The following is a 111,957-nucleotide window of genomic DNA, read 5'->3' as shown; positions in this document are numbered from 1 at the left end:
TCAGAGCCATGGTATTCCTGGTGCAGCCACGGCGCAGGGCGACATGGTCGATCTTGTGAGGCGCGAGCCTTTAGCCGGTTCGAACCGGTTTGTCAGGCTCGGCCTTCACGAGAACCCGGCGTCAGTGCCCGCCGTGATCCATCTTTGCCGCCGGCAACGCTGGCTGGCCCACGCTGGCCTCGACCTCGACAGGGCGGGCCGACGCGAAGGTCAGCGTCAGCTTCACCGTGTCGCCTGCCACCAAAGGCTCTTTCACGCCCAGCAGCATGATGTGATTGCCGCCCGGAGCCAGCGCCACGGCCTGACCCGCCGGCAGCGGCAGGCCCGCCTTGGCCTCGTACATGACCATCATGTTGTTCTCCATGCTGCTCTCATGGACCTGGGCGAGGGCACTGGCCGGGCTTTCGGCCGTCATCAGCGTATCGTCCCGGCTGGCGGTCAGGGTCAGGTAGCAGCCCGTGACCTGCCGCCCCGCCGGCGTCGGACGACAGATGGCCCCGGTCACACTGACGACGGCCAGATCGGCCTTCGTCTCGGCCGGGGGAGAACAGGCGGCCGTGGCCAGAACAGCCGACAGGATCAGGAGACGCTTCATGACAGGACTTTCCGGCTTGGCCCGCTTCGCTTGCCGATCGCCGCCACTGCCCGGTCGAGCAGGACGGCCACCAGAAGACTGAGGCCGGTCAGAGGATAGAGAATACACAGCGGCAAGACGATGCCGAGAACTGCGACCTTGGCGCGCGCTCCGGGCGGCGCGACCGGCGCGGCAAGTCGCCCCTTCGGCCGCCGTTTCCACCACATCATCACGGCACTGATGCCCAGCAGCCAGACCGCGATACAGCCCGACAGCATGACCAGTCGGTTGATCTGGCCATACTGGGTGCCCTGGTGGGTGTAGATGCTCCATTCGAAGGCTTTGGCTCCGATACCGAACTGACTGTAGCCGATGTCGGCCCTGACCGCGCCCGTTGCCCCGTCGACATACAGGCTGCGGGCATCCTGGACCCGGCGGGCCTCGTGCGCGACGGTCCAGGTCACATCGCCGGATTTCGGGATCGAGACCGTGAAGGGCAGGGCCATGCCCTCGGCCCGCGCCGTCGCCACGACCCTCGAGAGCGCCTGATCCCCGGACGCCGGCGCTGACAGGACCATGCCGTCCATCAGCCAGCCCGTGCCCACCGGCTTGTCGGCATGGTCCGCGTGCTGCCAGTCGTTTGCCGCAGGGGCAGGGGGGCGACCCAGCCCGTTGGCCCGGACCGCGCCCATGAACTGGTCGCCCCAGACCGCCGACCACAGCATCCCCGTCATGGCCAGGAACACGATGATGCCGCCGGCATAGAGACCCGTGACCGCATGCAGGTCCCGCCAGAAGGGTCGGCGACCGGTCCGGGCCGCCCTGATCGCGACTATGCCGACATCCCGCCCCCTTGGCCACCAGAGGAAGATGCCGGTGGCGAACAGGATGATGGCCCAGCCGGCCACGATCTCGACCCAGACGTTCATCACTGGACCGAAGAACTCCAGACTGTGGAGCTGTTTGACCGTCTCGGTGACCCCGACCAGGCCGGTAATGCCGGTCACCTGGGCATCATAGGGGTCGACAAAGACGATCCGCCCCTGGCCCTCGGCGTCGTTGACGACGACCCGGACGGCCGCGTCCGGCGTGGCCGGGACGCGCACCGAACGCGCCTCCCCCCCGGTCACGACCTCGGCCGCCGCGATCCAGCGATCGGGCGACACGGTGCCGGCGCGGGCCTCGACCCGCGCCATGTCGCGCCAGAGCACCCCGTCGATCTCGTCCTTGAACAGATAGACCCCGCCGGTCAGGGCCAGCAGCAGCAGAAAAGGCAGGACCAGCAGTCCGGCATAGAAATGCCAGCGCCAGACGGTGCGGTAGGCTGCCGACAGGGGGGCGGGGGCAGCAGACGCCGCGCCGGATGTGTGAGACGTCGCCATCAGTATGCGAACCTCAGGCCGACGAAGGCCGAGACGCCTTCACCCGGCCAGAAGACAGCGGTGGAGGCCGTGCGGGCATCGGTCACGGCACTGAAGTTCGACACGTAGCGTTCATCCAGCAGGTTCCGTGCATCGACCGAGAGGCTGGTCCGTTCGTTCAGGGTCCAGCCGAGACCCAGGTTCAGGACCGTGTATCCCGGCACCTTGAAGGTATTGGCATAATCCAGCCAGGAGTCCGACGGTGTCGTCTCGACGGAAGGTGCGATGAACCAGCCTGACGGATGGTCGTAGCGAAGCTCGGCGCGATACAGATGGGGGGGCACCAGAGGCAGATCGTTGTCGCCGTAAACCCGGTCATTCTCGAAGAAGAAGTCGGACAGGGTATAGGTCTGCCTCAGCCGCCATCCGGGGGCGAACCGCCAGTCGAGGCCGGCCTCGATCCCCTGATGCACCGTCGGGCCGGCATTGAAGGTGGCTGCCGGGATGCCCAGCGCCGGATTGACGACGAAGTTCAGCAACTCGTTTTCGAGTTCTGCCCGATAGACCGCCACATCCCATGAGAACTGGCTGGTACGGCCCCGCACGCCCGCTTCCCAGGTCCAGGCTTCCTGGGCCTCGATCGGGGCAAATCCGCCGACGGTCGGGGATAGGGAGCCAAAGTTCGGCGGCTCGATCGACCGGGTGACATTGGCATAGGCCTGGGCGCCGGACTCGCTTTCCCACAACAGGCCAACACGGGGAGCAAACCAGTCGTAGTCCTTGTCCCGGGTCAGGTTGAAGGTCGACGCCACACCGGGGACGACGAAGCTCTGGAAATCCCGTTCGGCGCGACCCCAGGAGCCGCCTGCAACGATGGCGACGCGGTCCGTCACGAACAGGCGGCCTTCGCCAAAGACGTCGAGCGCTTTTGCATTCTGGCGGGCGCGGGCCGTGCGATTCCCGCTGGACCCTCTCACATTGACGAACTGCTGGGCATCCAGGTCTCCGACCCTGTACCAGGCGCCGCCGAAGGCATCGGCCCGGAGACCGAACAGGCGACCCTCCCAGTCCAGCCGACCGAAGGCGCCGTAGTTGCGGCTCTGCTGGTCGATGACCTGGAAGATCGGGTGGTGCAGATCCTTCCAGGTGCCATAGACCGCGCCCTCGAACAGCAGGTCCGAACTCAGCCGCCAGCGGGTCGAGAGGGTTGTCCGCACCGAGGCATAGTCACGCTGATAGTCATTGGCCACATTGGCGGCAGCCGCCATGATCGGCGTGTTCAGGGCCTGGGTCAGTGTCAGCGATCCGGGGATCTGCTGATGGATATAGGCCCCCTGCACGATCAGTCGCGCTTCGCGGTCCTCGCCGAAGCTGCGACCGATGTTGGCGGTCACATACTGCTGCTGTCCGTCCGAGTTCTGCCGCCAGCCCTCCGCTGTTGTGCCCGTGACGCCCAGGAACCCGTCCCAGTCGCCGCGCACCCCGCCGATCTCGGCATGGAGCCGACCCGTCTTCCAAGACCCGAAATCGGCACGAAGGCTTGCGGTGTCGCCGATCGTGCTGCCGTTCGGGGTGACCAGATTGACGGCCCCGCCCAGCAGGGCGCCGCCAAAGCGCAACGCGTTGCCGCCCTTGTAGACCTCGGTGTAGCGGGCCAGCAGGGGATCGACCATCTGGACGTCGCCGAAGCCATCGGCCTCGTTGAACGGGATACCGTCTTGCGACACGAACAGGCCGCGCAGATGGTTGGCATTGCCAATGCCCGAGCCCCGGATCGAGATGCGGACGTCACCGCCCCATTTCTTCTGGGCATAGACGCCGGGCACATCGCGCAGGACGTCGGCGATATTGGGGGCATAGCGGCTTTGGAGGCTTTCGGCCGACACCACGGCGACGGATCCGGGTGTCCGCGACAGGCGACGTCGAGCCTCGGCGACGGTCGGCGAATCCTCGGGATTGGGCGTGGCCGTGACGATCACCTCGCCCAGATCGGCGACGGGAGCAGGGGCGGAAGCGGCACTCTGGGCGAAGGCGGGGGTGGCGATGGACGCCACCAGCAGCAGCGCACCTTGCGCCGCCGTGGTCTTGAGAGACATGGGGGATTTCCTGAAACAGAGACAGTCATGCGCGCGCCGTCGTGCGGTCGCGCGCCTTGCTTGGCGGTCTGGTTCAGGCTTGCGGTGGAGCGGTGGAGTACGGGCGCGGCGGGGCGCGGGCCGGGGGCGGAGGGCTGGTCGAGAGCGGAGCGTGGTCGATCGCTGCGACGATCCGGACGACGGGAGCGGGCTCCGGCACCGGGGGCGGGGGCAGGACCCCGGGCAGTGGCATGACACAGGCGGCGCATTTCGCCCCGGACAGGCCGTCCTCAGGGTGCTCTTCCGTGGGGCCACCCGACTGGATCGTGCGGGGGCCTTCCACCGAACACAGCACGATCGGCTGACCGGGGACCGAGGCCGCCATGGCCGCGAACGGCATCAGGGTGCCAAGCACGATCGCGAATGTCGCGGCCAGGAAGGCCAGCGAGCGGAATGTCGACCAGGATTCGGATGCCGGGCGGTTCACGATGATCGCCTTAGCCTTGGCAGGACTGAATGACCAGCGCGACTATTCGCCCTTGCGGGCAGCCTCGGCCGCCTGGCGCGGACTGAATTTGGGTGCGGGTGCCAGCCGCAGCACCTCCCCCTGATACCGCTCGTCCTCACCGGCCAGGGCAAAGGGCAGGGCGTCCGCGCAGGCGTTCAGCAGGGCCTCGAGCCAGGGCTGTTCGGCCTTGTGGAAGTCGCCCAGCACATGCGGCATCACCAGCGTCTTGTCGCCCGGATGACCGATCCCCAGGCGGCCACGGCGGAATTCGGCCCCCACATGGCTGATCATCGAACGGATGCCGTTCTGGCCGGCGGCCCCGCCGCCTGTCTTCATGCGGAACCGTCCGGGGGCCAGGTCGATCTCGTCGTGGAAGACGATGATGTCGGCGGGCTTGATCTTGTAGAAGCGGGCGGCCTCGCCAACGGCCCGGCCGCTCTCGTTCATGAAGGTCTGGGGCTTCATCAGCAGCACCTTGACCGGACCCGCGGGTGTGTCGACCTCGCCATCGCGCACGACAGACTGGAATTTCGCCCGCTCCGGCCCGAAGCGCCAGCGACGCGCGATCTCGTCCACGGCCATGAAGCCGATGTTGTGGCGGTTGTTCTGGTATTTGGGACCCGGATTGCCGAGGCCTGCGAGGATGATCATGGTGTCAGGACGTTCCTGTCGATCCGAGGCCGAGGACAAAGGCCAGCTGCGGTTCGACGACCGCCATTTCCGAAGCCGTGAGGTGTCCGATCACGTCGCCGCATTTCTCGCGACGGATGGCCTGCATCTTCTCGGTCATCAGGACTGAGGCGGACCTCAATCCGTTTGCGGTGGCGGGCTCCAGCACCACACGATGGGGTGAGGCGAACTCGAGGCCGCTGGTGAAGGGACAGACAAGCACGCTGGCCGATTGCAGCAGCTCATCTGACTGAAGAACAAGCGCGGGTCTGGGTTTGTCGCCGGGCAGGGCGACAATGACCACATCACATCGTCTCATTACGGCAGGTCCCGCCAGATGTCGGCGGCATTGGCATCACTGCTATCCTGGAGATGTTGCGCCTCCGCGCTGTTCAGCTCCCTCACGAGGGCGGCATTCATCGCTTCACGGAACCCCGGCATTTCGGGGTCCAGGGTCCAGATGCGCACCTGCTTCAGCCCCGCCGCCTTCTTGCGAGCCCGATAGGCCTTGTACTTGTCTGGCTTGGGCAGGTGAATGTTCATGGTCGCAAGGTAGCGCGCCACCTTGATCCGGGCAATCCGGATACGAAAAACCCCGCCCCGGTTTCCCGAGGCGGGGTGATTGTGGGTCTCGCTGAAAGCGATCAGGCTTCCGTCGCGTCTTCGTCCTGCTCGGTGGCCGGAACGTCGCCGGCTTCGACAGCGGCGGCTTCGGCTTCGGCCTGCTCTTCGGCAATGGCTTCTTCGATCTGGTCGATGGCGATGGCAGCCGACGACACCTTGATCGAGGCGATCATGAAGTCACGGTCGCTGATGGTGGGCTCGACGCCCTTGGGCAGCTTGATGTCCGAGATGCGGATGGAGTCGCCCAGCTTGTGACCCTTCAGGTCGACAACCAGATCTTCCGGAATGTGGTCGGCCTGAACCGAGATCTCGACCGTGTGACGCACGATTTCCAGCGTCCCGCCCTGACGGAAGGCGGCGCACTGGTCCTGGTTGATGAAGTGAACGGGCACTTCGATCGTGATCGTCTGCTTGGCGTCGACGCGCATCAGGTCGAAGTGGAGCGGGCGGTCCGAAACCGGGTCGAATTGGACGTCACGGGCGATGACCGGCTGGGTCTCGTCACCGTACTTGAGCGTGACCAGGTGGCCCAGCAGCTTGCCGGTGTAGAGCGACTTGCGGAAGTCCTTCTCGTTCACCGAGATGGCGACCGGAGCCTTGTCACCACCGTACAGGATGCCGGGGACGGAACCGGCGCGACGCGCCGCGCGGGCACCACCGGTGCCGGTGTTTTCGCGAACGTCAACGTTCAGGATGATCTCGGCCATCTGGCTCGCCTCAATAACAAAAACGCCTGCACGACTTTTCATGGCCGTGCGGCGGGGTCATGGACCCTCGAATTCAAGAGCGCGGGTCATTACACGCAAGACACCGGATGCGCAACTGCCTGCAGGTCAGTTGTCGTCGGCGAGGGCCAGAGCGCCCGATTTAGTTCGGCTGATAGGGTGCGCCGCTGTTCAGGCTGGACGTGGTCGAGGACTGGACAGGGGTCGGGACCGGAGCCGGGGAGGCGATCGGTGTCGGCGTGATCGCCGGGGTGCGTGCGGACGTCACCGGATCCGACACAAAGCCTGTGGGGATCACGATCGCCGAGCCCTGCGTGCAGGACGCCAGATCGCGGACCACATGCCGTCCCACGCAGAACATGTCCTCATAGCTCGGCCGCGATGCTGCAAGGCACTGATAGAGGTTCAGCTTGGAGATGTTCAGGCAGAACTCGGTGCTGCTGTCCGTCTGAAGCGCGTCGGTGTTGACCCTGGCCTCGTCACCGGCTGCGCCGAGCGCCGCAAGGGCAGCAATCGCAAGTGCGTTTGCGATGGCGGGTGTGTAGGGCGGCCTGCGGGTCGGGGCTTCGATATTCAGACCCGCTCCGCTGTTGGCGGCAGCAAACAGGGCGGCCGCCTCGGCTGCGGACGGCAGCATCGTGCCGGCCGAGTTGGTCTTCGCGTCCTGAAGACGGCTGTTCCGGTCGGCGATATGGGCCACGGCCCAGGCCCGGCGCGGGTCATTGCGCTCCTGGATCGTATAGGCGTCGGCCTCGATCGATTCGGCTGCGTCCGTCAGTGCGGTGATGTCTCTGGCGAGGGTCGCGATGATCAGACCCGCCGCGTGTTCCGCACCGGGCAGCACCGCTGCATAGGCCGGGTCCGCCGTGATGGCCGCGATCATCTGCTGGCGTTGCGTTGGATTGATGCCGTACTGGCCGACCCCTGCGACGAACTCCGGTGACTGCAGCGCGATGATCGAGGCATAGGCAATCATGCCGCGCGAAAGCTGGGCCGGATCATAGGCCGTGCCTTTCCGCAGAGCCTCCTGGATGGCTTCGGCGCTGGTGAAGCCACCGCGCATCTGTGCCGTATCGCGCATGAAGGTCACGTAGATGGACGCAGCCTGCGCGACGCTGTCGTTCAGGGCGATCGCCGGGGGCTTCCGCGCGGCGGCGGCAGCGGCTTCCGCCGCCAGTCTCTGGGCTTCGATTTCGGCGGCAGACGGGCCGCTTTCGCAGGATGCCAGGATCATGGCGGCGGCGAGGGCAGCCATCGAAAGGCCACGGCGCACGAGCGACGAGTTCATGAACGGATTTTCCCACGAGGACGCGAAGCGCAATGAATGCGCCATTACTGTTGGCGCTTATAAGGCGGTGGTCGTGGTTATCGAGGCGTTAATCGAACAGCTTGGAGACCGATTCCTCGTTGGCGATCCGGCGAATTGCCTCTCCGATCAAGGGCGCGACGGGAACCGTGCGGATTTTCTTGCAGTTCAAAACTTCGTGAGGCTGCTCGATCGAGTCGGTGATCACCAGTTCCTTCAGGGGACCCTCGGACACGCGCTGGACGGCCGGTCCCGACAGCACGCCGTGGCTGATGTAGGCCGAGACCTCGGTCGCGCCGGCGTCGATCAGCGCCTTGGCTGCATTCACGAGGGTGCCGCCTGAATCCACGATATCGTCGAACAGGATGCATCGCCGTCCCTGGACGTCGCCGATGATGTTCATGACTTCGCTCTCGCCCGCCTTCGGGCGCCGCTTGTCGACGATGGCCAGGTCGACGTTCAGTCGCTCCGCCAGCGACCGGGCCCGGACCACCCCGCCGACGTCGGGCGAGACGATCATCAGTTCGCCGTCGCGGACATAGTGTTCACGGATATCGGCGGCGAGCACGGGCGTGGCGACCAGATTGTCGGTGGGGATGTCGAAGAAGCCCTGAATCTGGCCGGCATGCAGGTCCATTGTCAGCACGCGGTCCGCGCCGGCCCGGGTAATCAGGTTCGCAACAAGCTTCGCGGAAATCGGCGTGCGGCCTCCGGTCTTCCGATCCTGGCGGGCATAGCCGAAGTAGGGCATCACGGCCGTGATCCGTCGCGCCGATGCTCGAACCAAGGCGTCGGTGATGATCAGCAGTTCCATCAGGTTGTCGTTGGCCGGATAGCTGGTCGACTGGATGATGAAGACGTCCTCGCCGCGGACATTTTCCTCGATGACGGCAAAGACCTCGTTGTCGGCGAACCGCTTCACCTGTGCCCGGGTCAGGGGCATGTCGAGGTGGGCCGCAATGGCCTGGGCCAGGGTCCGGTTGGAGTTGCCTGCGAGCAGCTTCATGGCCGGTCATCCTTTCGCCGTCATCACGCCGCCAAAGACGACCGTGTATTTCTGCGCGCTCTTTACCAGCGCATCCGACCGGGGCAAGCCCGCATTGGCCTGAGCCCGATCGCTGGTGTAGAGACGCAGTCACGATCGGCGCGGCGCGAGGCGTTCCGTCCCCTGGGTGTCATGAGGTTACCGTTGCCTGCTTCAAAGTTTCGTACCGGACTGGTGCTGATTGCCCTGATGGCGACCACGGTCACCGTGGCCGCCTGTGGCGGTGCCCGCAATCGCCCGAAGCTGGCCTATGAAGAGCGCCCGGTCGAACTGCTCTACAATACTGGCTACCAGCGCCTCGAAAGCCGGCGCTGGGCCGATGCCGTCGACTATTTCCAGGAAGTCGAGCGCCAGCATCCGTATTCGGAATGGTCGCGACGCGCGATCCTGATGCAGATCTACGCCTACTACCAGAACGGCAACTACGCCGAATCGATTGCGGCGTCCGACCGGTTCATCCAGCTGTTCCCGGGCAGCCCGTCGGCCGCCTATGCCTTCTACATGCGCGCAACCTGCAATTTCGAGCAGATCGTGGACGTGGGGCGTGACCAGGCCCGTGCCGAGGCCGCGTTGCAGGGTCTGCGGGATGTGGCTCGCCGCTATCCCCAGACGCCCTATGCCACGGACGCTGCCGTCAAGATTGACATGGTCAATGACCAGCTGGCCGGCAAGGAAATGAACATCGGCCGCTACTATCAGCGCGCCAACCAGCCGCTGGCGGCCATCGGGCGCTACAAGGCGGTGATCGACAACGAAGCCTATCAGCGCACGTCGCACGCTCCCGAAGCCCTGTACCGACTGGTCGAGACCTATCTGATGCTGGGTCTGAAGGATGAGGCGATCCGCAACGGCGCGGTCCTCGGCTACAACTACCCGGGCAGCCCCTGGTATTCCGAAGCCTATGCCTTGCTGGTCGAAGAAGGCGCGACCCCTGATGCGGCCCCGACAGGTCAGCGGGAAAGCTGGCTGCGGCGGCTGATCCCGGGCTGACGCGAGACGGACTTCCTGTCGCGACATTTTGACCCAACAGGGAAAATTCCGGGCGAACGCCACTCGGCGTAAGGATTCCTGCTGCAAAGTTGTACGTGCTTACCCGTCAGGGTAAGCGACGGAATCGGTCCGCTCGACCGTTAGCGGACATACGACCCTCCCACCGAACCCGAGTTTTCATGACCCTTCTTGCGTTGGCGTTTACCGCCCTGACTGCCATTGAGCCGACGGCAGCCGTCGCTGTCCCAGCGTCCGAGGTCTCTGCTCAGCAGGAGCGCCCGCGCAGCGCCCAGGAAGAGGTCGTTGACCTTGGCGAGGTGGTGGTGACGGGCCAGCGCCCCCGCGGGTCGGTCCAGGGAGACATCTCGCCCGACATCGTGCTGGATGCCGAACAGCTCCGTGCCTATGGGGCCGGCAATATCGCCGAGCTTCTGACAGCGCTTGAGCCGCTGACGCGCAGCAACCGGGGCCGGGCCGATGCCGGACCCATCCTGCTGGTCAACGGCCGACGCATCTCGGGCTTCCGCGAGATCCAGGGCATTCCGTTCGAGGCCATCGAGCGCACGGAGATCCTGCCGGAAGAGGTCGCCCTGACCTATGGCTATACCGCCGACCAGCGGGTCGTGAACTTCGTGCTCAAGGCCCAGTTTCGCGCCGTGACCGCCCAGGCACAGGTCCGGGGCCCCACACAGGGCGGCCGGACCTCGACCGAGTTCGAAACCAATCTGTTCCGCATTCAGGAGGGCGATCGCTGGTCCTTCGACCTGGAACGTCAGGATGACGGTGCCCTGTACGAAGACGAGCGCGACATCACCCGCACGGCCGATGCCGGGCCCTTCTCGCTGGGTGGGACCGTCACGGGGGCCCCCCGGGGTGCGCTGCTTGATCCCCGCCTTCCCGGTGTCGTGATTGCCGCAGTTCCCGGATCAGCCACGAATGGCCGGGCATCCCTCGCCGATTTCGCGGCCGGTGCGGGCCAGACCTCGCCCGAGGACCTGATCGCCTACAGGACCCTGCTGGCGCGCCGCAGCGAGAACTCGGCCAGCGGCTCGTTGACCCGGGACCTGAACAACACGACGTCCGGCACGATCCGGGCCAGCATCGAGGATTCGACCAGCGAAAGTTTCCTGGGTCTGCCGGGTCTCCTGCTGAACATCCCGACCGGATCGGCCTTCTCGCCCTTCGCGAACAACACCCAGCTCTACCGGTATCTCGATCAGCCGGACGCCCTGGCCCGCACCGTCGATACCCTGGAGTTCGAGGCCGCCACGGTTCTTGACGGGTTCATCGGCGACTACCGCTGGACGTTCAACGGCAACTACAACCGGACCGAAACCGAGACCCAGACCGGCCGCGGCTTCGACACCACCGCGCTCCAGGCCGGGGTGACGGCGGGCACGGTCAATCCGTTCGGCGCGCTGCCGGACAATCTGCTGAACCGCTTTGCCGATGACACGGCACGCTCGGTGTCCAGCCTCGTCAGCGGCGAACTGGTTCTGGCCGGCGACGTCTTCGAACTCCCCGCCGGCGGCGTGAACGGCACGGTGACCATCGGTGCCGACACGCGTTCGCTGGACTCGGAGAGTTTCAGAAACGGCCTGACCACCGAGACCTCGCTGTCGCGCGACCGCTACCGGATCCAGGGCAATCTGACGGCCCCGCTGACCAATCGCCAGCGTGAGGTCCTTGGTGGCTTCGGCGACCTCTCGGCCAACGTCAATTTTGGCTACGAGGAACTGTCGGACTTCGGGGGCCTGACGACCCTGGGCGGGGGTCTGAACTGGACCCCGATCGAGCCCCTGTCCTTCGTCGGCTCCGTGACGCTGGAAGAGGCCGCGCCCAGCATTCAGCAACTCAATGATCCCTCTGTCGTGACCCCGAACGTCCAGGTGTTCGACTTCGCCACGGGCCAGACGGTCACCGTGCTTCGGACCGACGGTGGCAATGCGGACCTGCTGTCCGACAGCCGCACCGTCTGGAAGCTGGGAGTGAATTTCAAGCCTTGGTCCGCCCGCGACCTGACGTTCAGCACCAACTACACGGCGAGCGAGATCGAGGATCAGGTCGCCAGCTTCCCGACCATTACCCCCGACCTCGAGGCGGCCTTCCCGGGCCGGTTCACGCGTGACGCGACCGGCCGCCTGGTCGCGTTCGACGCGCGCGCGGTGAATTATGCCAGCGCCGAGCGTCAGGAACTTCGCACCGGCTTCAACTTCTCGAAGGCCTTCGGCACGCCCAATGCGGCGGCGGCCGCCATGTCTCGCCTCGGGGGCGGTCGACCCGGTGGCGGCTTCGGCGGCTTCGGCGGGGGCGGCGGTCGTCCCCCCGGCGCTGGTGGTGGCGGCGGTTCCTTCACGGTTCAGCAGGGTGGTCCCGGGGGCGGGGGAGGCGGAGTTCGCCGTGGTGGCTCGCCCCAACTTCCGGGGCAGGGCCGGTTCAATCTGTCGATCTACCACACGGTCCGTTTCCAGGACGAGATCACCATTCGCGACAATCTGCCGGTCATCGACCTGCTGGACGGCGGTGCCGTCGGCGGGCGTGGCGGACAGCCCCGGAACGAGATCCAGGTGCAGGGCGGTGTCTTCCGCAACGGCTTCGGCAGCTTCCTGAACGCCAACTGGCGTGAGGGGACCCGGGTGGATGGCGGTACCAATGGTCAGGACCTGTTCTTCTCGGGCCAGACCACGGTCAACCTGAACGCCTTCCTCGACTTCAACCAGCGGGCCAACATGCTGACCAAATTCCCCTGGCTGAAGAATGCCCGCATCAATGTCGGCGTGCAGAACCTGTTCGACTCGCGGCTCGAGGTGACGGACCAGACGGGCATCACGCCGATCGGTTACCAGCGCGACCGCCTGGATCCCCAGGGCCGCGTGGTGTCGCTGAACCTGCGCAAGCTGTTCTAGCGGGCGCCAGCCCCTCCACCGCTTCGCGGTCCCCCTCCCCATGCGGCGCATGGGGAGGAAAGCACCTGTCCTTCCCACGCAGTGGGGAGGGGGACCGCGAAGCGGTGGAGGGGCCCGCTGACCCAAACCCGCTATCGACCACCGATCATCACTAGCCTTCGCCCCCGGGCATTGCGATATCAGCCCCATGCTGACCTCCCTCTCGATCCGCGATGTGGTTCTGGTCGATGTCCTGGATCTGGACGTCGCCGATGGCCTGACCGTGCTGACGGGCGAGACCGGGGCGGGCAAGTCCATCATCCTGGATGCGCTGGGCCTGGCGCTGGGCGGCCGGGGCGATGCCGGGCTGGTGCGGGCAGGCGCAAAACAGGCCGTGGCCACGGCCGTCTTCACAGCCCCCGACGATCCTGGCCTGATCGAACTGATCACCGAGCGGGGCTTCGACGTCGTGCCGGGCGAGGAGCTGATCCTGCGCCGGGTGCTGTCCGCCGACGGCCGCAGCCGCGCCTTCGTCAATGACCAGCCCGCCGGGGTCACCGCCCTGCGCGAGATCGGGGCCCTGCTGGTCGAGGTGCATGGCCAGCACGAGACGGTCGGCCTGCTGGACTGGAAGACCCATCGCGGCCTGCTGGACGCCTATGGCGGCACGGCCCCGCAACTGTCCGCCGTCGCCTCCGCCGCCGAAAAGCTGAAGACGCTGGAGGCCCATCTGGCTGGCCTGCGCGCCGCCGCCGCCGATGCCGCCGCCCGGGCCGAAGAGATCACACAGAACCTGGCCGACCTCGACGACCTCGACCCGCGCGAGGACGAGGAGACCGACCTTGCGGGCGAACGCGCCATCCTGGGCGCCGCCGAAAAGGCCGTGTCCGACCTCGCCGACGCCCGCCAGTCCCTCGGCGGCGACAAGCTGAGCCAGAAACTGTCCGCCGCCCTGCGCGCCGTCGAACACGCTCGCCAGCGCGCCACCCAGGCCGGGGTCGGGGCCGACCATCCGGTCCTGTCCCGACTGACCGCCGCGGCCGAGGCGATCGACCGCACGATCGTCGAGGCCGATGAAGCCGTGGCCCAGGTCGACGCGGCCGCCGCTGCCTTCGATTTCGAGCCCGGTCGTTTGGACAAGGCCGAGGAGCGGCTGTTTGCCCTTCGCGCCGCCGCCCGCAAGCTGAACACGACCGTTCACGCCCTGCCGGGGCTGCGGATCGCCCTGCGCGAACAGCTGCGGCTGCTGGAGGACGGGGCCGAGGCCCTGACAAACGCCCAGCGCGACACCGTCGCGGCGCGCGAGGCCTATGACCTGGCCGCCACCTTCCTGACCTCGGCCCGCGAGGCGGCGGGCGAGCGTCTGGCGAAGGCGGTCATGGCCGAGCTGGGCCCGCTGAAGCTGGACCGGGCCCGGTTCCGCGTGGCGCTCGAGCCCATCGCCGAGGGCCGTCGCGGACCGCTGGGCGTCGAGACGATCCGGTTCGAGGTCGCGACCAATATGGGGACGGAGTTCGGACCGCTGGACTCGGTCGCTTCGGGTGGCGAACTGGCCCGCTTCGCCCTTGCGATGAAGGCCGCCCTGGCGGGTCGCGAGGACCAGCGCCAGCCGGTCATGATCTTCGATGAGGTCGATCAGGGCGTCGGCGGGGCCGTGGCCGAAGCGGTCGGCCAGCGGCTGAAACGCCTCGCCACCGGAGCCCAGGTCCTGGTCGTCACCCACAGCCCGCAGGTCGCCGCCCGCGGCCACGCCCACTGGAAGGTCCGCAAGGCCGACCGCAACGGCATGACGACCACCACCGTCGACACCCTTGATGACCATCACCGCCGCGAGGAGATCGCCCGGATGCTGTCGGGCGCGGAGATCACGGACGCTGCGCGGGCTGCGGCCGGGGCATTGATCGGCTAGGGTTCCTGGATGGATGCTGTCCAGACATGGGTCATGCCCGTTCTCCTCGGCCTCGGTCTGGCTTCGGCGACGGGACTGCGGACCTTTCTGCCGCTGCTGATGCTCGCGGTCTCGGCCCGGCTTGGCCTGTTTGGTGTGGAGCTGAACGATCAGATGGCCTGGCTCGGCTCATGGCCGGCGATCGCAGCGCTGGGGATCGCCGCCACGCTCGAGTTTGCCGGCGACAAGATCCCCGCTGTCGATCATGCCCTGAACGTCGTCGGGGCCTTCACCCGACCCATCGCCGGGGCCCTGGCAGCGGCGAGCGTCTTCACGGGGCTCGATCCGACGACGGCGGCGGTGGCGGGTGTGATTGTCGGTGCTCCCACGGCCTTCGCCTTCAATGCTGCGCAGGGGGGGACGCGCCTCGCGTCGACCGCAACGACGGGCGGTCTGGGCAATCCCGTGCTGTCGTTCATCGAGGACGGGCTGGCCTTCCTGACGGTGATGATCGCCTTCGTCCTGCCGGTCCTGATCCCGCTGGTGCTGATCGTGCTGGTTCTCGTGCTGATCAGGCTGACGCGCCGGTTCCGCCGCCGCGCGCGCCCCGCGACCTGATCAACCTCCGGGCCTTCAGACCCGATATCGGGTGACGAGAACAGTGATCCGTGAGCGTCCAATGGGCACGCTCATCTGTCATCGTCAATTGACGCCACCGTCTCGGAACCGCCTCCGAACCGACGTCCGCCCGGACTAGTCCAGCCAGCATTATCGCTGGGGGGCTATCATGACCAATCTTCGCCGGACGGGCCTGTCCGTCATTCTGCTGGCTTCCAGCGCGCTGTCGACGGCCGCTTTTGCTCAGGTGGCCGCACCGGTCCAGACCCCTGCCCAGGATAACGAGTCGGTCGTCGACGAGATCGTCGTCACCGGCCAACGTGAGGCCCAGCGCCAGGCCATTGCCGTCAAGCGCCAGAGCTTCGTGGTCGAGGACGTCGTTTCCGCTGATGACATCGGCAAGCTGCCGGACCACAACACCGCCGCCGCCCTGCGCCGCATTCCCGGCGTCTCGGTCCAGGAAGACCAGGGCGAGCCGCGCTTCCCCGTGCTGCGGGGCCTGACCTCGACCTACAACCGCACCACCGTGGACGGGGCCGTTGTGGCCTCCGTCGACACGACGGGCCGGTCCATCCCGCTCGACATCGTGCCGTCCGTCGTTGCCGGGCGGCTTGAGGTCATCAAGACGGTGACGCCCGAGAATGACGGCAATGCCATCGGCGGGGTGATCAACGTCTCGACCCGCTCGGCCTTCGCCCGCGGCCGGCCCTTCTTCGATGCCCTGGCCTCGGTCGGCTACTATGAGCGCAGCGGCGACGTCCGGAACGACGAACAGTCCTATCGCCTCAGCTTCGCAACCGGCACCCTGTTCGGGCCGAACGACCAGTTCGGCATCGTCATCGGCGGGTCGCAGGAACAACTCGACTACGACATCCCCCAGATCGAGGTCGCCAACCCGTCGGTGCGTGAATACACGGCCGCGGGGGTACCCGTGGACTCAGGCTCGGCCACCGGAAACGGCATCCAGGTGCCGGTCCAGCGCCGGGTCTTCTGGTACAACAACACCAAGAACCGGACCGGGGCCAATGCCAAGCTGGAATGGCGGCCGTCCGATGCCCTGCGGTTCGATATCTCGGGGCTGTATTCCACGATCGAGGACAATGAGGAGCGGATCGAGAACCGCGCCGAGCCGATCGGCAACGTCACCAACCAGACCCAGACCAGCGGGACCTTTGCGCGTGGCCGCAACATCATCCAGCTGAACCAGCCGATCACCACCCGGACCATCAGCCTGGTCCAGGGTGGCGGGGAATGGGACCTTACCCCTCAGTGGATGCTGAGCGGCAGCCTGACCTGGTCGAGCTCCAGCGTCGAGGAAGAGAACACCTCGGAAGAGTTCCGGACCGCCGATGCCCGGGGCACCGAATACGGCTTCACCTACGACACCTCGGACTTCTTCCCGATCTTCACGCCGTTCAACGAGGCGGCGACGCGGAACCCTGCGAACTTCGTCCATCTGAACCGCCGCGACGCCCTGACCGAAGGCACCGAGGATGTCATCGAGGCGCGGGCTGACATCGCCTTCGACGACGGTGGTGACACGCGGAACCTGAAGGCCAAGTTCGGCGGCGTGCTGCGCTCGACCGAACACGAGGTGGATGCGACCCAGCTCACCTACACGACGGTGCCCGGCTTCACCTACACTCTGGCCCCCGTGGCCGGGGTCGGGCCGACGGCCCTGATCGCAAGCCGCTATCTGCTGACGCCGCGGGTGGACGTCGGTCTGGCCAATGCCTTCTTTGCGACCAACCGGGCCAGCTTCAACACGGCGACGGTCCTGCTGCCTTCGGACTTCAAGGTCCAGGAGGACGTGAGCGCGGCCTATGCCCAGGCCTCCTACCGCTGGGGCGACTTCACCCTGCTGGGCGGTCTTCGTTACGAGAAGACCGAGGTCGAGACCGACTCCTTCCGCCAGCAGGGCACGGCTTTCACCCCGGTCAACCGGTCGGGCGACTACGACAACGTCCTGCCGAGTGTGCACGCGCGCTGGGATGCGACGGACCGGTTCGTCATCCGCGCCGCCTGGACCAACACCATCGGCCGCGCCAACTACGGTGACATCTCGGCCCGGGAGACCCTGACCTTCAACGGCTCGCAGGCCATCCTTTCGCGTGGAAACCCGAACCTTCAGCCCCGTGAAAGTGAGGGGCTCGACCTGTCGTTCGAATACTACCAGGACGACGGCCTGATCTCGGTGGCGGTGTTCAACAAGGACCTGGAGAACGAGATCTTCACCCTGTCGTCGGTCCAGCAGCTCGATCTCGGCATCGGCCGCGGTGTCGAGCCCGTCGAGATCCGCACCCCGCAGAATACCGAGACGGCCAAGATCACCGGCATCGAACTGGCCTTCCAGCAGGCCTTCACCTTCCTGCCCGAGCCGTTTGACGGTTTCGGGATCAATCTGAACGCCACCTTCCTGGAGACGGAATTCACATTCCTTACCGGGGTCGGTCGCCGGACGACGGGCTTCTTCCTGCAGCCGGACACGACCACCAACGCCACGATCTACTATCAGAAGGGTCCGTTCGAGGGCCGGATCTCGCACAACTACATCGGCGGCTTCCTCGAGACGATCAACGACACCATCCCCAATGCCGACCAGTACTGGAAGGGGCGTCACCTGATCGACGCCAGCGTCAGCTGGCGCTTCGACGACCGGCTCACGGGCTTCTTCGAGGCCCAGAACCTGTCGGACTCGGGCCGTCAGGAAAACACCGGACCGGGCCAGCGCTTCCTGCAGGAATCGGCCGAATATGGCCGGACCTTCTGGATCGGCCTCTCGGCCAGCTTCTAGGACCGACGCCATGATCGCCGCCCTGTTCCTCGCCCTTGCCCTGCAGCAGACTCCGCCGGCGCCTGCAGCCGTCGAAGACCTGCGGCCGATCGTGTTGGCGGGTCAGGCGGAGGTCGTGCGGCGCTATCCGGCGCCCGAGGCGGGGCAGGGGGTGGCGGCAACCGCAGACGCCCTGTTCGCCGTCAACAACGCCACCCTCGCCCGCTACAACAAGGTGACGGGCGAGCGCGAGGCGATCTGGACCGGGGACCGCGCGCGCTTCCCGCACATAAATTCCTGCGCCGCGATCGCGGGCGAGCTGGTCTGCGGCGCGTCCAACTTTCCCGGCGTTCCGCACTGGAGCGCTGTCGAGATTTTCGATCCGGCCACGCTGGAGCACAGGCGCACGATTTCGCTGGGTCTGGGCACCGGCTCCCTGACCTGGGTCGACCGCAGGGACGGTGCCTGGTGGGCCATGTTCGCCAACTACAGTCAGCGCGGTGGCGAGCCTCCACGCGATCATCGCTCCACCACCCTGGTCAAGTTCGACGATCAGTGGCGGCGGCTGGAAAGCTGGAGCCTGCCGGCGTCGGTGCTGGAACGGATGGCTCCGACGTCATCGTCCGGCGGAGGTTGGGGTCCGGATGGTCGCCTTTACATCACCGGCCACGACCGGCCGGAGCTCTATGTCCTGACGCTGCCGGCCGGCGGTGCCGTGCTGGATCATGTGGCGACGATCGGCATCGCCGCCGAGGGTCAGGCCATCGACTGGGACGAGAGCGAGCCGGGCATGCTTTACGGCATCAGCCGCCACGGCCGCGAGATGATCGCCATGCGGGTCCCGATGGTCCCCTGACAGGCGTCAGACGCCCAGGATCCAGCCTTCTTCGCCCTGCACCTGTTCGATCAGCGCCTCGTCCGTGCCCTTGGCCGGGCCGAACGCCTTGGCCAGGGTGCCCTTGTCGTCCATCAGGGCGAGGGCCTCGGCCGTGGTGCGGACCTGGGCCTGGTCCTTGAACTCGCCGGGCGCGGCTTCCGTGGGCCACATCGACGGCCACACCTCGGCCACCAGGACCGAGATCGGCTCGACATCGGCCGTGCCCAGTTCGCGCCAGCCGGTCGTGAACGGCCAGACGGCCCCGGCCTCGCCAAGGCTCTCCAGCAGTCGCCGTACCATCGGAATGCCGACCAGGGTCTGGCCACCCACGGCGCCTGCGCCATGCATCTGCCAGTTCGACTTGGGCTGAAGCTTGCCCTTGCGGACGGCGTTCTCGGTCGCGCGATACTCGGGGATGTCGGCCCCCGACCCCGCAGGCGGCTTGGTCGTGGTCAGCCAGCGCTGCGCCTGTTTGGCCGGAGCGCCCCAGAACGGCCAGGCCTCGTCGGTCATCAGCCGGTTCATCTTGGCCGCGACCTGATAGCGGTTGTTCGTATTGTCCGCCTTGTCGACGATATTGCCGGCGAGGAATTTCCACATGGTCGACCAGGCCGGGCTGTCCTTTAGCCCCAGCCGACCGGCCGTGCCCGCCGGATAGCCCAGCGAGAAGTCGAAGCCGACCAGCACCCGGTCGCCGCGCTTGCGGTGGTCGGCCAGCAGGCTGTTGAGCAGCGCCTCGCCCTCGGCCCGCGTCGCGACATTGTGCGTCTCGGTATACAGGCGGAAACGCACGTCGCGCTTGGCCACGCCGATCCAGACCGAGTTCTCGCCCAGTTTCTTGCCTTCGGCAGCAGTCCAGTCGGCAACGATATAGGCGTCGAAAAGGCGGGCCACGTCGGGCTCCTTGGATACAGGCACTGAGGGGACGGGAGGGTTCTACCTTTCCTCCCCGTTGCGCAGCAATGGGGAGGGGGACCATTTCGGCAACCTTCGCCGAAATGGTGGCGGGGCTGCTGGTCGAGGGCAGGGGTCGCAGAGCCACCCGCCCCTCCGTCTCGTCGCTTCGCGCCGAGCCACCTCCCCATCGCCATGCGATGAGGAGGACACTAGCCTTTCAGCAGGGCCTCGATGTGCGACAGCCAGCGCCGCCCCAGGCGCAGGGCCTCCGACGGGGAACCCGTCTTGCCCGGCGCGACGGCGTTCCAGAGCGCCAGTTCGAACTCCGGATTGCGCGAATCCAGGAACATCAGCCGCAGCGTGACCAGCTCCGCGTCCGGTACCATGATGTCCAGGGACTTGCGCTGCTCGCCGCGTCGCACGCGGGCCACCACATGGCCGTCGACGATGATTTCGCCGCCCTCGACTTCCTCGAAGCCATAGACCAGCCCGTGCGCGCCCCGGTTCCACAGCACGACGATCTGGGCGCCGTCGAAATCCAGTGCCGCCGCCCGGCCTTCGTGCGCCGAGATGGCCTCGGCCTCGGGGGCGGAGCCCAGGCTCTTCAGCATGGCCCTGCGCAGGCGACGATCGGCCTCCATCCACCACGACAGGGCCAGCGCCCCGGTGGTCAGGAAGGCTGCGGCCAGCCCCACCAGCAGGATGACCCGAAGGGCCTCGTTCACCTCAGCCGTCCAGGTTCAGGTCGACGACCACCGGCACATGGTCGGACGGCTTGTCCATGTCGCGGGCGTCGCGGTGGGTCTCGATCGACCGGAACCGGTCCGCGGCCTGGGGCGAGAGCAGGGCGAAGTCGATGCGGATGCCGTTGTTCCGCTGCCAGGCCCCGGCCTGATAGTCCCAGAAGGTGAAGCTGCCGGGCGGCTGGTTGCCCAGTTCCGACGCATCCGACAGCCCCAGCCATTTCAGCGCGCGGAACGCCGACCGGCTCTCGGGCTGGAACAGGGCATCACCCAGCCAGGCCTCGGGTTTCGCCACATCGGCCTCGGTCGGAATGACGTTGTAGTCGCCGCACAGGGCCAGCGGCTCCTCGAACGCTAGCAGGCTCCGGGCGTGCGCATTCAGCCGCTCGAACCAGGCCAGTTTGTAGGGGAATTTTTCGGTGCCCACGGGATTGCCATTGGGCAGATAGATCGAGGCCACCCGGACCGGTACCGGCCCCTCGATCACGGCCTCGATATAGCGGGCCTGTTCGTCGGTATCGTCACCGGGCAGGCCCCGACGGACATCGGACATCGGCATTTTCGAGAGCAGGGCAACGCCGTTGTAGCTCTTCTGGCCATGCGTCTCGACGTTGTAGCCCAGGTCCTCGAAGGCCTCGCGCGGGAATTTCTCGTCCACGCATTTGATTTCCTGGAAGCAGGCCACGTCAGGCTTTGCCGCCTCCAGCCATGCGAGCACGGTGGGCAGGCGGGCGTTGACGGAGTTGACGTTCCAGGTGGCGATGCGCATGGCGCGAACGCTAGTTTGCGTCGGCCTGCCTTAGCAAGGGCCGGCCGGCGGTTGTCGCAAACCGCCGGCCGGACGATCTCAGTTGGCGGCAGGTGCCGGTGCAGCCGGGGCTGCTGCAGCGACGGTGGTCAGCTTGCAGCCGCCGCCGATGCGCGCGGCTTCGGCACAGGGATAGACCTGCTGCACGACCCGCTCGGTGTTGAAGCGAACGATATAGCCTTCCTCGGCACCGCATTTGGCCTCGTAGAAGGCCCCGTTGCTGTTGGCGCCCATGTAGCGGGCCTCGACCACGTCACAGGCTGCTGCGGGGCTTCCTGCCAGCATCGCCTTCATCGTCGCGGCCTGCTCGGCGGGCTGGGTGAATTTGCAGCCTGCGCTCTGGGTGATCACCTGCATGCAGGTAGTGGTCTGCCAGCCCGTGGGGGACTTCTCGAGCCAGAAGCCGTCGGCCTCGGCACAGCCGACCTCATAGATGAAATTGCCGGCTGTCGACTTGCCGATCGAGGCTCCCTGGTCGACCGTACAGGCGATCCCGGCTTCCAGGGCATAGGCGCGGACGACCTTGGCCACGTCGGTATTCGCCGGAATCTTGCACTGCAGGCCGACATCGGCGGCCGGATCGCGCGAGCGATCCAGGTCGGCCTGACCGGCCAGGATGACGCAGTCCACGGCCTGGGGCGGCGTGGTGCCGATCAGGATATAGCCCGGGCCCGTCGCGCAGGCCGCCTCATAGATCGACTGCTGTTCGGCATTGACGCCCAGCAGGGTGGCCTCGGTGACCTGGCAGTTCGAACTGGCTGCCGTCGCGATGGTCTGGGCGGAGGCCATCACGGCCTCGGCTGTCGGCGCCTCCGCCGGGGCGTTCCGGTTCCGACGCGGCGTCGTGCTGGCACCGAGGCGACCGGCGCGCGTGTTCGTCCGCACGGTCGCATTCAGCGGGTCCGCGCCAGAGCTGCCGGGGGCCGCCCTTCCGCCGGCTTCGGGATTGGAGGTTCCGCCGGGAGCCTGGGCTGCGGCAGGGCTTGCGAGCGCAAGTCCAAGGGCGGCGGTGAGGGCCAGGGCACAGAAGGGGAGTTTCAACATCGTCAATTTCCACAAAAAGCTCAATTCCACGCTGCGGGAGGATCGTAGATGGGTCAAGACTGAGGATGCATGGGTCTATCCTCACGACGACATCAGCGGCCATGGCGTCGGTGCTGGCGTGAGCGGATGCCGCGGGCTTCGCTTGAACTGGACGGCATGGCCCTGATCGGGCTAACTCGCTCCGTTGCGATTGGAGACGGACTTGGCCGACGGCGTCACCCCCCTTGTATCGAGCCGCGAGGGCACGCGGGGCCTGACCTATCCGCATGGCGAGCCACCCGCGCCGGGCGAAGCAAAGATCGTCGCGGACGGGGTGCTGTGGCTGCGTCTGCCGCTGCCGATGGCCCTGAACCACATCAATATCTACGCGATTGCCGACGGGATCGGCTGGGCCATCGTCGATACCGGAATCCGCACCCGCGAGTCGCTCGAAGGCTGGGAGGCGGCGCTGGCCGGCCCCCTGGGCGGTCTGCCGGTGACCCAGGTCATCTGCACCCACATGCACCCGGATCATATCGGTCTGGCCGGGTGGCTCTGCGAGCGGTTCGACGCGCCGCTGAAGATGACCCAGCTGGAATATGTGACGGCCCGCATGTTGTTGTCCGATGCGGGCCCGGCGCCGGAGGGCGGGGCCGCGTTCTATCGCGCCACCGGCTGGGACGACGACCGGATCGCGGCCTGGCGTAAGGATTACGGCATGTTCGGCCGCGGTGTGTTCCCGCTGCCCGGGAGCTACACCCGCATCGTCCGGGATCAGGTCCTCCGGATCGGAGGCGAGGACTGGCGCGTCGTGGTCGGCAATGGTCACAGCCCGGAACACGCCTGCCTCTGGCGTCAGGCGGATGGCGTCTTCATTTCCGGCGACCAGATCCTGCCGCGCATCTCGTCCAACATCTCGATCTGGCCGACGGAACCGCTGGCCAACCCGCTGCAGGACTGGATGACATCGCTGGACCAGCTTGCGGCCCAGTTGCCGGACGATCTGGTCGTTCTGCCGGGGCATGGCGATCCCTTCACCGGCGTGAAGGCGCGGCTCGAGGCCCTGACGCGCGGGCACGAGATTTCGCTGACCCGGCTGGAACGCGCGCTGCAGACGCCGAAGCGCGCCGTGGATGTGTTTTCGACCCTGTTTGCCCGCGCCGTCGGTGACGGCCTGTACGGCATGGCCACGGGGGAAAGCCTTGCGCATCTGAACTATCTCGAGGCCCATGGCCGGGCGCGTCGCGATCGCGATGTTGACGGCGTGGACTGGTGGACGGCGACCAACCCGGAGACGACGACGTGAGCGACCACATCCAGACCAGCCTTGCCGATGGCGTCCTGACCGTGACGCTGGCGCGGCCGGACAAGAAGAACGCCATTACCCAGGCCATGTATGCCGTCCTGGCCGAGGCGACCAACCGTGCCCGCACTGACGATGCGGTCCGCGTCCTGCTGTTCCGGTCCGAAGGCGACAGCTTCTCGGCCGGCAATGATATCGCCGACTTCATTGCTATCGGCTCGGCGGGGGGCGGCCAGGTCACCGATGCCCCGGTGTTTCAGTTCCTCCAGTCGCTCGCGAAGCTCGACAAGCCGGCCGTTGCCGCAGTTCGGGGCAGGGCGGTCGGGATCGGCCTGACCCTGCTGCTGCATTGCGATCTGGTTGTCGTGGCCGAGAACGCCCTTCTGTCAGTGCCCTTCGTCAATCTTGCGCTCGCCCCGGAGGCCGCGTCCTCGCTGTTGCTGCCGGCGGTCATCGGTCATCAGCGGGCATTCGAGATGTTTGCCCTGGGTGAGGCGATCGATGGGCCGACCGCCGTGGCCTGGGGTCTGGCCAACCGCTGTGTCCCGGCAGAACAGGTCGACGCCATCGCCGCAGAACTGGCGCTCAAGGTGGCCAGCCGTGCGCCGAACTCCATCCGCAAGACCAAGCGGCTGATGCGCGATGCCGAGGCCCTGTGGACGCTGATGCTGAGCGAGGGCGAGGCCTTCGGTTCCCAGATGTCGAGCCCCGAGGCGATGGAGGCCTTCATGGCCTTCAGCCAGAAACGCCAGCCGGATTTCAGCAAGGCTGGTTGAACCGTCACGGTATTGGGCCTAGGTGCGCGCGCCATGTCCGCACCTGCTGTTGCCCTGACCCCGTTGCGCATCTCGCCCGAGACGCCGTTCGACCGCGCCGCGATCGAGGGTCTGGTCCTGCGCGCCTTCGGGCCGGGCCGGTTCGCCAAGACGGCCGAGCGGCTGCGGGAACAATCGACGTTGGCGGCCGGCTTCGTGGCCCGTGATGGCGATCGGATCGTCGGCTCGGTCCGCCTCTGGGCCATCACGGTCGCGGGCCATGCCGCCGTGTTTCTGGGGCCCATTGCCGTGGAAGCCGACCGGCGCGGCGGCGGGCTGGGCGCGGACCTCGTTCAGGCCTGTGTCGATCATGCCCGTTCTTCGGGTGTTGCCGGCGTCCTTTTGGTCGGGGACCTGCCTTATTTCGCGCGCTTCGGTTTCGAGCCCGCTCCGTCGGTGACCCTGCCGGGACCCGTCGACCGGCGGAGGGTCATGTGGCTGCCCCTGACCGAACCAGTGCCGACCGGAGCGGCGAAACGGGGATAGCTCCGACCAGCCCCTCCACCCCTTCGGGGTCCCCCTCCCCATCGCGCAGCGATGGGGAGGGGGACCGCGAAGCGGTGGAGGACTGTGTCCACCCCACAGACCCGAAAGCCCACCTTTCCACCTCGCCCTCCCGCGCCTAAGTCATGGCCATGACCGAAACCTCCGACACCGGACTCGCCGCCGTGGCTGCAGCGGCCCGACAGGCCCCGGGTCACGGGCTGCCGCCGGTGCACCTCTGGCATCCGGAACACTGCGGCGAGATCGATATCGTCGTGCGGGCCGATGGCACCTGGATGCACGAGGGTTCGCCCATCGGCCGCAAGGAACTGGTCCGGCTGTTCTCGACCGTGCTGCGGCTGGACCCGGATGGCTATCATCTGGTGACGCCGGTCGAGAAGATGCGGATCACGGTCGAGGACCTGCCGTTCCGGGCCGTGGCCATGCAGCGGGACGGCGACGACCTGATCTTCACGACTGATGTCGGCGACACGGTCGTCGCGGGTGCCGACCATCCGATCGTCGTCGAGACCGATGCCGTGACCGGCGAGCCGTCGCCCCGAATCCATGTCCGGGCCGGGCTGGAGGCGCGGATCGTCCGGGCGATCTTCTATGATCTGGTCGAGATGGCCGGGGTCGAGGACGGGCGGCTGACGGTCCGGTCCGGTGGCCAGGCCTTTGCCCTGGGGCCCATGGGAGCCGGCGTGGAATGAGCCATGCCACCCTGAAACGCCGGCTGACGGAGCGCCTCCTGCCGATACAGGCCTGGCAGCCGCTGGGACGCGCTGCGCGATCGGATTTCGACCTCAATCCCGAGGCTCCCCGTGCCGACCGTACCCTGCGCGAGGCGGCGGTGCTGGTACCCATCATTGCCCACGCCGAAGGGGCGACCGTGCTCCTGACGCGCCGCGCCGATGCCCTGACCAGCCACAGCGGCCAGATCGCCTTTCCCGGTGGCCGTCTGGATCCCGGCGAGACGGCTGCGCAGGCGGCGCTGCGTGAGGCCATGGAGGAGGTCGCCCTCGACCCGGCCTGTGTCGAGGTGCTGGGCTTTGCAGAACCCTACGAGACCGTGACCGGCTTTCTGGTGACACCGGTGGTCGGCTGGATCGCCAGTGCCCCGTCCCTGACAGCCTCGCCGGGCGAAGTCGCGGACCTGTTCGAGACGCCGTGGGACTTCCTGATGGATGTCGCCAACCATCGCCGCGACAGCTTCCAGCCTGCAGAGGGTCCCGTCCGCCATTTCTGGGCCATGCCCTGGCAGGATCGCTACATCTGGGGCGCGACGGCGGGCATCATCCGGGGCCTGCGTGCGCGGCTCTATGACGATGCGGATCTGGACCCGGCGATCGCGGAGGACGCGGCTTGACCGAGCTGGCCGGACAGCCCTGGCTGAGCGATGCGGCAACGGTCGCCGTTCTCGATGCGCTCGAGGCAGCGGGCGGTCCCGGCTGCGTGCGGTTCGTTGGAGGCTGCGTCCGCAATGCCCTGATGGGCCAGCCTGTCGATGACATTGATCTGTCGACGACCCTGAAACCCGATGCCGTGGTCGCAGCCCTGAAGACGGCCGGGTTGAAATCGGTTCCGACCGGCCTGGCGCACGGCACGGTAACCGCCATCGCCCGCCGCCAGCCGTTCGAGATCACGACCTTGAGACAGGACGTTTCGACCGACGGGCGTAATGCCACGGTCGCCTTCACCGATGACTGGGATCAGGACGCCGCCCGCCGCGACTTTCGTCTGAACGCCCTGTACGCCGACCGCAGCGGCCGCATCTTCGATCCGACCGGGCAGGGCCAGGCCGACGCTGCTGCCGGCCGCATCGTCTTCGTCGGCGACCCGGCGACGCGCATTCAGGAAGACTACCTTCGCATCCTGCGTTTCTTCCGGTTTCACGCCTGGTACGGTCGCGGCGAGCCCGATGCCGATGGGCTGGCCGCCTGCGCCGCCCTGCACGAGGGCATGGCGAGGCTGTCGGCCGAGCGGGTTTCGAAGGAACTGCTCAAGCTCCTCGCTGCCCCCGACCCCCGCGACGCCGTCCGCGCGATGTCGAAGACCGGAGTCCTTGGCCAGATCCTGCCGGAGCCTGTCTCCCTCGATCGGTTCGAGGCCATGGTCGTGGTGTCCGATGAGGTCGCCCTGCGCCTGTCCGCCCTCCTGCCGGATACATCAGAGGCCGTCATGAAGGCTGCGGTCGCGCTGCGCCTGTCCAATGCCCTGCGCAACCGGCTGATCGATGCCGTGTCCGGCACCCTGGCCCCGAGCGCGAGCGCGGCCGACATCCGGGCCATGCTCTACCGCGCCGGACGTCAGCCCGTGCTCGACCGCCTTGCCCGGACGGCTGCCGACCATCCGGAGGCTTGTCCGGGTGACATTTCGGCCATCGCCCGCGACTGGCCCATCCCGCGCCTGCCCATAGGGGGCCGTGAGGTCGCTCGGGCGGGTGTTGCGGCGGGGCCCGACACCGGTCGTATCCTCAAGGCCTTCGAGGACAGCTGGATCGCCGACGACTTCCCTGCCGATGGCCACGAGGACCGGCTTCGGGCGCTGATTGCCGCGGGCTAGGGCTGCGCCAGCCCGAACCGCGTCACGACCGGCCGGTGGTCCGACCCGTTCTCCAGACCCAGCCGCCGCTCCAGCAGCACCAGATCCGCAGACCGGTAGACCTGGTCGATCGTGATGCCCGCGAACGCCGGGATCCCTGTCGGCCAGGTGCCCGGAAAGCCCGGTGCCGGGATGACACCCAGCTCGGCCTGAACCTGTCTGCCGATCCTTGCACTGGAGACGGCATTGAAATCGCCGGCCACGATGACCGGTCCGGTCAGGTCACGGCGGACCTCGGTCAGGGCCATGACGTGGCGGATCTGCCCCCACTGGTACTGGTAGGGCCAGGGCCGGGTCAGGTGCACACCCAGGATGTTCACCGGCCCCAGGGGCGTCCGGACGACGGCTCCGACGGCATGCAGCCCGTCCGGCCGGTCGGGGATTTCGGTCAGGGGATAGCGCGAGCCGATGATCGTGCGCGCCGGCTTCCCGGCGCGGGCGATCGCCGGCGAACCGACCCGGTACGGGTAGTCGGCCAGGACGTCCTCGATCCGGGCGGTGGGTCCATTGCCCAGTTCAATCAGGATGACGACGTCGGCATCCGCCTCACGGACCGAGGCTGCGATCGCCTCGACGTCGTTGTTCTTCCAGAGCACATTGGCGGAGTACAGGCTCAGCGTGGGTCCATCCCCAGCCGGTGTCCCCCGTTCCGGCATCCACTGTGGCCAGACGGCGATGGCCAGCAGCCCCAGGGTCACCGCCCCCACCAGAACGGACGGCCAGAGCCTCAGCAGCACCAGGACGACGAGCACACCTCCGGTCGCGAACAGGGCCGGGGCGGCGAACTGCGCCAGGATGTCAGGCCAGCGATGGCCGATCCCGCTCAGGGCGGACAGAGCCACGGCCAGTGGTGCGCCGAGCACACCGATGGCCAGCAGGTTCAGGATCACGCGAAAGACAGACATGCGGCGGAGGCTCTGCAAAAAGGCGGTCTTGAACGCCCATGATGATGGCGCGTTGATGTCCGCTTCAGAGGGAAACACCATGGCCAGGCGGACCGTCGGGGATATCGAGAAAATCTGGTCCAGTGTCGAGGGGATCAGGAAACTGTCCGACCGTGTCATCGGCGTGGGGCCGGTCGGTTTCGGTCTGGATGCCCTGCTGACCTGGGTCCCGGTCGTCGGCACGGCCTACACCGTTGGCGCCGCAGGATGGCTGCTTTACCAGGCACAGCAGGCACGGGCGACGCCGGGCACGATCGCGAAGATGGTCGGCTATCTGGCCTTCGACACGGCCACGGGTGCGGTGCCGCTGATCGGCGATGCGGTCGATACCTTCTTCCCGGGTCACCTTATGGCCGCCCGAGCCCTGCAGAAGGAGATCGAGTCCACCCACTGGGTCGAGGCTGACGAGGCGTCATCGAGAGCCAGCGGCGAACACGAGCGCCATCTCGAGACGATCCGGTCGAAACCCCATCTCCGGCGCCTCGTCTATCTGCACGACTGAGTGTGGCAGATCGCGGCTTGACGAACCCGGCCCGCGTCCGCACTCATCCTTCGCAGTATTCTCAGGGGATTACATGGCGGCGACTTTGACGCGGGATGAACTGGCGGTGGCGCTGGGCCGGACGGGCCTCGGGGACCGCGCGGCGTTCCGCATCGTCTATGAAGCGACCTCCGCGAAGCTATTGGGGGTGTGCCTGCGTATCTTGGCTGACCGCCAGTTGGCCGAGGACGTATTGCAGGACATCTATCTCACAGTCTGGAGGAAGGCCGAGACCTTTGACCCGGCGCGCGCAAGCCCGATCACCTGGCTGGTGACGATCGCGCGCAACCGGTCGATCGACCGGCTGCGGTCCGCTGCGCCGATGCGCAAGACGACACCGGTCGAGGACGCTCATGACCTGGCCGATGCCGCGCCGCTGGCGTCCGACATTCTCGAGCACAGCGATGAGGTCAAACGCCTGAATGTCTGCCTGAGCGAGCTTGACGACAAGGTTCGCGGGGTCATCCGCACGGCCTTCATGGACGGCGTCACCTACGATACCCTGGCCCAGCGGGAGAATGTGCCGCTGGGCACGATGAAGAGCTGGATCCGCCGTGGCCTGCTGCGCCTGAGGACGTGCCTCGACCAATGACCGACGCTTTCAACGATCATGACGAACGGAACGTTCTGGCGGGCGAACTGGCCCTGCGCCTTCTGTCGCCCGAGGAAGAGGTCAGGGCCCGCGCCCTTCAGAACACCGATCCCGACTTCGCGGACCAGGTCGAGGGCTGGAACGCCCACCTCGCGGCTTTCGCCGACGGGATTGCGCCGGTCGAGCCTTCGGCCGGTCTCTGGCCGCGGATCGATGCCGCGACCGCCCCGACCGCCAATGACAATGGCCGGGTAGCGGCCTTCTGGCGAACCTGGGCCATCGGCGCCACGGGCCTGCTGGCTGCCAGCGTGGGGGCCGTCGCCTTCCTCGTGGCCCAGCCTGACCCGGTCGTTCCGCCGGCACCGCCCGCCGTCGTGCAGGGCGGCGTGACCCGCGTCGCCACCCTGGCGCTGGAAGACGGTGCCCCGATCCTGACGATCGCCTATGACACGGCGACCGGAAACCTGTTCCTGGCCCCGACCACCCAGCTGGCTGGCCAGGACGGAGTGCCTCATCTCTGGCTGGTCAAGCCCGAGGGGGGCGTGCAGCTGGTCGGTGCGATCACGCCGGGCGCTTCGTCTCGGCTGGCCCTGACGAACATCCTGTCGGGTGTCGCGGGCGAAGCCACGGCTGTGGCGATCTCGATCGAACCGCGCGGCACAACGCCAGCGCAGGACACGCCGGGCGGCCCCGTGGTGGCGTCCGGAGAAATTCAGCAACTCTGATCCGCATCCGGCGCATCCTGCGGCCCGTATATACGGCATGGCCGGCTCGTAAGCGGGCGGACGGTTTCCGTTCGCACCGGGTCCTGACAGCCACGAGCCGGTCCGCGGGGAGGTCACCAAGCCCTTCCAAATGGCCTCCCCGCATTCGGGCTACGCCCCTGTATTCCACCGGATGATCCGTCAGAACCCCCGGATTATCAGGGGGCGGGAGGATTCTCGTGGTCTCCGCCGCGCCTGAGGTCCACCGACACGGACACTGATCTTCGTCATCCACGGAGATCGTCCATGTCCACCCAGGCCTCGTCCCGGCTCAACCTGCCTTATCTGGCGGCGGGCCAGCTTCAGAAACACGTCACCCTGAACGAGGCCCTGACCCGGCTCGATGCCTTGGTCCAGACAACCGTCGTCACCCGGACGCTGAAGGCGCAGCCCGCACGGCCGACCGAAGGCCATCTCTATATCCTGCCCGAGGGCGCGACCGGGGCCGACTGGTCATCGCGCAAGGCTGGCGATCTGGTCCGTGCCGGGGGCGGTGGATGGACCCTGGTCCCTCCGGTGGAGGGGATGATCGTCCTTGTCCTCGTTCCGCCTGCAGCCCTCGTCCATCGCGGCGGGCGATGGACGCCTCTGCCGGTCGACAAGGCGGACGTGGCCCAGAACCTGACCCGTCTGGGCGTGAACACCGAAGCGGATTCAGGGAATCCCTTTGCCGCACGGCTGAACGACGCCCTGTGGACAGCCATCGACTCGGCCTCGGGCGGCAACGGCGATCTGCGCATCGCCTGGAACAAGGAGGGCGTCGGGGACACGCTCTCGTTCCTGTTCCAGAGCGGATACAGCGGGCGCGCCGAATTCGGCCTGCTCGGCGATGACAGTTTCCGGCTCAAGGTCAGCCCGGACGGTCTCCACTGGCACGAGGCCCTCGCTGTCGATCCGGCGACGGGCGCTGTCCGGTTCGAGCGGGGAGCGACCCGGGTCGAGACCACGACGCTGAAGGCCAGTGAGCGCGTGACCCTGCCCCCCTGGGCCCGGCGACTGGAGGTTCTGGCCGTGGGCGGTGGTGGCGGCGGCGGCGCCGGTGCAGCTTCATCCTCGGGCATCCGGTTCGGCGGCGGTGGCGGCGGGGCGGGTGGCGTTTCGACGGCGCACTGGGACCTGACCAGCCTCGCCGGTCCCCTGACGGTCACGATCGGTCCCGGGGGAACCGGTGGCTCAGTCGTTGGCGCGGACGGCGGCGATGGCACCTCCACCACCGTTGCCAGCGGCGGTGTGGTTCTCCTGACCGCTCATGGCGGCCTTGGCGGCAGCGGCGGAACCGCGGCGGGCGGTCCCGGCGGGGCCGGTGGCCGCGGGACCATGCTGGCCAACGGTGGGGGTGGCTCCTCGGTCGCGACGACGGCATCGGCCGGTCACAGCCTGATCTGCCCCGTCGGACCCGGCGGCGGCGGGGGAGGGGGCGGGCTGGACGGCGCGGCGACGGCGCGATCGGGAGGGCCTGGGGGCGCTGGCAGTGTGCTGGGCCGCTCGGCCAGCGGCGGCGGGGGTGGCACGGGAGCGCCTGGAGCGGCCGGCGGCGGGGCCCCGGACCTTGGGCTCGGTGCTTCGGGTGGCGGTGGCGGGGGCGGCGCAAATGCGTACGGCCCCGGTCATGCGGGCGGCGATGGTACGACAGGCTCGGGCGGCGGCGGTGGCGGGGCGGGCACGACCGTCCCGGGACCCGGCGGCAGGGGCGGCGCGGGCTTCGTCCGTATCACGGCTTTCGGATGACCGGGCGCCGCAGACACCCGGACCGCTCACCCTGGCATCCCCGTCTCAGTGACCCCGGACCGGCCCTGCTGGACCTCGAGATCCAGGACTGTCCGTGGCAGCTCGGCCCGCAGGATCCCCGCGACGGCCTTTGCCCCGCTGGCCGCCAGACCCTGCCCCACCTTGATCGATCGGAGGATGACGAATGACCGAACCCGGACCTGACAGCGTTTCCCCCTTGGTCGAAGGCCGCTGGCTGTGGCGACGCCTGTATGTGTTCACCGTCAGCCTGGGTCTTTGGACCCTGCTGGTCTTCGTCGTGCGGCGGGCCGAGCCCGGCCATCTGCCCGCGATCGCCGAGGGGCTGATGGGGCTGCAGGCTCTCGTGCTGGTGATTTATCTCGTCGCGCCGACGGCCCAGCAACTGGTCGAGTTGCTGGCCAATCTGAAGCTGCGGCTCGGGACGGGGGGACGGCCATGAGCTTTCGCCTGTCCAACCGATCCCGTGCCCGAATGAAGGGGGTCCATCCCGATCTTGTCGCGGTCGTCGAGGCGGCGATCGCCCTGACCCCCGTCGACTTCATCGTCACCGAAGGTCTGAGAGACGCCAAGCGACAGTCGGCCCTGGTCCGCAGCGGCGCCTCGCGGACCCTGAACAGCCGGCATCTGACCGGGCATGCAGTGGACGTCGCCGCCGTGGTCGACGGCCATCTGCGCTGGGACTGGCCGCTGTATCCGCGCATCGCCGCTGCCTTCAAGACGGCGGCCGTCAGGGCTGGCGTGCCGATCGTCTGGGGCGGCGACTGGCCCCGTCTGCGCGACGGGCCGCATTTCGAACTCGACCGGAGACACTATCCGTGACGGGGCCGATCCAGGGGCGGCTGGTCCCGACCAGGAAGAACAGGACGATCAGGACGATCAAGACTGTTTTTTCGTGAGCTCCGATCCGCGATCGGGTCGTCAGGGCGGGCGACTCGCGATGCGGAAGCGGCAGGACTTGCCGGGTGCCCGGCAGTTTTTGCCGGGTGAACCGCAATTTCGGCAGGATTTGCCGGGTCAGGGTCGTGGTTAAGCAGAAGTACCGTAGGTTTTTCAGCGGTGTGAGGAAACGCGTAGATTGCCAGCCGACTGGCCCGGCGATTGCTGTGGGTCTCCCTGAGCAAAATGCTCCCGGCTGCCAAAATGGCGTCGGACATGTCGAAGACAGAAGGAACAGCCAAAATGGCTAACAGCATCAATACGAACACTGGCTCGCAGATCGCTCTGCAGGCTCTGAACCAGACGAACCGCGATCTGGCCACAACCCAGAACCGCATCAATACCGGCAAGAACGTTTCGTCCGCCAAGGACAACGGTGCCATTTTCGCCATCTCGACGGCCCAGCGCGCTGAACAAGGCGCCCTGAACTCCGTCAAGAGCTCCATCCAGCGCGGTCAGTCCATCCTGGACGTTGCCCTGGCCGGTGGTGAAACCATCGTCGAAGCTCTCGAAAAACAGAAGGCCCTCGCGGTCTCCATCCAGTCCTCGACAGCCGGTACGGCTGCCGAAACCGCCTACCTGGCTGACTTCAATGCCCTCGGCAACGAAATCACCAAGGCGCTGGCTGGCTCGTCCTTCGACGGCGTGAACCTGTTCTCCAACACGGCCCAACAGACCGTGCTGACCAGCACGGGTGCTACCGGCAACACCTCGAACATCGGTACCGGCGCAGCGATCACGGTCGCGACTTCCGGTGGTGCCGTTGCGCGTGCCGGTGCCACGGCTGCTGCCGTCGACACCGCGATCACGGCCTTCACGGCCGTGCTGGGTGGCTTCGGTTCCCAGTCGCAGTCGCTCGAGCGCAGCCTGACCTTCACCTCGAAGCTTCAGGACTCGATCGAGACCGGTATCGGCAACCTCGTCGACGCCGACCTGGCCAAGGAAAGCGCCAAGCTGACCGCCCTGCAGACCAAGCAACAGCTGGGTGTCCAGGCGCTGTCGATCGCCAACCAGTCGAGCAGCATCCTGCTGTCGCTGTTCCGCTAAAGCCGCAAGACGCGAGGGCGGAGCCGCAAGGTTCCGCCCAACCGCGTCCGGCCCGTGCAACAAGAAGGCGCCTGAAGTCCGGCGTAAGGAGAGATGTCCAGCGAAGCCTCCGCCGTCAGCCCCGTCGCCGCGTTTCCGACGCCGTCGATCGGCACGAACCTTCCCGACAGCCGCCCCCGGGGCGAGCCTGAACCCCGGGCTGCGGACTATCGCCTGGTGATCGAGCAGGGTCCCCGTGCGGGGACCTATGTCTACAAGACCGTGGATCGCTCGACGGGCGAGACCATCAAGCAGTTCCCCCGCGAGGAAGTGGTCAAGCTCATCAACGACCCGCTCTACGCCACAGGCACGATCGCCAACACAAAGGTTTGATCGGGCTGTAAAACTTCCGCCAACCGCGCCGGATCATACCGGAGGCGGAATTCATGGTTATTGGCCATTAACCATACGGATACGACTCACGTCATAACTTCGTCCTGAAATCGACCGGGAACGAAGACCCAATGGCCAGTGTCAACACCAATACCTCGGCGCTTGTCGCCCTGCAGAACCTGAATGCGACGAACAGTCGACTGGATCTGACCCAGAACCGGGTGAGCACCGGCCTGAAGGTCTCGGGGGCCAAGGACAATGCGGCGGTCTGGGCCGTCGCGCAGAACCAGCGGTCCAACACCAGTGCCTATGAGGCGGTGACGACCAGTCTGAACCGTGCAACGTCCATCGCTGACGTCTCCCTTGCCGCCGGCGAGTCCATCTCCGACCTGCTGATCCAGCTCAAGCAGAAGGCGACCGCGGCGTCGGATCCCGGCGGCAGCACGGCCAGCCGGACCGCCTACAACAACGAGTTTCAGGCCCTGCTGCGGTCGGTCCAGTCCTTCGCCGACAACGCCCGTTTCGACGGCAAGAACATTCTCAACGGCTTCGACGACGACGGCGTGACTCCGACCACGGCCCCGCTCAACTTCCTGGCCAGCGGCGAGAATGCGACCGAGGTCATCTCGCTGAACCGTCAGGATTTCTCCCTCAACGGGCTGGGACTTGATCTTCCTGCCCGTGCAGCCGTGGCCGCAAGCCCAGGGCCGCCGCCCGTTCCGGCCGTGACCGCGCGCCCGGCAGGCCCGCCACTGCTCGACTCCATCGAGAATGCGACCGAGGCGCTCGGCGTCATCGATACGGCCCTGGCGGCAGTGAGCGCCGGTCTTGCCGAACTCGGTGCCCAGGCCAAGCAGATCGAGAACCACACGACCTTCGTTTCCAAGCTGGTCGACGCTCTCGAAGTCGGGATCGGCAACCTGGTCGACGCCGACCTGGCCAAGGAAAGCGCCAAGCTGCAGGCCCTGCAGGTCCAGCAGCAGCTCGGTGTCCAGGCCCTGTCGATCGCCAACCAGGCCCCGCAGGTCCTGCTCTCGCTCTTCCAGAATTAAGGCGGGGCCTCAGGGCTGCCGGCTGGTCCAGCCGTGCAGGGCGCTCAGGTCGACCGGGCTTCTGCGCAACCCGCGTCGCCGCCCCAGTCCATATAGCGCCAGAAAGGCCTGGATGACTCGTGCGGCCAACGACATCGGGGTCACGCCTGCTGTTGCTTTACCAGCCTTGCCAACGAACGGTGTCACGTCGGGGTTCCCGCCGGGCGTTAAGACCCCATTACCGCTGCGGGCCTAAGGTCGGGTCCGGAGGTTTCGGTGGTCGACAACAGCTTCTTGCTTGGCCTGTTCGGGGGGGCATCGACGGCAACGTCGTCTGGATCCTCTGCGCCGACGGCTGCCCGCAAGAAGGTTCAGCCGACCGCCCCCTGGAGCGCAGGTGCCAAGGTCCCCGATCAAAGCGCCAGCCTCCGCGCGGCCCTTGCCGGCCGCAGGGTGATCAACGAAGGCACGACCCAGCTCGATCTGCCGGGGGCGTCGAATGACTACAAGAAGCTGTTTGCCCTGTATCAGGGGCTGGAAACTCTGCGTGGCCTGACCGCCCGTGCCGGGGTGAGGGGCATCTCGGGATCCGAACAGGCGCTTCTGGCCAAACGGTTCGAAGCCGGCATCGCCGAGGTCTCGGCCTATCTCGATGCCAACCGGCTCGAAGGCGTGCGACTGACCCAGGGCGTGTCCCAGTCGACCAGCAAGACCACGGCCGGCGTCGCGCGTGACAGCACCAAGGTCATCACGGCAGGCATCCACGAAGGCGGGCTGACCGATGCGGTCGCGGCCTTCCAGGGCGACGTCGCCTTCAATATCTCCGTGACCAGCCTGAGCGGCCAGACCAGCACGATCGCCCTCGACCTGGCCGAACTCGGCGCGGCCCCACGCACCCTCGAGGCCGTGGTCAACTATGCCAATGACAAGCTTGCTGCGGCGGGCGTCGAAACGCGTCTGGGCTATACGCCGATCGCCAGCCCGACCAAGGTCGTGACCTATGGCTCGGCCAAGGTCACCCTGCCGGATGGGCCTGCGCGCTATTCGCTGACGCTCAATGGTTCGTCGACCGAAACCGTCGCCTTTGCGGCCGCCCGGACCGCGGACGCCGTCTATGTCGTCCAGTCGGCTGGCAAGGACGGTGTCCACGAACTCCTGAAATTCCAGAGCGACGGCGGCTCGGCAGACGCTCCCACCGGGCCTCGGCTGGGTGAGACCAACTGGGTCGAGGGTCGGGTCTCGCAGACCGGTCTCGACAAGGGCCTGGAGACGGTTCGGGCCAGCGCCACGGGCGCCGACGGAAGTCTGTGGGTGGTTGCCGATGTCGACGCCGGCACGGCAAACCAGCCGATCAAGGGCCGGCAGGATGTCGCGCTGCAGAAGTATGATTCCTCGGGGCGACTGCTGTTTACCCGCGCGCTGGGGGCGGCCGATAGCGCAAGCGGCTATGCGCTGGCCGTCGATGCCAACGGCCGTGTGGCGGTTGCGGGCTCGGTGACCGGCGCACTCGTGCCCGGAGAGGCAGGTGCCGACGCGCGGCTGGCCGACAGCTTCGTCACCGTCTTCGATGCCGACGGCCTGGAGCAGTGGTCCCAGCGACGGGGCGCGACGGCCGCCGACGAGGCGACGTCCGTCGCCTTTGGCAACAATGGCCAGGTCTTTGTGGGCGGCCGGTCCCAGTCGGCCATCCCTGGAGCCGGAGCTCTGGGGGGCTGGGACGGCTATGTCCAGACCTTCACCGAGACCGCGGCCGTCACGGCCAACACGCCCCCGACCATCACGGCCACCGCCAGCCAGTTCGGCACCGGCAGCGACGACGGCGTCCAGGCTCTGACCGTCGATGGCTCGAACCTCTACACGGCCGGGGTCGAGGACGGGCGAGCGGTTCTTCGTCGGTTCAGCCTCGATACGAACGGCGTCGCAACCCTGGCCCAGACGCGCGACCTTGGCTTCATCGCCGGAGAGATCGCCGGCATTGCCGTGTCGGGCGGCCGCGTGATCGTCACGGGGCAGACCGGGAACGAGGCGCTGGACGCCGGCACCGTCACCCGGGCCCATTCCGGCGGAACCGATGTCTTCATCGCCAGTCTGGGGAGCGATCTCGTGGCCTCGACGGCGGATCGGCTCACCTTCCACGGATCGGCTGGTGAGGACTCCGCCGCCGATGTGAAGGTCCATGCCGGAAAGGTCTGGATCACGGGCGTCTCGGATCGCGACCGGGCCGCCAAGCCCGAAGATCCGACACAGGGCTATCTCGCACGTCTGGACCCCACGACCGGGGCGATCGAGTACAGCCGAAGCTGGTCCGGCAAGGATCTGCAGGCCACGCCCCGGACCCTCGCCATTGCGGCTGGCGGGGCCAGCGTCCTGGACCGACTGGGCCTGCCGACCGGCCCGATCGCCCAGAGCGACTCCAAGCTGCTGACCGCGGCCACCTCACTCCGGGCCGGCGATCGCTTCACCGTCACGCCGGCCGATGGACGACGCGGCACGGTCGTCACCATCGACGCCCGCGACACCCTGCAAACCCTGCAGGACAAGATCACCAGGGCTTCCGGCCGGACCCTGAAGGTCACCCTCCTGTCCGAAGGGGCGTTTGCAGCCGACAGTCCCGCGGCCGTGAACAGTTCGGGTGGAGGCGTTCAGCGACTGTCGATCACCGCTGTCGAGGGTCGCGGCGCCATCCTGAAAGCCGGAGAGCCAGGTCGGGACGCGCTGGCGGGCCTGGGCCTTTCGCCCGGCTTCATCGGCAAGACGTCCGGGACCGACACCTTGAAGACCTTCGGGCTGAACCTGGCCCGCAATCTGAGATTCGACAGTGACCCGGCTTCGATCAAGGCCGCCGACGAGGCTGTCGAACTCGCCATCAAGAGCGTCAAGGATGCCTATGACGCCCTCAAACCCAAATCCAAGACGGCAGCCATCGCGGGACCCGCACCGGCCTATCAGGCGTCCCAGATCGCCAACTATCAGGCGGCCCTCGCGCGTCTCACGGGATAGCAGCGGTCGTTGTGCCCCGGGTCGTCACAACGGTTGACGCGGTGGGGGCGGGCAGGGTTATTGAGGCGCGAACCGCACGGACCCAAAATGGCGCTGCCCAACGACAACCGTATCATCATCGTCATTGGCGCCGGACTGGCCGTGCTGGCTGCCGTGGTTCTGGCGCTGGTGTTCGGCAGCGGTCGCGAACCCTCGGACGAGGCCCCTCCGGCGGCGCGGGGGGGATTGACCGTCTCCCTGGCCGATGCGCCGGGACTTGAACCCACCCGGGCCCTCCGGTGCTTCGTCGATGGCCAGTTCGTGGGGATGGCGACCCTGACCGAATGTGCCCAGCGCAACGGGCTGGCGACGGACGCACTCGATGTCGGGCTCGATGAGAGCGGCAACCTGGCCGCTGCGCCGACCGCTGCCTTCTCGCCTCCGCCGGCGGTTCCCGAGATCGACATCACCGAGCTTGATCCGATGCTCCCCGAAGCTCTGCCGGCCGAGCCATCGCGTCCGGTCGTGAAACAGGCCTCCGGGAGTGCGTGTCTCCGATACTCTGGCTCGGACTGGCGCACCCTGTCCGGCAACATGGGCCTCAATGCCTGCGTTCAGGCCCTTTACGCCGGCACCTGTGTCCGGCCCGGCGACGCCCAGTATGGTCGCTGGGGCGAGACCACCCTTCGCCTGGTCCCGCGCCGGGTCGAACAGTCCGATGACAACAGCCGTTTCCGGGTCCTCGCCGACCAGGATCGTGACTGCCAGTTCCCGGGGCTCGGCTGATGCGCTGGCTTCCCCTGATGGCTGTGGCCCTGTTGCCTCTGCTCTCCGCCTGCGAGACTGCTGCGCGCGCCCCCAACGATCCCGGCATCTGCTACAGCGTGGCCCAGAAGGAAGGGCAGGAGATGGCCTTCAACGTTCTTGCCCGCGACCAGCCCCAGATCGAGACCTGTGCAGCCCGGCTGGAGGAGATGCGTCTCAACTTCCTGCGGCTCGGCGGCACAAACCGTGACGTGGTGGGGGCCTATCAGGGTCGCTTCATCTTCGTCGACCGCCGCGGCATTTCGTTCAGCCAGCGTATCGATGGTCCCCGCTTCTTTGCCCTGGCGCGCACGGGCGACGGTCGTCTGGCGGTGCCGGGTGCGATCGATTTCAGCGAGGCCATGAAAGACCAACCCGCCCCGGCTCCCTGACCTGGCTTGCCGGGAACAAAGCTGGAACATTTCGTTAATGTCTGCTAGTCAATTGACCAGCGACGACCCTTCATCGCCTTTGGTCGCCTGAACGGCGCGGGCTCAAGACAGAAAGACTTTCCATGGCAGGCAGCGTCAACAAGGTCATCCTGGTGGGAAACCTGGGCCGCGATCCGGAAATCCGCTCCATGCCGAACGGCGACCGTATTGCCAACCTCTCGATCGCCACGTCCGAACAGTGGCGCGACAAGTCCAGTGGCGAGCGCAAGGAAAAGACCGAGTGGCACCGGGTCGTCGTCTTCAATGACAACATCGTCAAGGTCGTTGAAAACTATGTGAAAAAAGGATCGACCGTCTATATCGAAGGCGCGCTCCAGACCCGCAAGTGGACCGACAAGGACGGTGTCGAGAAGTATTCTACCGAGATCGTCGTCGGCAAGTTCAAGGGCGAACTGACCATGCTGGGCGGCCGCGAAGGCGGGTCGCAGGGTGGCGGCGGCGGCTACGGCGGCGGTCAGGGCGGGGGCGGGCGTGGCGACGACGACTATTCGTCCGGCTTCTCCACGGGTGGGTCCAACAAGCCGTCGGGTCCCAAGGAAAGCTATGACCTGAACGATGATATCCCGTTCTAGTCGCCGATCGTGATGGGCGTTCCGCGTCTCGCCGTGCGATAGCGGCCGCGTGACGACGCAAGCCCCCGCTCGACCTCCCGTTCGACCGCATGCCCTGACCCTGCTGGAGATCGCCGCCATCGTGGCGATCATCATCATCTGGGGTGTCAATAATGCTGCGGCCAAGGTGGCGACCGAGGTCCTGCCGCCGATGTTTACGGGCGCGCTGAGGTTTGCCATCGCGTCTGTGTGTCTCGTCTGGTTCGTGCGGCCACCGTTCCCGAACTGGAAAAGCCTTCTGATCATCGTTCTGGTCGGAGGGCCCATCCACTATGGTCTGATCTATCTGGCGTTCTGGCTGGCCAATGACGTCAGCCCGGTCTCGGTTGCGGCCCAGCTCTGGATTCCGTTCACCGCCCTGTTTGCCTTTCTCCTGCTCGGCGAGAAGTTGTCACGGGCGGCGCTTTCAGGCCTGATCATTGCTTTCGTAGGCGTGGCCTGGATGACGGCCGATCCGCATGCGCTGGAGGACTGGAAGGCGATCCTCGTGGTGATCGGGGCCAGCGCCGCCTGGGCGATCACCACGGTCATCGCGCGCCGGACGACGTCCATCCCGCCGCTGAAGATGCAGGGTCTGCTGGCGCTGGTGGCCCTGCCGACGCTGGCCTTCGCCTCGGCCTTCACCGAGACCGGTCAGGTCGATGCCGTCCGGCAGGCTACGCCGCTGATCTGGATGTGCATGGCCTGGGCCGGTGTTCTGTCGTCGGTTCTGGCAACCAGTCTCGTCTTCTGGCTGGTTCAGCGCCGCGAGGCCGGGCGGGTGACGCCCTATTTCCTCGCGACGCCGGTCGTGTCGGTCCTGATCGGCTGGCTCTTTGTCGGCGACGTGCTGACAATCCAGATCCTGACCGGGGCCGCCCTGACGATGGGCGGGGTTGCCGTGGTGGCCCTGGCCGAACGGGGGCTCAGGGCCGGGGCCGCGAAGGCCTAGCCAGCGGGCTGGAACACCCCACAGGCAATGCGAGCGCCGGCGCCGCCGATGGGCTGGCTGACGTGATCGTCGGCATTGGCATGCACGAGGAACGACAGGCCGTCCGCGTCCATCAGGTCCGGGGCCTGGCCCGTGTTGGCCAGATAGACCTCGGCCTTCGCCATGCCGTCGGCACCCGCCCAGACGTTCTGGAGATCGCCCAGGTCAGGTCCGCCATTGGTGTTCAGCAAACCGTGCGGGCGTGCGCCTTCCGAATGATTGACGTGGGCCCCGGCTGAAGTGAATCCGGGGCCTTCGCATGTTCCGACCGCGTGGAGGTGCACGCCATGCCAGCCCTGTGGCCAGCCTTGGCCCTCGACGCGCATCAGGAAGCCCGACGGACCTTCGAACATCGTCACCGTACCCGCATCGGCACCGCTGGCGGTCTTCAGGCTGGCCGTGGCGACGGGTGTCGGCGCGGGAGCGGTTGTGGATGCAGGGGCAGGCGCAGCATTGGGGGCTGGCGTCTGGGCTGTTGCACAGCCCGCAGCCAGAGCGGCGATGGCGACGAGGGGGATCATGCGCATGGAAACTTTCCTTTCACGGACAAGCGGCAATGCCTGTCGAACTTTGCCTATTGAGGCCTCGGATGCTAGAAATCCTGCCAGCGGATCACGTTCCGATTCCGGCCAGTTAAAGCCCAAAATCCTTGACCGACGACTCCTACGAAGACAACCCTCCGGTGCCTGAGACGGGTGGCGGCACGCCTCCCCGCCCGCCTGCCGGCGAGGGTGGCGACATCTCGACCATCACCATCGAGGACGAGCTCAAACGCTCGTATCTCGACTATGCGATGAGCGTCATCGTGTCCCGGGCCCTGCCGGATGCGCGCGACGGTCTGAAGCCCGTTCACCGCCGCATCCTGTATGCGATGCACGAGATGAACATGACCCCGGAGCGGTCATATTCGAAATGCGCGCGGGTCGTGGGCGACGTGCTGGGCCGCTATCACCCTCACGGGGATCTGTCGGTCTATATGGCGCTGGTCCGCATGGCCCAGCCGTTCTCGATGGGGCTGATGCTGGTCGATGGCCAGGGCAATTTCGGCTCCGTCGACGGCGATACCCCGGCCTCGATGCGTTACACCGAGGCGCGGATGGCCCCCGCGGCCGTCGCCCTGCTGGCCGACATCGACAAGGACACCGTCGACTTCCAGCCGAACTACGACGAGAAGGAACTCGAACCTGTCGTCCTGCCCAGCCGGATCCCGAACCTGCTGGTCAACGGGGCCGGTGGCATCGCGGTCGGCATGGCCACCAACATCCCGCCGCATAATCTGGGCGAGATCATCGACGCGGCCGTTGCCCTGCTGGACGATCCGGAGGTGTCCGACGACACCCTGCTGGACATCGTGCCGGGTCCCGACTTCCCGACGGGCGGCGAGATCATGGGCCGGACGGCGCCCCGCAACGCCCTGCGCGAAGGCCGTGGCTCGGTCATCGTGCGCGGCAAGGCCACGATCGAGGAGATCCGCAAGGACCGCGAAGCGATCGTGGTCACCGAGCTGCCGTTCCAGGTCAACAAACTGACCCTGCAGGAACGGATCGCCGAAATGGTTCGCGAGAAGCGGATCGAGGGCATCAGCGACGTCCGCGACGAATCCGACCGTCAGGGCATGCGCTTGGTCATCGAGCTGAAGCGCGATGCATCCGGCGATGTCGTGCTGAACCAGCTGTGGCGCTATTCGACGATGCAGTCCTCGTTCGGCGTCAACATGCTGGCGCTGAACCACGGGCGTCCCGAGCAGATGGGCCTTCGCAAGATGCTCGAGGTCTTCCTCGAGTTCCGCGAGGAAGTGGTCGTCCGGCGCGTGAAATTCGAGCTGGCCAAGGCGCGGGACCGGGGCCACGTCCTGGTCGGCCTGGCTGTGGCCGTGGCGAACATCGACGAGGTGATTCACATCATCCGGTCGTCCGCGGACCCGGCCGAGGCGCGCGAACGCCTGCAGGCCAAGCCCTGGCCCGTGGCTGACATGATCGCTCTGGTCGAGCTGATCGCCGACCCGCGCTCGATGCTGGTCGAGGGCAACAAGCTGACCCTGACGGATGAGCAGGCCCGGGCCATCCTGGCCCTGACCCTCAGCCGCCTGACCGGCCTCGGCCGTGATGACATCTTCGGCGAAGCGAAGGGACTGGCCGACACGATCCAGGGTCACCTGACCATCCTGTCGGACCGCGCCAACATCCTGGCCATCATCCGGGCGGACCTGCTGGATGTGAAGGAGCAGTTCGCCGTGCCGCGCCGCACCACCATCGGTGAAGGCGATGCCGACATGGAGGACGAGGACCTGATCCCCCGCGAGGACATGGTCGTGACCGTGACCCACGGCGGGTACGTCAAGCGCGTGGCCCTGAACGCCTACCGGACCCAGCATCGCGGCGGCAAGGGCAAGTCCGGCATGACGATGAAGGACGAGGATGCCATCACGGGCGTCTTCTCGGCCTCGACCCACACCCCGGTTCTGTTCTTTGCGACCAATGGCAAGGCCTACAAGCTGAAGGTCTGGCGCCTGCCGCTGGGCGGACCGACCTCGCGCGGCAAGGCCTTCGTCAACCTGCTGCCGATCGAGCCGGGCGACAGCATCATGAACGTCCTGCCGCTGCCCGAGGACGAGACGACCTGGCACGACTACGACATCATGTTCGCCACCCGCTCGGGCGATGTGCGCCGGAACAAGCTGTCCGACTTCGCCAGCGTCAACCGTGCCGGCAAGATCGCCATGAAGCTGGAAGACGGGGACCATATGGTCGGCGTCGCGATCTGCACCAGCGAGGACGATGTCCTGCTGACGACGGCCCTCGGTCGCGCCATCCGCTTCAAGGCGGACGACGTCCGTGTCTTCAAGGGCCGGGATTCGACCGGCGTGCGCGGCGTAAGGCTTCAGGGCGATGACGCGGTCATCTCCATGGCTGTCCTCGGCCGGGTCGACGCCACCCCGGACGAGCGCGCGGCCTATGTCAAACACGCCAATGCCATGCGTCGCGCCAGCGAAGGCACCGTCGAGGACGAGGCGCCGGTCGTAGAGGCTGACGACGAAGGCGCAGAGGCGGGCGGCGACGCCCCGATCTCGCCAGAACGGATCGCAGCCCTGGGTGCGGCCGAACAGTTCATCCTGACGGTCACGGACACCGGCTTCGGCAAACGGTCCTCGGCCTATGAATACCGGCGCACAGGCCGGGGCGGGCAGGGGCTGACGGCTCACGGTCTGGGTGGTCGCGCAGGCACGCGTCTGGCAGCGGCCTTCCCGGTGGAGGAGACCGACGACCTGCTTCTGGTCACCTCGAGCGGCCAGATGATCCGCACCCGCGTCAGCCAGGTCCGGATCGTCGGCCGCTCCAGTCAGGGCGTCACCATCTTCAAGACCGGCGAAGGCGAAAAGGTCGTGTCCGTCGAACGTCTGGCCGAAACGCCGGGTGGGGACGAAGGCGATGCCGGCGAGGCCGGTGAGGACTGATCCCTTCTGCGATCGGGGACGGGCGTGAGCGCGTTCCTGATCGATGGGCAGCCGGCGACGGAGGCCGACCTTAAGTATCTCGCCGTGGTCAACTACGGCGCCTACACCTCGTTCCGGGTGGAGGGCGGCGGGGTGCGAGGTCTCGATCTTCACCTCGAGCGGCTGGAAACCTCTGCTGCCGAACTTTTCGGGGAACGCATCGGCGAGGATCGGCTGCGCGACCTGATGCGCATCGCCCTGGCCGGTCAGCAGGACGCCTGGCTGCGTATCAGCCTGTTCTCGCCGGACATCTGGCCGCGCACGCCGTCAGCACAGGTCCGGCCCAAGGTCATGACCACGGTGTCGCCGCCACCCCCGCCCTTGGCATCCAGCGTCCGGCTGAAAGTCCAGACCTACGCCCGCGAGACCGCCGAGCTCAAGCACACGGCCACCCTGGGTCTGATCCGGGCGCGCCGTCTGGCGCGCGCGGCCGGATTCGATGACGCCCTGTTTGCCGATGCCGACGGGATCATTTCCGAAGGCGCGACCTGGAACATCGGCTTCCTGTCCGGGGACCAGGTGGTTTGGCCACAGGCCCCGATGCTGGCCGGAGTGACCCAGGTGCTGATTGCGCGAGGTCTGGCAGAGGTGGGCATAAGCCAGAGTACCGGGCCCGTCCGGGTCGCGGACCTTTCGCGGTTCGACGGGGCCTTCTTCTGCAACAGTTCTACGCCGGCCTGCGCGGTCGCGGCAATCGGCGACCATGTGTTTGACACACGGCCGGACCGGATCGAGCGGCTCGCGCAGGCGTGGCGTTTGCAGCCGGCCACGCCGGTTTAGCCCCATTCATCCCGGCGAAAGCCGGGACCCAGTGCTTTCGCAATGCGGGGCGTTCGGCGTTTACAACTGAGCTGCTCGGGACATTGCAGCCCAAGGACTGGGTCCCGGCTTTCGCCGGGATGAGCGGCGGAGGACCTATCTCGGTCTTTCCATCACCAGGCAGGTCGACGTCGCGGTGGCATACAGCGTGCCGTCGACGCCGCGCAGATCCGCCTCTGAAAACCCTGCACGACGGCCCATCTGCACGATCCGCCCTTCGGCACGCACCGGGATACCGGCCTTCAGTGCCTTGTGGAAGACCGTCTTGATCTCGAGGGTCGTATAGGCCTGGCCGGGTTTCAGCATCGAATGGACGGCGCAGGCGCAGGCCGAATCGAGCAGCGTCGCCATCCAGCCGCCATGAACCGAACCAATCGGATTGTAGGCGGCCAGCGTCGGCGTGCCCTCGAACACGACCCGACCCTTCTCGACCTCTACCGGCCCGTATCCGAGGGTCCCGGCAATCGGCACCTTGATATGCCCGGCGAGGATGGCTTCCAGTTGCTCGAGACCGGACAGGCTGGCGAGATCGAGGGGTTCGGACATTTCGGACGCCTTTGAAGGGTGTCCGTTTACAATAAGAACTGACGTCCGTCTGGCAAGTCGGCCGTTTTGCCGTCTTACAGCCCGGGGAGCTTGAACCCGCTCGAACGACGCGGAGCGATCAATACGCCCTGCTGTCCACCGGTCAGGGCCTGGACCCGGGCCGCTTCCGTGGCCGGGTCGATGGTCACGGCGCCCTGGGCGGTCTGGCTGACTGTGGGGGCCTGGGTGGAGGCATCGTCGCGGCGCCAGAACATGACGCGGTTGGCGAAGCTTTCTTCCTTGTGCGCGATGTCGCCGAACTCGTCGTCGACCACATAGCGGGCCAGCGGGTCGGCGCGATCAGCACCGGCAGCGGTCACGAGCGCCTGTTCGCCGGGCGTGCGCGTCACCGACTGGCGCTGACCCAGCAGGATCTGGCGCGCGGCGCTCTCGGGGGCCAGCTCCTGCGGGCGCGGCTGACCGGGTGCAGGCGGACGCAGGCCGTACTCGGGCGGCACCGACAGCGGCGCGGTAGACACGGTCAGGAACTCGTCCGGCACGACCTTGGTCAGGCCGATGCTCTGGCGCAGGCCACCACAGGCCCCCAGGGCGAGGGTGGACAGGGCGACGAGGCTGACGACGGCGACGTTACGGATACGCATGGGTCTGGACTGGCTCCGGGGCGGCCCGTGCGGGCGCTAGGTCTGACGTTAGTCAAGAGCGGGTGATTACGCCTTTTCGTTGGCGTCGCCAACCGTTGCCGGCTTTCGCTCCGACATCAGGCTGTCGAGAACCAGCAACACCACGCCGACGCTGATGGCGCTGTCGGCAATGTTGAACACCCAGGGGAACAGGCCGGTGTCCGAGAAGTCGAGAAAATCGATGACATAGCCGAAGCGGATGCGGTCGATCGCATTGCCGATGGCACCGCCGATGACCAGTCCGATGGCCCCGATCAGCAAGGGCCGGTCCGCGCGGGTCGCCCACCAGATCAGGCCGCCCGCAACGATGATCGAGAAGACCGCCAGGGCCCACCGCGCGCCGCCGCCTCCAAACAGTCCGAAACTCACGCCCGTGTTCCGGACCATGGTCAGGTCGAACAGGCCGGGAATGATCGTGGCGAACCGGTATCCATCCGGGATCAGGACGATGTCCGAGGCATCGACCGAGCCGAGGACCGTGTATTTGGTCCACTGGTCGAGGAGAATGACCACGATCGCGAGGGCATAGGCGACGTAGGCGGTACGCGGCACGGAAGATTTCGTTGTCATGCGTCGGGCTTCAAACGCCGCTCGGTCGGGCGCGGCCACGCGTTAGCAGGTCGCGCGCCGGTAGGGGAAGCCTTCAGGCGGCCATGCGGAAGTCGTCGCGGCCCCAGTCAGACCGCGCCTCGTCCCAGAGTGCGTCCTCGTCGGAGTAGCGGGCGCTGGCGGCGGCATCGATCACATCGATGACCTGTTCTTCCAGCCGGTCCCAGATGATGGCCAGGTCGCCGCAGCCGTCGGCCTCGCACGGGACGATCAGATAGCGGCTGGCATTGACGGCGGCGTGGGCACTGGAAGCGAAGGCCATGATGATCTCCTCAAAGACGGTGTGTCTTGCTGATGATCAGGGTGTAAGGCACTGTTACGACAGAATCGGTCGTATTGGTGAAAGGCGTCTGGATTGCGGCATGACAAGGCCATGGTGGTCATCGATCTGGCCCGGCGTCTGGCGGCGTCGGCTGAAGGGCTGACCCTCGACGAGATGGCGCGGGACCTTGGCACGACGCGGCGCTCTGCCGAACGCCTCCGCGATGCCGTCCTGATGCTGTTCCCTGCGGTGGAAGAGGTTTTCGATCCGCCGTTCAAGCGCTGGCGTATCCGCGGTGGATTATCGGCCTTCGAGCAGGCCCCGACCGCGATGGAACTGCTTGAGTTGTCCAAGGCGGCTCAGGCCTTGCGGACCGCTGGCGAACCCGGTCGTGCCGCTGCGCTGGAGGGGCTGGAGCGGAAGCTGAAATCGGCCATGCGGTCCGCGACCCTGACCCGAATGGCCCCGGACCTCGAGGCCCTTCAAGATGCCGAGACCACGGCCATCCAGGCGGGGCCCCGCCCGTCTGCGGACGATGCCCTGCTGCAGACCATCCGCAGCGCGGTGCTGGCCCGGTCGCCGCTGGCGTTTGACTATGCCCGTCCCGGTGCCGCGCCGCGGCGGCGGGTCATGGCCGCCTGCGGGGTGATGTTCGGCCGCGCCAACTATCTGGTGGCCGCTGACCGCGAGACCGGCAAGATTCAGACGTTCCGCCTCGATCGCATGACGGCCTTGGAGGCCCTGGCCGGCTATGCCGCTCCGCCAGAAGGGTTTGATCTGCAGACCTTCGCCGACCAGTCCTTCGGCATCTACCAGGACGCCATCGAGGACGTCGTGCTGCGCATCTCGGCTGACGGCGCGACCGAGGCCCGGGCCTGGCGCTGGCATCCCTCGCAATCGCTGGAGGACCAACCCGACGGGTCGGTGATCGTGCGGCTGCGGGCCTCGGGGATGCGCGAACTGGCGTGGCATCTGTTCACCTGGGGCCGTCAGGTCACGATCGTCGCGCCGGAGCGGCTGCGGACCGTGATGGCAGAGGAACTGGCGGCGGCACAGCGAGCGCTGGGGCTCTCAATTCCTTTTCCCCTTGCGGGAGAAGGTGGCGCGCGGAGCGTGACGGATGAGGGGTCGCAGTTCGGTAAAACGAACTGACCCAGCAATTCACATCCGCCCGCCTGACCCCTCATCCGCCCCTCCGGGGCACCTTCTCCCGCAAGGGGAGAAGGAACTTTGATCGCGTCGCTCTACCCCACGGCAAACGGATAGGGGCTGACCGATTTTGACCAGTCGTCGACGGTCAGGGGGCGGTCGACAGGCGGTGCGGCGCGTTCGGCACAGGGGTGGCGGTGGCAAAGGCGGCAGGCGGGCCCGATCGGCGTGACGTCCGGGGCTGCGAGGTCCAGACCCCTTGCGTGGATCAGGCGGTGGGCATCCTTGAGCTCGCACCCCAGGCCGATGGCGAGGTCGTAACGCTCCCGGTGGCCGCCCGAGACCATGGTCGCACCCTGACGATCCACGGTGCGCGCCAGGGTGAACCAGCGACCGCCGTCCGGCGTCTCGATGATCTGGGTCACCAGCCGCCCCGGTGTGCGGAAGGCGGAATGCAGTCGCCAGCGCGGACAGGCCCCGCCAAAGCGGGCAAAGGGGAAGGCCCCGGCAGCATAGCGCTTCGAGACATTGCCGGCCTGGTCCACCCGGATCAGGAAGAAGGGCACGCCGCGCGCCGTCGGACGCGACAGGGTCGTCAGCCGGTGCGCGACCTGTTCGTAGGACACCGAAAACCGGGCCTGAAGCCGGGCGATGTCATAGCCGCTGGCCTCGGCCAGCCGCTGGAATGCCGCATAGGGCATGAGGATCGCCGCCGCGAGGGTGTTGGTCAGCGAGACCTTGAGCAGGGACCGGGTCGCCGCGTCGGGCGCGCGCGCGGCATCGGCGAGGGCATTCAGCTCTGGCTCGTGTTCGCTGAGCGCCAGCTGGTAGGCGATGGCAAAGGCCCGTGAAGACGGGTCGAGCGTCTCGGACAGCAGCAGCCTGCGTCGATGGGGGTCGAACCGCCGGGTCCATTCCACCATCACCTCGGCCGGCATGATCCGGACGGTCAGATTGTGCCGCGAAGCGAGCCGCGCCCGGGCCAAGGCCTCGCACCCTTCGCCGGTCATGTTGGGGTCCAGCGACGCGTGAAGAGTCTCGCCAAGGCCGTCCAGCTCGGGGAAATAGTTGGCGCGGCCCTGGATCCAGTCGCGCACCCAGTCGGCCGGGGAGGGGCCGGCCGAGCCCTCGTCGCCATCGATCAGCGCGGCGCGGGCCCTGTCGCGGTGTTCGGAAAAGGCGCGATACAGCCGCAGGAGGGCCTCGGCCGCCCCCGGAGCATCGTCCACCATCTGGACCAGTTCGTGCCGGGGCACGTCCAGCCCCTGAAACAGGGGATCGGCCAGCACCTCGGCCAGTTCGGCCTCGCCCGCGACGCCGGCCTGGCCCAGGGATCGAAGATCGACGTCATAGGCATCGGCCAGTCGCAGCAGCAACTGCGCCGAGACAGGTCGCTGGTTGCGCTCGATGTGGTTCAGATAGCTGGGCGAAACGCCCAGGTCCACGGCCATGGCCGTCTGGGTCAGGCCGCGCTCGCGGCGCAACCGCTTCAGCCGGGCACCCAGGAACAGCTTGCGGTCGGCAGATACGTCCATACCGGCACGATGTCACATCATGACAAGATTGCAAGGGTCACGATATGACAACATGACACGAAACGGACGCCTCCAAGTGTATCAAAGATGACAGCCGCATGGTCTCTGGTTCGTGCCGTCACGACGATCGTGGCGACGTCATTCGAGATCCAAGAGCACGTCATGACCACCTTCGCCGACCTGGTTCCTTCGCCCGCTGGCCGTTTCGACGGCATTCAGCGCCCCTACACCCCAGAGGATGTTCTGCGCCTGCGCGGTTCGGTGCCCATTACCCACACCCTGGCCGAGCGCGGAGCCAACCGGCTCTGGGAGCTGCTGCACACCGAGCCCTACATCAATGCCCTGGGCGCTGTGACCGGCAACCAGGCGATGCAGATGGTCCGTGCGGGCCTGAAGGCGATCTATCTGTCGGGCTGGCAGGTCGCTGCCGACGCCAACACGGCCGGGGCCATGTACCCCGACCAGTCGCTGTATCCGGCCAATGCGGCCCCGGAACTTTGCCGCCGCATCAATCGCACCCTCCAGCGCGCCGACCAGATCGAGCACGCCGAGGGCGGTGCCAAGCGTGACTGGTTCGCCCCGATTGTTGCCGATGCCGAGGCCGGCTTCGGCGGCCCGCTGAACTCCTTCGAGATCATGAAGGCCTTCATCGAGGCCGGCGCGGCCGGCGTCCATTTCGAGGACCAGTTGGCCTCGGAAAAGAAGTGCGGTCACCTGGGCGGCAAGGTCCTGATCCCGACGCAGGCGCATGAGCGCAACCTGGTGGCGGCGCGTCTGGCCGCAGACGTGATGGGAACGCCGACCATCACCGTGGCTCGCACCGACGCCGAAAGCGCCCAGCTGATCACCTCGGACATCGACGAGCGCGATCAGCCCTTTATCGACCGCGACAACCGCACGCCCGAAGGCTTCTTCCGGCTCAAGGAAGGCACGGGCCTGGATCACTGCATCGCGCGAGGCCTGTCCTATGCCAACATCGCCGACCTGCTGTGGTGGGAAACGTCCCATCCGGATCTGGACGACGCCAAACGCTTTGCCGAGGCCATCCAGAAGGAGCATCCCGGCAAGCTGATGGCCTACAACTGCTCGCCGTCCTTCAACTGGAAGGCCAAGCTGGATGACGCCACGATCGCCAAGTTCCAGCGTGAGCTGGGAGCCATGGGCTACAAGTTCCAGTTCGTGACCCTGGCCGGTTTCCACAGCCTGAACAACGGCATGTTCGAGCTGGCTGACGGATATCGCGAGCGCGGCATGTCGGCCTATTCGGAGCTGCAGCAGCGCGAGTTCGCCAATGAAGCCATTGGCTACACCGCGACCCGCCACCAGCGCGAAGTCGGTACCGGCTATTTCGACCAGGTCGCGACCGTGATCTCCAACGGCCAGTCGTCGACGACGGCGCTGAAGGATTCGACCGAAACCGCCCAGTTCAAAGCCGCCTAAGGAGCATACCCATGGAACCCCTGAGCCGTCCTTCCGCCATCATCGACTTCTGCCTCGCCCCCCTGAACCTGGACGCCGGTTCGGACAGCGAAAAGGAGGTTCGTCGCCGCCTCGAACACGTCATCAAGACGTTTCAGGCCAAGGCCGCCAAGCCGGTGGCCGTCGACTTCTCGTCGATGCCCTCCCAGGTCATCAACGAAGCGGCCCACGGATACGAATAGGCCCGCACAGGCGCTGGTGGCTCAGGCTGCCAGCGCCTTCGGCTCTGCAATGAGTTCGGCCACGATCGACAGCAGTTCCATGGCGTCGAAAGGCTTGGCCAGATGCCGACTGGCTCCGGCTGCCTTGCTGGCAGCGACATGGTCCGGCAAGGCGTTGGCCGTCAGCATGATGATGGGCACCGGCGTCCGGCCGAGAGAGGCTTCGTGCGCGCGAATCTCGCGGGTCGCCGTCAGGCCGTCCATGACTGGCATCTGCATGTCCATCAGCACCAGATCAAAGGTGTCGGCCTGAAATGCGTTCAGGGCCTGAGCCCCATCCTCGACCTGAACGAGATCGACCCCGGTCTGACCCAGGATCAGCTCGACCACCTTGCGATTGGTCGGATGGTCATCCGCAACAAGGACGCGCACCGTGCGCGCGTCACTTTCGACGGGGGAGGCCTCGCTGTCCCTGATCGCCTTGGGTGCCGTCGCCTCGCGCAATGGAACCGTCAGGATGAAGGCCGACCCGCCGCCGGGCTCGCTTTCGCAGTCGAGATCCCCCGCCATCATTTCCGCAAGCTGTCGGCAGATCGCCAGCCCGAGGCCGGATCCGCCAAACCGCCGCGTGATCGTGCCATCCGCCTGTTCAAACCGGGTAAAGAGCCTGGCGCGTGCGGCCGCGTCAAAGCCGACCCCCGTGTCCTCGACCATGAATCGAAGCAGCGGAACGCCGTCCGCGCGCTCGCTGCGGGTCACGGTCAGGCTGACAAAGCCCTGGGAGGTGAATTTGACGGCGTTGGAGACGAGGTTGGTCAGCACCTGCTTCAGCCGGACCTCGTCACCCTGCACCCAGACTGCGGCCTCTGGATCAATATCGACGAAGAACTGCAGACCCTTTTCCGTCGCAGACGTCAGATAGAGTTGTGCGGCCTCGTGGACCGCTCGGGTCAGATCAAAGGGCTGATCCGCCAGCTCCAGTCGTCCGGATTCGACACGCGCCAGATCCAGGATATCGCTGAGCAGGGTCTGGAGGGTATGTCCCGACGACTGGATGAGATCCAGCATCTCGGTCTGGCCCGGGCTCAGATCGGTCCGCGCAAGGGCCTGGGCCAGCCCGATCACGCCGTTCAACGGGGTCCGGATCTCATGGCTCATATTGGCCAGGAACTCGGATTTGGCCCGATTGGCCGCTTCCGCCGAGTCCCGGGCATCGGACAGGGCTTGTGCGTCGCGTTTCAACTCGGTGATGTCGGCACAGACCGTCACAACACCGCCTGCCGATGTTCGCCGGTCCTGGACGCGCAGCCATCGGCCGTCGGCTAACTGCTGTTCCATTGAACTGGACAAGGCCTCGCGTGCAGCCAGCCGCTCGGCGATCCACGCCTCCTCACGACCGACCGCTTCGATGTAACGGCCCTTCTTCAGCCCGATCCGGAGTACGTCCTCAAACTTCATGCCGGAGCGCAGGCTTTCCGCGTCCTTGGAGTTCATTTCGGTATACTCGGCGTTCCAGACGATCAGCCGATCCCTGGAATCAAAGAGGGCCAGTCCGTCGGACATGGCCTCGATCGCCTCCTGCATCTGATCCAGTGCATCCGCACGGGATCGACGTCTGGCACCGGCCACAAATGCCGCTATGCCGACAATTGCGACGCCCAAAAGACAGATAGCGGCAGCCAAGACCGTCATTGCGAGGTCTTCAGGCAGCGCGACGATGTCCAGAAGACGTTGCAAAAGCGGACTTTTCCTCGTTCCATGACGATCATCGCTGAAACAGGTAAAAAATCCGCGTAATGTTAAGGTGGACATTTCCCTTCCACCGTCATCAACGCGTGGTGGTTTATCGGTAGGAAACACCAACCCGACATGGCCTTGCCCGAGTCGCGACTGCCGGACCGTTCCCTGCCTATGCCCTTTGACGAATCGCCTTCGCCTGTCGCCCCGCTCGCGTCGTCACGGTTGTGGACGCCAGGGGCGAGCGGCCTGCTGGCGGTGATGATCATGGTGTTGATCGCCGTCGCCCAACCGCAGCTGGCCGCCTGGCTCTTGTCCGGAGCGGTGGTCGTGGGATTCGTGACATGGCTGGGGAGCCGTCGCTCCGGGTCAACCCAGATCAGCCCGATCGGAGAGGGCGAAGACGGCGAGGCGACACGCTTTCCGGCGTCCCAGGCCTTGATGGACAGTGTGTTCGAGGCATTGAACGACCCCGTCATGATTATCTCGGGCGGTGAGGCGGACGACATCGCAGGCCGCCGTATCGTTCTGGCCAACGGTGCGGCCCGCGACCTGTTGCGGATCCAGCGCGAAGGCAGTCTGCTGGTGTCGGCCGTGCGGGACCCCAATGTGCTGGAAGCCGTGGATGAGGCCCTTTTCGGCGGCATCTCGCGAACGACGGACTATGCAGCGGCAGGCGCAAGGACGCGTCACTGGAAGGCCTGGGTTCGGCCTCTGCCTTCGGCAACGACAGGATCGCTCGCGCTTCTTGGCTTGCGCGACGAGACAGACGTGCGGCGAATGGAACTGATGCGTGTCGATTTCCTCGCCAATGCGAGCCATGAGCTGCGGACCCCGCTGGCCTCGCTCAGCGGCTTCATCGAAACCCTCAAGGGCCACGCGCGCGATGACGCTGTGGCGCGTGACCGGTTTCTCGACATCATGGCCACCCAGGCGGAGCGGATGAGCCGACTTGTGGCCGACCTGCTGTCCCTCAGCCGTATCGAGCTGAACGAGCATATTCCGCCGTCCGGTCGCGTGGATCTGCCGAGGGCGGCGTCCGATGTCCTGGATGCCGTCAGTGTCCTGTCCCATGAAAAGGGCATCTCGCTCGTGCTTGACGGAGCTCGCAGGGCGGTCATTGACGGAGAGCGGGACGAGATCGTCCAGGTGATCCAGAACCTGATCGATAATGCCATCAAATATTCGCCTCGCGACGGGACCGTGGAGATCGCCGTCGAAACGGACCTTGCTCTGGACGAGACGATGAAGGCTCGCATGGAGGGCGCGACCCGTCTTTCGCTCCTGACGCCCGATCGTGAGGTCGGTGCGCGCTATGTGCTCGTGACGGTCCGTGATCATGGGCCTGGCCTGGCCCGTGAGCATCTTCCGCGGCTGACGGAGCGCTTCTACCGGGTCGAGGGGCAGAAGAGCGGCGAACGGGCCGGCACCGGGCTTGGCCTGGCCATCGTCAAACACATCGTGAATCGTCATCGCGGAGGACTGTCCGTCGAAAGTGCGCCCGGAGAGGGGGCCATTTTCAGTGCCTTCTTCCCGATGGCGGCCGACCGGGCGGAGTCCGTCGAGCTGCAGTGACGCTTGCCCGTCGGTGTTATGGAACTGTCATGTCTTCGTCTTAATCCGCTTGCCAACTCAGGGCAGTGATCGGCGCAGACAAGCCGCTCCCGGCGCGTCCTGAATCCGAGACGCCTTACCGGCCCGCAATGATCTGGTTATTTCTGCCCGTTCTGATCGCGCTGTCGGCGCTGGCCTTCTTCGGAGGGCGTGAAATCGCGTCCCGGCGGGCCGGCGCGAGTGCCATCAAGGCTCATTCGCGCCCGAGCCAGCATGGCTATTATGCGCTGATCTGGGTGGGTGTTCCGGCCCTGGTGGTCCTGCTGGCAGCCGCAATCTTTTCGGGTCCAATCGAGCAATCGGTCATGCAGGCCGGGGCTCCGGACTCCATTGCCCAGCTGGAGCCGTTCCGGCGAGACGCCTTTTTCAACGATGCGCGGCTTGTCAGTGCTGGCCAGCAGCCGCATCAGATCTGGCCGCAGGCGCTCGCCGAACAACTGACACAGGAAGCGCGCCGTTACGGCGACCTGTCTCGTCTTCTCAGCCTGGGCTGCATCGTGGGGGCCCTGGTGGCGGCCACGCTTGGCGGGCTGTTCGTGTACACTCGCATCTCTCCGACCCTTCGCGCGCGAAACCGTGTCGAAGGCTGGATCGGCGGGGTGCTCTTCACGTGTTCGGTCGTGGCGGTCCTGACGACGCTGGGCATCGTCTTCTCCCTGCTTTGGGACAGCCTTCGCTTCTTCCAGTCGGTGCCGATCGCCGAGTTTCTGTTCGGCACGCAATGGAGCCCGCAGATCGCCATTCGGGCGGATCAGGTCGGATCGACCGGTGCCTTCGGCGCTGTGCCGCTGTTTGCGGGCACATTTCTGATCATGCTGATCGCGATGCTCGTTGCGGCCCCGATCGGTCTGTTTTCGGCGATCTACCTGTCTGAGTATGCCAGCCGCACGTCGCGGGCCGTGTTCAAGCCGATCCTCGAGATCCTCGCCGGCGTTCCCACAGTCGTCTACGGCTTCTTTGCCGCCCTGACCGTAGGACCGGCTTTCCGGGAGGCGTTCAACGGCCTTGGAGCCTTGATGGTCGGCGGGCCGCTCGATGGTCTGGGTCAGTATCTGATGCTGGTCCAGAACCAGATGGCCCTCGTCGCGGGTGCCGTCATGGGGATCATGCTGATCCCGTTCGTCTCGTCCCTTTCGGACGACATCATCAACGCCGTCCCGCAGAGCCTCCGCGACGGGTCCTATGCCATGGGTGCGACCAAGTCCGAGACGGTCAAGCGCGTCCTGCTTCCGGCGGCCCTGCCCGGGATTGCCGGAGCCCTTCTTCTGGCCATGTCGCGCGCCATTGGCGAGACGATGATCGTGACCATGGCGGCGGGGCTGGCGGCCAATCTGACGCTCAATCCCCTGGATACGGTCACCACGGTCACGGTCCAGATCGTGACGCTGCTGACGGGCGACCAGGAGTTCGACAGTCCCAAGACGCTGGCGGCTTTCGGCCTCGGCCTGACCCTTTTCCTCGTGACCCTCCTGCTGAACATCGTGGCCCAGCGGATCGTGCAGAAATATCGTGAGCAATATGACTGAGGCCGCCCCCGACATGAGCGTCGCTCCGGTCAAGGCCCGCACAGACCGGCTGCAGGCCGGGCTGAAGGCACGCTATGCCCGCGAGCGCCGCTTCAAACTGTATGGCGTGATGGCGATTGCGGTCGCGGTTGGCTTCCTGCTTCTGCTTCTGGGCCGGATCATCGAACAGGGCCACACGGCCTTCTATGCGCATGAGCTAACGATACCGGTCTACATGGATCCGGCGCGCATCGACCGGACCTACCCCCAAGGGACCAACTTCCAGCTTCTGGTCGCGGAGCAGCAGCTGGCCCGCTTCGGCATCACCGACGATGCCCAGGGCACCCAGGCGACGGCGATGCGGACGCTGCTGTCGTCGGAACTGAAGTTCCGCGCTGCCGCGATGATCCGCGAGAACCCGGCACTGATTGGCCAGACCGTGCCCGTCACGGCACCGGTCTCGGACGAGGCGGACCTCTACTACAAGGGCGAGATCACCGCTGAAACGCCCTCCGACCAGCGTCGTGTGTCGGATCAGCAAATGGCCTGGCTGGATCAACTCAAGTCCGACGGTGCAGTGCAGGCCAAGTTCAACTCGGCCCTGTTCCAGAACGGGGACTCGACCGAGCCCGAACAGGCCGGCGTGCTCGGGGCTGTCGTCGGGTCGGCGCTGATGCTGCTGGTGACCGCCCTGATCGCGATCCCGATCGGCGTCGGTGCGGCCGTCTATCTTGAAGAGTTTTCCCCCCGGAACCGGCTCACCGACCTGATCGAGGTCAACATCAACAATCTCGCGGCCGTGCCGTCGATCGTCTACGGCCTGCTGGGCGTGGCGCTGTTCATCAACTGGATGAACCTGCCGCGATCCTCTCCCCTTGTCGGGGGGCTGGTGCTGGCCCTGATGGCCCTGCCGACCATCATCATCGCGACCCGGTCATCTTTGAAGGCCGTGCCGCCTTCGATCCGGGAAGCTGCACTGGCCATGGGGGCCTCGAAGACCCAGACGGTGTTCCAGCATGTCCTGCCGCTGGCGATGCCCGGCGTCATGACCGGCACCATCATTTCCATGGCCCATGCACTCGGCGAGACAGCCCCGCTGCTGCTCATCGGCATGGTCAGCTTCGTCCCGGGCATCCCTGGCGGCCTGACCGAGCCCACGGGCGCCCTGCCGTCGCTGGTCTATATCTGGGAGAACGCTTCGGAGCGGGCGTTCCACGAGCGGACGGCTGCGGCCATTCTGGTGCTCCTTGCCTTCATGATCGTCATGAACGCCGCCGCGATCCTGCTGCGTCGGCGCTTCGAACGCCGGTGGTAACCCTATGAAACTCCCCTTTTTCCACAATCCGGCAAAGGCATCCGACGGTCGCGAAGGCGGTGCCTCGGACAACCCCGGCTTGCCGCTGATGGGCGGCCAGATCGTCCCCGGCGTGACCGACACGACGCGCCCGGATGAGACGCGGGACGAAAGCTTCTTGACGCCAGAGCCCGAAGCCGACGCGCGCGGTGCCCCCGCTGCCCAGCGCGTCCCTGCCGTTACGGCTGCAAGCGGCACCGCCGGCCCGACCAAGATCATGGCCCGCGACGTCTCGGTCTTCTATGGCGAGAAACAGGCGCTCTACGACGTCAGCCTGGATATTCCTGACAAGACGGTGACGGCCCTGATCGGCCCGTCCGGCTGTGGCAAGTCGACGTTCCTGCGGACGATGAACCGCATGAACGACACCATCCAGGGCTGCCGCGTGACCGGCCGGATCGAGATGGACGGCAACGACATCAATACCAAGGCCATCGACCCGGTCCTTCTGCGCGCCCAGGTGGGGATGGTGTTCCAGAAGCCGAACCCGTTCCCGAAGACCATCTACGAGAACGTGGCCTATGGGCCCAAGATCCATGGCCTGACGACGAACAAGACCGAACTGGACGGTGTGGTCGAGGCTTCACTGAAACGCGCGGGCCTTTGGGAAGAGGTCGCGGACCGTCTGCACTCGGCTGGCACCGGCCTGTCCGGTGGCCAGCAGCAGCGTCTGGTCATCGCTCGCGCCATCGCCGTGAACCCCGAAGTCATCCTGATGGACGAGCCCTGCTCGGCGCTGGACCCCATCGCGACGGCCAAGATCGAGGAACTGATCGACGAGCTGCGCGAGCGCTATTGCATCGTCATCGTTACCCACTCGATGGCCCAGGCCGCACGCGTGTCCCAGCGGACCGCCTTCTTCCACATGGGGCGGCTGGTCGAGACCGGGAATACCGAGGAGATCTTCACCAACCCGCGCGAGCGGCGCACGCTCGACTACATCACGGGACGGTTCGGCTGATGAATCAGCACACGGTCAAGGCCTATGGCGACGAGCTGAACCAGCTGACGGCTGAGGTCGCGCGCATGGGCGGCCTGGCAGAAGCCCAGGTGGCTGACGCGGTCGAGTCCGTTGCCCGCCGCGACATCGCCCTCGCACGCGCCGTGGTCGGTCGGGACGTCAAGCTCGATATCATGCACCGCGATATCGAGAAGAAGGCCATCCGGCTGATCGCGCTGCGTCAGCCGGTGGCCTCGGACCTGCGCAAGGCCCTGTCTGCCATGAAGCTGTCGGTGGACCTGGAACGGACCGGGGATCTGGCCAAGAATATCGCCAAACGGGCCCTCAGCCTGGCCGAGACCGAGCCGATGCAGCCCCTGACCCGCTCGATCGAGCGGATGGGGCGGCTGGTTTCGCTGCGTCTACGCGACGTGCTGGACGCCTATACGGCCTCGGAAATCGACCGGGCCCTGTCGGTCTGGCAATCGGACGACGAGGTCGATGAGCACTACAACGCCCTGTTCCGTGAACTGCTGACCTATATGATGGGGGACCCGCGCACGATCAGTGCCTGCACCCATCTGCTATTCATGGCCAAGAACCTGGAGCGGATCGGCGACCACGCGACCAATATCGCCGAAACCATCCACTACGAGATCACCGGTGACGACATGGTCGGGGAGCGTCCGCGCTGGACCCCGACCCCGTCCGATACCGCCCCCGGCATGGGCCAGATGCCCCTGCCGACGCCAGACCTTTGACGTGCTGAACGACTGACGGAGACCTGACAGTGCAGCCCTATATTCTGGTGATGGAGGACGAGGACGCGCTGGCGACACTGCTCCAGTACAACCTCGAAAAGGAAGGCTACGACGTTGTCGTGGCTGCCGACGGCGAGGAAGGGCTGGTCCAGATCGACGAGCGTCAGCCGGATCTGGTCCTGCTGGACTGGATGCTGCCCAAGGTGTCCGGCATCGAGGTCTGCCGACGCATCCGGGGTCGTCCCGAGACGCGGAACCTGCCGATCATCATGCTGACCGCGCGGGGCGAGGAGTCCGATCGCGTCCGGGGTCTGGACACCGGGGCGGACGACTATCTGACCAAGCCGTTCTCGATGACGGAGCTGATCGCCCGCATCCGGGCCGTCCTGCGCCGCATCCGGCCGGGTCTGGCTGATGACCGCGTCGGACATGGCGACATCATCATCGACCGCGTGGCACACCGGGTGAAGCGCTCGGGGCAGGAGGTCCATCTGGGGCCGACCGAGTTCCGCCTGCTCGACCATTTCATGCGCCATCCCGGTCGGGTCTTCAGCCGCGAACAGCTTCTGGACGCCGTCTGGGGCAGCGACGTCTATGTCGAGGCCCGGACCGTCGACGTCCACGTCGGTCGCCTGCGCAAGGCCCTGGATGTCGGCGAGAGCGCCAATCCGATCCGCACCGTGCGGTCGGCGGGCTATTCGCTGGATCTCGAAGGCTGAAGCCATAGCTTCACACGGTCGCCGAACGGGTTAGGGTCAGGACCCGATCCCATGGAGACCGCCGATGCGCCGACGCACCTTCCTGAAGACCCTGCCTGCCGGGGCTGTGCTGGCGGCGGCGTCGGCCGCGTCAGCCGCGCCACAGACACCACAGGCCACTGCGGCAGAGGCACGCGCCGCTCGCACCTACCCCTATGCCGGAATCGGGCCTGGCGACCGGATCATGGGCGCCCCGTTTGCGGGGCGGTCGACGGTCTGGGGGACACAGGGGGCCGCCGCAACGGCGCATCCCGCCGCGACCCTGATCGGGATCGATACCCTGAGGCGCGGCGGTTCGGCCATCGATGCCGCCATCGCCATCAATGCGGCCCTGGGCTTTCTGGAGCCGACCGCCAACGGCATCGGCGGCGATGCGTTCTGTCTGATGTGGGATCCGGCGCAGCGCAAGGTCGTGGGCTTCAACGGGTCGGGCAACAGCCCGGCGGGCCTGTCACTGGCCACGGCCCGGTCGAAGGCGGGACCGGATGGATTTCTGCCGCGCTACGGGGCGGTCACCGTCAATGTGCCGGGCACCGTCGATGCCTGGTGGAGCGCTCATCAGCGGTACGGCAAACTGCCCTGGAAGGACGTCCTGCTGCCGGTCGCCGAGATGTGCGAGCGCGGCATCCCGATGCCGCAGCTGATCGCCTGGTATCTTGAGCGGAACATGGCGGGTTTCGACCGGTCGGCCGCGATCATCGAGGACAATGACAATCGCAAGCGGGTCTATGCACCGGGCGGCCGGACGCCCCGTTCAGGTGAGGTCTTCGCCAATCCTGACCTGGGCCGCACCTACCGGATGATCGCCGAGGGGGGCCGCGACGCCTTCTACGATGGTCCGATCGCTGACCAGATCGAGGGCTATTTCCGTCGCATCGGCGGCTGGATGACACGAGCAGACCTGAAGGCCCATGCAACGGAATGGGTCGAGCCGATCATGACCACCTATCGCGGGGTCGAGGTCTACAGCCTCGGGCCCAATACCCAGGGCCTTTCCACCAACCAGATCCTGAACATCTGCGAACAGTTCGATCTCAAGGCGATGGGGTTCCAGTCCGCCGCCTCGATCCACCATCAGGCGGAGGCCAAGCGGCTGGCGTTCGAGGACCGGGCCCGCTGGTTCGCCGATCCACGCTTCGCCCGAACGCCGGTCGAATATCTGAACTCCAAGGCCTATGCGGCCGAGCGCGCGAGACTGATCCGGCCGGACCGGGTCATGGAGCGGGCGATGCCCGGCGATGCCCCGACCCAGGGCGACACGACCTATTTCAGCGTCGCGGACAGTGACGGCATGATGGTCAGCTGGATCCAGTCGAATTATCGCGGAATGGGCTCGGGCCTGGTGCCCGACGGCGCGGACGGCCAGACGCTGGGCTTCATGTTCCAGGACCGGGGCGAGCTTTTCGCCCTGACCGATGGCCACCCCAACGTCTATGCCCCCGGCAAGCGGCCGTTCCATACGATCATCCCCGGCTTTGCCTGCAAGGACGGACAGCCGTGGATGGCCTACGGCGTCATGGGCGGCGGGATGCAGCCCCAGGGTCAGGCCCAGATCGTGATCAACATGGTTGATTACGGCCTCGACCCGCAGGAGGCCGGCGATGCGCCGCGCTGGCAACACGAAGGATCAACTGAGCCGACCGGGCATCCGGCGGAAGGGCAGGGTGTGCTGCACCTTGAAACCGGTGTGCCGGCCGACACCCGCGCAGCGCTGCAAGCCATGGGCTGGACCCTTGGCGAACCCAATGGCGGCTTCGGGGGCTACCAGAATGTGGTGCGGCAGGTGAACGACCGGGGGCCCTGGACCTATGGAGCCGCCACCGAGATGCGCAAGGACGGGATCGCCCTGGCCTACTGAGCCGCTACGGCCTCCGGATCCAGCGCATAGACGGTGGCGCAGTATTCGCAGGTGACATGGATCATGCCGTCCGGCTCGACCATTTCTGCGCGCTCCGCTTCGGTGAACGAACCCAGGACCGACTGGATGCGATCCGGCGAGCAGCGGCAGTGCGCCTTCAGGGCATGGGCATCCTCCAGCCGCACACCGTCCTCGTGGAACAGGCGGAACAGCAGGGTCTCGGGCGGGACGGTCGGGTCGATCAGCTCGTCATCCGCAAGGGTGTGGAACAGGGCGCGTGTCCGGTCCCAGACGTCCTCGGTCGAGCCCCTGGCTTCGTCCCCGGCAATCAGCTGGATCAGCGCCCCGCCGGACCGCCAGCGCGTGCCGGCGTCCGTCGTCACCTGACCAACGGCCAGATGCACCTTTGTCGGGATCTGTTCGGATTGTTCGAAATAGTGCTCGGCGGCCAGCGACAGGCTCTCGCCCTCGATCGGCGTGATCCCCTGGGTGCGCTCGAAATCGGGGCCACGGTCCAGGGTCATGACGAACACGCCCTGACCGAGCAGGGCCCTGGCTCCCGGACGGACGAAGCCGGTCGAGGCTTCGGTCACCTGATCGGCGTCATATCGGCAGTAGCCGCGCATGGAACCGTTGGTGTCGTAATCGGCGACGACATAGCGGACGGGACCATCGCCCTGGGCCTGAACGATCAGTCGGCCCTCGAATTTCAGGGCCGACCCGACCAGGGCCGCCAGCGCGCAGGCCTCGCCGAGAAGTGCAGCGACGGGCTCAGGATAATCATGGGCCGACAGGATGGTGTCGATGGCATCGCCCATGCGCACGATCCGGCCACGCACCGGCCAGCCTTCGATCTGGAAGGCTGCGGCGAGGTCGTCGGTGGGCGTGAAGGCGGGCGCGTGATCTGTCACGGCGGTGTCCTGAAAAGCGGATGTGTTGGAAGGGGTGCAAGATAGGGATGCGTGCGTCACTCTGAAAGGGCTGTATAAATCCCTGGCCGGCTATCGATCGGAACAAGCGGGCGTGACACCCTGTTTCCGGCAATCGCGACCTTGACGACAACGAAGGCTATTCATGACGACCAAGACCGCACTGAAGCCGTTGGACACCCAGGCCATCGTGATCACCGGTGCCACATCCGGCATCGGTCTGGCGACGGCACGACGGGCAGCACGTCAGGGTGCCTGTGTCTTTCTGATCGCGCGTGGCGAGGACGATTTGCGGGCCCTGTGCGAGGCGCTTCAGGCCGAGGGCGCGCGTTGCGCCTGGGCGGCCGCCGACGTTGCGGACCACGCGGCGCTGTCGGCCGCGGCCGAAAAGTGCAAACGCCTGTTCGGGGGCTTCGATACCTGGGTCAACAATGCAGGCGTCTCGGTTTTCGGCCCGATCCGCGAGACCTCGATGGAGGACCAGAGGCGTCTGTTCGAGACCAACTACTGGGGCGTCGTCAATGGCTCCATGATCGCCGCCGAACACCTGCGGACCCAGCCAGGGGGCGGGACCATCGTCAATGTCGCCTCGACCCTGGCAGATGCCCCCATGCCGGCCCAGGGTGTCTATTCGGCTTCGAAACATGCGGTGAAGGGCTTCACCAATGCCTTGCGCATGGAGATGGTGCGAGAAAAATCCCCTGTCCGGATCAGTCTGGTCAAGCCGGCCGCCATTGACACTCCCCATCCAAAATATGGGCAGGGCCTGACAGGCTATGCTGTGCAGAACCCCCAGCCGGTCTATGCCGCGCATGTCGTGGCCGACACCATCATCTGGTGCGCGACCCACCCGATCCGAGAGATCACCGTGGGCGGCAGCGGCCGGATCATCGCGTCGTTCTACTCAGCTTTGCCGATGCTGGCGGAACCACTCCTCGCCAGATTCGCTCCTAGGCTCATGCGCGATCGCGCGTCCGATTATCAGCCGTTCGATGATGGTCTCTCCGACCCGACCCGCGACGGCCTCGAAGAAGAGGTATTCTATCCAATGGTTCGCAATTTCAGTGTTATCGCCGAAGCCCGCAAGCATCCTGGCATTACCGCCGGCAGCGTGGCGCTTGTTGCCGTGGCCGCTATCGCGACGGTCCTGCTGACGCAGCGTTCCGGGCCCATGCGCTACGAACGTATCCGTGAGCGGCTGGACCCGCGTGGATGGCTGGACGCCGAGGCCCTGCGTCACCGCTTCGAAGACATCTCGCGCGGCCTGCGTGATGGCGTTGAGGATCTGGGCGACCGTGCGTCCGATCTGCGCGACGACACCAGCCACCAGGCTCGCCGCTGGTTCAAGCGGAGCAAGAAGGCTGTCTCGCCGCGTCAGCGCGAGCGCTACGCGCGCGAGGCACGCCGCTACGCCGACGAAGCCGGCCAGTCCGCCCGTCGCTATGCCGGGCAAGCCGGCCAGTATGCCAAGGATCATGCACGCGAAGGCGGAGCCCTGCTGGCTGTGGCCACGATTGCCGCTGCCATTGGTGCGGCTGCGCTCGAAACCCGTCGGCCTGAAAGCCGCATTCGCCGCCTGGCCAAATTCTAGGCCGCAGGTTCAGCAATCGTCGTTGCTGCAACTGCGAAGGTGGGGGTAGTTAGGCATCATGGCCGACACCCCCACACTCGTTTTCGATTTTGACTCCACGCTGGTGCGGGTCGAGACCCTGGAGGTGTTGGCGGATATCGCGCTGGACGGGCGCGCCGACGCCACAGACATCCGCGGGGAGATCGGGCGGCTGACGGACCAGGCCATGGCGGGCGAGATTGCCTTTGGCGACGCCTTGCGCCGGCGTCTGGCGTTGCTGCCCCTGAACCAGAGCCACGTGACAGCGCTGGCGGATCGCATTCTGGAGGAGGGAACGCCCTCCGTCCGCCGCAACCTTCGCTTCTTTCAGGACAATGCCGACCGGATCATCATCCTTTCAGGCGGGTTTCGCGAGATCATCGCTCCGATCGCCCAGCGTCTCGGCATCGCTGCGGACCGGGTGTTCTGCAACGACCTGATCTATGACGCCGAGGATCAGGTGGTCGGCGTCGACGACAGCAATCCCCTTTCCAGAGCCGGCGGCAAACCTGAGGTCATTCGGTCGCTGCACCTGACCGGTCCGGTGGTCATGATCGGCGACGGCTGGACCGATGCCGAGGTCAAGCTGGCTGGCGCTGCAGACCGCTTCTACGCCTATACCGAGATTGTACGGCGCGAGGCTGTCGTCGCCGCAGCAGATGCCGAGGTTCCGTCGATGGACGAGCTTCTGCATCTGGAAGGCCTTCCAGGCCGCTGGTCCTACCCCCGTGCTCGTGTCCGCATGCTGCTGCTGGAAAACATCCATCCGGCGGCCGTCATGCGCCTGGAAGAGGCGGGCTATACCGTCGAAACCCGCAAGGGTGCGCTGGATGAAGACGACCTCATTGCTGCGCTCAAGGGCGTGCATGTCCTTGGCATTCGGTCCAAGACCCAGGTCAGCGAGCGCGTGCTGGCAGAGGCCGATCGCCTGATGGCGGTGGCCGCCTTCTGCATCGGGACCAACCAGATCGACCTCGACGCCTGCGCGACGCGGGGCGTGGCCGTGTTCAACGCCCCGTATTCGAACACGCGTTCGGTGGTCGAACTGGCCATCGGCCTGACCATCACCCTGATGCGAGACGTCGCGGACAAGTCGGCTGCCATGCACCGCGGGCAATGGAACAAGTCCGCCGACGGCTCACGCGAACTTCGCGGCAAGACCCTGGGAATCGTCGGCTACGGTGCCATCGGGTCCCAGCTGTCTGTGCTGGCCGAGGCCCTGGGCATGCGGGTCGTCTTCCACGACCTGTCGGAGCGGCTGGCGCTCGGCAATGCCCGCCGGATGCGCAGTCTGGATGCCCTGCTGGCTGAAAGCGATGTGGTTTCGCTGCATGTGGATGGTCGCAAGGAGAACGAAAACCTGATCGGTGCCGCCCAGCTGTCGCGGATGAAGACCGGGACCCTGCTGCTGAACCTGTCGCGCGGGCATGTTGTCGACATCGGGGCCCTGACGCAGGCGATCGGATCGGGACGCATCGGCGGCGCGGCCCTGGATGTCTTTCCCGAGGAGCCCCGCACAAATTCGGATCCTTTCGACAGCCCGTTGATGGGCCTGAAGAACGTTATCCTGACACCACACATCGGGGGATCGACCGAGGAGGCTCAGGAAGCCATCGCGGAGTTCGCGGCGGACCGGCTGCTGGGCTACCTCAACCGGGGTGACACCACCTTCTGCGTCAACCTGCCGAACGTCCAGCTCGCCGATGTGTCGGGCGGGCACCGGATCCTGCACATTCACCGCAACCAGCCCGGCGTGCTAGCCGAGCTGAACCGCGAGCTGACGACCGCTGGCCTGAACATCCTCGGACAGCATCTGAAGACCGACGAGCGCACCGGTTATGTGATCACCGATGTCGACCACGGTTATGAACCCGAGGCGCTCCGTGCGCTGAAGACTGTTGCAGGAACGCTGCGCTTTCGACTGCTCCACTAGAAGCTGACGCAACGGCATCTTGCGCGCCCGGAAAACGGGCGCACACTGGTCTCCAACGGTTCCGACAGGAGAGCCGAATGGGAGGATTCATATGTCTCGTTATCTTCGCGGAGCGGCGCTGGCCGTTCTGACGTTTGCCGCTGCGTCCGCGCTGGCCAACACGGCCAGTGCCCAGAGCTACAGCCGTCTGGTCGTGTTCGGCGACAGCCTGAGCGACAACGGCAACCTCTTCATCGCATCGGGGCGCACCCAGCCTGCATCGCCCCCCTATTTCCAGGGCCGTTTCTCGAGCGGGCCTGTGTTCACGGAACTGCTCGGCTTCAACGCCGCCAATTTCACGGGCTCGGTCACCGGCAGCATCAACTATGCCTATGGCGGCGCGCGCACGGATTCGTCAGCCTTCCCGCCAGGCATGCGCAATCAGCTGGCCGCCTACCTCGGCCGGGGCGGCGTGTTCGGACGGGGTGATCTGGTCAGCATCCTGGGTGGGGCCAACAACCTGTTCCAGGGCCTGCCGATCGCAGGTGCCACCAGCAATCCGACCGGCGCCATCAGTCCCGTCGCCATCGGGGCCGCCAACGACATCAATTTCCTGGTGACCAGCGTGGCCGGGGCCGGGGCGGGGACCATCCTTGTCTCCAATCTGCCCAAGCTCAGCCTGACGCCCCAGTTCCGCAACACGACGGCAGCCCCGCTGGCCGACTTTGCTGCGGGGCAGTTCAACGACTCGCTCCGGAGCCAGCTGATCGCAACAGCGGCGACGCGTCCGGGCACCAACATCATCCTGATGGATCTGTTCAAGATCGGTGATGCCATCGCCGCGAACCCCGGGGCTTTCGGCATCACCAATGTGACCGATGCCTGCTTCAACGGTGTGACCGTCTGCGCTGACTCTTCGGGCTATTTCTATTTCGACGGCGTCCATCCGACTGCCCTCGGCCACCGTCTGCTGGCCCAGGTCGCCAACGACTACCTCTACTATGGTGACATCGGAGCCCAGTCGGCCCTGCTAGGCGAGACCGCCTTCCGTCACCGCGAGGATTCGCTCGACGCATCAAGCGAGGCCCTGTCGGGTCGTGCCGCGTGGGAAGAAGGCACAGCCATCGTGCTCCGCAGCCAGTACGACCAGACGGACACGGACGCCCGAGGCACGGTCCGCGATTCCGAATCGACCGGTTATGCCGCGTCGATCGGAATCGAACACAGCCCGTCGGCCAGCTGGCGGATCGGTGCGGCAGGCAGCTATCGCAATGCCGACGTCCAGAGCGGTACCCTCGGGTTCGACCTGGAGACCATCGCCTTCGACGCCTACGCCGGCTGGCGCGCGAACAATGTCTTCGTGAATGCGGCGGCGGGTATCGCCAACGACCGGTACGACCGGATCGACCGGGTCACCTCGCTCCAGTCCATCACCCATATCGCAGAGACCGACGGTGTCAGCGTCGGCGCGCGGGCCCAGGCCGGCTTCTGGTTTGGCGGCGGAGAAGGCCTGTCGATCTCGCCGCGTGCGGCCGTCACCTGGGGCTCCAGCGACGTGAACGGCTATGTCGAACAGGGCATTGCGGCCCAGTACGACTATCGCGATCGCACCGTCGAGGGCATCACCGCCGAGGCCACCCTGAGGGCCGAGGGCGACTTCTCGGGCTTCGAATTCTTCATCGAGGGCGGCTATCGCGACAGCCTGGACGACAGTTCCGAGGCTGTCCGGGTCGGCATTGCCGGCAACCCGGCCCAGGTGCTGTCCCGCGAGGTGACCGAGCCGTTTGGCGGGCAGGTGCTGGCAGCTGCTGGTGTCAGTGGCGACTGGGGCCCGGTGCGGGTCGATGTCGGCTACCACGGCCGCTACGGTGACCATGCCACCAGCCACATGGGTGGGGTGACCCTGCGACTGCCGCTGCAGTAGCGGACGGCAAAGCCGGAAATGGAATGGCGCGGTGGCTTCGGCTGCCGCGCCTTTTCCTTTGGTGGTGCGACGCCTTGCCACGCACCGGGCCCAAAAGTCGCCGTATGACGGCGTGATGGAGGCTCCCCCGACGCTCCTTCGGTGGCGTTCAGCCGCGGATACAGCGACCGTCGGGCCCAAGTCCGCTCGATGTAGCGCCACGCTTCCGGAACCATGACATCTCGCCTGACCGCCCTTCGAAGCCACCTTGTCCTGTCTGTGCAGGCCATCGGCCTGTTGGCCGTTGCCGTTCTGGCCATGGCGGCAGCACCGTTGACGCCGGACCTGGAGGGTTCGCTTGAGTCAGGGGCCGTTCCGACTGCCATCCCTGTGATCGCCGAGTTGGAGGCCGCAGGCCCCGTCTACCGCCAGATTGCCTTTGCGGAACCCGTCAGGGGTTTCGCAGTCAACTCGAGGTTCGGCATGCGTCGTCTGGGGGGCGAGCCGGAGGCCAGGATCCACAAGGGCGTCGATATAGCGGCACCAACGGGAACGTCGGTGTTTGCGGCGACCGAAGGCCGGGTTCTGCGGACGGGTTATCAGCCGGAAGGATACGGTCGTTTCGTGGAGCTGGAACATCCGAACGGCATGACCACGCTTTACGCGCACCTCAGCCGGATCGACGTGGCGGGCGGACAGACCGTCATGGCCAGCCAGCGTGTCGGTCTGGTCGGCTCGACCGGCTTCTCTACCGGCCCGCACCTGCATTTCGAGGTCCGGCGAAACGGGGCGCAGATCAATCCCGCCAAGGTGACCGGACGAACCTTCGCCGTGAAGATGGACCTTCCAGCCGGCTGATCCCGCATTACACGAAATAAAGTTTTGCGCGCCCTGACAGCTTGCTAGGCTCCCTGATACGGCAGGGCAGGGGCACCGGACATGACAGCGGCATTGACGCTCGAGAGCGTCAGCAAACGGTACGGCGACTTCCAGGCTGTGCGTGACCTCAGCTTTCAGGTCGAAAAAGGCCAGATCTGCGGCTTCCTGGGCCCCAATGGCGCGGGCAAGACGTCGACCCTTCGCATGATCCTGGGGCTGCAGCCCGCCACCACAGGCCGGATCGAGATTCTCGGGGCCGACGATGGCCGAAAGGTCCGTGACCGGATCGGATTCCTGCCGGAGGAGCGAGGCCTCTACAAGAAGATGACCCCGATCGACGCCATCGCCTTCTTCGGCGCCCTGAAGGGCTTGCCGCAAGCCGAGGGCCGCAAGCGGGCGCGGGATCTGCTGGAGCAGCAGGGCCTCGGCGCGGCCCGCAACAAGAAGATGAAGGAGCTGTCCAAGGGGATGGCCCAGAAGGTCCAGCTGATCGCCTCTGTCGTGCACCGGCCCGAGTTCGTGATCCTCGACGAGCCGTTCAGTGGTCTGGATCCGGTCAATCAGCAGGGGCTCGAGGCCATGATCCGCGGCCTGGCGGCTGACGGCGCGACAGTGCTGTTCTCCACCCACGTGATGCAGCACGCAGAGCGGCTGTGCGACAAGGTCGTCCTGCTGGCGCGGGGCCGCAAGGCCTTTGAAGGCACGGTGACCGAAGCGCGCGCCACCTCGCCCCGCCTGCTTGAGCTCGAGGGCGAGATTTCCACGGCAGCGGTCGCGGCCCTGCCGGGTGTATCTGCGGTTGAGCATACCGGAGGTGACGAGGTCGGCGTTCGGATCCTGAAGGCCACATTGGCCCCGGGTGCCGGGGGGCAGGAAGCCCTGAAAGCCGCCTTCCTGGGCGGGCTGGACGTGCGCCGTTTCGAACTGCGCGAGCCCAGCCTGCATGACGCCTTCATCGGCCTGACGGGCGACCATCCGGACCAGGACACCTCCACCAAGGCTCTGGAGGCCGCGCAATGAACCGTATCCTGCTGATCGCTCAACGCGAATTCATGGCCTATGCCAGGACGGTCGGTTTCTGGCTGTCGCTGCTGGCCTTTCCGATGTTCGCGGTGCTGGGCGGAGCCCTGCCGATCCTGATGCAGACAAGCCAGCCGGTCCGGCAAGTGGTCCTGATCGAAGAGGGGCCTGCGGCGTCCGGCCTTGCGGCTGCCGTGCGGGACTCCTTTGCGCGCGACCGGGAACGCAGGCTCGAAAATCGCCGGGAAGCGCAGGAGGCGGCGGAGAAGGCGGCCGGATCTGCTGGCGGTACAGCGGCCAGTGAGGCCCTGAACCGCATCAGCGGGCCAACCATGCAGTTCGTGGACGTGCCGTCTGACCTGGCGACGACCCCGTCCGGCGAGCCGCGCGAAGCCCTGGCACGCAGGTATCTCGGAGACGAGGTGCCGGAGGCCCAGCAACTGGATGCCGTGGTCTTCCTGACAAGGGGCGAAGAGGCGCCCTCGGCTCGTGTCTGGACCCGTCGCGCGACGGACGATGCTGTCGAGGATGTCGTTCGGGCTGCCCTTCGCGACGCCCACCGCCGCGACGTGTTCCAGACGGCGGGCATTGATCCCACCGTCGTCAGCGAGATGGAAAAGTTCCGGCCCGAGATCACCGCCCTTTCGCCCCAGTCGGCCAGTGGCGGGGAGGTGTCCTTCCGAGATCGCCTGCCGGGGATCGTCGGACTGGCGTCCGGCTTTCTGCTGTGGTCGCTGGTCATCACAGGGGCCTCGATCCTGCTGAACAGCGTGATGGAGGAGAAGTCCAACAAGATCCTGGAGGTCCTGCTGTCGTCGGCATCGTCGACCGAGATGATGACGGGCAAGGTTCTGGGCGTGGCGATGCTGACGGGTACGGTCATGCTGGTATGGGGGGGAATAGGCGCATTCGGCCTGCTGACGACCTTTCCCCAGACAGCGGTAGATATCGGCTCGGTCCTGCTGGACGGCGGGCTGATCTTCTATTTCCTGGCCTATGCGGTCGGCGGGTACCTGATGTACGCGGTGCTGTTCGCCGCGATCGGGGCCTTCTGCGAGACACCGCGCGATGCCCAGACCCTGATGGGGCCGATCATGATGATCCTGGTCGTGCCAATCCTAGTCATGCAGATGGCCCTGCAGACGCCGGATGCGGCGATCGTCCGGATCCTGTCGTGGGTACCCTTCTTCACGCCCTTCCTGATGAGTGCCCGTGCGCCGTCCGAGCCCCCGATGTTCGAGATCATCGGCACCATGGTCGGCATGTTCGCCTTTGCCCTGCTGATGATCTGGCTGGCGGGTCGCGCCTTCCGGGCGGGTGCCCTGTCGGACGTCAAGCTCAGCTGGAAGAGCTTTGCCAGCGCGATGCTGGGGCGGTCCTGATCCGTCCGGCTTGAGAGATGACCAAAGAAAAAGCCGCCCCGGTTTCCCGGGGCGGCTTTTGATCCTCAGGGCCTGATCGGCGTCAGACGCGCGGGACGCGCGGCTTGGGCGGCGGCAGCAGGCCTTCGCGCTGGGCGCGCTTGCGAGCCAGCTTGCGGGCGCGACGCACGGCTTCAGCCTTTTGACGGGCACGCTTTTCCGAGGGCTTCTCGAAATGCACGTGGCGCTTCATTTCACGGAAGCTGCCTTCACGCTGCATCTTCTTCTTCAGGGCTTTGAGCGCCTGATCGACATTGTTGTCGCGGACAAAAATCTGAACCAGGGGTATCTCTCCTTTGGCCGCCCGCCGCGCACCCTCTCAGGGCAGTCGGGCAGACAAATAAACACGTTCCTCTCGGCCGATCCCCGAAAATGCGGAGGGGTCGCGAGGTGAAGGCGGGCTGATACACGAGCCACACCGTCCTGTCCAGATCGTCGCGGCGGTTCGTGGAGGGTCGCAGCGCAGGTTTTTCGGGCTTATCCTGTGACCATGACCGACGCGCCACACCTGTCGAATACAGAAGCCCCGGACTGGGCCGACCGCATGGAACAGACCGTGCTGGACGCCGCCATCGCCCGTGCGCCCCGGCTGGGCTGGAACAGCCGCCTGCTGCGTTCGGCCTGCGAGGCCAGTGGCCTGTCCGAGGGTGACGAAGAACTGCTGTTCCCGAACGGGGCGCGGGACCTCGCGGCCCTGCTGTCGCGACGCCACGACGCGCGGGCCCTGGCCGCCCTGGAACAGACCCCGGCGGCAACATTGAAGATGCGCGAGCGAATCGCTGTGTCGGTCTCGGCGCGGATGGAGGCGGGAGCCGCAGATCTGGCCGCGACGAAACGCTGCGCCGCCTTCCTGGCCCTGCCGACCAATGCCGATCTGGGGCTGTCCCTCGCGTGGGAGACTGCGGACCATCTGTGGCGCTGGGCGGGCGACACGGCCACCGACTGGAACCACTATTCGAAACGCACGATCCTGTCGGGCATCCTGATCCCGGCCCTGACCCTGCGATGGTTCGACGGACGCGAAAAGGCCGAGGCCTTTGTTTCCGCCCGGATCGACAACGTCATGGCCTTCGAAAAGTGGAAGGCGGGCAAGGATTTCGAAAGACCGATCCGCAAGGCCACCGAACTGCTGAGCCGATTGCGCTACGGCGCAAAGGTCTGATCCAAAGCGATGGCCTGGTCAGGCCAGCGACCTGACCCGGTTCACATGCGCCATCTTGCGGCCCGGCCGGGCTTCGGTCTTGCCGTAGAGGTGAAGCCGGACATCGGGCTCGGCTGACAGGTTCGTCCACTGATCGATCTCGTCGCCCAGCAGGTTCGTCATCTCGACGCGGGCGTGGGCCGCCGTAGCCCCCAGAGGCCAGCCAGTGATGGCGCGGATGTGCTGTTCGAACTGGTCGCAGCCACAGCCGTCCTGCGTCCAGTGGCCGGTGTTGTGGACCCGGGGCGCGATCTCGTTGACAAGCAGCCCACCCGCCTGTCCGTCCTGCCCCGGGATGTCGAACAGTTCGACGCCCAGCACCCCAACATAGTCCAGCCCGTCCAGAATGGCCTCGGCGATCTCCCGGGCCCGGGCATCGGTGGCGGCGTCGGTGACGGCGGGGGCGAGGGTCGTCTTCAGCACCCCTTTGGTATGGGTGTTCTCGCCCAGCGGATAGACTGCAATCTCGCCGGACTGGCTGCGCGCCGCGATAATGGACAGTTCGCGCGTGAAGGCCGCCCGGGCTTCCAGAATGGCCGGGCGGCCGGCGATGGCCTCGAAAGCCGCCTCGGCTTCGGCCGCATCCCGTATCCAGACCTGACCCTTGCCGTCATAGCCCTCGCGTCGTGTCTTCAGCAGGGACGGCGTCCCCAAATGCTGAATGGCCGCCGTCAGGTCGTCCAGCGTGTCCACGGCGACGAAGTCGACGGTGGTGGCCCCCACGGCATTCAGGAAGGTCTTCTCGTCGACCCGGTCCTGCGCCACGGCCAGGGCGGTTGGTCCCGGAGCCACCAGCGCCCCGGCCTCGGCCAGCCGCTCGATCGACGCGGCGGGCACATTCTCGAACTCGAAGGTCACGACATCGCAGACCCGGCCGAGTACCGTCAGGGCCGTGGGATCATCGTATTCCGCCACGATCTGGCCGCGGGAGACGCGACCGGCCGGGCTGTTCTCCTCCGGATCGAGAATGACGACGTCGAAGCCCAGTCGCGAGGCCGCCTGGCTCAGCATCCGGCCCAGCTGGCCCCCGCCCAGGATGCCGATGGTCGAACCGGGAGAAAGCGGCAGGGTCGGCAATCTCAGTCCTCGACGGTTTCGTGCACGGCCTCGGTCTGGGCCTCACGGAAGGCGGTCAGCCGTCCGGCCAGGGTCTCGTCCGACAGCGCCAGGATCTGGGCCGCCAGAATGCCGGCATTCTTGGCTCCCGCCTCGCCGATGGCCAGGGTCGCGACCGGGATCCCCCCGGGCATCTGGACGATCGACAGCAGCGAATCGAGCCCGCTCAGCGCCTTGGACTGCACCGGAACACCGAGCACGGGCAGGTCGGTCATGGATGCCGCCATGCCCGGCAGATGGGCGGCACCGCCGGCACCGGCGATGACGACCTTGAAACCGGCTGCCTTTGCGCCGTTGGCGAAATCATACAGGCGTTGTGGCGTGCGATGGGCCGAGACCACTTTGGCCTCCCAGGCCACGCCCAGCCGGTCCAGAGTTTCGGCCGCGTGCTTCATTGTGGGCCAGTCGGATCGACTGCCCATGATGATCGCCACGGGGGGCGAACTCTGCGGAGGAAGGACCGTCGCCATCAGCGTCGCCTTTCGCGGGAAAGCGGCGCGATACAGCACGCGCGTTGCGCCCGCAACAGACGGCGTTAGCATATGGCCTATCGCGCTGGATTGAGTCGCGGTCCTTCCGGAGCCGTTCCCCCCTGTGACCGACCTGGCCACTCTCGACCTGCATGCCGAGCTCGAGCGCCTGCGCGCCGAGGTCGAGGCCTTGCGACAGCGCGCCGAGGCGGCGGAAGCGGCCGCGGATCACGACGTCCTGACGCCGGCCCTGAACCGTCGCGGCTTCGTGCAGGCACTGAACCGGACCATGGCCTTCTGCACGCGTTATGGCTCCCAGGCTGTGCTGCTCTATCTGGATCTGGACGGATTCAAGGGGGTCAACGACACCCTTGGCCACGCCGCCGGGGATGCGGCCCTGATCCATGTGGCCAATCTGCTGATGGCCAATGTGCGCGAGAGCGATGCCGTGGGGCGGCTGGGCGGTGACGAGTTTGGGCTGGTGATGCTCAATGCGGGTCTGGAAGCGGGACGGGAAAAGGCCCGGCGCCTGACCGAGACGCTCGAGCGGGACGGCTTCACCTGGGGCGGCGAGACGGCAAAGCTGGGAGGATCCTTTGGCATCCGGGTCTGGAGCGGTCAGATGGATGCCGAAGCCTGGATGGCCGAGGCTGATGCCGCGATGTGGGTTCGCAAGCGCGGCCGCTAGATCCGCTCAGGCGATGATGTCGGGCAGCAGCTGATCCTCGACCTTCACGATCTCGTCGCGCAGCACAAGCTTCTTGCGCTTGAGCCGGGCAATCAGCAGCTGGTCGGGGATCGGCATATGGCTGAGCGCTTCAATTGAGGCCTCCAGGTCGGCATGCTCGACCCGCAGCAGTTTCAGCTGTGCCTGAAGGGCGATCTCTTCATCGGTCAGTATCGGTTGGTCGTCGTTCATGGTCAGCCCCGGACGCGCGGTCCCTATAGCTCAGCTGGGTTCAGGCCGGAAGGCGCTCGGCGAGCGCAGTCAGGGCGGGACGTGGAACGACACGGGACCAGAGGCGCGCCGTGTCGACCAGCCCGTCGATCGCGGGCTTCGGCGCGCCATCGGGAGGCGGGGCGAGCTGTTCGAGCGCGGCCAGAAGATGTTTTTCGGCCTCCAGTTCGACAGCCTTGATGCGGTCCCGGATCAGCTCGCGGGCCAGGTCCCCCATGTCGGGGATCGGGCTCTTGATGGCACGACGGATGACCCGCAGCGGCACGATGGTGGTGTCCGTCCAGGCCCGGGCCATGTCGCAGGCGGCCTCCAGCGTGTCGGCATCCGCAGACCGTCCGGTTCTTGCCATCCAGGCCGCCCAGAGCAGCAGCGGTACATTCTGGCCGGCCTCGTCCTGAAGGTGCAGACAGGCCTCGGCCACACCCGGGGCGGAATAGACCTCGGACGACCAGTCCCAAAGGGTCTTCATGCTGCGGCTCCCGCGGCCGCCGGACCGTTGAGGCCCTCCCAGCGCCTGACCGCAGACCAGTCGAGCCCGAAAGCGTCCAGTGCCCGTCCGACCGACTGGTCGACCATGTCGTCGATCGATTTCGGGCGCGAATAGAAGGCGGGAAGGGGCGGGGCGATGGTGGCCCCCATTTCCGCCAGAGCGGTCATCGTGCGCAGATGCCCAAGGTGGAACGGGGTCTCGCGCACCATCAGGACCAGCGGCCGCCGCTCCTTCAGCACCACGTCCGCCGCCCGGGTCAGCAGGGTCGAGGTCACGCCGGTAGCGATCTCGCTCATCGTCTTGACCGAGCAGGGTGCGACGATCATGCCCAGGGTCCGGAACGATCCGGAAGCGATCGTGGCTCCGACATCGGCCAGCTTGTGGACCACCGACGCCCGCCCGGTCAGATCATCCGGGCCGAGATCGGTTTCCTGCGACAGGGTCAGGAGGGCGGCGCGGGTCACGACCAGATGGCTCTCGACCCCCAGCTCCTTCAGCGCATCCAGCACCCGAACTCCGTAGATCACTCCAGATGCGCCGGAAATCCCGACCACAATCCGTGGGTTGGAGTTGCGTACGGCTCCGTTCACATCATGGTCCATATTGGGGGTCAGTCTCTGTGGGTCGGCGCTGATCGGCAATCACTGAAATGTGATTCTACAGTCGGTCAGGTCCGGCGCTCTCTACCTTCGTCCGTTAGACATGGAGGCGCAAGCCATGACCATCGAAGCCCGAATCCGCGAACTGGGAAACCGTCATCGCCAACTGGACACGGTGATCCGGCAGGAAGTGAACAGACCGTCCGTGGACCCGCTTCAAGTCAGGGAGCTGAAACGACGAAAGCTCAGGCTGAAGGAAGAAATCACCAGTCTCGAGAGCCGCGCCCACTAGCGGGTCCGGACCGAAACCAGACGGCCCCGGGAGTGATCCCGGGGCCGTTTTCGTTTCAGTTTCCGGTGCCGAAGACCGAGGCGGCTGTTGGCTCCGCGCCGCGGCGCTCGCGCTCTTCCGGCACGAACTCCGGCTCGGCCGGTGTCTCGTCGACGGGCTGGATAGTGCCCCCGCTCTTCTTGAGATCGTCCTTGTTCTTCTTGGCCGCCGCCTTGGACACCAGATCGTCCAGCGCCAGTTGCCCGACGAGGCCCAGGGTCACGGGATCGACCGGCTTGATCTGCGGACTGTTCCAGTGGGTGCGGTTGCGCACGCTTTCGATGGTGGACTTGGTGGTGCCCAGCAATTTGGCGATCTGGGCGTCGGTCACTTCGGGGTGGTTCTTGACGAACCACATGATGGCGTCAGGGCGATCCTGGCGACGCGAGACCGGGGTATATTTCGGCGGAGCCTTAGTAACTTTCAGCAGCTCGGCATGGCGGCTGACGATGGCTTTGAGACGATAGCTCTCGTCCGCCTGGGCCTTGTCCAGCTCCTCGCGGGTCAGCTGGCCGCCGGTGATCGGATCGACCCCGCGGATGTCGCGCGAGACGTCGCCGTCGGCGATGCCACGGACTTCGAGGGGGTGCAGGCCACAGAAATCTGCAATCTGGTCAAAGGTCAGCGACGTATTGTCCACCATCCAGACCGCAGTGGCCTTGGGCATGAGGATGTCGGTCATGGGCGTAATTCCCGAAGATTGATTCAGCCCGGAACAGGGCGCTGGAAACGGCGGCGCCCGACCTTTCGGCCGGGCGCGATGGTCGTTCTATAGTCCGCTTTGGCGCAAAAGAAAACGATCCCCGACGACGCCGTACAGCCACGGTTCATGCGGACTGGTAAACACTGGTCTTTCAGACGCACTATGGAAGTGTGGGAGAGGGAGTCATCGCCATGAAATCGATCATCGTCGCAACCGCCGGACTGGCCCTGATGGCAGGTCTTGCCAGTGTGCCTCAGACGGCAGAAGCCCAGCAGCGTGGCGCGCCGCGCGGCAGCTATCAGCAGAGCTGCACAGGGGCCTATGTGAACCAGGGGCGCCTGTATGCCGATTGCAGGGACACCCGGCGCAATGTGCGCGAGTCCTCTATCCAGCTGAACCGTTGTTCGGACAGCGACATCGGCAATGACAACGGCCTGCTGGTCTGCAACGGCCAGCGCGGCGATTTCGAGGATGGGGGACGGCCCGGGCGGCCCGGTGGGGATGACCGGCCAGACTGGGGCAACGGCGGCGGTTTCAACGGCGGGCGCAACTCCATCACGCTCTATCGTGACGCCAATTTCCGGGGTGAGCAGGCCACATTCCAGGGCGCTGTGCCCAACCTGGGCAGCACCGGTCTCAACGATGCGGTCAGCTCCATGACGTTCCGCGGGGAATGGGAAGCCTGCACCGACTCCAACTTCCGGGGGCAATGCCAGGTGTTCAGCAATGATGTTCGCAATCTGGACCGCTGGGGCATGAACGACCGGATTTCGTCGCTCAGGCCCCTGCGCGGCCGCTACTGATCCAGCGTCAGCACGATCTTGCCAATGTGCTCGCCTGCTTCCAGCCGGAGGTGGGCGAGAGCGGCCTGTTCGAGCGGAAAGGTCGCCTCGACCGGTGGGCGGACCAGACCGGCGGTGACCCAGGGCCAGACGGTGTCCCGAACCGCCCGGGTCAGCCGGGCCTTTTCATCGGCTGATCGACCTCTCAGGGTCGAACCGGTCAGGGTGATCCGCTTCATCATGACCTTGGCCAGATCGATTTCCGCCTTCGACCCCGACAGCGTCGCGATCACGACCCACCGGCCAAAGGGTTTCAAAGCCTCCAGGTTCAGGGCCGCATAGTCCGACGCGACCATGTCCAGGATCACATCCACGCCGCCGGCTTCGGCGATCCGGGTGGCGAAATCGTCGGATCGGGCATCCAGACTGATGTCGGCGCCCAGTGCCTTCGCCGCTGCCGTCTTCTCCGGTCCTCTCGAGGTGGCGATGACCCGGGCACCGGCTGCCTTGGCCATCTGGATGGCGGTCACGCCTATGCCGCTGGTGGCGCCATGGATCAGCAGGGTTTCTCCGGCCTTCAAGGCCCCCGCCTCGAACACATTGGTGAAGACTGTGAAGACCGTTTCGGGCAGTGCGGCCGCCTGAACAAAATCGACCCCGTTCGGGATCGCCAATACGTGCCGCGCGTCCACCACCGCGAACGCGGCATACCCTCCGCCACCCAGCAGGGCGCAGACGCGGTCTCCGACCTTCCAGTCCGTGACATCCGCTCCGACCTGATCGATTTCCCCGGCAATCTCCAGCCCCAGAATGTCAGAGGCCCCCGGAGGCGCCGGGTAACGGCCCAGACGCTGGAAGATATCGGGACGATTGACGCCCGCCGCACGAACACGGACCCGCACTTGTCCCGGATCGGCCACTGGATCCGGCCGTTGTCCTGCAATCAGCGCCTCCGCCGGTCCGGAGCCTCCGGAGATCTCGATCACACGCATGTCGGGCTTTCTTGCAAATTGGACTTTCGAAGCGTTGAGATAGGGATTGAGACTGGCTCTGGCCACGACGGAGGCGATGATGACATTCGATGATCTGGACCCGCGTCCCCAGCGCGGGGCGGCCCTGGCGGCGCTTGGCCGTGAAGATCTTGATCTTTATTCGGTCGAAGAGCTGACGGAGCGGATTGCGGCGCTCGAGGCCGAGATCGCGCGAGACCGGGCCGCGATCGCGGCCAAGTCGGCCAAGAAATCTGCGGCCGACGCCCTGTTCAATTTCGGACAATAGACGATCCGCACACGTCTTTTCGCCTGTCAGGGACATGGCACGGGCGTTGCAGACCATCCGGTCCGGGTACGCTTTGGCCCGGACGATATGGGCGAGCGAGCCAATCATGGCTATGAAGGACTTCATGACTGACGCGTTGACCCCGCCCGAGACTGCCCGCGCTCGCGAGATCCGAGATTTTGCACGATCGGCCCTGCTGGAGCGTACGTTTCAGGACGGCATGGATCTGGTAGAGGAAACGGCCGCCTATCTGGATGGCGATGGGCGTCGCGAGTCGCGTCTGCTGTCGAGAGCGGCGGCCCTTGCCTACGCGGCCGACAGCATGCAGCTTACCACGCGCCTGATGCAGGTCGCTTCCTGGTTGCTGGTTCAGCGCGCTGTCCGGGAAGGCGACATGACCCCCGAGGCTGCGGCCGATGCCCGCTACCGCCTGTCAGAGCGGCCACTGGACGCCCAACCCAGCCACCCCGAACTGCCCATCGCCCTCGTGGAATATACCGTACGGGCCGAGAAGCTGTTCGACCGGGTGCTCTATCTGGACCGCCGCATGTATCTGGACGCGCCCGACGAACCCGAGGTCAATCCGGTGCTGAGCCAGATGGGCCTGCTTGAGGCGGCCTTCCGCCTCTAGCTGCCTCTCCTGGGATCAGATCACGCCTTCGATCAGCCCCCGTGCCTGGGCTTCCTGCGCTTCCAGATACCAGTTCGATGGCGCGAGCCGCAGGACTTCGTCCATCGTCACATCAGAACCATTGATGAGGTTCTCGAAGCCTTCGTTCTGGATGATGATCGAGTGTTCCAGTTCGTGCAGCATGGCGCGAACGGAGGCGATGCAGGTGGTCAACGGCCCGACGATCTGCAGCGTCTTGTCCATCTTGCGCTCATGGATCATCAGCCGCGTACCCCGGGTCAGATAGCGGTTGGGCCTTGCAAAAAAGCTCATGAAGGTTGCGCCAGCCGAATAAATGGCGGCCTTCCCAAGGAAGACGATCCGACGTTCGGGGTGCAGCTCGCTCTGATAGCGGATGTCCTCGCCCATCATCCGGGCGACTTCCGGATCGCCGCCAAGGGTCGACAGTTCGATGACCATCAGCCCATCGCACGGTGCCGCAGCGCATTGGGCGCGAAACTTGTCATACATGGCGTAGTCGACCTCGCCAGTCAGGCAGACGCGCGGTGCATCGAAATCCCGCGCCTCGAGCGGGGACAGTTCGATCGGGATCAGGGCGGTCTGGGACATGTTTGCCTTCCGGTAGGACGCCGGAAGCGCGGCCAGGGCCGATCCGGTTCCGTCAGACGTCCAGATCGGCCACGGCGAACTGGGCGTTGTCCTGGATGAACCGGAAGCGGGCATCCGCCTTCTTGCCCATCAGCCGCTCGACCAGATCCTCGATCTCGTCCTCGCTTTCGGGCAGGGTGACACGGGCCAGGGTGCGCTTCTTCGGATCCATCGTGGTCTCCTTCAGCTGGGAGGCCATCATCTCGCCCAGGCCCTTGAACCGGCCCAGCTCAACCTTCTTGCCCTTGAATGTCGTGCGCATCAGCTCCTCGCGATGCGCCTCGTCGCGGGCGTAGTCGGACAGGGGGCCAGCGCTTAGGCGATACAGCGGGGGCAGGGCCATGAACAGACGACCCTGGCGGATCACCTCGGGCATGGAGCGATAGAAGAAGGTGATCAGCAGGGCCGCGATATGAGCCCCGTCCACGTCGGCGTCCGTCATGATGACAATGCGCTCGTAACGCAGCTGTTCGATGTCGAAACGCGGACCCGGGGTCACACCCAGCGCCAGGATCAGGTCGCTGAGCTCGATATTGGCCCTCAGCTTGTCGGCCGTCGCGCTGGCGACGTTCAGGATCTTGCCCCGCAACGGGAGAATGGCCTGGGTCGTGCGATCCCGGGCCTGTTTGGCCGAGCCACCGGCCGAGTCGCCCTCGACGATGAACAGCTCCGTGCCATTGGCAGACTGACGGCTGCAGTCGCTGAGCTTGCCGGGCAGGCGCAGCTTGCGGGTCGCCGCGGCCCGCTGGACCTCCTTGTCCTTGCGACGCCGCAGCCGGTCCTCGGCGCGCTCGATGACGAAGCCCAGCAGGACGTTGGCCTGCTTCGGATTCTCGGTCAGCCAGTGATCCAGCGGGTCACGGATCAGGGCCTCGACGATCTTCTGCCCATCCGGCGAGGACAGCCGGTCCTTGGTCTGGCCCTGGAACTCCGGGTTCCGGATGAAGACACTGATCATGGCACCGGCATTGGCGATGACGTCTTCGGCGGTGATCTGGCCGGCACGCTTCTCGTTCGTCAGATCGCCGTAAGACTTCAGACCCTTGACCAGCGCCGCACGGAACCCCGCCTCGTGGGTCCCGCCGTCAGGCGTCGAGACGGTATTGCAGTAGGAACTGACAAAGCCGTCGGCATCGCCGAACCCGATCGGCGACCAGGTCACCGCCCATTCGACGGCGCCGGCCTCGCTCTGGCGCTCGACGCGGCCGGTGAAGGCGGGGGTCACAGTCTCGATTTCGCCGATCCGCTCCGACAGGGCATCAGCCAGGCCACCGGGGAAATGGAGGGTCGCCTGAGCCGGGGTCGCGTCGGTGATCCGGTCCTCGGCACAGGTCCAGTGAATCTGGACGCCCCGGAACAGATAGGCCTTCGACCGGGTCATCCGGAACAGCCGGGCCGGTTTGAAGGCCGCGCCGATACCGAAGATCTCTGCGTCAGGATGGAAACGGATCAGGGTGCCCCGCTTCTTCGACGCCCCCAACTGTTCGATCGGTCCCTGGGGCAGGCCACGGCTGAACGACTGTTTCCATTCGAACCCATCGCGCCAGACGGTGACGTCCAGCCGGTCCGACAGGGCGTTGACGACCGAGACCCCGACCCCGTGCAGACCACCCGAGGTCTCGTAGGCCTTGCCCGAGAATTTCCCGCCCGAGTGCAGCACGGTCATCACGACCTCGAGCGCCGACTTCCCGGGATGCTTGGGGTGAGGATCGACCGGGATGCCACGTCCGTCGTCACGGACCGACAGGACGCCATCCGCGTCCAGATCGACCCAGATCGACTTGGCATGCTTGGCCACCGCCTCGTCCATGGCGTTGTCGAGGACTTCGGCAAAGAGATGATGCAGGGCGCGTTCGTCGGTGCCGCCGATATACATGCCCGGGCGCTTGCGAACCGGCTCCAGCCCTTCCAGCACCTCGATCGAGGAGGCGGAGTAGCTGCCGGGTATGACAGGCGTGGACGGCGCCGCCGGCGAGCGAGGCGCCGCCGGCGCGGCAGCCTGAGGCTTCAGCGCGGGTTCTGGCGCGGCCGGCTTCGGCGGCGTCGGTTCATCGTCAAAGGCGAATAGGTCTGCGGGATTGCCCATGGGCGTACTGTGCGGCGATTCGGGAGCCGGGTTGGTAGGCCTGTCTCGTCCGACCGGCAAGATGCCGATAAAGCTGCGGGGTGCGGATCGGCTCCGGCTCCGGAGCCAGTGCCCTCGCGAGGATCGCCAGCAGAAGCGTCCACGGCAGGTTGGACTGATTCAATAGCACGCTCTCCGACAGCGACAGCAGCACGAAGAGCACTAGATAGGCGATGCTGAAATAGCCTTCGCGGGCGCCAGCGACAGGAATACGAAACACAGTGCCGATCGCTGCGATCGCGATGACCCCGCCCACAAGAAGGGCTCCTGGCCAACCCAGCTGGACCAGCAGGTCGATCCAGCCATTGTGCGCACTCGGCACCGCCCATTGCGTCTCCTGACGGATCATCAGGGCCGGGATCGAGTCCCGTCCCCAGAAGGCGCTGTAGCCAAACCCGGTCCAGGGTTGCTGATCGACCATGCGCATCAGGGCCGCCCAGATGTCAGTCCGGCCGGTCAGGGTCGGGTCCTTGCCCAATGCCTGCAGCACGAGCTCGCGATTGGTGATGAACAGATAGCTTGCCGTCGCCATCAGGATCACGCCGACCCAGATACAGACGATGGCAAAGGCCGCGCCGCCCTTGCGCATCGCCCAGAGCGCACCGATGCCGCCGAGTCCTATGACCATGCACAGCAGCGAGGTCTTGGACTGGGTCATCAGCATGAGACCTGTGCACAGGGCAATCGTGACCAGGGCGACAGGGTCAAGACGATCCTTTGCCGCCAGCACGGCAGCCGCCGCCGTGCCGGTCGCCACCATGACGATGCCCATCTGGTTCTTCTCGTACCAGATGCCTCGCCAGAGCCCGAAATTCTCGGCCTGGTGAACCCCGATTGCGGGGAAGGCGAACACCATGACCAGGCTTCCGATCCCCATCAGCAGCCCGCCGATCATGAGCAGCCGCGGCAAGTGGGCTCCCCGGAACGCAGCTCCCAGATAGATCGAAAAGGCCCCGGTGATGGCCAGGGCGATCACCCTTCGCTGCGTCACGCCCGGATCGATGGACCAGTATTTCGAAGCAAAGGCATGCAGGACCATCAGGAACAGCATCAGGACGGCCGGCCAGACCCGCACCAGTCGTTCCCAGCGCCAGACGCACAGGCCTGCGATGATGGCATAGATGGGCAACCAGACCAGGCGGAGGATCGGCGTCTCTTCCTGGGTGGGTGCGAAGATGGGTCCGATCAGCGCCTGGGTCAGCATCACCAGGACGATCAGGGCCGCGACCTGTTCCCACAGGGGCGGAGCGGGCTCGCTGAAGTCGGGGTCGGGGCGGGCGCGGGTCACGATGCGCAGGGTGACGTATCGTGCTTAACGAAGGGTTCGATGGGCCGATGGTCCTCGGTTACGTGACCTTCTCGACGAAGGTGTCGATCACCCGCTTCTCGCCGGCCTTCTCGAATTCGATCAGCAGCTTGTTGCCCTCGATGACGCGGACGTTGCCGTAGCCGAATTTCTGGTGGAACACGCGCTCGCCCCTGGCCCAATTGCCGCCCGCCTTGGGGTCGGCCGTGGCGATCAGGCGGCCTTCGCCTTCGATCAGGGCCTTGCGGGCGGGACGATCGGTCGGGCTCTGCTTTGCGGTATAGGCCTGGGCCCGTTGCCAGCCCGGTGAGGAATAGCCGCTGCCGAACACCGGGGTGTCGTCCCAGCGGGACTTGGCTTCCTTCATGCCCGCCGAGGCTCCGTAATAGCCGGTGTCGCTCTCGGCCTCGACGTGGGCCATGGGCAGTTCGTCGACAAAACGACTGGGAAGCTGACTGGTCCATCGGCCATAGACGAGGCGGTTGGCGGCAAAGGAAATACGCGCGTCCTGCTTGGCTCGTGTCACGCCGACATAGGCCAGGCGGCGTTCCTCCTCGAGGCCCTTTTCGCCTTTCTCGTCGATGCTGCGCTGTGACGGGAAGACGCCTTCCTCCCAGCCCGGCAGGAAGACCAGCGGGAACTCCAGTCCCTTGGCCCCGTGCAGCGTCATGATCTGGACGGCATCGTCGCCAGCCCCGCGATCGAGGTCCATGACCAGAGAGACGTGCTCGAGATAGGCCCCCAGCGTCTCGAACGACTGCATCGCCTGCACCAGTTCCTTGAGGTTATCGAGGCGGGTCTGGCCGGTGGTGCGGTCGGCCTTCTGCATGTCGGTATAGCCGCTCTCCTCCAGCACGATCTCGGTCAGGGACCAGTGGCGGGTGTCGGCCGCTAGAGCGCGCCAGCGATCGAAATCGCGCACGAAGGTCGACAGGGCGGTGCGTGTGCGGGCCTGAAGTTCGTCCGAGGTGATCAGGTCGCGAACGGCAGTCATGGCCGAAACACCATTGTGCCGCGCGATCTGCAGAATCTTCTGGACGCTGGTCTCGCCGATGCCCCGCTTGGGGACATTGACGATACGCTCGAAGGCCAGATCGTCATCCTCGGACTGGATCAGCCGCAGATAGGCATGGGCATCGCGGATTTCGGCGCGCTCGAAAAAGCGCGGCCCACCGATGACGACATAGGGAATAGCCAGCAGAACGAACCGCTCCTCGAAGGCCCGCATCTGGAAGGATGCGCGAACAAGGACCGCCATGTCCTTGTATTTCAGGCCGGGTTCGCCTGCGTGTGGACGGCGGGCAGTCTCGATCTCGTCCGCGATCAGACGACTCTCTGCTTCACCGTCCCAGACACCGCGGACACGGACCTTGTCGCCGCTCTGGTCCTCGGTCCACAGGGTCTTGCCCAGTCGATCCTTGTTGGCGGAGATCAGGGCCGAGGCCGCGCCGAGGATGTGGCTGGTGGAACGGTAGTTGCGCTCCAGCTTGACGATCCTTGCGCCTGGAAAGTCCTTTTCAAAGCGCAGGATGTTGTCGACCTCGGCCCCCCGCCAGCCATAGATCGACTGGTCGTCATCGCCGACGCAGCAGACATTTCCGGTCGAGGACGACAACAGCCGGAGCCAGAGATACTGGGCGACGTTGGTGTCCTGGTATTCGTCGACCAGGATGTATCGGAACCGCCGACGATACTCCTCGGCGAGATCGGCGTGTTTCGACAGGATCGTCAGGTTGTGAAGCAGAAGGTCGCCGAAGTCGCAGGCGTTGAGGGTCGCCAGCCTTGCCTGATAGGCAGCGTAAAGGGCGTGACCCTTTCCGTTGGCGAAATCCTCTGACGGCGGCAGTTTTTCCGGCGTCCAGCCACGGTTCTTCCAGTGGTCGATCAGGCCGGAAAGGGACTTGGGCGTCCAGCGTTTGGTGTCAATGTTGGCTGCCTCCAGCAACTGCTTGAGCAGCCGTTCCTGATCGTCGGTGTCCAGAATCGTGAAGCTGGATTTCAGGCCGACCAGTTCGGCGTGGCGTCTCAGGATCTGTGCGGCGACCGAGTGAAATGTGCCCAGCCAGCGCAGGCCCTCCGCCGAGGGCCCGATCAGGGCCGTTATGCGCTCGCGCATTTCGCGGGCGGCCTTGTTGGTGAAGGTGACCACCAGCAGTTCCCACGGACGCGCCCGACCGGTGGCCAGAATGTGCGCCAGACGGGTCGTGAGGACGCGTGTCTTGCCCGTCCCCGCGCCGGCAAGAACGAGAACGGGACCCTCGGTGGTCTCCACGGCCTCGCGCTGCTCCGGGTTCAAACCCGCCAGATAGTCCGGGGTGCCCTGGTCCACGCCGCCCGGGCCGCGCGAGCGCGCGAGGTCGGAAATGCGGGGCGCGGGCAGGGGTTCAGACACGGGGACAGACGCTCTCGGACGGCATGCGGATTCGGAGAACATATGTAGCACACGGCAGCAGGCCAAGCGTGACGGTCTTGAACACCATTCATGATCCTGAACGTTCTGCGACGCATTCTCACGGAACCGTGACCGGATCGCGTCGTTTGGTCGCTATCGATCCACGGATCCTGAAGGGCGGCAAATGGCTGAAAATACAAATGGTAGCGGCGGGAACGCCGGTTTAGCCTTTATCGTAGGCGGCCTGCTGGTCGTCGTAGCCGTGCTGGCCTGGTTCATGTTTGGCCGCAGCGGTGCGGCCGACGACACGCGCGATATCAATGTTGACGTCGATCTTCCCGAAGTGTCCGCCCCTGCCGTTCCTGGCTCGAACTGAGGATATTGGCATGACTGATCCCAACATGATCCCGCCCGAACGTCCCGCCGAGGTGCATCAGACGACGGTCAATGTCGCTGCGGAAAGATCAAGTGGCGGAGGCGCAGGCCTGATCATCGGGGCACTTGTCGTGATCGCCCTGATCATTGCGGCCGTGCTGTTCCTCAACAATGCGCCGACGCAGGAGGCGGGGGATACAAATCTGGACGTCAATATTGATGTTCCAGCGCCATCTGTACCCGATCTGCCGGAAGCGCCGAAGATGCCGGAACTCCCGAGCCCCGCGCCGGCAGGCTAGCAAGGCATGACGATCAGATGCCGCGCGAGGGGTTGCTGATCGTCACCCTCCGGCCTGCGGGTCGGACTATCCTTTCGGTTGCGCTGCAGCCCACTCCAGAGCAAGGACCCGGCAGGCTGACGCCAGCGGTCGTCGTCCCCGTGTCTGGTCGATCCACACGAGCAGACCGGCATGGCTAAGGTCGCGCTCCCCGGCGATCCGATCCAGTATCGCCCAGAACTCTGGCTCGAGAGCGACGGATGTTGCGTGACCGGCAAGGACCACGGAGCGTTTCTTCAGCATGTCGTCGACGATAGCTGGGAGCGTGAACCGTGGCCATGTGCTGCGTCATGATCGGTGTTCACCTGATCCCGGTTTTGGCTTAGGACAAAGCAACCGTCGGAGCCAACGATGACCGTCACCGCCGATTTTCAACGGATGGAACCCCAGCGCCTCAGGCCACTGACGGCACTCAGGGCGTTCCGCAAGCTGATCGCTGACAAGGAAGACACCCGGCAGGTGTTCGAGATCATGCGTGCCCTGTCGGGGCGCTCGATCGGGCGCGGCTACAACCGCATGCTGAGGACGGTGGAGGGCGGACGGCAGGCGTTCCTGCGCGAGGAACTGGCTCATTATCTGGATGATCCGACCTGGCTGGCGCAGTTCGAGCCCGGGACGGTTGGCGCGACCTATCGTGACTTCCGGAATGCGCGAGGCTTTACGGCAGAAGGACTGGCTGACGAGGCGCGAAAGATCGGCGCGCCGGTCGACGCCCAGCATCCTGTGGTCTGGTATTCCAGGCGAATTCGCGACGTGCATGACATCTGGCACGTCCTGACCGGATATGGGACCGACGCCCTTGGTGAGGCCTGTGTGGTGTCCTTTTCGTATGCGCAGACTGGCAATCTGGGTTTCCTTGCCATTGGCTGGGGCGCGGCCCGCGAAATCCAGCGTGAGAACCGTGCAATCCCGGCGCGACGGGCGGTCTGGCAGGCGTACCGGAACGGTCGGGCCGCGCGCTGGCTGCCGGGCCTGAACTATGAAGCTCTGTTTGCCGAACCACTGGAGACAGCGCGGGCCCGGCTGGGAATCCGGCCGGCCAGTCTCTACCACGCTGTGCCCGCAGAGACGCGGATGGCTCTGAAGCTCCGCGCAGGCTGATCACCGAGCTGATTCCCGCCGGGACGTGATTGCAGTCGCAGTACGAACGGTCCATCGGGAGCCCTCCGGAACTCCCCGCCCGAAAATGAGTCTGCCTTGACTGCCAGGACACCCTTCCGCCCGTCTGCCGGCTTGCTTGCCCTGGGCGGGGTGGCCATCTGCGCCATGATCTGGGGTACGACCTGGTTCGCGATCACCCTCCAGCTCGGCACGGTCGATCCGGTGGCCTCGATCGTCTGGCGGTTTGGACTGGCTGCGATCCTGCTGTTCGTGGGTTGTCTGATCTTCCGGCAACCGCTGAAGCTGACCCGGCAGCAGCATCTGGCCGCGCTTTTCCAAGGCATGTTCGCCTTTTCGGTCAGCTACAGCTTCACCTATGCAGCAGAAGGCCGGATCGCCTCGGCCGTTGTGGCTGTGATCTTTGCCTCGCTGGCGCTGATGAACCTGATCCTGTTCCGGATTGCGGCGGGCCAGAAGGCTGCGATGGCGGCGTGGGCCGGGGCCGTGCTCGGCGTGATCGGTGTTGCAGTCCTGTCCGGGGCCGAGGCGCTTAAGGAGGGCGGACTGGGCAGTGGTGCCGTCGCTGGGGTCGGCTTTGCCTTCTGTGCCGTGCTGGCTTCCGCCTTCGGCAATTTCTTCGCTTTCCGGGGCCAGCAGGCCGGGTCTGCCGTCATTCCCTCGACGGCCTGGGCCATGGCCTATGGCACGGGTCTGCTGGTCCTTTTCGGAATGGCAACCGGGGTGGAGTGGACGATCGAACCGACGGCCGCCTATCTGGGTTCGCTGCTCTACCTTTCGGTGTTCGGGTCTGTGATCGCGTTCGGTCTGTATTTCACGATCGCACGGGCCAGAGGGTATGCGCTGGCCAGCTATATCTCGGCCCTGACGCCGCCGATTGCCATGGGGGTGTCGGTTCTGTTCGAGGGAGCCACGTTCGGTTGGGCAGCACTGGCGGGACTTGCGCTGGTGCTGGCCGGGCAGGGCCTGTTGATCAAGGCCCCCAAGGCTGGATAGCCGAGGCTATTCGGAGCGCCCGGATTCCGGTTGGTCAGTCGCATCCGGATCGCGACGCTCAAGCCTGTGGCCGTCGACAAGGCGTGCGGCGCGATCACGTTCGGCCTTCGCGGCCTGCTTTTCCGCCTTCGTGAGGCCGTGCAGCCCACGGTTCGATGCTGCAGCCGCGCCAGCTGTTGCCCTGGCGCGGGCCTTGCGGGCGCGGTTCAGATTGATGATTTCGCTCACGATTGCGGCCTAGACCTCGCCGCCGCCGCCGGACGCAACGATCTTGAACATGGACTTGGCCCGGCGATGATCCTGAAGCCCCAGACGATCCTTGACCTCCAGAAGGTCGGCACCGGCGGGAACGATCAGCAAGGCCTTGGGATTTGCAGCGTTGACCGCGACGACCGCGCCCTTGGGGCAGATGTCGAAACAGCCCGTCTGGATGATGGCCAGCTCGGACTTACGGCCCTTCTTGACCTTCATGTATTTGCGCAGGGCCTTGCGCAGGCTTGTATCGCCGTCAGGGCCGAAGCCCTTGCCGTCCAGCTTCTTCGAACATTTCTTGCAGACCAGCACGACGTCGCGCCATTCGGTCTTTGCGGTCTTGATGGCCATGGTACGCAGATCGGTGAGTCGGGGGCGATGCGCAAGGTGCTTGCGTGACGACGTCGCGCGGCCCCATCATCCTGAACTGACCGGAGATTGATCATGCGCCCGTCCCTCGCTGCCCTCGCGATTGCCCTCACGCTCGGCTCGGCCGGAACCGCCTCGGCGCAGGACGCCATGGCCGATGAGGTTCGGGCGGCGGCATCTGCCATCGCGCCCCAGGTCATCGCCTGGCGACGCGATCTGCACCAGAACCCGGAACTGGGCTTTGCCGAGACCCGCACGGCCGCCTTTGTTGCCGAAAGGCTGAGGGCGCTGGGTATGGAGGTCCGGACCGAGGTCGGCAAGACGGGCGTCGTCGGCGTCCTGCGCGGCGGCGCAGGCGGCAGCCGTGTGGTCGCCCTGCGCGCTGACATGGATGCGCTGCCGGTGCTGGAGGCAACGGGTTTGCCGTTCGCCTCGACCGCCACGGGGACCTACCAGGGTGCCACGGTGCCCGTGGCCCATGCCTGTGGTCACGATGCCCATATCGCCATGCTGCTAGGCGCTGCCGAGGTTCTGGCGGGGATGAAGGACCAGCTGCCCGGCACGGTCGTCTTCATCTTCCAGCCTGCGGAAGAGGGGGCCCCTCCGGGAGAGCCTCTGGGCGGTGCCAGGCTGATGATTCAGGAAGGCGCGCTGGAGAATCCAAAGGTCGAGGCGATCTTCGGCCTGCATGTCGTGCCCGGGAAGGCGGGAACGATCTTCTATCGCCCGCAGGGTTTCATGGCGGCGTCGGACCGGGTCGACATCGTGCTCAAGGGTCGGCAGACCCACGGGGCGTGGCCCTGGCGCGGTGTTGACGTGATTGCCGTGGCCGGACAGGTCGTGGAGACCGTCAACACCCTGACCGCCCGCACCATCGACCCGACGACCACACCGACGGTCTTCACCATCGCCACGGTCAATGCGGGTGTGCGGTACAATATCATCCCGGACCAGGCTGTCCTGTCCGGCACCCTTCGGACCTTCGACATCGCCCAGAGAGACGATCTGGTGAAGCGGGCCGAAGCTGCGATCGGCCATGTCGCCGAGGCCTATGGGGCGACCTCCGAGTTCGGGATACGCCAGAACGCAGCCCTCGTGTTCAATGATCCGGGTCTTTCTGGCTGGCTGGCCCCGGTGCTCGAGGAGGCGGCTGGAGCGGGCAATGTGAACCCGGCCTCGCCCCCCACGACCGTGGCCGAGGATTTCAGCTATTTCCAGGGCGAGGTTCCGGGCGTCTTCTACCATCTGGGGGGGACCGCAGATGGCGTTGATCCCGCGACCGCCGCTCCAAACCATTCGCCCGGTTTCGACGTCAATGAGGATGTGCTGGAACTGGGTGTCCGTGCCCATGCCATGAGCGCGATCCGCTTCCTGCAGAGGCCAGCGGCTTAAGCGGGGGTTAACCCTGCCAGTCAACCTTCCGTCAAGCTTGTCCGTGCACCCTTATGCGGTTGTGGCGCGGGAGCTGCGGACGATGCGTGATTTGCCTGTCAAACTGCCGGTGCCGAACCTTGAGCGGCGGGGCAACCACTGGCGTGAAGCCATCTTTTTCCTGATCGCCTTCGGGGCGATGTTCGGGGCGGCGATGCTGGGCTTCGATCTGCTGGCCACAGTCGTCTGATACGTCAGAGCCGGACGAACGCCTGAGGAAGACCCGGCGTCTCGACCCGCAGCCGGTATAATCCGCCAAGCGCCGGCTCGGATGACCGTGTCGCAGCGTCCTGACCGAGCCATGCCGTGGTGCAGTAGAGCGTCTTCAGGTCGTCATCCCCGAAGGCCGCCTTGGTCACCGTACGGGCCGGGAAGGCGATCCCTGGCAGGACCTCACCCGTTGGTGCAAAGCGCGCGATCCCCGAACCGTTGAACAGTCCCACGTGGACCACGCCCAGGCTGTCGATGCAGAGACCATCGGCAAAGCCGCCGGATGTCTCTGCGAACAGTCGTTTCCGGCTCAGGATGCCGTCCTCGTGATCGAAGGCGTAGACCCCGCGTTGCGTGGTGTCGTTGTGATAAAGGGTCCGGCCATCCGGGCTCATGGCCGGGCCATTGGTGACCCGGTAGCCGTCATCGTGACGGGTCAGGACTCCTTCGGCATAGCGATAAAGGGCTCCGCTCAGCGTGGCCTCGCTGTCGTCCATGGTGCCGAACCAGAGGCTGCCGTCCGGCGCCACAAAACCATCGTTGATGCGGTTCTGCGGGCGGTCGGCCTCAACCGCGATCAAGGGCGTGAACCGGCCTGTTAAGGGGTCGAACGTCTGCAGCCCGCCCCTGACCCCACAGACCATGGTCCCATCTTCGGCGGGCAGGGCGAAACCTGTCTGATCAGGCGTGTCCCAGGAAGACGTCGAGCCGTCGTCCACGCCATAGCGATGCAGCCTGCGGCCCTTGATGTCGACGAACCAGACGGCGCGGTCGCGTGCGACCCAGACCGGCCCTTCGCCGAGTTCAGCCCTCAGGTCCCAGATCAGTTCTGGCGTGTCGGTCACAGACGCGATCAATGGCTGTCGCGGGGCAGGCCGAACCGGTCGACGATGCGGTGATACTTGATCGCGGGTTCCAGCACGGCTCCGGTTTCCAGCTGCCCGACCATGCCACGCTGGATCTCCTGCCAGGGGGTCTGTGACGCCGGAAACGCATATCCACCCGCAGCGTCGAGTGCAGCGCGGCGCTGGTCCAGTTCGGCATCGGAGATCAGGATATCAGCGCTGCCGGTATTCAGATCGATCCTGACCCGGTCGCCGGTCCGAAGAAGAGCGATATTGCCGCCAGCGGCCGCTTCGGGCGAGGCGTTCAGGATCGAGGCCGAGCCCGAGGTCCCCGACTGACGTCCATCGCCGATGCATGCGAGGGCGGTGACGCCCTGACGAATGAGATAGGCCGGCGGTTGCATGTTCACGACCTCGGCCGCCCCGGGATAGCCGATCGGTCCGGCTCCGCGCATGAACAGCAGCGTCCGCTCGGTGATCCCGAGCGCCGGATCGTCGATGCGATGGTGGTAGTCCTCGGGTCCATCGAACACGACGGCGGGACCCTCGAACGCATTCGGGTCGGCCGGGTCGGACAGATAGCGTTCGCGGAACTCCGGACTGATCACGCTCAGCTTCATGATGGCGGAGTTGAACAGGTTGCCGCTGAACACGACGAAGCCCGCGTCGGTCTTGAGAGGGGCGTCGAAAGGCCGGATCACATCCGGGAGGTGGGTCGTCTGGCCGGCGCAGTTCTCGGCGATCGTCTTGCCCGTGACGGTCAGGGCCCCTTCGTGGATCAGCCCCTTCTGCATCAACTCATGTACGACGGCCGGCACGCCACCGGCATGGAAATAGTCCTCGCCCAGATAGGTGCCTGCGGGCTGAAGATTGACCAGCAGGGGCACATGGAGCCCGTGTGTCTGCCAGTCCTGCAGCGGCAGATCGACATGGGCATGGCGGGCGAGGGCGGTCAGGTGGATCGGCGCATTGGTGGAGCCACCGATTGCCGAATTGACCACGATGGCGTTCAGAAAGGCCTCGCGGGTCAGGATGTCGGACGGCTTCAGATCCTCCTTCACCATCTCGACGATTCGCAGGCCGGTCTCGTAGGCGACCTGGGCCCGTTCGCGATAGGGAGCCGGGATCGCCGCGGAACCGGGCAGGGACATTCCCAGGGCCTCGGCCAGCGAGTTCATGGTCGTCGCCGTGCCCATGGTGTTGCAATAGCCCACCGAGGGGGCAGACGAGGCGACCAGTTCGATGAAGCCTTCGTAATCGATCTCTCCGGCCGCCAGCATCTGCCGGGCTTTCCAGATGATCGTGCCGGAGCCGGTACGTTCGCCCCTGTGCCATCCGTTGAGCATCGGGCCGACCGAAAGGGCAATGGCGGGGATGTCGACCGTGGCAGCCGCCATCAGGCAGGCCGGGGTAGTCTTGTCACACCCGATCGTCAGGACCACACCGTCGAGGGGATAGCCGTAAAGCGTTTCGACCAGACCCAGATAGGCCAGATTGCGGTCCAGCCCGGCCGTCGGGCGTTTGCCGGTCTCCTGGATCGGATGGACGGGGAACTCCATCGCGATTCCCCCCGCCTCGCGGATACCCTCGCGGAGGCGCTCGGCGAGGACCAGATGGTGACGGTTGCAGGGGCTGAGGTCTGAGCCGGTCTGGGCGATGCCGATGATCGGCTTGTCGGACTGCAGCTCCCGCCGCGTCAGGCCATAGTTCAGGTACCGCTCCAGATACAGGGCGGTCATGTCGGGGTTGTCCGGATTGTTGAACCAGGCCCGGCTGCGAAGAGGTTTGGTCATGGGATCAGGTCCAGCCGCCGTCGACGACGTGATGCTGGTTGGTGATCGCGCCCGCCTCTTCGGAACTCATGAAGACGACCACACGCGCAACGTCATCGGGGACAAGCCGGCGCTTCAGGCACTGGTTGGCGTAGATTTCCTTTTCGGTCTCTGGCGTGACCCATAGCTCGAGCTGGCGCTCGGTCATGATCCACCCGGGTGCGATGGCATTGACCCGGATGCCAAAGGCCCCGAAATCGCGGGCCAGCGAGCGCGTGAGACCCAGCACGGCGGACTTGCAGGCTGTGTAGGCCGCCATCCCGCCCTGGCCGATGATCCAGGATGTCGACCCCAGGTTGACGATCGATCCCCGACCCGCCGCCTTCATGTCGGGAAGCACGGCCTGGGCCGCGAAGAACTGGTGTTTCAGATTCACGGCCATGCGCCCGTCCCAATAGGCCTCTGTCACCTCGAGCGTCTCATGGCGCTCGTCGTGGGCTGCGTTGTTGATCAGGATCTCGACCGGACCAAAGGCATCCCGGATGGTCTGGATCGCGGCCTTCAGGGCCGGGATATCCGTCAGGTCACACGGGACGAAGCAAACGCCGGCACCCAGTTCGGCCTGCAGCCGCTCCCCCCGCGCCGTGTCGATGTCCAGCACGCCGACCTTGCAGCCCTGGGCGTGGAAGGCCCGGGTAATGGCCTCGCCGATGCCGCCCGCGCCGCCGGTCACGACGACCACCTGGCCCTTCAGATCGCTGTAGAGGGCTGGCATCCGGGCTGCGCCTCCCTGGCGCGGATTGCCCGACGGCAACCGAGGCTATTTTACAAGTGAAAGAGATTTCTGCAGGCGAAAATGGGGTAGGGCGCGCAGCAAGTCAACGCCGAAGGCGCATATCAGGCCTGCGAGACAGCGCTCATTTCTTCGGAGATCGCCGCAGCCGCAGCGCGGAGGCGGGTCACGGTTTCATCCAGCGGGCAGGTGGGGGGTGTGCGTTCGATGTACGGGGTAATCAGGGTCGCGATCACACCGTCCGCCCCCATGATCGGCGCGACCAGATCGGTGACGCCGCGTACGAAATCGCTGGCCCGTTCGACGTGGCCAGCCGCCGCAGCGGTCTCGGCAGCGGCCACGAACCGTTTGACCTTCTGCGCTCCGGATCCGTCGATCAGAATTGCATGCAGAACGGCCTTCTGGCGTTCGTTCGCGCATCCATAGAACATCAGTCCCGAGGTCGCCTCGATGATGTTGCGTCGGTAGCCGATCCGCACCGAATAGCCGAGGTCGCCCGGTCCCTCGATCCGGGCAATCACCACGATCTGATCGCCGGACGGGACGACCAGGTGACAGGACTGCGAGGTTTCGGCGGCCAGGCTGCGCATGACCGGCAGGGCCACATCGACAAGCGACTTGATCGGGGCCTGCGACATGCCGAGGGTGAAAAGCCGGTTGGTCAGGCGGTAGCCCTCTGCGGACTGTTCGATATAGCCGCGAAACTCCAGCACCTGGATCATGCGGAACAACTCGCTGACCGACCGGCCAAGGGTCGCCGACATCTGTGACGGCGTCATGGGCTCGCCGTTGGATGACAGCAGTTCAAGGACGTCCAGCCCCTTCTCGAGAGCAGGGGCCCTGTATTTGCGGTCTTCGGCGTCGTCGGTCGGTGTCATGGCATCCTGTTCCAGCGTCGAGACGCCATCGGTGTCTCGTCATGGCAAGAGATGATCTTCGCCGACTGTACCGACGTTGTCGCCAGTAAAATGCGTAGACATATATGAAAAACGGTTGCGGCCGTCTTTTGTGCAGCCTAGCCTTTGGGCGCGCCCGGTGAACAGGGCCGAGCCGGGGAGGCTGCATTCATGTCGCTCGACACCATCGATCTCGTGATCCTCGGCATCTATGCCGTCTTCATCTTCGGCCTGGCCCAGTGGGTGTCGCGTGACAAGGCCGGAGCGAGCAAGAGCTCGACCGACTACTTCCTGGCCTCCAAGACCCTGCCCTGGTGGGCGATCGGCGCATCGCTGATCGCCGCCAACATCTCCGCCGAGCAGATCATCGGCATGAGCGGTTCGGGCTTCGTGATCGGACTGGGTATCGCATCCTACGAGTGGATGGCGGCGCTCACGCTGTTGATTGTCGGCAAGTATTTCCTGCCGATCTTCATCCGGAACGAGATCATCACCATGCCGCAGTTCCTGCAGCAGCGGTATGGACCGACAATCCGCAACGTGATGGCCGTGTTCTGGCTGCTGCTCTACGTCTTCGTGAACGTGACCTCGATCCTCTGGCTCGGGTCGCTGGCCGTCAACGGCGTGACGGGTCTCGACCAGACCTATGCGATCATCGCCATCGGGGTGTTCGCCCTGGCCTATCAGCTGTGGGGTGGACTGAAGGCCGTGGCCATGACGGACATCGTACAGGTCGTCCTGCTGGTCGCCGGTGGTTTGATCATCGGCTACATCGCGCTCGGCCAGATCGGCGGCGAGGCCGGTGCACTGGGCGGGTTCAATACCCTGCTGACCCAGTTCCCCGAGAAGTTCGACATGATCCTGTCGCCGGACAATCCACAGTTCGTGAACCTGCCGGGGATCGCCGTGTTGCTGGGCGGGCTGTGGATCATGAACATCAGCTACTGGGGCTTTAACCAGTACATTATCCAGCGTGCTCTTGCGGCCAAGTCGATCGGTGAGGCCCAGAAGGGCATTGCCTTTGCGGCCTATCTGAAACTGCTGATGCCGGTGATCGTGGTGCTGCCGGGGATGGCAGCGCTGGTCCTGGCACCAAACCTGGGTCAGCCCGGCCAGCCCGCGACCGATCAGGCCTATGCCTCGATGATGAACCTGCTGCCGGCCGGGTTGAAAGGCCTGGTCTTTGCCGCCCTGATCGCGGCCATCATCGCCTCGCTGGCGTCAAAGGTGAACTCGATCTCGACGATCTTCACGCTCGACCTCTATGCCAAGGCCAACAAGGGGGCCTCGGATCGCCATCTCGTGTTTGTCGGCCGGATGGCGGCGATCGGAGCCATGGTGATCGGCATCCTGACGGCGCGACCCCTCTTGGGCAGCTTCGAGCAAGGCTTTCAGTTCATTCAGGAGTTCACGGGCTTCTTCACCCCCGGCATCGTCGTGATCTTCATCCTGGGCCTCTTCTGGAGGCGGGCGTCGGAAGCGGGTGCGCTGGCGGGGGCCATCCTTTCGGTCGTGCTGTCGGCTGTGTTCTGGTGGCTGCAGTTCGCCGACATCTTCGCCTTCCCGTTCATGAACCGGGTGGGAGTCGTCTTCCTGATGTCGCTTGCTGCGGCGGTGATCGTCTCCCTGATGTCGCCGCCCAAGGCGGGCACGATGCAGATCAGGCTGGATGGCGTCAGCTACCGGACCTCGACCGGGTTCAATATCGCAGGCGTGGGCGTGATCCTGTTCCTGATTGCCGTCTATGCCATCTGGTGGTGAGGTGAAGGTCGCCGGCGACGGGGCCGCTCTGGTCGGCGTCGACTGGGGCACGACCAACCTGCGTGTCATGCGGATCGGAGAGGGGGGGCATGTCCTCGCCTCACGCACCGATCCGCGCGGAGGCGGCGGCCTTGGACCCGGAGACTTCGCGCGTGTCCTCGATGAGGTCGGCGAGGGCTGGCTCACGGACCGGCTGCCCATCCTCGTCTGCGGTATGGCAGGCGCCCGGGGCCGATGGCGGGAAGTGGCCTATCTGCCGGAGCCAGCCGGCATCGCCGATCTGACGAAGGGGCTGGTTTCGCCGGACGGCAGGCCCGAGGTTCGCCTCGTGCCCGGGCTGAAGGCCATGGCCGGCGGGCGGATGGTGGACGTCATGCGGGGCGAGGAGACCCAGGCCATGGGTCTGGACCTCGGGGATGGTAATCACCGGATCCTGGCCCCGGGTACCCACTCGAAATGGATCGACGCCCAGCAGGGCAGGATCCTCGATCACCGCACCTTCATGACCGGAGAGCTGTTCTCTGCGATCCGGAGGGGCACCATCCTCGGGGCGGGCATGGGCGAGACGGGAACCCATCCCGACGCCTTCGCGGCCGGCGTGACGCGCGGGCTCGATGATCCAGCCCTGACCGCGGCCCTGTTTTCTGTGCGCGTTGAAGCGCTGGCGGACCGGCTCAGTCCGGAAGCTGCAGCCGACTACCTGTCGGGACTGCTGATCGGAGCCGAAGTCGCGGCCCATGGCACGGACCGGGAGACGCCCGTGACCCTGGTCGGAACCGGGCTCCTGAACGACCGCTACAGCGTTGCACTGCAGATGGCGGGCTTCGCCGACGTCCGCATTGCAGACGGAGACACGGCGACAGCCCGGGGGCTGTGGCGAATCCATGAGGCCAGCCAATGATCCAGATACTGGACACCCTTCCGCTGATCGCGATCCTGCGCGGACTCGAGCCGGAAGAGGCGGTGGCGGTCGGCGAGGCCATTGTCGCAGCGGGGTTCGTCTGTCTCGAGGTGCCATTGAACTCGCCCCGGCCGCTCGAAAGCATTCGCCAGCTGCGCGATGCGCTGGAGGGACGGGCGCTCGTTGGCGCGGGAACTGTTCTGACTGTCGAAGCCGCCAGAAGCGTCGCGGAAGCGGGCGGGCAGATCATCATCTCGCCCAACACCAACGCGGAGGTCATCCGCGAGGCCAAGGCGCTTGGCTTGCTGTCGATCCCCGGTTTCTTCACGCCCTCCGAAGCGTTTGCGGCCCTCGAAGCCGGGGCTGACGCGCTCAAGCTTTTCCCGGCCGAGGTCGCAGGGCCGGCAGGCCTGAGAGCGGTCCGCGCCGTCCTGCCCCTACAGACCCGGGTCTATGCCGTCGGCGGCGTCGATCCCGAAAGCGTTGCGGGTTGGCGGTCCGCCGGGGCATCCGGATTCGGGATTGGTTCAGCCATCTTCAAACCGGGCAAGAGCGCGGCGGATGTCGGTATCAGCGCCTCGGCCTTCGTGAAGGCGTGGCGCGGAGACGTTTAGGGACTGTCGCTCGGCGTCGGGCCGCTAGGGCGTGTCGCCTGGCCAGCGATAGGTCTTCATGGCCCACTGGCCGGCCTCGGTCAGTTCATTCTGCTGGCGCCAGTCGAAGAAGGTCGCGTTTTCCCAGTTGGAGCCCACGCCCCAGCGCGTCGAGCACCCGGTGGAGACCCAGGCTGGCTCCCAATAGACGACCCCCGTGCCGCCGCTTGAGATCACGGCCTGGGTGATATCGGTCATGTATTTCAGCTGGCCTGCCTCCGTCGCCGGATAGTCGGGCAGCAAGGTGTCGGGGCCCAGCAGATTGGGCGATGCATCGGCACCGTCATTGGTAAAGGGATAGGAGGTCTCGACCACGACGACGTCCTTGCCGAAGCCTGACTTCAGGCGCTGGATCGTGCTGCCGAGGCCCGCGAGATCGTTGGTCGACCATTTGCGATAGTAGCTGACGCCGATCAGATCGTAGTCCGTGACGCCATGGGCCTTCGCCGCCGTGAACCAGGGTTCGGTGTTTTCCGGCTGGGCGATGTGCAGCATCACGCGCGGCTTGATGGACGTGGTCGCCGATGCGTCTCGAACGGCCTTGATGCCGGCGTTGAGGAGGGCAGCATTGCGGGGCCAGTTGATGCCGTCTCGCGACTCCTTCCAGTCCAGTTCGCCCATCATCTCGGGATTGGTCTCGTTGCCGACCTGGACCATTTCCGGCATCAGGCCCTCGGCCTCCAGCGCCGTCAGGGTCTCGACCGTATAGTCATAGAGCGCCTTGGACAGCGCCGGAACGTCATCACGGATCGGTCGCCAGGCCTTGGGCACGATCTGTTTGTCGCCATCGGCCCAGTCATCTGAATAATGGAAGTCCAGCAGCACCTGCATGCCCTCGGCGCGGGCTCGGCGAATGGTTTCCTTGACGTCGTCGAGGTTGCTGTAGCGGGTCCATTCCGCATCGTTCCAGATGCGCACGCGCACCAGGTTGTGGCCCGTTTCGGCGAAGATGGCATAGGGGTCATAGGCCTGTCCGCCGACCCGGTAGACCGCACCGCAGTCCTCCATCTCGTTCACATAGGACAGGTCTGCCCCGAAATAGAACCGGGGTGCTTCCTGAGCCTGAGCCGGTGCAGCTGCCAGCAGGGCCAGCATGATCGAAAGCGTCGAGGCTCCCGCAAACCGGGGTCCAAGGCTGGTCATCGTCTCACTCCCGAACACGCCACCGCGGATGGGTGGGCTGGTCAAAGAGTGTCAGGCGAGCACACGGCCGACAACCCTTTTCGTCTCAACAGGTAAAAAACTTTTCATATGTGAGAACGTTGAGATCAGTAGACGTCACGACGATATCGCCCGGCCTCGCGCAAGGCTTCGATGCGTTCCGGGCCCAGGAGGCTCTCCAGAGCCTGATCCACGCCCTCCGACATCCCCTCGCGGCTACCGCAGACGAGGATGGTCGCGCCGCGCACGATCCAGTCGTTCAGCCTCTCGGCCTGTTCGGTGATCAGGGCCTGGACATAACGACCGTCGGACGGGGCCCTAGAGTAGGTCCGGTCGATGCGGGTCAGGACGCCCTTGGCCTGCGCGGCCTGAAGTTCCTCGTCCAGAAAGGCGTCGTGGAGGGATGAGCGTTCGCCGAACATGAGCCATGTGCCCCCGTGCCGGACATCCCGACGCGCGCGCCAGTGCGCGCGAAGCCCGGCGATACCGGTTCCATTGCCGATGAGGATCAGAGGGGCAGAGGCGTCCGGACTGTGGAATGCAGTGTTCCGGCGGAGGCGCAGTCCGATCTCGCTGCCTTCGACAAGATCATGGGTCAGCCATCCCGAAGCCAGCCCGGGTGATCCATCGGAGCGGACCAGCCGACGAATGATGAATTCGGCACGTCCATCCACGGGTAGTGAGGCGACGGAGTATTCGCGGGACGGTGCAGCCGGGTCCGGCAGGGCGATCTCGGCGATGTCGCCGGCCGCCCAGGTGGCGACGGACCCGATCGGCTCGAATGACAACAGATGGGCCTCGCCGCCCGGACTGCCTGGGTTCAGATGGGTGCGCTCGACCAGTCGCCAGGTCTCGAAAGGCGCAGGCGTCCAGTCGGGCTCGATCGCCTGACCGGTCAGGGCTGCGAGTTGGCGCTGCCAGTGCCGGATGCTGTCGGGATCGCCGTCGTTGACCTCGACTCTTTCGAACAGGGCCGTTGCGCCAGAGTCCTTGAGCCAGCCGTCGAGCGCGCGACCGAAGCCGCAAAAGCCGTTGTAGGATCGGTCACCCAGGGCGAGCACGGCATAGGACAGGCCCGACAGATCGCCACGGGCGCTCATCTGCCGACGCACGAAACCCGACAGGCTGTCGGGGGCGTCGCCCTCGCCCGTGGTCGAAGCGACGACCAGAAGGCGACGGCTGGCGCGCAGGTCTGCGGCTGTCAGGGTGCCCAGGTTGGCAACGCGGGCTGCCGTGCCCGCGCGCGACAGGATTTCCGCGGTCGACCAGGCCAGTTGCTCGGCCAGACCGGTCTGGCTGGCGAAGGCGACGAGAACGGCATCTTGCCCGGTCGCGAGAATAGTTGCCCGAGCGGACTCGGACGCCCTGCGCCGCCGCTCGTTCCATGTGACCATCGCCAGGGTCAGGAGCCAGAGCACGATGGCCAGTCCGGCCCAGAGGAGGCGCGAAAGGTCCGTGGTCACGCGACGTCGTCGTCCATCATGGCCGCGAAGCCCGGGGTCATTCGCTCGACGAGCCCCTTTTCCGTTCGGCAGACGAAATGAGCGTTGAGCCCCATCGCTTCCGCATAGGCCGGCCCATCCTCGGGCCCCATGACGGTCAGGGCGGTGGCAAGGGCGTCCGCCCGCATGGCACTGGTGTGAAACACGGTGACCGATGTGACGCCATTGTCGACCGGCCTGCCCGTGCGTCCATTCAATGTGTGAGGGTAAAGACGGTCCTCGTGGATAAAGGCGCGCCGGTAGTCCCCCGAAGTGGCGACGGCGACGTCGAAAAGGGCCGCCACAGTGCGGGGGATCTGCGATCCGGGTGGCTGTTCGATCTCGACCCACCAGGGCTGAGCGTCCGGCTTGACGCCCATGCCCCGCAGTTCGCCGCCGATCTCGACCAGATGAGCCGTGGCACCGAGGGCGGTCAGGCGTTCGCTGACACGATCGACAGCATGGCCCTTGGCGATGCCGGAAAAGTCCAGGAAAAGCCCGCCGGGCTGGACGGCAGCCTGGCCTGCGCGATGCAGCCGCAGTTTCTGCCAGCCCGATACGCCAAGGGCGATCCCGATTTCGTCGTCCGTGGGCAGGTCCTCGCGGGGGCCGGGTGGTCCAAAGCCCCACAGATCGACGAGTGCCCCCAGCGTCGGATCCACCGCCCCATCGGTATCGTCAGCGAGCTCCATGCTGGAGATCAGAAGGTCCCAGAAGTCGCCGCTCAGGGCCCAGGTCCCTGCAGGGGCGAGGTTGAAGCGCCGGATCTCGCTGTCGGGCTCCCACGGACTGAACAGCGCAACAATCGAATCCAGCTCCGATTGGATTGCGGACTGCAGGTCCGCCTGAACGGTCCCCGGTGCCGGGACGGCGCGGACCGACCAGGTTGTGCCCATGGTCTGGCCGTGCAGCGCCCAGATCAGGTCGCTGGGTGGTCGGGACGGCGCTCGGTCGGTGGGCGGGATCAGGACGCGGTTGTCCTGTCGGTCCATGCCGCCGCCCATCATCACGATCGGCGGTGGGGCGCCTCGAGCACCGCCTCGGGTCAGGGCAGCACTTCCACAATGGCGGTGTACTGGACCTGCGACGCAGGCGCTGTTCCTTCGGGTTCGTCGCGTTGCGAGGCGTTCAGCCAGTACATGCCTGCCTCGGGCCAGGTGATCGAGAATCGCCCGGCCGCGTCTGTCCTGACCGTGGTATCGCCCGGATTGTCGCGATAGCGCGCACCGCTGCGGGCGACCGTCACGTCCATGGCTGCAGCAGGCTGGCCATTCTTCAGCAGGGTGAAGGTCGCTGCCTCGCCCACCACCAGGTCCGTGGGGTGGGTGACGGGGACGAGCTCGAGTCCCTGACCGGTGGGCGCGAACACGCTGTCGGTGGGCTCGCCGAGCGTGGCGAAGGTCTCCATCCGATTCACGTTGCGGGTGGCCCGGACATCGGTCGCTCCGGTCGGGATTGCGGATGGAAAGTCAGCCACCGGGCCGCGCCACCGTCTGGCCTCGCCATCAAGCGTATAGTTCGCAGACATGCCCGCCGATACGCTGGCGATCTTGTAGGTGCCGGGCTGGGTCAGGTGGACGTCGAAGGTCGATCGATACTGACCCCGCATCATGTTGGCAGGCGTCACCGTCGAACCATCCGGGGCCAAGATCACCAGATTGTCCGTTCCAAGGGCAGCGTGGTCGGCGACAAACACCTGGTTCGAGGCGCCTGCATCGATACTGATCCAGGCTTCCGTGCCTGACAGCGTCGTGGCGGACGGCAGCATCCAGGCTCGGTGGGCCTGTGCGCCAAAGGGCGTCGCCAGAGCGGCGGTCAGGGCAAGCAGGGCAAGCGAACGTTTCATGGAAGTCTCCTTAGCGGGTGACGGCGACAGCGACAGCGCCGAGTTCACTGGAACCGGCAGCCGTGGTTCGGGCGGCGGGCCCGCCCCACCGGAACGGCACGCGGACGAGCTCGCGCCCGCCCTGTTCGCGGGCCGCCTCGACGACCACATTGTACTGGCCAGCGGGCAAGCTGTTCAGGCGCGCGCCGGGGATCCGCAAAGTCTGGGTGCCCGGTGCCCGGGTTGCGCCTGACAGTCCATCCGCCGGCAGGGTCAGGGCGCGGCCACCCTTGCGCCACCAGGTACGCAGGTCCTTGAGCCAGTCCTTGCCTTCGCCTTCGCCGCCCCGACCGGCTGCGACCTGATACCAGACTGCCAGTGTGCGAACGGCCGTCTGGTCCGGCTGCTCGATCCAGATCGCAACATAGGGGCGATGATAGGCGGCTGTGTTCACCCGCGGGATCTCGACCGTGATCGAGAGGTCCGCGGCCAGCACCGGAGACGTGACAGCGGCCAGCAGGGCGGTCGAGACCAGGAGAGGTGTCTTGTGCATGGGCGAACTCGTCAGTGAATGAACAGAAGGGCGATGACGACAGGAACCAGAAGTCCCAGGCCCAGCAGGGGCCATGTGGAGGGTCGCTGGCGGGCATGCATCCAGGTGAGGGCAAAGCCTGTGACGGCGAAGATCACGCAGGCCACGGCGAAGACATCGATGAACCAGTACCAGACCGGGCCCGTATTCCGCCCCTTGTGCAGGTCATTCAGATAGGCAATCCAGCCGCTTGTCGTCGTTTCGCGAAGGGCCTCTCCGGTCGAGCGGTCGATCGTCAGCCAGCCATCGCCGCCAGGCCGGGGCAGGGCGATATAGACCTCCTCGGGCGACGTCTCGGTCGGAAGGCCCGCAATCGAAACGTCGAGAGCATCGGCAGCCCAACGCGCGACCGCGTCCGGAACCGGGTCTGTGGTCTCTTCCGCAAGCGTCGACAGCCGAGCCAGCAGAGGCGCCGGCAACACTGCCGTCGTTTCGACAGTGACGGGCTCGGAGGGGATCTGCGCCGCGTGATTGAGGGTGATGCCGGTGACTGCGAACAGCATCAGGCCGATAAGACTCACTGCGGCCGACACCCAATGCCAGCTGTGCAGCTGTTTCAGCCAGAAGGCGCGTGATGCCTTCGGGTTCGAACGGGTCGGGATCGGAGCGGCGGCTTCAGACACATCCGCTCAGTGCCCTAGATGCGAGTGATTTGCAATAGACGGTTTTCCGTCGCTGCATCAGGTCGTGGACTGCGGGGTTCGCGTGTGTTCGTTGAACCATTCCAGCGTGCGGGCCCAAGCCTGTTTGGCCGTGACCTCGTTATAGCGTTCCGGCGTGGCGTCGTTGAAGAAGCCGTGGACGGAGTCGGGCCAGAGATGGCCTTCGTGGCGGATATTGTGCTTCTGCAGTTCGGCAATCTGGGCCGGGTAGTCGGCGACCAGCCGTGAATCCAGTGCGCCGTGGTGGATCAGGATGGCCGCCTTGATGTTGGGCACGTCAGCGACAGGCGTTGCCCCGCCGTAGAAGGGTGCCGCCGCGGCCAGATCGGGGCCGAGAATACCGGCCAGCGCATTGGACTGGGCTCCGCCGAAGCAGAAACCTGTGGCCGCGATGCGGTCATTGCAGTCAGGGCGCGCCTTCAGCCATCGCGCGGCAGCGACGAGGTCCTGGGTCATCTTTCCGCGGTCGAGCGACGCGAACAGCTGGCCACCCTTGTAGTCATCGCCGGGATATCCCCCGACCGAGGTCAGGGTGTCCGGAGCGAAGGCCATGAAGTTCGACAGGGCGAAGCGGCGGGCGACGTCCTCGGTGTGGGGGTTCAGGCCGCGGTTCTCGTGGATGACGATGACGCCAGGAAGCCGGGCGGGCGTGGCACTGCGGGTATCGGCACTGAAGGGACGGACCAGATAGCCGCGAATGAAGCCATGGCCGTCGGGCGAAGGCACGGTGACATAGGATGACGTGATCCGCTCATCGTCCTTCTGTACCTGCTGCCCGAGGGCATAGTTCGGCATCAGGGCCTCGATGATGGCCGTGGCCGTCAGACCCGCAGCCGCATAGCGACCCACGCCCTGCACGAAGGCCCGCCGTCCGATCTCGCCGTGGATGAAGCGTGTGTAGAGGTCGACGGCCGGTGCCGGGATCTTCTTGTGGTCGTCCGTCATGGCGATTGCCTGCTTTCATCTGGCGTGCCGGATACGCGCTCTGACGCAAGGGATATCGACAAGTGCCGGGAACGGCCAGAGGCGTACTTCATCCCCAGCGCGGTCGGCCGGTCCGACTGGCAATGGCTTCCAGACTGTCGATAAAGGCCGCATGGCTTTCAAGATCGTCCACGGCCCCCGCCTGGATCGCAAGTTCGGCAGCCTCGATCGAAAGGGCCCGAACCTCCTCGGCGCGTGATGGTCCCAGGGGTGCCAGCGCGCGCGCGCGGGATCGGACGAGCACCAGGGCTGCGGCGGGATACCGGCTTTCCAGCCGGGAAATCCACAGGGGCACACTGTCGTTGAGGCTACGGAATTCATTGGCCCGGGCGAGGATCATCGCAGCGGCCTCGCGAAGGGCTGGCCACTCCATCAGAAAGGCCAGACCGCGCGCTGCTTCGCTCCAGTTCGCGGCAAGGGCGTGGGCCCGGTCGATGGCCTCGACGTCATCGAAATCAGCGAGCCGTGCGACGAAATCGCGAAGGTGGGCGACGTCGAGTGTACGGGAAAAGGCCGCCCATCTCGCGTCCTGGGCTTCCGGCGATCGACCTTCCGCCTCCAGCACCGCAATCTCGGCGGTTTCCCACGCCGGGGAGGGCTCTGGCAGGGTATCGGCAGCGCCCTTTCTCGCAGGCGGCCCGAGACGGGGACGGCACTGGTCGAGCGCGACGCGGGCTGTTTCCGCCAGTCCGGCGGCTGCCAGCCGGCGAGCGACTTCGGCGCCGACGTCGGGCTTGAGCTGATCTTCATCAGACCAGGTTCGCGCCCAGGCGATGGCATTGCCGGCCCTGTCCGCGAGCTTTCGCACGACCAGAGCGCGTCGCCCGATCGGCCGGGCGCGTCCGTCTGTCAGCAAGGCCAGAAGACGCTCTGCCACCGGTATGCTCATGGACGGTGCAGCACGGCCGACCCAACCGGCCCAGTCCGAAAGCCGTGTCTCGACCGCCTCGGCCAGTATCGCTCCTGCATCGTCCGGCCCGACGGCCGAGGCGACGTCGGCGAGATTTTCGGCCGCATCGAAGAACACGAGGGCCAACTCGCCCTTCGGGTCCTTCACGCGCTGATCCAGGCCCGGATAGAGGTCAAACCAGGCGACAAGGCTTCCCAAGGCCAGGCCAGGATCCTTTGGAGCCAGTTTTTCGACGATGGCCCGCCGGTGGACCTGAAGGTCAGCAATCAGCTCCGGACGTTTGCGCCAGGACACACGTGTGCGGCTGGCGGCCAGAGCGGCCAGCCGCTTGTCGATCTCCAGGGCCAGGTCGGCGGGACCGACCTCGGCCGCCAGTTCCAGCTTCAGACGTCGCTTGAGACCGGCATCGCCAACCGTGGCTTCGAGCAGAAGGTCGGCCAGCCGCTCTGCTCCAAGGGCTACAAGGTTTGTAGTCGAGAGCGACTTTCGTGCGGTCGTCGAACGTTTGGCCATAGGTGCATCAACGCGGCAGAGGCTCCGCCGTCAACTGGCGCGAAAGCGGGTCGATGTGGCTGTCCGGTGGGGCGATGCCGAACCTGGCCGAGGTTCCAGCCGAATGGCCGGATCAGCCCTGTTCGGGCGTGAGGGTGCCAATGCTTGAGGCGAGCTCGTGCTTCTTGAACGGTTTGACCAGACGGGGCAGGTCCGCAGCCACACCCTCGACCTCTGCGTAGCCTGACACGAGCAGGACCGGCAGGCCCGGGCGAAGTTTCCGGATCTGCCTTGCAAGTTCTGAACCCGTCATGCCCGGCATGAGGTGGTCCGTCACCACGAGATCAATCTCGACACCGCTCTCGATCATGCCCAGGGCCGCCTCTCCGGAGGAGGCTTCCAAGGTACGATAGCCAAGGTCTTCGAGCATGTCGGCCGTGCTGGCGCGGACCAGTTCCTCATCGTCGACAAGCAGGGCTGTACCCAGCTGATGGATCAGCGCTGCAGGCTGGGCGATGCCTGGACTTTCGGGGGTTTCGTCCGTCTGGGGCAGCCAGAGCTCGACATTGGTGCCGCGACCGAGCTGGCTGCTTATGGTGATGGCTCCGCCGAGCTGTGATGCCAGACCGTGCACCATGGACAGACCAAGACCGGTCCCTTTCCCCACACCCTTGGTGCTGAAGAAGGGTTCAACCGCACGGGCAAGCGTGTCCTCGTCCATCCCGACACCGCTGTCCGCAACAGAGATCATGATGTATCGGCCAGGCTGAAGATCGGCGGGCAGGAGGGGCGAGTCTGCTGCAATGGCTGCGCTAATCCGCAAGGTACCACCCTCCGGCATCGCGTCCCGCGCGTTCACAGCCAGATTGAGCAGCGCCATTTCCAGTTGGTTCGGATCGGCTCGGGCAAAGGGCAGGTCGGGGGGTACGTCCACCACGACCCTGATCTGGGGGCCGGCGGTGCTGGAGACGAGATCCGCCATGCCGTTGACGATACCCGGAACATCCACGGCAACCGACTGCAACGGCTGACGACGCGCGAAGGCCAGCAAGCGCTGCACCAGAATCTTGGCGCGGTCTGCCGATTGGACAGCTCCGTCGATGAGCCGCTGTTCCCGCTCACCCCCAAGTCCCTTGCGCTGCAGGAGGTCGAGCGCACCGACGATTGGCGTGAGGAGATTGTTGAAATCGTGCGCAACCCCCCCGGTGAGGTGGCCCATGGCATCCATCTTCTGTGATTGCCGCAGCGCTTCTTCGGTCATGACCTGACGCGTGACGTTCCGGCTGGAGCCGATGATACGCACGATCCGGCCTGTCTCGTCGCGCATCGGAACCAGGGATGTGTCCCAGTGCGTCGGCTCCGATCCGAGAGCAAGTTGTTCACGGTACTGGTAAAGGGCACCGGTCTCCAGCACATGCGTGTAGGCAGCAAGGATAGGGGCCGCGACCGGCTCTGTGAGAATGTCCGAAATCTTTCGACCGCGAATATCCGCGAGTTTCAGCCCCACGCCCGCCTCGTGTGCCGGGTTGATTTCCTCGATCACAAAGTCGCCGTCCGGCTCGACGCCGATCACGAACAAGGCTTCCGGCGAGTTCTCGAAATAGGTCCTGTACAGTTCGTCGGCATCCCGCCGCGCGCGTTCGGCTTCGGCGAGCCGTTCCTGCTCACGCACGCGCTCCGTCACGTCAGTCACGAACTGATAGGCGGCGATCTGAACGCCGTCTGCGTCTCGCAGCACGTCGAACTTCATCTCGTAGACCCGGCGCTCGCGGTCCGGGTCGCCGAACTCTCCGACTTCGGTGAATGCCTCGCCCGCAAGAGCGCGAGACCACACGGCGCGAACCTCCTTCACAATGTGCTGCTGGTGCCCAAACAGATCGAGGAATGAGTCGCCGACGCGTGGTCGAACACCATAGATGCGCTCGATTTCGTCGACGGCAGCCCGGTTGATGGCTAGCCAGCGGAAGTCTGGCCCAACCACCTGAACGAAGGCGTCGGTTCCCTCGACAAGCTGGGCAAGCAACTGGCGCTCGGCGATGGCCGAAGAGACGCGGGCTTCGAGACCCTCATTGGCTTCGCGAAGCGCGCGCTCCATCTCTCGACGCTCGTCGATATCAAGCAGCGATCCGACATAGCCGAGAAACTCGCCGGTCTCGGAGAAACGCGCTGCTGCCGCATCGATGGCCCAGCGATAGGCGCCATCCGCTCGCCGGATGCGGAACTCGACCTGGTAGTCGCGATGCTCTGCGTTCGAGGTGACGAATATCTTTCCAGCCGCGTCGCGATCATCGGGGTGGACGGCATCCAGCCAGCCGTACCCCTCTCCAGCACCCGGGGTCTGTCCGGTGAACTCGTACCAGCGCTTGTTCAGATAACTGCAGTGACCGGTCGGGGTCGTCACCCACATCATCACAGGAGAGCTATCGGCCATGCTCCGGAAACGGGTCTCGCTTTCGGACAGGGCCGCCTCCGCGAGCACCTGACCGGTGGTCTCGGCGACCGTGCAGAACAGTCCTGCGACTGCCCCATTGTCGTCGTGGACCGGAGAATAGCTGAATGTGAACCAGGTCTGTTCGGGAAAGCCCTTGCGGTTCATGACCAGGGACAGGTTCTCCCGGAACGAGGACTCGCCCACCAGGGCAGCTTCGACCAGAGGTTCGATGTCGGACCAGATCTCCGGCCAGGCGTCCTTGAACCGGCCACCCAGGGCCTCGGGATGTTTGCTGCCGATGATTTCGGCATAGGGCTGATTATAGAGAAATCCGAGTTCGTCTCCCCAGGCTACAAACATGGGAAATCGGGAATGCAGCAAGAGTCTGAAGACGGCCCTGAGCGATTGTGGCCAGGTCGCAGGATGTCCAAGTGGCGACCGAGACCAGTCAACATCCCTCAGGTGTTCGCCGATCGGCCCGCCACTGTTCAGAAACTCGGCATCGCCATCTGAGGCATCGAGAACGGACAAACAGGGCTCCGGAGATCGGGATCGTGCAACTTCGGCTCAGCTTGCTAAAGTCGCATTGGCAAAAGGCGTTCCAGCAGGCGCGAGCCACAAGAATGTTCAGCGGGCGGCAGTGTCAGATCGACTCCTGCATATGAAGCTCTATGGTCACGCTTGACTACGGGAATCTGGTTCCTCCCGCCTCGATCTTGTTTCAGGACGTCGGGCCGGCCGGCCTTGGCGTTGTTTCGTCAGGAGACGTTTTGGCCCCGGATGGATTTCCGTTGCAATCCCAGGCCGACGTCCCGGCGACGGGCGTTGTTGCAGGCAAGGCAGCCCGGTTTGGCCCACCGGCGGCGGCCTGGTACCCGGTTGCACGGAGCAGGGACGTCCAAGGGCCCGTCGGTGTGACGCTCTTCGGTCAGGATCTCCTACTGCGTAGAGACCGGTCCGGCACGATCGTGTCGGACGATGCCGACTGGGTCGTGGAATCGCGACTGGGTCTGGTCTGGGTCCGTCGCCTTTGCCACGAGGGGACGGGGATCCCATCTCTGATCGAGGACGAGGCCGGTACCCCAGGCTTCCCGATGATCGCCTGCTCGGAGATCGAGGTGGAGGCCGACTATGATCAGACGGTTCTAGGACTGGTCGATCCCGCCCACGTGCCGATGGTCCATACCGCGTGGTGGTGGCGTTCGTCGCCCCGACGGCGGGTCAAGACCAAGGACTATGTCCCGACACCGTTCGGCTTCACGGCGACGGCGGCCGATGCCTTCGCCTCGGCGCCTGCCTATGAACTGGTCGGGCAAGACCGGAAGGTGACCATAGAGTTCCGGCTACCCTCGACGCGGA

The 111,957-nt window shown here is 65.9% G+C and carries 112 protein-coding genes (2 of these 112 cut by a window edge); 60 read left to right on the top strand and 52 right to left on the bottom strand.

All coding sequences use genetic code 11. From position 1 onward, the window contains the following. The 11 genes from ychF to GGR13_RS10285 form a co-directional block, all read right to left on the bottom strand. A protein-coding gene (ychF, locus tag GGR13_RS10335; RefSeq protein ID WP_183213446.1) for a redox-regulated ATPase YchF crosses the window boundary here: on the bottom strand, positions 1 to 10 show its 5' end (the start). Its footprint begins 1,088 nt before the window's first position; only the first 10 of its 1,098 coding nucleotides appear in the window; its start codon is at positions 8 to 10; the stop codon falls past the left edge of the window. A 111-nt stretch (positions 11 to 121) separates the two neighbouring features. Then, positions 122 to 595, bottom strand: a complete 474-nt coding sequence (locus GGR13_RS10330) for a copper chaperone PCu(A)C (RefSeq protein WP_183213445.1) — start codon at positions 593 to 595, stop codon at positions 122 to 124. Continuing rightward, the gene (locus GGR13_RS10325) at positions 592 to 1,956 is read right to left on the bottom strand and encodes a PepSY-associated TM helix domain-containing protein (protein ID WP_183213444.1); all 1,365 of its coding nucleotides are present in this window, start codon (positions 1,954 to 1,956) and stop codon (positions 592 to 594) included. The genes GGR13_RS10330 and GGR13_RS10325 overlap by 4 nt, the downstream gene beginning before the upstream one ends. Then, the gene (locus GGR13_RS10320) at positions 1,956 to 4,031 is read right to left on the bottom strand and encodes a TonB-dependent receptor family protein (protein WP_183213443.1); all 2,076 of its coding nucleotides are present in this window, start codon (positions 4,029 to 4,031) and stop codon (positions 1,956 to 1,958) included. The genes GGR13_RS10325 and GGR13_RS10320 overlap by 1 nt, the downstream gene beginning before the upstream one ends. Positions 4,032 to 4,104: 73 nt before the next feature. Then, positions 4,105 to 4,497: a DUF2946 family protein gene (locus tag GGR13_RS10315; protein WP_183213442.1), complete on the bottom strand. Its 393-nt coding sequence runs from the start codon at positions 4,495 to 4,497 to the stop codon at positions 4,105 to 4,107. 42 nt (positions 4,498 to 4,539) lie between these two features. Next, positions 4,540 to 5,169, bottom strand: coding sequence for an aminoacyl-tRNA hydrolase (gene pth, locus GGR13_RS10310; protein WP_183213441.1), 630 nt, complete (start codon positions 5,167 to 5,169; stop codon positions 4,540 to 4,542). A gap of 4 nt (positions 5,170 to 5,173) precedes the next feature. Next, complete coding sequence (locus GGR13_RS10305) at positions 5,174 to 5,506, bottom strand: type II toxin-antitoxin system PemK/MazF family toxin (RefSeq protein ID WP_183213440.1); 333 nt, start codon at positions 5,504 to 5,506, stop codon at positions 5,174 to 5,176. Further along, positions 5,506 to 5,730 carry an antitoxin MazE-like protein gene (locus tag GGR13_RS10300; protein WP_183213439.1) on the bottom strand — a complete coding sequence of 75 codons (225 nt, stop codon included), beginning with the start codon at positions 5,728 to 5,730 and terminating at the stop codon, positions 5,506 to 5,508. The genes GGR13_RS10305 and GGR13_RS10300 overlap by 1 nt, the downstream gene beginning before the upstream one ends. A 101-nt stretch (positions 5,731 to 5,831) precedes the next feature. Then, positions 5,832 to 6,518, bottom strand: a complete 687-nt coding sequence (locus tag GGR13_RS10295) for a 50S ribosomal protein L25/general stress protein Ctc (RefSeq protein WP_183213438.1) — start codon at positions 6,516 to 6,518, stop codon at positions 5,832 to 5,834. A 160-nt stretch (positions 6,519 to 6,678) separates the two neighbouring features. After that, a complete protein-coding gene (locus tag GGR13_RS10290; protein WP_183213437.1) occupies positions 6,679 to 7,824 on the bottom strand; it encodes a hypothetical protein in 1,146 nt (381 codons plus the stop codon). 88 nt (positions 7,825 to 7,912) lie between these two features. Then, on the bottom strand, positions 7,913 to 8,848 hold the full coding sequence (locus GGR13_RS10285) for a ribose-phosphate pyrophosphokinase (RefSeq protein WP_183213436.1): 936 nt from the start codon (positions 8,846 to 8,848) through the stop codon (positions 7,913 to 7,915). A gap of 171 nt (positions 8,849 to 9,019) precedes the next feature. Here GGR13_RS10285 and GGR13_RS10280 point away from each other — a divergent pair, with 171 nt between their 5' ends. From GGR13_RS10280 to GGR13_RS10255, 6 genes are all read left to right on the top strand, one after another. Then, positions 9,020 to 9,877 carry an outer membrane protein assembly factor BamD gene (locus tag GGR13_RS10280; protein ID WP_183213435.1) on the top strand — a complete coding sequence of 286 codons (858 nt, stop codon included), beginning with the start codon at positions 9,020 to 9,022 and terminating at the stop codon, positions 9,875 to 9,877. A 179-nt stretch (positions 9,878 to 10,056) separates the two neighbouring features. After that, positions 10,057 to 12,783, top strand: coding sequence for a TonB-dependent receptor (locus GGR13_RS10275; RefSeq protein WP_183213434.1), 2,727 nt, complete (start codon positions 10,057 to 10,059; stop codon positions 12,781 to 12,783). A gap of 187 nt (positions 12,784 to 12,970) precedes the next feature. Beyond that, positions 12,971 to 14,671 (top strand): DNA repair protein RecN, encoded by a 1,701-nt coding sequence (recN, locus tag GGR13_RS10270; protein WP_183213433.1) that lies wholly within the window; start codon positions 12,971 to 12,973, stop codon positions 14,669 to 14,671. Positions 14,672 to 14,704: 33 nt separating this feature from the next. Beyond that, positions 14,705 to 15,268 (top strand): DUF4126 domain-containing protein, encoded by a 564-nt coding sequence (locus GGR13_RS10265; RefSeq protein WP_221230603.1) that lies wholly within the window; start codon positions 14,705 to 14,707, stop codon positions 15,266 to 15,268. Between the two features lie 169 nt (positions 15,269 to 15,437). Further along, positions 15,438 to 18,062, top strand: a complete 2,625-nt coding sequence (locus tag GGR13_RS10260; protein WP_183213431.1) for a TonB-dependent receptor — start codon at positions 15,438 to 15,440, stop codon at positions 18,060 to 18,062. 10 nt (positions 18,063 to 18,072) lie between these two features. Beyond that, positions 18,073 to 18,897: a hypothetical protein gene (locus GGR13_RS10255; RefSeq protein ID WP_183213430.1), complete on the top strand. Its 825-nt coding sequence runs from the start codon at positions 18,073 to 18,075 to the stop codon at positions 18,895 to 18,897. Positions 18,898 to 18,903: 6 nt separating this feature from the next. On the opposite strand, the gene GGR13_RS10250 is transcribed toward GGR13_RS10255, so the two are convergent. The 4 genes from GGR13_RS10250 to GGR13_RS10235 form a co-directional block, all read right to left on the bottom strand. Beyond that, on the bottom strand, positions 18,904 to 19,812 hold the full coding sequence (locus GGR13_RS10250; RefSeq protein ID WP_183213429.1) for a cobalamin biosynthesis protein CbiG: 909 nt from the start codon (positions 19,810 to 19,812) through the stop codon (positions 18,904 to 18,906). A gap of 212 nt (positions 19,813 to 20,024) precedes the next feature. Next, on the bottom strand, positions 20,025 to 20,540 hold the full coding sequence (locus tag GGR13_RS10245) for a hypothetical protein (RefSeq protein ID WP_183213428.1): 516 nt from the start codon (positions 20,538 to 20,540) through the stop codon (positions 20,025 to 20,027). 1 nt (position 20,541) lies between these two features. After that, positions 20,542 to 21,327 carry an exodeoxyribonuclease III gene (gene xth / locus GGR13_RS10240; RefSeq protein WP_183213427.1) on the bottom strand — a complete coding sequence of 262 codons (786 nt, stop codon included), beginning with the start codon at positions 21,325 to 21,327 and terminating at the stop codon, positions 20,542 to 20,544. 78 nt (positions 21,328 to 21,405) lie between these two features. Further along, positions 21,406 to 22,410, bottom strand: coding sequence for a hypothetical protein (locus GGR13_RS10235; protein WP_221230601.1), 1,005 nt, complete (start codon positions 22,408 to 22,410; stop codon positions 21,406 to 21,408). Between the two features lie 202 nt (positions 22,411 to 22,612). Here GGR13_RS10235 and GGR13_RS10230 point away from each other — a divergent pair, with 202 nt between their 5' ends. From GGR13_RS10230 to GGR13_RS10205, 6 genes are all read left to right on the top strand, one after another. Further along, positions 22,613 to 23,695: an MBL fold metallo-hydrolase gene (locus GGR13_RS10230; protein WP_183213426.1), complete on the top strand. Its 1,083-nt coding sequence runs from the start codon at positions 22,613 to 22,615 to the stop codon at positions 23,693 to 23,695. Continuing rightward, entirely contained in the window at positions 23,692 to 24,468 is a 777-nt protein-coding gene (locus GGR13_RS10225; RefSeq protein ID WP_183213425.1) for an enoyl-CoA hydratase-related protein, read from the top strand. Before GGR13_RS10230 ends, GGR13_RS10225 begins: the two co-directional genes overlap by 4 nt. 33 nt (positions 24,469 to 24,501) lie before the next feature. Further along, a complete protein-coding gene (locus GGR13_RS10220) occupies positions 24,502 to 24,993 on the top strand; it encodes a GNAT family N-acetyltransferase (protein WP_183213424.1) in 492 nt (163 codons plus the stop codon). Between the two features lie 149 nt (positions 24,994 to 25,142). Continuing rightward, the gene (locus tag GGR13_RS10215; protein ID WP_183213423.1) at positions 25,143 to 25,703 is read left to right on the top strand and encodes a DUF1285 domain-containing protein; all 561 of its coding nucleotides are present in this window, start codon (positions 25,143 to 25,145) and stop codon (positions 25,701 to 25,703) included. After that, positions 25,700 to 26,359 carry a CoA pyrophosphatase gene (locus GGR13_RS10210; RefSeq protein WP_183213422.1) on the top strand — a complete coding sequence of 220 codons (660 nt, stop codon included), beginning with the start codon at positions 25,700 to 25,702 and terminating at the stop codon, positions 26,357 to 26,359. Before GGR13_RS10215 ends, GGR13_RS10210 begins: the two co-directional genes overlap by 4 nt. Then, the gene (locus GGR13_RS10205; RefSeq protein WP_183213421.1) at positions 26,356 to 27,555 is read left to right on the top strand and encodes a CCA tRNA nucleotidyltransferase; all 1,200 of its coding nucleotides are present in this window, start codon (positions 26,356 to 26,358) and stop codon (positions 27,553 to 27,555) included. The genes GGR13_RS10210 and GGR13_RS10205 overlap by 4 nt, the downstream gene beginning before the upstream one ends. Here the strand turns inward: GGR13_RS10205 and GGR13_RS10200 are convergent. Further along, entirely contained in the window at positions 27,552 to 28,499 is a 948-nt protein-coding gene (locus GGR13_RS10200; protein WP_183213420.1) for an endonuclease/exonuclease/phosphatase family protein, read from the bottom strand. The two genes, GGR13_RS10205 and GGR13_RS10200, sit on opposite strands and share 4 nt — an antisense overlap. Before the next feature lie 79 nt (positions 28,500 to 28,578). On the opposite strand from GGR13_RS10200, the gene GGR13_RS10195 reads away from it, so the two are divergent. From GGR13_RS10195 to GGR13_RS10130, 14 genes are all read left to right on the top strand, one after another. Continuing rightward, positions 28,579 to 29,040, top strand: a complete 462-nt coding sequence (locus GGR13_RS10195) for a DUF4112 domain-containing protein (RefSeq protein ID WP_183213419.1) — start codon at positions 28,579 to 28,581, stop codon at positions 29,038 to 29,040. Positions 29,041 to 29,113: 73 nt separating this feature from the next. After that, complete coding sequence (locus GGR13_RS10190) at positions 29,114 to 29,671, top strand: sigma-70 family RNA polymerase sigma factor (protein WP_183213418.1); 558 nt, start codon at positions 29,114 to 29,116, stop codon at positions 29,669 to 29,671. Continuing rightward, positions 29,668 to 30,396, top strand: a complete 729-nt coding sequence (locus GGR13_RS10185) for an anti-sigma factor (RefSeq protein ID WP_183213417.1) — start codon at positions 29,668 to 29,670, stop codon at positions 30,394 to 30,396. Before GGR13_RS10190 ends, GGR13_RS10185 begins: the two co-directional genes overlap by 4 nt. 285 nt (positions 30,397 to 30,681) lie before the next feature. Then, complete coding sequence (locus GGR13_RS16750; protein ID WP_183213416.1) at positions 30,682 to 32,163, top strand: DUF2793 domain-containing protein; 1,482 nt, start codon at positions 30,682 to 30,684, stop codon at positions 32,161 to 32,163. A 184-nt stretch (positions 32,164 to 32,347) separates the two neighbouring features. Then, positions 32,348 to 32,623, top strand: a complete 276-nt coding sequence (locus GGR13_RS10175) for a hypothetical protein (RefSeq protein ID WP_183213415.1) — start codon at positions 32,348 to 32,350, stop codon at positions 32,621 to 32,623. Continuing rightward, positions 32,620 to 33,003 carry a M15 family metallopeptidase gene (locus tag GGR13_RS10170; protein WP_183213414.1) on the top strand — a complete coding sequence of 128 codons (384 nt, stop codon included), beginning with the start codon at positions 32,620 to 32,622 and terminating at the stop codon, positions 33,001 to 33,003. Before GGR13_RS10175 ends, GGR13_RS10170 begins: the two co-directional genes overlap by 4 nt. A gap of 360 nt (positions 33,004 to 33,363) precedes the next feature. Then, positions 33,364 to 34,167 carry a flagellin gene (locus GGR13_RS10165; protein WP_183213413.1) on the top strand — a complete coding sequence of 268 codons (804 nt, stop codon included), beginning with the start codon at positions 33,364 to 33,366 and terminating at the stop codon, positions 34,165 to 34,167. Positions 34,168 to 34,260: 93 nt separating this feature from the next. Beyond that, positions 34,261 to 34,539, top strand: a complete 279-nt coding sequence (locus GGR13_RS16625) for a flagellar protein FlaG (RefSeq protein ID WP_246347792.1) — start codon at positions 34,261 to 34,263, stop codon at positions 34,537 to 34,539. A gap of 131 nt (positions 34,540 to 34,670) precedes the next feature. Beyond that, positions 34,671 to 35,591 (top strand): flagellin, encoded by a 921-nt coding sequence (locus GGR13_RS10155; protein ID WP_183213412.1) that lies wholly within the window; start codon positions 34,671 to 34,673, stop codon positions 35,589 to 35,591. Between the two features lie 255 nt (positions 35,592 to 35,846). Further along, complete coding sequence (locus GGR13_RS10150; RefSeq protein WP_183213411.1) at positions 35,847 to 38,570, top strand: NHL repeat-containing protein; 2,724 nt, start codon at positions 35,847 to 35,849, stop codon at positions 38,568 to 38,570. Positions 38,571 to 38,657: 87 nt separating this feature from the next. Beyond that, on the top strand, positions 38,658 to 39,335 hold the full coding sequence (locus tag GGR13_RS10145) for a hypothetical protein (protein WP_183213410.1): 678 nt from the start codon (positions 38,658 to 38,660) through the stop codon (positions 39,333 to 39,335). Continuing rightward, positions 39,335 to 39,745 (top strand): hypothetical protein, encoded by a 411-nt coding sequence (locus GGR13_RS10140; protein ID WP_183213409.1) that lies wholly within the window; start codon positions 39,335 to 39,337, stop codon positions 39,743 to 39,745. The genes GGR13_RS10145 and GGR13_RS10140 overlap by 1 nt, the downstream gene beginning before the upstream one ends. Before the next feature lie 122 nt (positions 39,746 to 39,867). Continuing rightward, complete coding sequence (gene ssb / locus GGR13_RS10135; protein ID WP_183213408.1) at positions 39,868 to 40,377, top strand: single-stranded DNA-binding protein; 510 nt, start codon at positions 39,868 to 39,870, stop codon at positions 40,375 to 40,377. 49 nt (positions 40,378 to 40,426) lie between these two features. After that, positions 40,427 to 41,347 carry an EamA family transporter gene (locus GGR13_RS10130; protein ID WP_183213407.1) on the top strand — a complete coding sequence of 307 codons (921 nt, stop codon included), beginning with the start codon at positions 40,427 to 40,429 and terminating at the stop codon, positions 41,345 to 41,347. Here GGR13_RS10130 and GGR13_RS10125 read toward each other — a convergent pair. Next, a complete protein-coding gene (locus GGR13_RS10125; RefSeq protein WP_425486087.1) occupies positions 41,344 to 41,907 on the bottom strand; it encodes a superoxide dismutase family protein in 564 nt (187 codons plus the stop codon). The two genes, GGR13_RS10130 and GGR13_RS10125, sit on opposite strands and share 4 nt — an antisense overlap. 128 nt (positions 41,908 to 42,035) lie before the next feature. Between GGR13_RS10125 and gyrA the strand changes: the two genes are divergently transcribed. Together gyrA and GGR13_RS10115 are read left to right on the top strand one after the other, a co-directional pair. After that, the gene (gyrA, locus tag GGR13_RS10120; RefSeq protein WP_221230599.1) at positions 42,036 to 44,840 is read left to right on the top strand and encodes a DNA gyrase subunit A; all 2,805 of its coding nucleotides are present in this window, start codon (positions 42,036 to 42,038) and stop codon (positions 44,838 to 44,840) included. 24 nt (positions 44,841 to 44,864) lie between these two features. After that, a complete protein-coding gene (locus GGR13_RS10115; RefSeq protein ID WP_183213405.1) occupies positions 44,865 to 45,659 on the top strand; it encodes an aminotransferase class IV in 795 nt (264 codons plus the stop codon). Between the two features lie 135 nt (positions 45,660 to 45,794). On the opposite strand, the gene GGR13_RS10110 is transcribed toward GGR13_RS10115, so the two are convergent. From GGR13_RS10110 to GGR13_RS10095, 4 genes are all read right to left on the bottom strand, one after another. Then, positions 45,795 to 46,244 carry a PaaI family thioesterase gene (locus tag GGR13_RS10110; protein ID WP_183213404.1) on the bottom strand — a complete coding sequence of 150 codons (450 nt, stop codon included), beginning with the start codon at positions 46,242 to 46,244 and terminating at the stop codon, positions 45,795 to 45,797. 74 nt (positions 46,245 to 46,318) lie between these two features. Continuing rightward, positions 46,319 to 46,885, bottom strand: a complete 567-nt coding sequence (locus GGR13_RS10105) for a DUF3035 domain-containing protein (protein ID WP_183213403.1) — start codon at positions 46,883 to 46,885, stop codon at positions 46,319 to 46,321. Positions 46,886 to 46,951: 66 nt separating this feature from the next. Then, complete coding sequence (gene lspA / locus GGR13_RS10100; RefSeq protein WP_183213402.1) at positions 46,952 to 47,494, bottom strand: signal peptidase II; 543 nt, start codon at positions 47,492 to 47,494, stop codon at positions 46,952 to 46,954. Between the two features lie 73 nt (positions 47,495 to 47,567). Continuing rightward, positions 47,568 to 47,795, bottom strand: a complete 228-nt coding sequence (locus GGR13_RS10095) for a hypothetical protein (protein ID WP_183213401.1) — start codon at positions 47,793 to 47,795, stop codon at positions 47,568 to 47,570. Positions 47,796 to 47,906: 111 nt separating this feature from the next. Between GGR13_RS10095 and GGR13_RS10090 the strand changes: the two genes are divergently transcribed. Further along, on the top strand, positions 47,907 to 48,947 hold the full coding sequence (locus GGR13_RS10090; protein ID WP_484478987.1) for a helix-turn-helix transcriptional regulator: 1,041 nt from the start codon (positions 47,907 to 47,909) through the stop codon (positions 48,945 to 48,947). A 92-nt stretch (positions 48,948 to 49,039) separates the two neighbouring features. Here the strand turns inward: GGR13_RS10090 and GGR13_RS10085 are convergent, their stop codons facing one another. Continuing rightward, positions 49,040 to 50,479: a helix-turn-helix domain-containing protein gene (locus tag GGR13_RS10085; protein WP_183213399.1), complete on the bottom strand. Its 1,440-nt coding sequence runs from the start codon at positions 50,477 to 50,479 to the stop codon at positions 49,040 to 49,042. Positions 50,480 to 50,641: 162 nt separating this feature from the next. Between GGR13_RS10085 and aceA the strand changes: the two genes are divergently transcribed. Beyond that, positions 50,642 to 51,919, top strand: a complete 1,278-nt coding sequence (gene aceA / locus GGR13_RS10080; RefSeq protein ID WP_183213398.1) for an isocitrate lyase — start codon at positions 50,642 to 50,644, stop codon at positions 51,917 to 51,919. An 11-nt stretch (positions 51,920 to 51,930) separates the two neighbouring features. Continuing rightward, positions 51,931 to 52,140 (top strand): hypothetical protein, encoded by a 210-nt coding sequence (locus tag GGR13_RS10075; RefSeq protein WP_183213397.1) that lies wholly within the window; start codon positions 51,931 to 51,933, stop codon positions 52,138 to 52,140. A gap of 21 nt (positions 52,141 to 52,161) precedes the next feature. On the opposite strand, the gene GGR13_RS10070 is transcribed toward GGR13_RS10075, so the two are convergent. Beyond that, positions 52,162 to 53,856, bottom strand: a complete 1,695-nt coding sequence (locus GGR13_RS10070; protein ID WP_246347791.1) for an ATP-binding protein — start codon at positions 53,854 to 53,856, stop codon at positions 52,162 to 52,164. Positions 53,857 to 54,030: 174 nt separating this feature from the next. Between GGR13_RS10070 and GGR13_RS10065 the strand changes: the two genes are divergently transcribed. The 7 genes from GGR13_RS10065 to GGR13_RS10035 all read left to right on the top strand — a co-directional run bounded on the left by GGR13_RS10065 (position 54,031) and on the right by GGR13_RS10035 (position 62,646). Continuing rightward, the gene (locus tag GGR13_RS10065) at positions 54,031 to 55,431 is read left to right on the top strand and encodes a sensor histidine kinase (RefSeq protein WP_183213395.1); all 1,401 of its coding nucleotides are present in this window, start codon (positions 54,031 to 54,033) and stop codon (positions 55,429 to 55,431) included. Positions 55,432 to 55,559: 128 nt separating this feature from the next. Continuing rightward, positions 55,560 to 56,996, top strand: a complete 1,437-nt coding sequence (pstC, locus tag GGR13_RS10060) for a phosphate ABC transporter permease subunit PstC (protein ID WP_183213394.1) — start codon at positions 55,560 to 55,562, stop codon at positions 56,994 to 56,996. Beyond that, positions 56,989 to 58,290, top strand: coding sequence for a phosphate ABC transporter permease PstA (pstA, locus tag GGR13_RS10055; protein ID WP_183213646.1), 1,302 nt, complete (start codon positions 56,989 to 56,991; stop codon positions 58,288 to 58,290). Before pstC ends, pstA begins: the two co-directional genes overlap by 8 nt. 4 nt (positions 58,291 to 58,294) lie before the next feature. Beyond that, the gene (pstB, locus tag GGR13_RS10050; RefSeq protein WP_183213393.1) at positions 58,295 to 59,290 is read left to right on the top strand and encodes a phosphate ABC transporter ATP-binding protein PstB; all 996 of its coding nucleotides are present in this window, start codon (positions 58,295 to 58,297) and stop codon (positions 59,288 to 59,290) included. Continuing rightward, positions 59,290 to 60,030, top strand: coding sequence for a phosphate signaling complex protein PhoU (phoU, locus tag GGR13_RS10045; protein WP_183213392.1), 741 nt, complete (start codon positions 59,290 to 59,292; stop codon positions 60,028 to 60,030). Before pstB ends, phoU begins: the two co-directional genes overlap by 1 nt. 29 nt (positions 60,031 to 60,059) lie before the next feature. Then, entirely contained in the window at positions 60,060 to 60,749 is a 690-nt protein-coding gene (phoB, locus tag GGR13_RS10040; protein ID WP_183213391.1) for a phosphate regulon transcriptional regulator PhoB, read from the top strand. 64 nt (positions 60,750 to 60,813) lie between these two features. Beyond that, positions 60,814 to 62,646: a gamma-glutamyltransferase family protein gene (locus GGR13_RS10035; protein WP_183213390.1), complete on the top strand. Its 1,833-nt coding sequence runs from the start codon at positions 60,814 to 60,816 to the stop codon at positions 62,644 to 62,646. On the opposite strand, the gene GGR13_RS10030 is transcribed toward GGR13_RS10035, so the two are convergent. Beyond that, positions 62,640 to 63,557, bottom strand: coding sequence for an Hsp33 family molecular chaperone (locus GGR13_RS10030; protein ID WP_183213389.1), 918 nt, complete (start codon positions 63,555 to 63,557; stop codon positions 62,640 to 62,642). The two genes, GGR13_RS10035 and GGR13_RS10030, sit on opposite strands and share 7 nt — an antisense overlap. Positions 63,558 to 63,720: 163 nt before the next feature. Here GGR13_RS10030 and GGR13_RS10025 point away from each other — a divergent pair, with 163 nt between their 5' ends. The 6 genes from GGR13_RS10025 to GGR13_RS10000 all read left to right on the top strand — a co-directional run bounded on the left by GGR13_RS10025 (position 63,721) and on the right by GGR13_RS10000 (position 72,280). Further along, positions 63,721 to 65,166, top strand: a complete 1,446-nt coding sequence (locus tag GGR13_RS10025; RefSeq protein ID WP_183213388.1) for an SDR family oxidoreductase — start codon at positions 63,721 to 63,723, stop codon at positions 65,164 to 65,166. Positions 65,167 to 65,224: 58 nt separating this feature from the next. Further along, positions 65,225 to 67,117 (top strand): phosphoglycerate dehydrogenase, encoded by a 1,893-nt coding sequence (serA, locus tag GGR13_RS10020; protein ID WP_183213387.1) that lies wholly within the window; start codon positions 65,225 to 65,227, stop codon positions 67,115 to 67,117. A gap of 91 nt (positions 67,118 to 67,208) precedes the next feature. Next, a complete protein-coding gene (locus tag GGR13_RS10015) occupies positions 67,209 to 69,020 on the top strand; it encodes an autotransporter domain-containing protein (RefSeq protein WP_183213386.1) in 1,812 nt (603 codons plus the stop codon). A gap of 213 nt (positions 69,021 to 69,233) precedes the next feature. After that, on the top strand, positions 69,234 to 69,857 hold the full coding sequence (locus tag GGR13_RS10010; RefSeq protein ID WP_183213385.1) for a M23 family metallopeptidase: 624 nt from the start codon (positions 69,234 to 69,236) through the stop codon (positions 69,855 to 69,857). Between the two features lie 81 nt (positions 69,858 to 69,938). Continuing rightward, positions 69,939 to 70,898 (top strand): ABC transporter ATP-binding protein, encoded by a 960-nt coding sequence (locus tag GGR13_RS10005; protein ID WP_183213384.1) that lies wholly within the window; start codon positions 69,939 to 69,941, stop codon positions 70,896 to 70,898. After that, positions 70,895 to 72,280, top strand: a complete 1,386-nt coding sequence (locus GGR13_RS10000; protein WP_183213383.1) for an ABC transporter permease — start codon at positions 70,895 to 70,897, stop codon at positions 72,278 to 72,280. Before GGR13_RS10005 ends, GGR13_RS10000 begins: the two co-directional genes overlap by 4 nt. A gap of 82 nt (positions 72,281 to 72,362) precedes the next feature. Here GGR13_RS10000 and rpsU read toward each other — a convergent pair whose 3' ends face one another. After that, positions 72,363 to 72,602, bottom strand: a complete 240-nt coding sequence (rpsU, locus tag GGR13_RS09995) for a 30S ribosomal protein S21 (RefSeq protein ID WP_183213645.1) — start codon at positions 72,600 to 72,602, stop codon at positions 72,363 to 72,365. A 207-nt stretch (positions 72,603 to 72,809) separates the two neighbouring features. On the opposite strand from rpsU, the gene GGR13_RS09990 reads away from it, so the two are divergent. Next, the gene (locus tag GGR13_RS09990) at positions 72,810 to 73,481 is read left to right on the top strand and encodes a COQ9 family protein (protein ID WP_183213382.1); all 672 of its coding nucleotides are present in this window, start codon (positions 72,810 to 72,812) and stop codon (positions 73,479 to 73,481) included. Positions 73,482 to 73,499: 18 nt separating this feature from the next. Here GGR13_RS09990 and GGR13_RS09985 read toward each other — a convergent pair whose 3' ends face one another. Together GGR13_RS09985 and purE are read right to left on the bottom strand one after the other, a co-directional pair. Continuing rightward, positions 73,500 to 74,597 carry a 5-(carboxyamino)imidazole ribonucleotide synthase gene (locus GGR13_RS09985; protein WP_183213381.1) on the bottom strand — a complete coding sequence of 366 codons (1,098 nt, stop codon included), beginning with the start codon at positions 74,595 to 74,597 and terminating at the stop codon, positions 73,500 to 73,502. Positions 74,598 to 74,599: 2 nt separating this feature from the next. Continuing rightward, entirely contained in the window at positions 74,600 to 75,106 is a 507-nt protein-coding gene (gene purE, locus GGR13_RS09980) for a 5-(carboxyamino)imidazole ribonucleotide mutase (RefSeq protein WP_183213380.1), read from the bottom strand. A 124-nt stretch (positions 75,107 to 75,230) separates the two neighbouring features. Here purE and GGR13_RS09975 point away from each other — a divergent pair, with 124 nt between their 5' ends. Further along, complete coding sequence (locus GGR13_RS09975) at positions 75,231 to 75,794, top strand: diguanylate cyclase (RefSeq protein ID WP_183213379.1); 564 nt, start codon at positions 75,231 to 75,233, stop codon at positions 75,792 to 75,794. Between the two features lie 6 nt (positions 75,795 to 75,800). On the opposite strand, the gene GGR13_RS09970 is transcribed toward GGR13_RS09975, so the two are convergent. Genes GGR13_RS09970 through GGR13_RS09960 form a run of 3 tightly spaced genes read right to left on the bottom strand, consistent with a single transcriptional unit; the run spans position 75,801 to position 77,156 of the window. Continuing rightward, the gene (locus GGR13_RS09970) at positions 75,801 to 76,025 is read right to left on the bottom strand and encodes a YdcH family protein (RefSeq protein ID WP_183213378.1); all 225 of its coding nucleotides are present in this window, start codon (positions 76,023 to 76,025) and stop codon (positions 75,801 to 75,803) included. Positions 76,026 to 76,065: 40 nt separating this feature from the next. After that, positions 76,066 to 76,533: a TIGR02444 family protein gene (locus GGR13_RS09965; RefSeq protein ID WP_183213377.1), complete on the bottom strand. Its 468-nt coding sequence runs from the start codon at positions 76,531 to 76,533 to the stop codon at positions 76,066 to 76,068. Then, on the bottom strand, positions 76,530 to 77,156 hold the full coding sequence (locus tag GGR13_RS09960; RefSeq protein WP_183213376.1) for a UbiX family flavin prenyltransferase: 627 nt from the start codon (positions 77,154 to 77,156) through the stop codon (positions 76,530 to 76,532). Before GGR13_RS09960 ends, GGR13_RS09965 begins: the two co-directional genes overlap by 4 nt. Before the next feature lie 115 nt (positions 77,157 to 77,271). On the opposite strand from GGR13_RS09960, the gene GGR13_RS09955 reads away from it, so the two are divergent. Beyond that, the gene (locus tag GGR13_RS09955) at positions 77,272 to 77,445 is read left to right on the top strand and encodes a YdcH family protein (RefSeq protein WP_183213375.1); all 174 of its coding nucleotides are present in this window, start codon (positions 77,272 to 77,274) and stop codon (positions 77,443 to 77,445) included. Between the two features lie 55 nt (positions 77,446 to 77,500). Here GGR13_RS09955 and GGR13_RS09950 read toward each other — a convergent pair whose 3' ends face one another. Next, positions 77,501 to 78,166, bottom strand: coding sequence for a DUF1013 domain-containing protein (locus GGR13_RS09950; RefSeq protein ID WP_183213374.1), 666 nt, complete (start codon positions 78,164 to 78,166; stop codon positions 77,501 to 77,503). Positions 78,167 to 78,378: 212 nt separating this feature from the next. Here GGR13_RS09950 and GGR13_RS09945 point away from each other — a divergent pair, with 212 nt between their 5' ends. Next, on the top strand, positions 78,379 to 78,990 hold the full coding sequence (locus GGR13_RS09945; protein ID WP_183213373.1) for a beta/gamma crystallin-related protein: 612 nt from the start codon (positions 78,379 to 78,381) through the stop codon (positions 78,988 to 78,990). On the opposite strand, the gene GGR13_RS09940 is transcribed toward GGR13_RS09945, so the two are convergent. Further along, positions 78,984 to 79,961 (bottom strand): NAD(P)H-quinone oxidoreductase, encoded by a 978-nt coding sequence (locus GGR13_RS09940; protein WP_183213372.1) that lies wholly within the window; start codon positions 79,959 to 79,961, stop codon positions 78,984 to 78,986. The genes GGR13_RS09945 and GGR13_RS09940 overlap by 7 nt on opposite strands. A gap of 46 nt (positions 79,962 to 80,007) precedes the next feature. Here GGR13_RS09940 and GGR13_RS09935 point away from each other — a divergent pair, with 46 nt between their 5' ends. Continuing rightward, the gene (locus GGR13_RS09935) at positions 80,008 to 80,247 is read left to right on the top strand and encodes a DUF1192 family protein (protein WP_425486084.1); all 240 of its coding nucleotides are present in this window, start codon (positions 80,008 to 80,010) and stop codon (positions 80,245 to 80,247) included. A 124-nt stretch (positions 80,248 to 80,371) separates the two neighbouring features. Further along, complete coding sequence (gene rcdA / locus GGR13_RS09930) at positions 80,372 to 80,878, top strand: protease adaptor protein RcdA (protein WP_183213371.1); 507 nt, start codon at positions 80,372 to 80,374, stop codon at positions 80,876 to 80,878. A gap of 15 nt (positions 80,879 to 80,893) precedes the next feature. On the opposite strand, the gene GGR13_RS09925 is transcribed toward rcdA, so the two are convergent. The 4 genes from GGR13_RS09925 to GGR13_RS09910 are packed head-to-tail and all read right to left on the bottom strand — an operon-like array spanning position 80,894 to position 87,391. Further along, on the bottom strand, positions 80,894 to 81,487 hold the full coding sequence (locus GGR13_RS09925) for a peptidase S14 (RefSeq protein ID WP_221230598.1): 594 nt from the start codon (positions 81,485 to 81,487) through the stop codon (positions 80,894 to 80,896). A gap of 52 nt (positions 81,488 to 81,539) precedes the next feature. Then, on the bottom strand, positions 81,540 to 83,612 hold the full coding sequence (locus tag GGR13_RS09920; RefSeq protein ID WP_183213370.1) for a DNA topoisomerase IV subunit B: 2,073 nt from the start codon (positions 83,610 to 83,612) through the stop codon (positions 81,540 to 81,542). Further along, positions 83,581 to 84,939, bottom strand: a complete 1,359-nt coding sequence (locus GGR13_RS09915; protein WP_343060343.1) for an O-antigen ligase family protein — start codon at positions 84,937 to 84,939, stop codon at positions 83,581 to 83,583. Before GGR13_RS09915 ends, GGR13_RS09920 begins: the two co-directional genes overlap by 32 nt. 58 nt (positions 84,940 to 84,997) lie before the next feature. Further along, a complete protein-coding gene (locus tag GGR13_RS09910) occupies positions 84,998 to 87,391 on the bottom strand; it encodes an ATP-dependent helicase (RefSeq protein ID WP_183213369.1) in 2,394 nt (797 codons plus the stop codon). A 142-nt stretch (positions 87,392 to 87,533) separates the two neighbouring features. Here GGR13_RS09910 and GGR13_RS09905 point away from each other — a divergent pair, with 142 nt between their 5' ends. Both GGR13_RS09905 and GGR13_RS09900 read left to right on the top strand, forming a co-directional pair. Beyond that, positions 87,534 to 87,725: a hypothetical protein gene (locus GGR13_RS09905; RefSeq protein ID WP_183213368.1), complete on the top strand. Its 192-nt coding sequence runs from the start codon at positions 87,534 to 87,536 to the stop codon at positions 87,723 to 87,725. Positions 87,726 to 87,735: 10 nt separating this feature from the next. Continuing rightward, positions 87,736 to 88,023, top strand: coding sequence for a hypothetical protein (locus tag GGR13_RS09900; RefSeq protein ID WP_183213367.1), 288 nt, complete (start codon positions 87,736 to 87,738; stop codon positions 88,021 to 88,023). A 66-nt stretch (positions 88,024 to 88,089) separates the two neighbouring features. Here GGR13_RS09900 and GGR13_RS09895 read toward each other — a convergent pair whose 3' ends face one another. Beyond that, positions 88,090 to 88,305: a ribbon-helix-helix domain-containing protein gene (locus GGR13_RS09895; RefSeq protein ID WP_183213366.1), complete on the bottom strand. Its 216-nt coding sequence runs from the start codon at positions 88,303 to 88,305 to the stop codon at positions 88,090 to 88,092. Positions 88,306 to 88,413: 108 nt separating this feature from the next. Here GGR13_RS09895 and GGR13_RS09890 point away from each other — a divergent pair, with 108 nt between their 5' ends. Both GGR13_RS09890 and GGR13_RS09885 read left to right on the top strand, forming a co-directional pair. Then, positions 88,414 to 89,163 carry a Coq4 family protein gene (locus GGR13_RS09890; RefSeq protein WP_183213365.1) on the top strand — a complete coding sequence of 250 codons (750 nt, stop codon included), beginning with the start codon at positions 88,414 to 88,416 and terminating at the stop codon, positions 89,161 to 89,163. Positions 89,164 to 89,259: 96 nt separating this feature from the next. After that, positions 89,260 to 90,177 carry a DMT family transporter gene (locus GGR13_RS09885; protein ID WP_246347790.1) on the top strand — a complete coding sequence of 306 codons (918 nt, stop codon included), beginning with the start codon at positions 89,260 to 89,262 and terminating at the stop codon, positions 90,175 to 90,177. A gap of 6 nt (positions 90,178 to 90,183) precedes the next feature. Here the strand turns inward: GGR13_RS09885 and GGR13_RS09880 are convergent, their stop codons facing one another. Next, entirely contained in the window at positions 90,184 to 90,405 is a 222-nt protein-coding gene (locus tag GGR13_RS09880) for a DUF4169 family protein (RefSeq protein ID WP_183213364.1), read from the bottom strand. Between the two features lie 9 nt (positions 90,406 to 90,414). Beyond that, a complete protein-coding gene (locus GGR13_RS09875; protein ID WP_183213363.1) occupies positions 90,415 to 90,780 on the bottom strand; it encodes a hypothetical protein in 366 nt (121 codons plus the stop codon). A 93-nt stretch (positions 90,781 to 90,873) separates the two neighbouring features. Here GGR13_RS09875 and GGR13_RS09870 point away from each other — a divergent pair, with 93 nt between their 5' ends. Beyond that, positions 90,874 to 92,190, top strand: coding sequence for an amidohydrolase (locus GGR13_RS09870; RefSeq protein ID WP_183213362.1), 1,317 nt, complete (start codon positions 90,874 to 90,876; stop codon positions 92,188 to 92,190). Positions 92,191 to 92,272: 82 nt separating this feature from the next. Continuing rightward, positions 92,273 to 92,419, top strand: coding sequence for a hypothetical protein (locus tag GGR13_RS09865; protein WP_183213361.1), 147 nt, complete (start codon positions 92,273 to 92,275; stop codon positions 92,417 to 92,419). Between the two features lie 4 nt (positions 92,420 to 92,423). On the opposite strand, the gene GGR13_RS09860 is transcribed toward GGR13_RS09865, so the two are convergent. From GGR13_RS09860 to GGR13_RS09845, 4 genes are all read right to left on the bottom strand, one after another. Next, the gene (locus tag GGR13_RS09860; protein WP_183213360.1) at positions 92,424 to 93,284 is read right to left on the bottom strand and encodes an SMP-30/gluconolactonase/LRE family protein; all 861 of its coding nucleotides are present in this window, start codon (positions 93,282 to 93,284) and stop codon (positions 92,424 to 92,426) included. 8 nt (positions 93,285 to 93,292) lie between these two features. Further along, positions 93,293 to 95,077 (bottom strand): IlvD/Edd family dehydratase, encoded by a 1,785-nt coding sequence (locus tag GGR13_RS09855; protein WP_183213359.1) that lies wholly within the window; start codon positions 95,075 to 95,077, stop codon positions 93,293 to 93,295. Between the two features lie 4 nt (positions 95,078 to 95,081). Continuing rightward, positions 95,082 to 95,831, bottom strand: coding sequence for an SDR family NAD(P)-dependent oxidoreductase (locus GGR13_RS09850; RefSeq protein ID WP_183213358.1), 750 nt, complete (start codon positions 95,829 to 95,831; stop codon positions 95,082 to 95,084). Positions 95,832 to 95,953: 122 nt separating this feature from the next. After that, a complete protein-coding gene (locus GGR13_RS09845; protein ID WP_183213357.1) occupies positions 95,954 to 96,727 on the bottom strand; it encodes an IclR family transcriptional regulator in 774 nt (257 codons plus the stop codon). Between the two features lie 189 nt (positions 96,728 to 96,916). Here GGR13_RS09845 and GGR13_RS09840 point away from each other — a divergent pair, with 189 nt between their 5' ends. From GGR13_RS09840 to GGR13_RS09830, 3 genes are read left to right on the top strand one after another with little or no spacing between them, the layout of a single operon-like run. Next, entirely contained in the window at positions 96,917 to 98,506 is a 1,590-nt protein-coding gene (locus GGR13_RS09840) for a sodium/sugar symporter (protein ID WP_183213356.1), read from the top strand. Next, positions 98,490 to 99,407 carry a 2-dehydro-3-deoxygalactonokinase gene (locus tag GGR13_RS09835; RefSeq protein WP_183213355.1) on the top strand — a complete coding sequence of 306 codons (918 nt, stop codon included), beginning with the start codon at positions 98,490 to 98,492 and terminating at the stop codon, positions 99,405 to 99,407. The genes GGR13_RS09840 and GGR13_RS09835 overlap by 17 nt, the downstream gene beginning before the upstream one ends. Beyond that, positions 99,404 to 100,021, top strand: a complete 618-nt coding sequence (locus GGR13_RS09830; protein WP_183213354.1) for a 2-dehydro-3-deoxy-6-phosphogalactonate aldolase — start codon at positions 99,404 to 99,406, stop codon at positions 100,019 to 100,021. Before GGR13_RS09835 ends, GGR13_RS09830 begins: the two co-directional genes overlap by 4 nt. 24 nt (positions 100,022 to 100,045) lie before the next feature. Here GGR13_RS09830 and GGR13_RS09825 read toward each other — a convergent pair whose 3' ends face one another. The 9 genes from GGR13_RS09825 to GGR13_RS09785 all read right to left on the bottom strand — a co-directional run bounded on the left by GGR13_RS09825 (position 100,046) and on the right by GGR13_RS09785 (position 110,958). Beyond that, complete coding sequence (locus tag GGR13_RS09825) at positions 100,046 to 101,203, bottom strand: glycoside hydrolase family 53 protein (RefSeq protein ID WP_246347789.1); 1,158 nt, start codon at positions 101,201 to 101,203, stop codon at positions 100,046 to 100,048. A gap of 125 nt (positions 101,204 to 101,328) precedes the next feature. Further along, positions 101,329 to 102,684 carry a flavodoxin domain-containing protein gene (locus GGR13_RS09820; protein ID WP_183213353.1) on the bottom strand — a complete coding sequence of 452 codons (1,356 nt, stop codon included), beginning with the start codon at positions 102,682 to 102,684 and terminating at the stop codon, positions 101,329 to 101,331. After that, positions 102,681 to 103,694, bottom strand: coding sequence for an FAD:protein FMN transferase (locus GGR13_RS09815; protein WP_246347788.1), 1,014 nt, complete (start codon positions 103,692 to 103,694; stop codon positions 102,681 to 102,683). The genes GGR13_RS09820 and GGR13_RS09815 overlap by 4 nt, the downstream gene beginning before the upstream one ends. 53 nt (positions 103,695 to 103,747) lie before the next feature. Further along, entirely contained in the window at positions 103,748 to 104,548 is an 801-nt protein-coding gene (locus tag GGR13_RS09810; RefSeq protein ID WP_183213352.1) for a DUF4198 domain-containing protein, read from the bottom strand. 10 nt (positions 104,549 to 104,558) lie between these two features. Further along, entirely contained in the window at positions 104,559 to 105,080 is a 522-nt protein-coding gene (locus tag GGR13_RS09805; RefSeq protein ID WP_183213351.1) for a DUF2271 domain-containing protein, read from the bottom strand. Between the two features lie 11 nt (positions 105,081 to 105,091). Beyond that, the gene (locus GGR13_RS09800) at positions 105,092 to 105,742 is read right to left on the bottom strand and encodes a PepSY-associated TM helix domain-containing protein (protein WP_183213350.1); all 651 of its coding nucleotides are present in this window, start codon (positions 105,740 to 105,742) and stop codon (positions 105,092 to 105,094) included. A gap of 57 nt (positions 105,743 to 105,799) precedes the next feature. Then, entirely contained in the window at positions 105,800 to 106,726 is a 927-nt protein-coding gene (locus GGR13_RS09795; RefSeq protein ID WP_183213349.1) for a dienelactone hydrolase family protein, read from the bottom strand. 88 nt (positions 106,727 to 106,814) lie between these two features. Continuing rightward, positions 106,815 to 108,188 (bottom strand): DUF6880 family protein, encoded by a 1,374-nt coding sequence (locus GGR13_RS09790; protein ID WP_183213348.1) that lies wholly within the window; start codon positions 108,186 to 108,188, stop codon positions 106,815 to 106,817. Between the two features lie 112 nt (positions 108,189 to 108,300). Next, positions 108,301 to 110,958 (bottom strand): PAS domain-containing protein, encoded by a 2,658-nt coding sequence (locus GGR13_RS09785; RefSeq protein ID WP_183213347.1) that lies wholly within the window; start codon positions 110,956 to 110,958, stop codon positions 108,301 to 108,303. Between the two features lie 608 nt (positions 110,959 to 111,566). Here GGR13_RS09785 and GGR13_RS09780 point away from each other — a divergent pair. Next, positions 111,567 to 111,957, top strand: partial view of an SRPBCC family protein gene (locus tag GGR13_RS09780; RefSeq protein WP_183213346.1) — the 5' portion only. It continues 350 nt past the right edge of the window; 391 of the gene's 741 nt are visible here — the first part of the coding sequence; the start codon lies at positions 111,567 to 111,569; the stop codon falls past the right edge of the window.

This window comes from Brevundimonas variabilis (genome assembly GCF_014199945.1).
Lineage (GTDB): Bacteria > Pseudomonadota > Alphaproteobacteria > Caulobacterales > Caulobacteraceae > Brevundimonas > Brevundimonas variabilis.
Note: the sequence above shows the minus strand (reverse complement) of the source record. Positions and strands in the feature narration are given on the sequence as shown.

Bases quoted from the DNA above. Each gene is read 5' to 3' on its own strand.
- GGR13_RS10330 (WP_183213445.1), bottom strand. From the start codon at position 595: ATGAAGCGTCTCCTGATCCTGTCGGCTGTTCTGGCCACGGCCGCCTGT.
- GGR13_RS10325 (WP_183213444.1), bottom strand. From the start codon at position 1,956: ATGGCGACGTCTCACACATCCGGCGCGGCGTCTGCTGCCCCCGCCCCC.
- GGR13_RS10320 (WP_183213443.1), bottom strand. From the start codon at position 4,031: ATGTCTCTCAAGACCACGGCGGCGCAAGGTGCGCTGCTGCTGGTGGCG.
- pth (WP_183213441.1), bottom strand. From the start codon at position 5,169: ATGATCATCCTCGCAGGCCTCGGCAATCCGGGTCCCAAATACCAGAAC.
- GGR13_RS10305 (WP_183213440.1), bottom strand. From the start codon at position 5,506: ATGAGACGATGTGATGTGGTCATTGTCGCCCTGCCCGGCGACAAACCC.
- GGR13_RS10300 (WP_183213439.1), bottom strand. From the start codon at position 5,730: ATGAACATTCACCTGCCCAAGCCAGACAAGTACAAGGCCTATCGGGCT.
- GGR13_RS10295 (WP_183213438.1), bottom strand. From the start codon at position 6,518: ATGGCCGAGATCATCCTGAACGTTGACGTTCGCGAAAACACCGGCACC.
- GGR13_RS10290 (WP_183213437.1), bottom strand. From the start codon at position 7,824: ATGAACTCGTCGCTCGTGCGCCGTGGCCTTTCGATGGCTGCCCTCGCC.
- GGR13_RS10285 (WP_183213436.1), bottom strand. From the start codon at position 8,848: ATGAAGCTGCTCGCAGGCAACTCCAACCGGACCCTGGCCCAGGCCATT.
- GGR13_RS10280 (WP_183213435.1), top strand. From the start codon at position 9,020: ATGAGGTTACCGTTGCCTGCTTCAAAGTTTCGTACCGGACTGGTGCTG.
- GGR13_RS10275 (WP_183213434.1), top strand. From the start codon at position 10,057: ATGACCCTTCTTGCGTTGGCGTTTACCGCCCTGACTGCCATTGAGCCG.
- recN (WP_183213433.1), top strand. From the start codon at position 12,971: ATGCTGACCTCCCTCTCGATCCGCGATGTGGTTCTGGTCGATGTCCTG.
- GGR13_RS10265 (WP_221230603.1), top strand. From the start codon at position 14,705: ATGCCCGTTCTCCTCGGCCTCGGTCTGGCTTCGGCGACGGGACTGCGG.
- GGR13_RS10260 (WP_183213431.1), top strand. From the start codon at position 15,438: ATGACCAATCTTCGCCGGACGGGCCTGTCCGTCATTCTGCTGGCTTCC.
- GGR13_RS10255 (WP_183213430.1), top strand. From the start codon at position 18,073: ATGATCGCCGCCCTGTTCCTCGCCCTTGCCCTGCAGCAGACTCCGCCG.
- xth (WP_183213427.1), bottom strand. From the start codon at position 21,327: ATGCGCATCGCCACCTGGAACGTCAACTCCGTCAACGCCCGCCTGCCC.
- GGR13_RS10235 (WP_221230601.1), bottom strand. From the start codon at position 22,410: ATGTTGAAACTCCCCTTCTGTGCCCTGGCCCTCACCGCCGCCCTTGGA.
- GGR13_RS10220 (WP_183213424.1), top strand. From the start codon at position 24,502: ATGTCCGCACCTGCTGTTGCCCTGACCCCGTTGCGCATCTCGCCCGAG.
- GGR13_RS10215 (WP_183213423.1), top strand. From the start codon at position 25,143: ATGACCGAAACCTCCGACACCGGACTCGCCGCCGTGGCTGCAGCGGCC.
- GGR13_RS10210 (WP_183213422.1), top strand. From the start codon at position 25,700: ATGAGCCATGCCACCCTGAAACGCCGGCTGACGGAGCGCCTCCTGCCG.
- GGR13_RS10200 (WP_183213420.1), bottom strand. From the start codon at position 28,499: ATGTCTGTCTTTCGCGTGATCCTGAACCTGCTGGCCATCGGTGTGCTC.
- GGR13_RS10195 (WP_183213419.1), top strand. From the start codon at position 28,579: ATGGCCAGGCGGACCGTCGGGGATATCGAGAAAATCTGGTCCAGTGTC.
- GGR13_RS10190 (WP_183213418.1), top strand. From the start codon at position 29,114: ATGGCGGCGACTTTGACGCGGGATGAACTGGCGGTGGCGCTGGGCCGG.
- GGR13_RS10185 (WP_183213417.1), top strand. From the start codon at position 29,668: ATGACCGACGCTTTCAACGATCATGACGAACGGAACGTTCTGGCGGGC.
- GGR13_RS16750 (WP_183213416.1), top strand. From the start codon at position 30,682: ATGTCCACCCAGGCCTCGTCCCGGCTCAACCTGCCTTATCTGGCGGCG.
- GGR13_RS10175 (WP_183213415.1), top strand. From the start codon at position 32,348: ATGACCGAACCCGGACCTGACAGCGTTTCCCCCTTGGTCGAAGGCCGC.
- GGR13_RS10170 (WP_183213414.1), top strand. From the start codon at position 32,620: ATGAGCTTTCGCCTGTCCAACCGATCCCGTGCCCGAATGAAGGGGGTC.
- GGR13_RS10165 (WP_183213413.1), top strand. From the start codon at position 33,364: ATGGCTAACAGCATCAATACGAACACTGGCTCGCAGATCGCTCTGCAG.
- GGR13_RS16625 (WP_246347792.1), top strand. From the start codon at position 34,261: ATGTCCAGCGAAGCCTCCGCCGTCAGCCCCGTCGCCGCGTTTCCGACG.
- GGR13_RS10155 (WP_183213412.1), top strand. From the start codon at position 34,671: ATGGCCAGTGTCAACACCAATACCTCGGCGCTTGTCGCCCTGCAGAAC.
- GGR13_RS10145 (WP_183213410.1), top strand. From the start codon at position 38,658: ATGGCGCTGCCCAACGACAACCGTATCATCATCGTCATTGGCGCCGGA.
- GGR13_RS10140 (WP_183213409.1), top strand. From the start codon at position 39,335: ATGCGCTGGCTTCCCCTGATGGCTGTGGCCCTGTTGCCTCTGCTCTCC.
- ssb (WP_183213408.1), top strand. From the start codon at position 39,868: ATGGCAGGCAGCGTCAACAAGGTCATCCTGGTGGGAAACCTGGGCCGC.
- GGR13_RS10125 (WP_425486087.1), bottom strand. From the start codon at position 41,907: ATGATCCCCCTCGTCGCCATCGCCGCTCTGGCTGCGGGCTGTGCAACA.
- GGR13_RS10110 (WP_183213404.1), bottom strand. From the start codon at position 46,244: ATGTCCGAACCCCTCGATCTCGCCAGCCTGTCCGGTCTCGAGCAACTG.
- GGR13_RS10105 (WP_183213403.1), bottom strand. From the start codon at position 46,885: ATGCGTATCCGTAACGTCGCCGTCGTCAGCCTCGTCGCCCTGTCCACC.
- lspA (WP_183213402.1), bottom strand. From the start codon at position 47,494: ATGACAACGAAATCTTCCGTGCCGCGTACCGCCTACGTCGCCTATGCC.
- GGR13_RS10095 (WP_183213401.1), bottom strand. From the start codon at position 47,795: ATGGCCTTCGCTTCCAGTGCCCACGCCGCCGTCAATGCCAGCCGCTAT.
- GGR13_RS10090 (WP_484478987.1), top strand. From the start codon at position 47,907: ATGGTGGTCATCGATCTGGCCCGGCGTCTGGCGGCGTCGGCTGAAGGG.
- GGR13_RS10085 (WP_183213399.1), bottom strand. From the start codon at position 50,479: ATGGACGTATCTGCCGACCGCAAGCTGTTCCTGGGTGCCCGGCTGAAG.
- aceA (WP_183213398.1), top strand. From the start codon at position 50,642: ATGACCACCTTCGCCGACCTGGTTCCTTCGCCCGCTGGCCGTTTCGAC.
- GGR13_RS10075 (WP_183213397.1), top strand. From the start codon at position 51,931: ATGGAACCCCTGAGCCGTCCTTCCGCCATCATCGACTTCTGCCTCGCC.
- GGR13_RS10065 (WP_183213395.1), top strand. From the start codon at position 54,031: ATGCCCTTTGACGAATCGCCTTCGCCTGTCGCCCCGCTCGCGTCGTCA.
- pstC (WP_183213394.1), top strand. From the start codon at position 55,560: ATGATCTGGTTATTTCTGCCCGTTCTGATCGCGCTGTCGGCGCTGGCC.
- pstA (WP_183213646.1), top strand. From the start codon at position 56,989: ATGACTGAGGCCGCCCCCGACATGAGCGTCGCTCCGGTCAAGGCCCGC.
- pstB (WP_183213393.1), top strand. From the start codon at position 58,295: ATGAAACTCCCCTTTTTCCACAATCCGGCAAAGGCATCCGACGGTCGC.
- phoU (WP_183213392.1), top strand. From the start codon at position 59,290: ATGAATCAGCACACGGTCAAGGCCTATGGCGACGAGCTGAACCAGCTG.
- GGR13_RS10035 (WP_183213390.1), top strand. From the start codon at position 60,814: ATGCGCCGACGCACCTTCCTGAAGACCCTGCCTGCCGGGGCTGTGCTG.
- GGR13_RS10025 (WP_183213388.1), top strand. From the start codon at position 63,721: ATGACGACCAAGACCGCACTGAAGCCGTTGGACACCCAGGCCATCGTG.
- serA (WP_183213387.1), top strand. From the start codon at position 65,225: ATGGCCGACACCCCCACACTCGTTTTCGATTTTGACTCCACGCTGGTG.
- GGR13_RS10015 (WP_183213386.1), top strand. From the start codon at position 67,209: ATGTCTCGTTATCTTCGCGGAGCGGCGCTGGCCGTTCTGACGTTTGCC.
- GGR13_RS10010 (WP_183213385.1), top strand. From the start codon at position 69,234: ATGACATCTCGCCTGACCGCCCTTCGAAGCCACCTTGTCCTGTCTGTG.
- GGR13_RS10005 (WP_183213384.1), top strand. From the start codon at position 69,939: ATGACAGCGGCATTGACGCTCGAGAGCGTCAGCAAACGGTACGGCGAC.
- GGR13_RS10000 (WP_183213383.1), top strand. From the start codon at position 70,895: ATGAACCGTATCCTGCTGATCGCTCAACGCGAATTCATGGCCTATGCC.
- GGR13_RS09990 (WP_183213382.1), top strand. From the start codon at position 72,810: ATGACCGACGCGCCACACCTGTCGAATACAGAAGCCCCGGACTGGGCC.
- purE (WP_183213380.1), bottom strand. From the start codon at position 75,106: ATGGCGACGGTCCTTCCTCCGCAGAGTTCGCCCCCCGTGGCGATCATC.
- GGR13_RS09970 (WP_183213378.1), bottom strand. From the start codon at position 76,025: ATGAACGACGACCAACCGATACTGACCGATGAAGAGATCGCCCTTCAG.
- GGR13_RS09965 (WP_183213377.1), bottom strand. From the start codon at position 76,533: ATGAAGACCCTTTGGGACTGGTCGTCCGAGGTCTATTCCGCCCCGGGT.
- GGR13_RS09960 (WP_183213376.1), bottom strand. From the start codon at position 77,156: ATGGACCATGATGTGAACGGAGCCGTACGCAACTCCAACCCACGGATT.
- GGR13_RS09955 (WP_183213375.1), top strand. From the start codon at position 77,272: ATGACCATCGAAGCCCGAATCCGCGAACTGGGAAACCGTCATCGCCAA.
- GGR13_RS09950 (WP_183213374.1), bottom strand. From the start codon at position 78,166: ATGACCGACATCCTCATGCCCAAGGCCACTGCGGTCTGGATGGTGGAC.
- GGR13_RS09945 (WP_183213373.1), top strand. From the start codon at position 78,379: ATGAAATCGATCATCGTCGCAACCGCCGGACTGGCCCTGATGGCAGGT.
- GGR13_RS09940 (WP_183213372.1), bottom strand. From the start codon at position 79,961: ATGCGTGTGATCGAGATCTCCGGAGGCTCCGGACCGGCGGAGGCGCTG.
- rcdA (WP_183213371.1), top strand. From the start codon at position 80,372: ATGACTGACGCGTTGACCCCGCCCGAGACTGCCCGCGCTCGCGAGATC.
- GGR13_RS09925 (WP_221230598.1), bottom strand. From the start codon at position 81,487: ATGTCCCAGACCGCCCTGATCCCGATCGAACTGTCCCCGCTCGAGGCG.
- GGR13_RS09920 (WP_183213370.1), bottom strand. From the start codon at position 83,612: ATGGGCAATCCCGCAGACCTATTCGCCTTTGACGATGAACCGACGCCG.
- GGR13_RS09910 (WP_183213369.1), bottom strand. From the start codon at position 87,391: ATGTTCTCCGAATCCGCATGCCGTCCGAGAGCGTCTGTCCCCGTGTCT.
- GGR13_RS09905 (WP_183213368.1), top strand. From the start codon at position 87,534: ATGGCTGAAAATACAAATGGTAGCGGCGGGAACGCCGGTTTAGCCTTT.
- GGR13_RS09900 (WP_183213367.1), top strand. From the start codon at position 87,736: ATGACTGATCCCAACATGATCCCGCCCGAACGTCCCGCCGAGGTGCAT.
- GGR13_RS09895 (WP_183213366.1), bottom strand. From the start codon at position 88,305: ATGCTGAAGAAACGCTCCGTGGTCCTTGCCGGTCACGCAACATCCGTC.
- GGR13_RS09890 (WP_183213365.1), top strand. From the start codon at position 88,414: ATGACCGTCACCGCCGATTTTCAACGGATGGAACCCCAGCGCCTCAGG.
- GGR13_RS09875 (WP_183213363.1), bottom strand. From the start codon at position 90,780: ATGGCCATCAAGACCGCAAAGACCGAATGGCGCGACGTCGTGCTGGTC.
- GGR13_RS09870 (WP_183213362.1), top strand. From the start codon at position 90,874: ATGCGCCCGTCCCTCGCTGCCCTCGCGATTGCCCTCACGCTCGGCTCG.
- GGR13_RS09865 (WP_183213361.1), top strand. From the start codon at position 92,273: ATGCGTGATTTGCCTGTCAAACTGCCGGTGCCGAACCTTGAGCGGCGG.
- GGR13_RS09855 (WP_183213359.1), bottom strand. From the start codon at position 95,077: ATGACCAAACCTCTTCGCAGCCGGGCCTGGTTCAACAATCCGGACAAC.
- GGR13_RS09850 (WP_183213358.1), bottom strand. From the start codon at position 95,831: ATGCCAGCCCTCTACAGCGATCTGAAGGGCCAGGTGGTCGTCGTGACC.
- GGR13_RS09845 (WP_183213357.1), bottom strand. From the start codon at position 96,727: ATGACACCGACCGACGACGCCGAAGACCGCAAATACAGGGCCCCTGCT.
- GGR13_RS09840 (WP_183213356.1), top strand. From the start codon at position 96,917: ATGTCGCTCGACACCATCGATCTCGTGATCCTCGGCATCTATGCCGTC.
- GGR13_RS09835 (WP_183213355.1), top strand. From the start codon at position 98,490: ATGCCATCTGGTGGTGAGGTGAAGGTCGCCGGCGACGGGGCCGCTCTG.
- GGR13_RS09830 (WP_183213354.1), top strand. From the start codon at position 99,404: ATGATCCAGATACTGGACACCCTTCCGCTGATCGCGATCCTGCGCGGA.
- GGR13_RS09825 (WP_246347789.1), bottom strand. From the start codon at position 101,203: ATGACCAGCCTTGGACCCCGGTTTGCGGGAGCCTCGACGCTTTCGATC.
- GGR13_RS09815 (WP_246347788.1), bottom strand. From the start codon at position 103,694: ATGGACCGACAGGACAACCGCGTCCTGATCCCGCCCACCGACCGAGCG.
- GGR13_RS09810 (WP_183213352.1), bottom strand. From the start codon at position 104,548: ATGAAACGTTCGCTTGCCCTGCTTGCCCTGACCGCCGCTCTGGCGACG.
- GGR13_RS09805 (WP_183213351.1), bottom strand. From the start codon at position 105,080: ATGCACAAGACACCTCTCCTGGTCTCGACCGCCCTGCTGGCCGCTGTC.
- GGR13_RS09795 (WP_183213349.1), bottom strand. From the start codon at position 106,726: ATGACGGACGACCACAAGAAGATCCCGGCACCGGCCGTCGACCTCTAC.
- GGR13_RS09790 (WP_183213348.1), bottom strand. From the start codon at position 108,188: ATGGCCAAACGTTCGACGACCGCACGAAAGTCGCTCTCGACTACAAAC.
- GGR13_RS09785 (WP_183213347.1), bottom strand. From the start codon at position 110,958: ATGTTTGTAGCCTGGGGAGACGAACTCGGATTTCTCTATAATCAGCCC.